This window comes from Magnetospirillum sulfuroxidans (assembly GCF_018224925.1).
GTDB classification, from domain to species: domain Bacteria; phylum Pseudomonadota; class Alphaproteobacteria; order Rhodospirillales; family Magnetospirillaceae; genus Magnetospirillum; species Magnetospirillum sulfuroxidans.
This window is the reverse complement of the sequence record NZ_JAGTUF010000015.1, coordinates 1-92738: the sequence shown is the minus strand read 5'-3', so window position 1 is coordinate 92738 and position 92738 is coordinate 1. Positions and strand designations below refer to the sequence as shown.

The 92738-nt window shown below is 60.0% G+C and carries 88 protein-coding genes; 43 read left to right on the top strand and 45 right to left on the bottom strand.

Features of this window, described 5'->3' with window-relative positions:
• The 8 genes from KEC16_RS14745 to KEC16_RS14710 all read left to right on the top strand — a co-directional run.
• Nucleotides 1–438, top strand: a 438-nt coding sequence (locus KEC16_RS14745) for an ABC transporter substrate-binding protein (protein ID WP_211550266.1), incomplete at its 5' end; no start/stop codon positions are given.
• Nucleotides 439–563: 125 nt separating this feature from the next.
• Complete coding sequence (locus KEC16_RS14740; RefSeq protein WP_211550264.1) at nucleotides 564–1439, top strand: branched-chain amino acid ABC transporter permease; 876 nt, start codon at nucleotides 564–566, stop codon at nucleotides 1437–1439.
• Nucleotides 1436–2380 (top strand): branched-chain amino acid ABC transporter permease, encoded by a 945-nt coding sequence (locus KEC16_RS14735; protein ID WP_211550262.1) that lies wholly within the window; start codon nucleotides 1436–1438, stop codon nucleotides 2378–2380. Before KEC16_RS14740 ends, KEC16_RS14735 begins: the two co-directional genes overlap by 4 nt.
• Nucleotides 2377–3138: an ABC transporter ATP-binding protein gene (locus KEC16_RS14730; protein WP_211550260.1), complete on the top strand. Its 762-nt coding sequence runs from the start codon at nucleotides 2377–2379 to the stop codon at nucleotides 3136–3138. The genes KEC16_RS14735 and KEC16_RS14730 overlap by 4 nt, the downstream gene beginning before the upstream one ends.
• 10 nt (nucleotides 3139–3148) lie before the next feature.
• Nucleotides 3149–3853 carry an ABC transporter ATP-binding protein gene (locus KEC16_RS14725; RefSeq protein WP_211550258.1) on the top strand — a complete coding sequence of 235 codons (705 nt, stop codon included), beginning with the start codon at nucleotides 3149–3151 and terminating at the stop codon, nucleotides 3851–3853.
• Nucleotides 3854–4105: 252 nt separating this feature from the next.
• Nucleotides 4106–5134, top strand: a complete 1029-nt coding sequence (locus KEC16_RS14720) for a hypothetical protein (protein WP_211550256.1) — start codon at nucleotides 4106–4108, stop codon at nucleotides 5132–5134.
• 110 nt (nucleotides 5135–5244) lie between these two features.
• The gene (locus KEC16_RS14715) at nucleotides 5245–6294 is read left to right on the top strand and encodes a 2Fe-2S iron-sulfur cluster-binding protein (protein ID WP_211550254.1); all 1050 of its coding nucleotides are present in this window, start codon (nucleotides 5245–5247) and stop codon (nucleotides 6292–6294) included.
• 137 nt (nucleotides 6295–6431) lie between these two features.
• The gene (locus KEC16_RS14710) at nucleotides 6432–7619 is read left to right on the top strand and encodes a sel1 repeat family protein (RefSeq protein WP_211550252.1); all 1188 of its coding nucleotides are present in this window, start codon (nucleotides 6432–6434) and stop codon (nucleotides 7617–7619) included.
• Here KEC16_RS14710 and KEC16_RS14705 read toward each other — a convergent pair whose 3' ends face one another.
• From KEC16_RS14705 to KEC16_RS14690, 4 genes are all read right to left on the bottom strand, one after another.
• Nucleotides 7620–8204: a hypothetical protein gene (locus KEC16_RS14705; protein WP_211550250.1), complete on the bottom strand. Its 585-nt coding sequence runs from the start codon at nucleotides 8202–8204 to the stop codon at nucleotides 7620–7622.
• A gap of 64 nt (nucleotides 8205–8268) precedes the next feature.
• Entirely contained in the window at nucleotides 8269–8856 is a 588-nt protein-coding gene (locus KEC16_RS14700; protein ID WP_211550248.1) for a hypothetical protein, read from the bottom strand.
• The gene (locus KEC16_RS14695) at nucleotides 8844–9827 is read right to left on the bottom strand and encodes an alpha/beta hydrolase (RefSeq protein WP_346344095.1); all 984 of its coding nucleotides are present in this window, start codon (nucleotides 9825–9827) and stop codon (nucleotides 8844–8846) included. The genes KEC16_RS14700 and KEC16_RS14695 overlap by 13 nt, the downstream gene beginning before the upstream one ends.
• Nucleotides 9824–10780 carry an ABC transporter ATP-binding protein gene (locus tag KEC16_RS14690; RefSeq protein ID WP_211550247.1) on the bottom strand — a complete coding sequence of 319 codons (957 nt, stop codon included), beginning with the start codon at nucleotides 10778–10780 and terminating at the stop codon, nucleotides 9824–9826. The genes KEC16_RS14695 and KEC16_RS14690 overlap by 4 nt, the downstream gene beginning before the upstream one ends.
• 53 nt (nucleotides 10781–10833) lie before the next feature.
• Between KEC16_RS14690 and KEC16_RS14685 the strand changes: the two genes are divergently transcribed.
• From KEC16_RS14685 to KEC16_RS14675, 3 genes are all read left to right on the top strand, one after another.
• Nucleotides 10834–11037: a zinc-finger domain-containing protein gene (locus KEC16_RS14685; RefSeq protein ID WP_211550245.1), complete on the top strand. Its 204-nt coding sequence runs from the start codon at nucleotides 10834–10836 to the stop codon at nucleotides 11035–11037.
• A gap of 5 nt (nucleotides 11038–11042) precedes the next feature.
• Complete coding sequence (gene polA, locus KEC16_RS14680) at nucleotides 11043–13817, top strand: DNA polymerase I (RefSeq protein ID WP_211550243.1); 2775 nt, start codon at nucleotides 11043–11045, stop codon at nucleotides 13815–13817.
• 248 nt (nucleotides 13818–14065) lie between these two features.
• Entirely contained in the window at nucleotides 14066–14332 is a 267-nt protein-coding gene (locus tag KEC16_RS14675; RefSeq protein ID WP_211550241.1) for a hypothetical protein, read from the top strand.
• Here the strand turns inward: KEC16_RS14675 and KEC16_RS14670 are convergent.
• Entirely contained in the window at nucleotides 14329–14787 is a 459-nt protein-coding gene (locus KEC16_RS14670; protein ID WP_249209211.1) for a GNAT family N-acetyltransferase, read from the bottom strand. The two genes, KEC16_RS14675 and KEC16_RS14670, sit on opposite strands and share 4 nt — an antisense overlap.
• A gap of 2 nt (nucleotides 14788–14789) precedes the next feature.
• Nucleotides 14790–15446 (bottom strand): tRNA (adenosine(37)-N6)-threonylcarbamoyltransferase complex dimerization subunit type 1 TsaB, encoded by a 657-nt coding sequence (tsaB, locus tag KEC16_RS14665; protein WP_211550239.1) that lies wholly within the window; start codon nucleotides 15444–15446, stop codon nucleotides 14790–14792.
• Nucleotides 15447–15525: 79 nt separating this feature from the next.
• Here tsaB and ddpX point away from each other — a divergent pair, with 79 nt between their 5' ends.
• Together ddpX and KEC16_RS14655 are read left to right on the top strand one after the other, a co-directional pair.
• The gene (gene ddpX / locus KEC16_RS14660) at nucleotides 15526–16095 is read left to right on the top strand and encodes a D-alanyl-D-alanine dipeptidase (RefSeq protein ID WP_211550237.1); all 570 of its coding nucleotides are present in this window, start codon (nucleotides 15526–15528) and stop codon (nucleotides 16093–16095) included.
• A gap of 210 nt (nucleotides 16096–16305) precedes the next feature.
• Nucleotides 16306–16533 carry a hypothetical protein gene (locus tag KEC16_RS14655; RefSeq protein WP_211550235.1) on the top strand — a complete coding sequence of 76 codons (228 nt, stop codon included), beginning with the start codon at nucleotides 16306–16308 and terminating at the stop codon, nucleotides 16531–16533.
• On the opposite strand, the gene KEC16_RS14650 is transcribed toward KEC16_RS14655, so the two are convergent.
• On the bottom strand, nucleotides 16530–17387 hold the full coding sequence (locus KEC16_RS14650; protein WP_211550233.1) for a LysR family transcriptional regulator: 858 nt from the start codon (nucleotides 17385–17387) through the stop codon (nucleotides 16530–16532). The two genes, KEC16_RS14655 and KEC16_RS14650, sit on opposite strands and share 4 nt — an antisense overlap.
• Nucleotides 17388–17571: 184 nt before the next feature.
• Nucleotides 17572–17925 (bottom strand): ribosome hibernation-promoting factor, HPF/YfiA family, encoded by a 354-nt coding sequence (gene hpf, locus KEC16_RS14645; RefSeq protein WP_211550231.1) that lies wholly within the window; start codon nucleotides 17923–17925, stop codon nucleotides 17572–17574.
• A 239-nt stretch (nucleotides 17926–18164) separates the two neighbouring features.
• On the opposite strand from hpf, the gene htpG reads away from it, so the two are divergent.
• On the top strand, nucleotides 18165–20027 hold the full coding sequence (gene htpG, locus KEC16_RS14640; RefSeq protein WP_211550229.1) for a molecular chaperone HtpG: 1863 nt from the start codon (nucleotides 18165–18167) through the stop codon (nucleotides 20025–20027).
• Between the two features lie 68 nt (nucleotides 20028–20095).
• Here the strand turns inward: htpG and KEC16_RS14635 are convergent, their stop codons facing one another.
• The 17 genes from KEC16_RS14635 to KEC16_RS14555 all read right to left on the bottom strand — a co-directional run bounded on the left by KEC16_RS14635 (nucleotide 20096) and on the right by KEC16_RS14555 (nucleotide 34493).
• On the bottom strand, nucleotides 20096–20908 hold the full coding sequence (locus KEC16_RS14635; RefSeq protein WP_211550227.1) for a hypothetical protein: 813 nt from the start codon (nucleotides 20906–20908) through the stop codon (nucleotides 20096–20098).
• 142 nt (nucleotides 20909–21050) lie between these two features.
• Nucleotides 21051–21545 (bottom strand): CarD family transcriptional regulator, encoded by a 495-nt coding sequence (locus KEC16_RS14630; RefSeq protein WP_211550225.1) that lies wholly within the window; start codon nucleotides 21543–21545, stop codon nucleotides 21051–21053.
• 296 nt (nucleotides 21546–21841) lie between these two features.
• Nucleotides 21842–22180, bottom strand: a complete 339-nt coding sequence (gene fdxA, locus KEC16_RS14625) for a ferredoxin FdxA (RefSeq protein WP_211550223.1) — start codon at nucleotides 22178–22180, stop codon at nucleotides 21842–21844.
• 30 nt (nucleotides 22181–22210) lie between these two features.
• On the bottom strand, nucleotides 22211–22660 hold the full coding sequence (locus KEC16_RS14620) for a tellurite resistance TerB family protein (protein WP_211550221.1): 450 nt from the start codon (nucleotides 22658–22660) through the stop codon (nucleotides 22211–22213).
• Nucleotides 22661–22753: 93 nt separating this feature from the next.
• Nucleotides 22754–23500 carry a TerC family protein gene (locus tag KEC16_RS14615; protein WP_211550219.1) on the bottom strand — a complete coding sequence of 249 codons (747 nt, stop codon included), beginning with the start codon at nucleotides 23498–23500 and terminating at the stop codon, nucleotides 22754–22756.
• A gap of 61 nt (nucleotides 23501–23561) precedes the next feature.
• The gene (gene trmB / locus KEC16_RS14610; protein WP_211550217.1) at nucleotides 23562–24278 is read right to left on the bottom strand and encodes a tRNA (guanine(46)-N(7))-methyltransferase TrmB; all 717 of its coding nucleotides are present in this window, start codon (nucleotides 24276–24278) and stop codon (nucleotides 23562–23564) included.
• Nucleotides 24278–25450 carry a methionine adenosyltransferase gene (metK, locus tag KEC16_RS14605; RefSeq protein ID WP_211550215.1) on the bottom strand — a complete coding sequence of 391 codons (1173 nt, stop codon included), beginning with the start codon at nucleotides 25448–25450 and terminating at the stop codon, nucleotides 24278–24280. Before metK ends, trmB begins: the two co-directional genes overlap by 1 nt.
• A gap of 255 nt (nucleotides 25451–25705) precedes the next feature.
• Entirely contained in the window at nucleotides 25706–26191 is a 486-nt protein-coding gene (locus tag KEC16_RS14600) for a helix-turn-helix domain-containing protein (RefSeq protein WP_211550213.1), read from the bottom strand.
• Nucleotides 26192–26313: 122 nt separating this feature from the next.
• Nucleotides 26314–27921 (bottom strand): apolipoprotein N-acyltransferase, encoded by a 1608-nt coding sequence (gene lnt / locus KEC16_RS14595; RefSeq protein WP_211550211.1) that lies wholly within the window; start codon nucleotides 27919–27921, stop codon nucleotides 26314–26316.
• Nucleotides 27921–28823 carry a hemolysin family protein gene (locus KEC16_RS14590; RefSeq protein WP_249209209.1) on the bottom strand — a complete coding sequence of 301 codons (903 nt, stop codon included), beginning with the start codon at nucleotides 28821–28823 and terminating at the stop codon, nucleotides 27921–27923. Before KEC16_RS14590 ends, lnt begins: the two co-directional genes overlap by 1 nt.
• A 77-nt stretch (nucleotides 28824–28900) precedes the next feature.
• Nucleotides 28901–29422 carry an rRNA maturation RNase YbeY gene (ybeY, locus tag KEC16_RS14585; RefSeq protein WP_249209208.1) on the bottom strand — a complete coding sequence of 174 codons (522 nt, stop codon included), beginning with the start codon at nucleotides 29420–29422 and terminating at the stop codon, nucleotides 28901–28903.
• A complete protein-coding gene (locus KEC16_RS14580; RefSeq protein ID WP_428846062.1) occupies nucleotides 29419–30399 on the bottom strand; it encodes a PhoH family protein in 981 nt (326 codons plus the stop codon). Before KEC16_RS14580 ends, ybeY begins: the two co-directional genes overlap by 4 nt.
• Nucleotides 30396–31721: a tRNA (N6-isopentenyl adenosine(37)-C2)-methylthiotransferase MiaB gene (miaB, locus tag KEC16_RS14575; RefSeq protein ID WP_211550207.1), complete on the bottom strand. Its 1326-nt coding sequence runs from the start codon at nucleotides 31719–31721 to the stop codon at nucleotides 30396–30398. Before miaB ends, KEC16_RS14580 begins: the two co-directional genes overlap by 4 nt.
• A gap of 136 nt (nucleotides 31722–31857) precedes the next feature.
• Complete coding sequence (locus tag KEC16_RS14570; RefSeq protein WP_211550205.1) at nucleotides 31858–32667, bottom strand: lysophospholipid acyltransferase family protein; 810 nt, start codon at nucleotides 32665–32667, stop codon at nucleotides 31858–31860.
• 9 nt (nucleotides 32668–32676) lie between these two features.
• Entirely contained in the window at nucleotides 32677–33489 is an 813-nt protein-coding gene (locus tag KEC16_RS14565) for a GNAT family N-acetyltransferase (protein ID WP_211550203.1), read from the bottom strand.
• Between the two features lie 54 nt (nucleotides 33490–33543).
• Nucleotides 33544–33975 (bottom strand): Fur family transcriptional regulator, encoded by a 432-nt coding sequence (locus KEC16_RS14560; RefSeq protein WP_211550201.1) that lies wholly within the window; start codon nucleotides 33973–33975, stop codon nucleotides 33544–33546.
• Between the two features lie 95 nt (nucleotides 33976–34070).
• A complete protein-coding gene (locus tag KEC16_RS14555) occupies nucleotides 34071–34493 on the bottom strand; it encodes a Ros/MucR family transcriptional regulator (protein WP_211550199.1) in 423 nt (140 codons plus the stop codon).
• A 99-nt stretch (nucleotides 34494–34592) separates the two neighbouring features.
• Here KEC16_RS14555 and KEC16_RS14550 point away from each other — a divergent pair, with 99 nt between their 5' ends.
• Nucleotides 34593–34841: a sulfurtransferase TusA family protein gene (locus tag KEC16_RS14550; RefSeq protein ID WP_211550197.1), complete on the top strand. Its 249-nt coding sequence runs from the start codon at nucleotides 34593–34595 to the stop codon at nucleotides 34839–34841.
• Nucleotides 34842–34935: 94 nt separating this feature from the next.
• On the opposite strand, the gene KEC16_RS14545 is transcribed toward KEC16_RS14550, so the two are convergent.
• Complete coding sequence (locus KEC16_RS14545; protein WP_211550195.1) at nucleotides 34936–35463, bottom strand: hypothetical protein; 528 nt, start codon at nucleotides 35461–35463, stop codon at nucleotides 34936–34938.
• Nucleotides 35464–35648: 185 nt separating this feature from the next.
• Here KEC16_RS14545 and KEC16_RS14540 point away from each other — a divergent pair, with 185 nt between their 5' ends.
• The 6 genes from KEC16_RS14540 (at nucleotide 35649) to KEC16_RS14515 (ending at nucleotide 41636) form a co-directional block, all read left to right on the top strand.
• On the top strand, nucleotides 35649–36080 hold the full coding sequence (locus KEC16_RS14540) for a response regulator (RefSeq protein ID WP_211550193.1): 432 nt from the start codon (nucleotides 35649–35651) through the stop codon (nucleotides 36078–36080).
• Between the two features lie 4 nt (nucleotides 36081–36084).
• Complete coding sequence (locus KEC16_RS14535; protein WP_211550191.1) at nucleotides 36085–36465, top strand: Hpt domain-containing protein; 381 nt, start codon at nucleotides 36085–36087, stop codon at nucleotides 36463–36465.
• Nucleotides 36466–36521: 56 nt separating this feature from the next.
• Nucleotides 36522–37934 (top strand): DegQ family serine endoprotease, encoded by a 1413-nt coding sequence (locus KEC16_RS14530; protein WP_211550189.1) that lies wholly within the window; start codon nucleotides 36522–36524, stop codon nucleotides 37932–37934.
• Nucleotides 37935–37978: 44 nt separating this feature from the next.
• Nucleotides 37979–39229 (top strand): replication-associated recombination protein A, encoded by a 1251-nt coding sequence (locus KEC16_RS14525; protein WP_211550272.1) that lies wholly within the window; start codon nucleotides 37979–37981, stop codon nucleotides 39227–39229.
• Between the two features lie 186 nt (nucleotides 39230–39415).
• Nucleotides 39416–40402, top strand: a complete 987-nt coding sequence (locus KEC16_RS14520; RefSeq protein ID WP_211550187.1) for a cytochrome-c peroxidase — start codon at nucleotides 39416–39418, stop codon at nucleotides 40400–40402.
• 124 nt (nucleotides 40403–40526) lie between these two features.
• Entirely contained in the window at nucleotides 40527–41636 is a 1110-nt protein-coding gene (locus KEC16_RS14515) for a NapC/NirT family cytochrome c (RefSeq protein ID WP_346344094.1), read from the top strand.
• Between the two features lie 140 nt (nucleotides 41637–41776).
• Here KEC16_RS14515 and KEC16_RS14510 read toward each other — a convergent pair whose 3' ends face one another.
• The gene (locus KEC16_RS14510; protein WP_283091925.1) at nucleotides 41777–42163 is read right to left on the bottom strand and encodes a Fur family transcriptional regulator; all 387 of its coding nucleotides are present in this window, start codon (nucleotides 42161–42163) and stop codon (nucleotides 41777–41779) included.
• 255 nt (nucleotides 42164–42418) lie between these two features.
• Here KEC16_RS14510 and KEC16_RS14505 point away from each other — a divergent pair, with 255 nt between their 5' ends.
• Entirely contained in the window at nucleotides 42419–42613 is a 195-nt protein-coding gene (locus KEC16_RS14505; RefSeq protein ID WP_211550181.1) for a DUF2061 domain-containing protein, read from the top strand.
• 78 nt (nucleotides 42614–42691) lie between these two features.
• On the opposite strand, the gene KEC16_RS14500 is transcribed toward KEC16_RS14505, so the two are convergent.
• From KEC16_RS14500 to KEC16_RS14490, 3 genes are all read right to left on the bottom strand, one after another.
• The gene (locus tag KEC16_RS14500; protein ID WP_211550179.1) at nucleotides 42692–43033 is read right to left on the bottom strand and encodes a YegP family protein; all 342 of its coding nucleotides are present in this window, start codon (nucleotides 43031–43033) and stop codon (nucleotides 42692–42694) included.
• 177 nt (nucleotides 43034–43210) lie between these two features.
• Entirely contained in the window at nucleotides 43211–45199 is a 1989-nt protein-coding gene (locus KEC16_RS14495) for an acetyl-CoA carboxylase biotin carboxylase subunit (protein ID WP_211550177.1), read from the bottom strand.
• A 14-nt stretch (nucleotides 45200–45213) separates the two neighbouring features.
• Nucleotides 45214–46746 (bottom strand): acyl-CoA carboxylase subunit beta, encoded by a 1533-nt coding sequence (locus tag KEC16_RS14490; protein WP_211550175.1) that lies wholly within the window; start codon nucleotides 46744–46746, stop codon nucleotides 45214–45216.
• Between the two features lie 468 nt (nucleotides 46747–47214).
• Between KEC16_RS14490 and KEC16_RS14485 the strand changes: the two genes are divergently transcribed.
• Nucleotides 47215–48243 (top strand): hypothetical protein, encoded by a 1029-nt coding sequence (locus KEC16_RS14485; RefSeq protein ID WP_211550173.1) that lies wholly within the window; start codon nucleotides 47215–47217, stop codon nucleotides 48241–48243.
• A 1-nt stretch (nucleotide 48244) separates the two neighbouring features.
• On the opposite strand, the gene KEC16_RS14480 is transcribed toward KEC16_RS14485, so the two are convergent.
• The 4 genes from KEC16_RS14480 to KEC16_RS14465 form a co-directional block, all read right to left on the bottom strand.
• Nucleotides 48245–48949, bottom strand: a complete 705-nt coding sequence (locus KEC16_RS14480; RefSeq protein WP_211550171.1) for an ATP12 family chaperone protein — start codon at nucleotides 48947–48949, stop codon at nucleotides 48245–48247.
• 46 nt (nucleotides 48950–48995) lie between these two features.
• Complete coding sequence (locus KEC16_RS14475; protein WP_211550169.1) at nucleotides 48996–51167, bottom strand: AsmA family protein; 2172 nt, start codon at nucleotides 51165–51167, stop codon at nucleotides 48996–48998.
• Nucleotides 51158–51841, bottom strand: a complete 684-nt coding sequence (locus tag KEC16_RS14470; protein WP_211550167.1) for an HAD family hydrolase — start codon at nucleotides 51839–51841, stop codon at nucleotides 51158–51160. The genes KEC16_RS14475 and KEC16_RS14470 overlap by 10 nt, the downstream gene beginning before the upstream one ends.
• A gap of 81 nt (nucleotides 51842–51922) precedes the next feature.
• Nucleotides 51923–52183, bottom strand: a complete 261-nt coding sequence (locus KEC16_RS14465; protein ID WP_211550164.1) for a hypothetical protein — start codon at nucleotides 52181–52183, stop codon at nucleotides 51923–51925.
• Between the two features lie 71 nt (nucleotides 52184–52254).
• On the opposite strand from KEC16_RS14465, the gene KEC16_RS14460 reads away from it, so the two are divergent.
• Together KEC16_RS14460 and KEC16_RS14455 are read left to right on the top strand one after the other, a co-directional pair.
• Nucleotides 52255–52857 carry an HPF/RaiA family ribosome-associated protein gene (locus KEC16_RS14460; protein ID WP_211550161.1) on the top strand — a complete coding sequence of 201 codons (603 nt, stop codon included), beginning with the start codon at nucleotides 52255–52257 and terminating at the stop codon, nucleotides 52855–52857.
• A gap of 87 nt (nucleotides 52858–52944) precedes the next feature.
• Nucleotides 52945–53619, top strand: a complete 675-nt coding sequence (locus tag KEC16_RS14455) for a hypothetical protein (protein ID WP_211550159.1) — start codon at nucleotides 52945–52947, stop codon at nucleotides 53617–53619.
• Between the two features lie 163 nt (nucleotides 53620–53782).
• On the opposite strand, the gene KEC16_RS14450 is transcribed toward KEC16_RS14455, so the two are convergent.
• From KEC16_RS14450 to KEC16_RS20020, 3 genes are read right to left on the bottom strand one after another with little or no spacing between them, the layout of a single operon-like run.
• Complete coding sequence (locus tag KEC16_RS14450) at nucleotides 53783–54787, bottom strand: RluA family pseudouridine synthase (protein WP_211550157.1); 1005 nt, start codon at nucleotides 54785–54787, stop codon at nucleotides 53783–53785.
• 10 nt (nucleotides 54788–54797) lie between these two features.
• On the bottom strand, nucleotides 54798–55193 hold the full coding sequence (crcB, locus tag KEC16_RS14445; RefSeq protein ID WP_249209207.1) for a fluoride efflux transporter CrcB: 396 nt from the start codon (nucleotides 55191–55193) through the stop codon (nucleotides 54798–54800).
• A gap of 39 nt (nucleotides 55194–55232) precedes the next feature.
• Nucleotides 55233–55604, bottom strand: coding sequence for a septal ring lytic transglycosylase RlpA family protein (locus KEC16_RS20020; protein WP_211550268.1), 372 nt, complete (start codon nucleotides 55602–55604; stop codon nucleotides 55233–55235).
• A gap of 123 nt (nucleotides 55605–55727) precedes the next feature.
• On the opposite strand from KEC16_RS20020, the gene KEC16_RS14435 reads away from it, so the two are divergent.
• The 6 genes from KEC16_RS14435 (at nucleotide 55728) to KEC16_RS14410 (ending at nucleotide 65169) form a co-directional block, all read left to right on the top strand.
• Complete coding sequence (locus KEC16_RS14435; RefSeq protein WP_211550156.1) at nucleotides 55728–56006, top strand: acylphosphatase; 279 nt, start codon at nucleotides 55728–55730, stop codon at nucleotides 56004–56006.
• Between the two features lie 23 nt (nucleotides 56007–56029).
• Entirely contained in the window at nucleotides 56030–57430 is a 1401-nt protein-coding gene (locus tag KEC16_RS14430; RefSeq protein WP_211550154.1) for a GH1 family beta-glucosidase, read from the top strand.
• A 297-nt stretch (nucleotides 57431–57727) separates the two neighbouring features.
• Nucleotides 57728–60046 carry an adenosylcobalamin-dependent ribonucleoside-diphosphate reductase gene (locus KEC16_RS14425; RefSeq protein ID WP_211550152.1) on the top strand — a complete coding sequence of 773 codons (2319 nt, stop codon included), beginning with the start codon at nucleotides 57728–57730 and terminating at the stop codon, nucleotides 60044–60046.
• A gap of 358 nt (nucleotides 60047–60404) precedes the next feature.
• The gene (locus KEC16_RS14420; protein WP_211550150.1) at nucleotides 60405–61508 is read left to right on the top strand and encodes a site-specific integrase; all 1104 of its coding nucleotides are present in this window, start codon (nucleotides 60405–60407) and stop codon (nucleotides 61506–61508) included.
• Entirely contained in the window at nucleotides 61490–63019 is a 1530-nt protein-coding gene (locus KEC16_RS14415; RefSeq protein WP_211550148.1) for a site-specific integrase, read from the top strand. The genes KEC16_RS14420 and KEC16_RS14415 overlap by 19 nt, the downstream gene beginning before the upstream one ends.
• Nucleotides 63016–65169, top strand: a complete 2154-nt coding sequence (locus tag KEC16_RS14410) for a hypothetical protein (protein ID WP_211550146.1) — start codon at nucleotides 63016–63018, stop codon at nucleotides 65167–65169. The genes KEC16_RS14415 and KEC16_RS14410 overlap by 4 nt, the downstream gene beginning before the upstream one ends.
• A gap of 564 nt (nucleotides 65170–65733) precedes the next feature.
• Here KEC16_RS14410 and KEC16_RS14405 read toward each other — a convergent pair.
• Nucleotides 65734–69720: a S24/S26 family peptidase gene (locus KEC16_RS14405; RefSeq protein ID WP_211550144.1), complete on the bottom strand. Its 3987-nt coding sequence runs from the start codon at nucleotides 69718–69720 to the stop codon at nucleotides 65734–65736.
• A 2-nt stretch (nucleotides 69721–69722) separates the two neighbouring features.
• Nucleotides 69723–70952, bottom strand: coding sequence for a magnesium transporter CorA family protein (locus tag KEC16_RS14400; protein WP_211550142.1), 1230 nt, complete (start codon nucleotides 70950–70952; stop codon nucleotides 69723–69725).
• Nucleotides 70953–71471: 519 nt separating this feature from the next.
• Between KEC16_RS14400 and KEC16_RS14395 the strand changes: the two genes are divergently transcribed.
• The 9 genes from KEC16_RS14395 to KEC16_RS14355 all read left to right on the top strand — a co-directional run bounded on the left by KEC16_RS14395 (nucleotide 71472) and on the right by KEC16_RS14355 (nucleotide 77412).
• Entirely contained in the window at nucleotides 71472–72026 is a 555-nt protein-coding gene (locus tag KEC16_RS14395) for a hypothetical protein (RefSeq protein WP_211550140.1), read from the top strand.
• A gap of 24 nt (nucleotides 72027–72050) precedes the next feature.
• Nucleotides 72051–73019: a hypothetical protein gene (locus KEC16_RS14390; RefSeq protein ID WP_211550138.1), complete on the top strand. Its 969-nt coding sequence runs from the start codon at nucleotides 72051–72053 to the stop codon at nucleotides 73017–73019.
• 174 nt (nucleotides 73020–73193) lie between these two features.
• On the top strand, nucleotides 73194–73604 hold the full coding sequence (locus tag KEC16_RS14385) for a hypothetical protein (RefSeq protein WP_211550136.1): 411 nt from the start codon (nucleotides 73194–73196) through the stop codon (nucleotides 73602–73604).
• 2 nt (nucleotides 73605–73606) lie between these two features.
• Nucleotides 73607–74173, top strand: coding sequence for a hypothetical protein (locus KEC16_RS14380; RefSeq protein ID WP_211550134.1), 567 nt, complete (start codon nucleotides 73607–73609; stop codon nucleotides 74171–74173).
• A 1-nt stretch (nucleotide 74174) separates the two neighbouring features.
• A complete protein-coding gene (locus KEC16_RS14375; RefSeq protein WP_211550132.1) occupies nucleotides 74175–74591 on the top strand; it encodes a hypothetical protein in 417 nt (138 codons plus the stop codon).
• Nucleotides 74588–75100 carry a hypothetical protein gene (locus KEC16_RS14370; protein WP_211550129.1) on the top strand — a complete coding sequence of 171 codons (513 nt, stop codon included), beginning with the start codon at nucleotides 74588–74590 and terminating at the stop codon, nucleotides 75098–75100. The genes KEC16_RS14375 and KEC16_RS14370 overlap by 4 nt, the downstream gene beginning before the upstream one ends.
• A complete protein-coding gene (locus tag KEC16_RS14365) occupies nucleotides 75097–75855 on the top strand; it encodes a hypothetical protein (RefSeq protein WP_211550127.1) in 759 nt (252 codons plus the stop codon). Before KEC16_RS14370 ends, KEC16_RS14365 begins: the two co-directional genes overlap by 4 nt.
• Nucleotides 75856–75862: 7 nt before the next feature.
• A complete protein-coding gene (locus KEC16_RS14360; protein ID WP_211550125.1) occupies nucleotides 75863–76861 on the top strand; it encodes a hypothetical protein in 999 nt (332 codons plus the stop codon).
• Nucleotides 76858–77412: a hypothetical protein gene (locus KEC16_RS14355; protein ID WP_211550123.1), complete on the top strand. Its 555-nt coding sequence runs from the start codon at nucleotides 76858–76860 to the stop codon at nucleotides 77410–77412. Before KEC16_RS14360 ends, KEC16_RS14355 begins: the two co-directional genes overlap by 4 nt.
• A gap of 28 nt (nucleotides 77413–77440) precedes the next feature.
• Here KEC16_RS14355 and KEC16_RS14350 read toward each other — a convergent pair whose 3' ends face one another.
• The 6 genes from KEC16_RS14350 to KEC16_RS14325 form a co-directional block, all read right to left on the bottom strand.
• Nucleotides 77441–81607 carry a CHAT domain-containing protein gene (locus KEC16_RS14350; protein WP_211550121.1) on the bottom strand — a complete coding sequence of 1389 codons (4167 nt, stop codon included), beginning with the start codon at nucleotides 81605–81607 and terminating at the stop codon, nucleotides 77441–77443.
• A complete protein-coding gene (locus tag KEC16_RS14345) occupies nucleotides 81597–85424 on the bottom strand; it encodes a CHAT domain-containing protein (protein WP_211550119.1) in 3828 nt (1275 codons plus the stop codon). The genes KEC16_RS14350 and KEC16_RS14345 overlap by 11 nt, the downstream gene beginning before the upstream one ends.
• Nucleotides 85421–86218 carry an RIO2 family protein gene (locus tag KEC16_RS14340; protein ID WP_211550117.1) on the bottom strand — a complete coding sequence of 266 codons (798 nt, stop codon included), beginning with the start codon at nucleotides 86216–86218 and terminating at the stop codon, nucleotides 85421–85423. The genes KEC16_RS14345 and KEC16_RS14340 overlap by 4 nt, the downstream gene beginning before the upstream one ends.
• A complete protein-coding gene (locus KEC16_RS14335) occupies nucleotides 86215–87123 on the bottom strand; it encodes a hypothetical protein (RefSeq protein ID WP_211550115.1) in 909 nt (302 codons plus the stop codon). The genes KEC16_RS14340 and KEC16_RS14335 overlap by 4 nt, the downstream gene beginning before the upstream one ends.
• Nucleotides 87124–87192: 69 nt before the next feature.
• Nucleotides 87193–88113, bottom strand: coding sequence for a VWA domain-containing protein (locus tag KEC16_RS14330; protein WP_211550113.1), 921 nt, complete (start codon nucleotides 88111–88113; stop codon nucleotides 87193–87195).
• A gap of 451 nt (nucleotides 88114–88564) precedes the next feature.
• The gene (locus KEC16_RS14325; RefSeq protein ID WP_211550110.1) at nucleotides 88565–88759 is read right to left on the bottom strand and encodes a hypothetical protein; all 195 of its coding nucleotides are present in this window, start codon (nucleotides 88757–88759) and stop codon (nucleotides 88565–88567) included.
• Between the two features lie 167 nt (nucleotides 88760–88926).
• Here KEC16_RS14325 and KEC16_RS14320 point away from each other — a divergent pair, with 167 nt between their 5' ends.
• The 3 genes from KEC16_RS14320 to KEC16_RS14310 all read left to right on the top strand — a co-directional run bounded on the left by KEC16_RS14320 (nucleotide 88927) and on the right by KEC16_RS14310 (nucleotide 92636).
• The gene (locus KEC16_RS14320; RefSeq protein WP_211550108.1) at nucleotides 88927–89898 is read left to right on the top strand and encodes a hypothetical protein; all 972 of its coding nucleotides are present in this window, start codon (nucleotides 88927–88929) and stop codon (nucleotides 89896–89898) included.
• A gap of 1106 nt (nucleotides 89899–91004) precedes the next feature.
• A complete protein-coding gene (locus tag KEC16_RS14315; RefSeq protein WP_211550106.1) occupies nucleotides 91005–91943 on the top strand; it encodes a transglutaminase domain-containing protein in 939 nt (312 codons plus the stop codon).
• A gap of 18 nt (nucleotides 91944–91961) precedes the next feature.
• Nucleotides 91962–92636: a hypothetical protein gene (locus KEC16_RS14310; protein WP_211550104.1), complete on the top strand. Its 675-nt coding sequence runs from the start codon at nucleotides 91962–91964 to the stop codon at nucleotides 92634–92636.
• The last annotated feature ends 102 nt before the right edge of the window (nucleotides 92637–92738 follow it).

Here is a 92738-nt window from a genome sequence, read left to right as displayed (position 1 = left end):
TACAAGCAATTGGGCATCACCCAGCCGCTGTACCAATCCCATGGCGTGGCGTCGAAGGATTACATCCGTCTGGCCGGCGACGCCGCCGACGGCGTGCGTCTGCCCGCCGCCGGTCTGGTGATCGCCGATCAACTGGCCGCCACCGACCCGCAAAAGCCGGTGGTCACCACCTTCAAGAGCGAATACGAAGCGGCGTTCAAGGCCGAAGTCTCGACCTTTGCCGGCCATGCCTATGACGGCTTGCAAATCGCCCTGGCGGCGATCTTGCGCGCCGGATCGTCGGACAAGGCCAAGATCCGCGACGAGATCGAAAAGACCTCAGGCTATGTCGGCACCGGCGGCATCGTCTCCATGTCGCCGACCGATCACATGGGGCTGAACCTGTCGGCGTTCCACATGGTGGAAATCGTCAAGGGCGACTGGAAGATGCTCGATTAGCGCACGATGGCGTGAGATCGCGCCGTATCCGCCGCGATCTCACGTCCAGCTCTGCCACCCGTTCCGCTTTTACCGTCTCGGGGTCCGCCTTCACAGCCAGGGCGGACCACCACACGGGGGTTCTCATGATCGAGTCGATGATCCAGTACATGCTGGCCGGATTGACCTCGGGCGCCATTTACGCGCTCGTGGGCTTGGGCTTTTCCATCATCTACAACGCCAGTCACGTCATCAATTTCGCCCAGGGCGAGTTCATCGTCATCGGCGGCATCAGCACGGTGGCGTTGTTGGCGGCCGGCGTGCCGCTGCCGTTGGCCATCGTGTTGGCAACGCTGGTGACCATGTTGGTCGGGCTGGCCCTGGCCAAATTCGCCATCCAGCCGGCGCGTGACGCCGACGTGGTGGCGCTGATCATCATCACCATCGGCGCCTCGATCTTCCTGCGCGGCGTGGTGCAACTGGTCTTTGGCAAGGACATCCATTCGCTGCCGGCTTTTTCCGGGGAAACTCCGCTTAACCTGATGGGGGCCACCCTGATGCCGCAAAGTCTGTGGGTGATGGGGGTCAGTTCGGCCTTGATCGTGGTCATCGCCTGGTTCTTCAACGCCACCTTGGCCGGCAAGGCCATGCTGGCCACCGCTTACAACGCCTTGGCGGCGCGGTTGATGGGGGTCAACACCAAATGGGTCTTGCTGTCTTCCTTTGCCCTGTCGGCGCTGTTGGGCGCGGTCGGCGGCATCGTGGTGACCCCGATCACCTTTGTCTCCTATGAATCGGGCATCATGCTGGGGCTCAAGGGCTTTTCCGCCGCCGTCCTCGGCGGCCTGGGCAACGGCATCGGCGCTGTCGCCGGCGGCCTTATTCTCGGCATCGTCGAGGCGCTGAGCGCCGGCTATCTGTCGTCCGCCTATAAAGACGCCATCGCCTTCATCATCATCTTGGTGGTGCTGGTCCTGCGTCCCAACGGCCTGTTCGGCAAGAAAGGGATCGACCGGGTATGAACGCCATCTTGCAACGCCATCGCGGTCTGATCATCCTGGCCGCGCTCATCGCCCTGCTGCCCTTGGCACTGCGCAACGACTATCATTACGACGTCGCCATCAATGCCGGGCTGAACGCCATCGTCGTCGTCGGCCTGAACCTGTTGATCGGCTATGCCGGCCAGATCAGCCTGGGCCACGCCGCCTTTTTCGGCCTGGGCGCCTATGCCTCGGCCATCCTGACCAGCACCTATGGCTGGCCGGTGCTGGGGGCCATGGCCATGGGCACGGTGATCGTCGGCATCCTCGCTTATGTCATCGCCCGGCCGATCCTGCGCTTGAAAGGCCATTATCTGGCCATGGCCACCTTGGGCATCGGCGTCATCATCTCCATCGTCTTGAATACCGAGGCGCAGGTGACCGGCGGCCCCGACGGCATGTCGGCGGCCCCCTTCACCATTCTGGGCTACACCTTTGCCTCCGAGCAATCGTGGTACTGGCTGGTCGGCGGGTCGCTGTTGCTGGCGGTCTGGCTGGCCAGCAATCTGATCGATTCGCCCATCGGCCGCGCCTTGCGGGCCTTGCACGGGGCCGAGGTCGGCGCCCGCGTCGTCGGCATCGACACCACCAGCTACAAGGTGCTCATCTTCGTCGTCTCCGCCATGTTCGCCAGCTTCGCCGGGTCACTGTTCGCCCATCACACCCCGACCGTCACCCCGTCGATTCTAGGCTTCACCAAATCGGTGGAATTCGTGGTGATGGCGGTGTTTGGCGGCATGGCGTCGACCATGGGCTCGGTCCTCGGCGCCGTCATCATGACGCTGTTGCCCAACGCCCTGGCCGCCTTCGAGGATTTCGAACCGATCATCCTGGGCGGCATCATGATGGGCACCATGATCTTCATGCCCAAGGGCCTGGTTCCCACCATCGCCAAGAAGCTGCGCCGCAAGGAGGCCCCATGAGCCTGCTGAAAGTCACCAACCTGACCAAGAGCTTCGGCGGCGTCTCGGCCATCCGCGACCTGTCGTTTTCCATCGAGGCCGGAACCATCCATTCCATCATCGGCCCCAACGGCGCCGGTAAAACCACCTTGTTCAACCTGATCACCGGGGTTTACACGCCATCTTCGGGGGCCGTCCGCTTCAACGACCGCGAAATTGGTGGCGTCGAGCCGCACAAGCTGGCCGAACTGGGGATGAACCGCACGTTCCAGAACCTTCAGATTTTTCACAATATGAGCGCGGTGGAAAACGTCATGGTCGGGGCGCATCTGCATCTGCAAAAGGGATTGCTGCAATCGCTGTTGCGGCTGCCGTCGCTGGCCCGGTCAGAGCGCCAAACCCGCGATCATTGCTGGGAGCTGATGGATTTCGTCGGCCTAGCGCAATACCGCCACGCCGAGGCCAACGCCATGTCCTATGGCGCCTTGAAGCGGCTGGAAATCGCCCGCGCCCTGGCCGCCAAACCCAAATTGCTGCTGCTGGACGAGCCCGCCGCCGGCCTGAACGACACCGAGACCCGCGAAGTGGACGAGGTGATCAAACGCATCGCCGCCCAAGGCATCACCGTGGTGCTGGTCGAGCACGACATGAAGATGGTGATGGGCATTTCCGACCACATCTTGGTGCTGGATTACGGCGCCAAACTGGCCGAGGGAACCCCCGCCGAAATCCGTTCCAACCCCGACGTCATCGCCGCCTATCTGGGCACGGTCGGTTAAGGAGGCCGCAATGCTTTTGGAAATCCAAGGGCTGGAAAGCCATTACGGCCGGGTCAAGGCGCTTAAGGGCGTCGATGTCGCGGTCACATCCGGGGAACTGGTCGCCCTGGTCGGCGCCAATGGCGCCGGCAAGACCACCATGTTGCGGGCGCTGTCCGGCGTCCAGGCCATCAGCGCCGGAACCATTCGCTTCGACGGCATCGACATTACCCGGATGCCCGCCCATAAGCGGGTGGAACTGGGCATCGCCCAGGTCCCCGAAGGCCGTCAGGTGTTCGGCCCCATGAGCGTCGAAGACAATCTGCTGATGGGCACCTATCGCCGCCGCGGAGCCAAGCCGGCCGACGACATGGAGCGCATGTACGCCACCTTCCCCATCCTCAAGACCAAACGCAAACAGGCCGCCGGCCTGTTGTCGGGCGGTCAGCAACAGATGCTGGCCATGGCCCGCGCCCTGATGAGCAATCCGCGCCTGTTGCTGTTGGATGAACCCAGCATGGGATTGGCGCCGCTGCTGGTCGGTGAAATCTTCAACGCCGTCGAGCGCCTGAAAGCCCAAGGCATGACCATCTTGCTGGTGGAACAAAACGCCTTTCAGGCCTTGGGGATCGCCGATCGCGGCTATGTGATGGAGACCGGGACCATCACCATGGCCGACGATGCCCAGATTCTGCTGGGCGATGAGCGGGTCAAGGCCGCCTATCTCGGGCTGTAAGCCCGCTTATTTCGTACGGCATTTTTGATACAAAAAAGCGTCTTGTCGCATCATTATATGCAACAAGGCGCTTTTTTAATGCCTCAAAAGCAAGGTGAACAGCCGTTATTTTCCAATTCACAAAGCGACACATTTTTCTTTGACTAATGATAAATGATGTATCATATTTCTCCTCACAAAGGCGGTGGACCAACCACCGGCCATCGGAGGCAACCCCCGGCCAATCTTGCCGGACCACATTAGGAGCGACAGATGAGCGCCTCGAACGAGAAGCTTGCTCTCACCATGGAATTCCCGCCGGAAACGGAACAGCCCAACGTCTATCCGTTGTCCTGGCACGCCCAGAGCACCAAGATGGAAGAAGTGTGGGCCGCTTCGCTGCGCGAAGCTTGGGACCCGTCCAAGCTGCCGTGGGACACCTTTGACGTGTCCACCTATACCTGGGAAGAACGCGAATCCATCGCCTATTGGTGGACCCTGCTGTCGGTGTTCGACGCCTCGGCCCCGCCGGTCTTCGCCTCGGCCTTCATCAAGACCTATGAAAATCACGAAGAAGACCCGGTTCGCCGCTGCTTCTTCTCCGTCACCCGTGACGAGCAGAACCACGAGCAGATGTGCGGCCTGGCCATCACCAAGCTGCTGGAACATCCCGATCCGATCACCTATCAGCCCAAGACCGAGATCGGCAAGGCCCTGCAAAAGAACGCCAAGTGGCTGTATTACAACGGTGGCCGCTATTGGGCCGGATACAAGCAGGCGGTGCCGAAATATTCGCTGGCCGTGCTGTTCTCGTCCTTCCTGATGGGCGAAATCGCCGCCGCCACCATCTTCCACCAGATGGCCGCCGGCTGCACCGAGCCGGTGTTCAAGGAAGGCTTCCGCAACATCGGTCGCGATGAGGGCCGTCACATGGCCATCTGCATGGCGCTGATGGAACGCGATTACCCCAATCTGCCCAAGGAAGACGCCGCCACCATCACCAAGCAGGTGCGCGCCGGCTATCTGTTCTTGTCCGCCGTCTTGTTCGAGCCGCCGGCCGATTTCTGGGACCTGCCGGAAGATTTCATCGCCAACCAGCGTAAGGGTGAAGAAATCGCCCGTGGCGCCGGCTTCCACATCCCGGCTTATGAAGCCAAGCTGGAAAACTGGAAGAACGCCATGCTGAACCTCAAGGGCGTGCTCGACCGTTACGACATCCCCTTCCCGGCGATCCCCGAAGTGGGAATTTCCGGCCAGGAAGTCACCGATATCGAGATGAAGGACATCATCCCGGTCTTCTAACGCGGCCCTTATATTCCAAGATATGACCAGAGCCGGTGAGGGAAAACCCTCACCGGCCCTTTGTCCAAGAAACAAGACGTCTCAAAACAACAAGACTTCGAGGTGGGGAAATGAGCCGTATCCGTCTGCTGCCCTCGGGGCGCGAGGTTGAATGTCCCGATGGCGAAACCGTGCTGTCGGCTTTGGAAAAGGCCGGCTATGCGCTGCCCAACAATTGCCGCGCCGGCGCCTGTGGCGAATGCAAGGTCAAGGTGACATCGGGCCAGTTCGACCAAGGCATGGTGCTGGACATGGCCTTGTCGCAGGCCGAGCGCAAGGATGGCTTTGGCCTGATGTGCATGGCCAAGCCCTTGTCCGAACTCCTGGAAATCGAATGGGGCACCGACGACGCCAAGCCCAAGCTGTTCCCGCCGCGCGAAAACATGCTGTTCGTGGTCGTCGACAAGTTCCCGCGCACCCCGCGCATCACCGAATTCGTGCTTAAGCCGGTGGGCAAACCCATGCGCTTTTGGCCGGGCCAGTATCTGGTGCTGGGCGATGAAAGCCGGGGGGCGCCGCCCCGTTGCTATTCCATCGCCAACGCCCCCAAGCCCGATGGCGAGATCAACCTGCACATCACCCGCGTCGATGACGGCGCCACCAGCCGCTGGCTGCACGACAGCGTCGCCGTCGGCGACATGATCAAGGTATCGGGCGCCTATGGCACCTTCATCGGCGATCCTTCCGTCGATACCCCGGTCTTGTGTCTGGCCGCCGGTTCCGGCTTGGCTCCGATCATGAGCTTGGCCGACGGGGCGCTGCGGCGCGGCTATAACCAGCCGGTGACCATGGTGTTTTCCGGCAAAACCAAGGCCGATATCTATTGTCAGGGCAGCATGGCGTTGTGGCAGGCGCGCAACCGTCGTTTCCGCTTCATCCCCACCCTGACCCAGGAAAGTCACGACGGACAGATGGGCCGTATCCCGACCATCTTGCCCAAACTGTTCCAAGACCTGTCCAACCATTCGGTGTTCATCGCCGGCAGCCCCGCTTTCGTCGATGCCTGCGTGGTCGCGGTCAAGGCCCTGGGGGCCAAGCCGGAATTGATTCATTCCGAAGGCTACTTCCTTCAACACAAACCCGAGCAGCCGCCCGCCGACAGGCTGGCACCCGCGGTCTAAACCCCACCTCGGGCCATTGCTGCCGGCTTGACCCCTTTCCGCTTGGCGGAAAGGGGTCTTTTTATGATGTCCACGCCCTTGCATCCCCACATCTTATGGGGGATTATTTTTCCGATTTAGTCTTGCTGGTGGCGGCGATGTTGCGAATCACCTTGATATGCCTTGCTTTGATCGTCTCGGCCGAGGCGGCCCAGGCGGCCCCGTCATCCTGTTACGGCCTGGATCTGGCGGCGGCCTGGAAACACGGCTATGACAGCTTCGCCAGCGGCGATTACGACACCGCCCAAGATGTTCTGCTGCCGCTGGCCGATAACGGCTTCGCCCCGGCGCAGTGGCTGGTCGGCCGCATGGCCGCCGACGGCCTGGGCACGCAAAAGGATCCCATTACCGCCCTGGTCTGGTTGAAGCTGGCGGGCGCGGGACAGATCAAACAAGCGCGCCCCTATGCATCGAAGATCGAAGCAAGCCTGGGCATGGACGGGTTCGAAACCGTCCGCTTGCGCCAGGAAAGCTGGCGGGCCAAACGCACCGCCTCGTGCCAGAATTCCGGCCCCATCCCGACCGCGCTGGGTGATAACGGTTCGACCAAGAAATCACCGCAACAATTGATGCAATGGTGGAACGACTTCATCGCCGACGCCATCGATCGGCGGCCGGAAGCCATTCCCTATTTGCTGACCCTGCCACAGGTCGGCTTTGTCTCCGGCCTCGCCAATGCCTCCATCGTTCGCTACAAAGGCCAGCCGATCTTGCTGGTCAACGAATCCTTGGCCGAACGGACCATGCCGGAAGCACTGGAAGCGGTGTTGCCGGCAGCACGGGAAGTCATCAACGAAATCGCCTTGGCCGCCGTCATCACCGCCCCGGTGGAAACCTATAAAGGCCGCACCTTGCGCGGCTTCGCCGCCGGCGACAATCAGGCTTTCCTGACCCTGATGCGCCGCGCCATCGACATGAGCGTGAAATTACCGCCGCCCTTGCGGCAAAAGGCCGAGCGCATCAGCGAAATCCGCTATGAACCAGCCTTTGTCCATGGCGCTTCGGTCGCCGACAGCATGGCCGGAATCTTCATCGAAGATACCAGCATTCGCGGCGGCGGCTATGTGGCGTTCAAGACCAATCCGGCGATGACATCGCCAGCCAATGCGCTGATCAGCCTGTTGGCCGGCGCCACCTTCGCCGCCCATCCGGGCCAGGGCGACAGCCAATCGCTCCAATGCATCATCAGCAAGGATGCCTTGCAGGCGGCCAAGGCGCTGGACATGGGAGCACAGATCGAAGACCGTTTTTCCCGGACCATCGGCAAACAAAACTGCGTCAATTGATCAGTGCCGTGCCGGCATCTGCCCCAAGCGGCGGTTGGCGCTGGTGTGCAGGGCATTGTCGAGCAGATAAGCGTGAACATACGCCCCCCCGCCGCTGTCGCCAATGATCGCGGCATCGTTGCGGGCATTGGTCCAATGCACCACCTGATCCCGGCGAAAGCTGGGCAGGCCGAACAATTGCCCCCAGGATTGGGCCAGATCATCAAAGGCCGCTTCGGGCAGGACCAGCTTCAACTGCACCAAACGCAAGGCCCCGGCTTCATCGGGTATGAACATCGCCCACACCTCGCCCGGCCAGCCGGCCATGATCGCGGGCATGATGTGCCAATGCGCCGCCTGATCCTGGCTGTAAAGACCGCAGCGGACGGCGCCGACGCGGGCCACGCCCTTGGGCAAGGTGAATTCGACTTCCGGCGGATAATCCGCATCGTTGGAACAGATCACCCGTCCATCGGCCCATTGGCCGGCGCGAAATTGGCTTTGCTCCATGCCCGGATGGGCGAAGCCAAGGTCGAAGGACCGTTCCTCGGCCCGAAGGGGCAGAGCCGTGACCAGCAACACCAGGGCACAAAGCAGTGATCTCATACGGCGATCATGTCACAATTGTTGCAACGCGTCATCGGCTTCGCGCATGCACCATAAGCATGCCTTACTTCCGTTTAGTCACCTGATTGAGCTTCTCGTTCATGGCGTCTTGCAGCTTGGTGTCGATCAACATGGCCAGGGCGGTATCGCCCTCTTCGTGCATGACCAGGGCTTCGTTGCGCGGAGAAACCCAATGGACCAGCCGTTCGCTATCCTCGGTCGGCGCGCCGAAGCGGGCGACGAAATGACGGACCAGACCGGCATAGCCTTCGCGCGGCGCGGTTATGAACAATTGCACCAGCCGCCGCGTGCCCTGCATGTCGGGGGCAAAGGTGGCCGACATCTCTACCGGGTGGTCGGCGATCTTGCGCTTGGCCATATGCCAGGCCCCCTTGTCGTCCACCGCCATCAGGGCGCAGCGTGTGGCGCCCAAATCCAACATCTGTTTCGGCATGAACAGCAATCGTCCCAGATCCTTGGGCAGATCGGGGTCATCACTGCAATAAATCGCCATGCCCGGCGGCCAAGCGCCGAAACGGAACTGCCCCTGCATCATCCCCGGACGGGCGAAGCCAAGATCGAATTCCCGCTCCGCGGCCATGACGGGGGCGGCTGCCAGCAGCGCCACCAGCATTGCGATTATCTTGAGCATGAGCAAACCTCCGGCAATTGGGGGGCGGCGCTATCGGCCCCGGACGGCAGGGCGGCATCGGCATCGGCCATCCACGCCGCCATGTCATCCAAGACCACATCGGCTTGCAGGTCGCGCACCAGCATATGCCAGCCATTGGCGTAAAAGCCGGCGCGACGATCCGGCATGACGGCGGCGGCGGCCCAGGTCGGATCTGACGGAATGATCTGATCATGGGCGCCATACAGGAACAAAACCGGCGTCCGCATGGCGGCCGGCGCCGCTTGCGCCGCGTCCATCAGATCGACCACGCCCTTGATGGCGTCGATCCGGGTTTGCTTGATCACCAACGGATCCGCCCCCAGCTTGCGCAGCATCTCGATATTATCCGAGGGGCGGATATTCAGGCCCTGCCCCGATGGCGTCCAGCCCGGCGCCAGCTGATAGGCCAGCCACAGCGACAGACGTTGCCACCACGGCATCGCCGCACGCCCCCAAACGGCGGGCGCGGCCAGGATTATTCCGTCCAATCCGGCCGGAGGATCGGTGGCGACAAGGATGGCCACCGCCCCGCCCATGCTTTCGCCGAACAGATAGACCGGCAGGCCGGGATGACGCAGCGCCAGCAGATCAAGGGCGGCGCGGGCGTCATCGACCATGGATTGCGTGCTCGACCACTGACCCGGATGCGGCCCGGCGCCGAAGCCGCGCTGATCATAGGCATAAGAAAGAATGCCCTTGGCCGCCAGATGGGCGCCCGGCGCGGCGAAGAAATTGGAATAATCGTTCATGCCATGCAAGGCCAGCAGCACGGCCTGGGGTTGCCCACCAGGCCGCCAGGCCCGCAACGGCAACACGGCGCCATCGGCCATGACCAGCCGGTCATCTTCCAGACGCGGCGCCTGGGTGGCGGGACCGGCCGGATGGGTCACGGCGGCGCAGGCCGACACGGCCAAGGCCAGGACAAGGATGAGGACATGACGCAAGATCACCCCTTGGACGAGGTCAAGCGCAGGAAGATATCTTCCAGATCGGCTTCTTCGGTGGACAGGTCGCGGATGCCAAGACCAGCGGCCCGGACGTTTTCCAAAATCTCGCCAGCCGGCACCGCCGACGGGGCATAGCGCAGCATCAATCGGCCATCGGCCCGGATTTCCGGCGAATAGGCGGCAAGGGAATCCGGCACCGCCGTCAAACCGCCATCGACGCTGATCAGCATGGCCTTTGAATCAAGCCGGGCCAGCAATGCTTGCTTGGAATCGCACGCCACCAGCTTTCCCTGATTGATGATGGCGATGCGGTCGCACAGCTCTTCCGCTTCTTCCAGGTAATGGGTGGTCAGCACCACGGTTACGCCGCCGGCGTTCAACTGTTTGACATAGGCCCACAGCGATTGCCGTAATTCGATGTCGACGCCGGCGGTGGGCTCGTCCAGCACCAGGACCGGCGGCGTATGAACCATGGCCTTGGCCACCAGCAGGCGCCGCCGCATGCCCCCCGACAGGGTGCGGGCATAGGAATCGGCCTTGTCGGCCAGACCGACCGCCTGCAAAATTTCCTCGGTCCGCCGCTCGGCCTTGGGCACCCCGTACAGACCGGCCTGCACATCCAGCAATTCCCTGGGCGTGAAGAACGGATCCAGGTTCAGTTCCTGCGGCACGATGCCGATGGCCGCCTTGGCGGCGCGATGATCGACATCGATGTCGCGGCCCCAGATCCGGGCCTGCCCCGAACTCTTGGTCACCAGACCGGCCAAGATGTTGATGAAGGTGCTTTTGCCCGCCCCGTTGGGGCCGAGCAAGGCAAAGAAGGAACCGCGCGGAACGGCCAACGAAATTCCGTCCAGCGCCACCTTGCGGCCGTGCTTGCCGGCATAGACCTTGGTCAGGTCGCGGGTCTCGATGGCGTTATCGGGTGGGGTGGTGTTGATGAGTGTTTGATCCATGGCCCGCAATGGGTATCATCCGCCCGTTTCAACGGTCAATGGATCATGCTGTCATGTCGTCTGTCGCTGCCGCCAAAACCGCCGAATTCGAGACTGTCGTCGTCGAAACCACCCATATCGCCTGCGATGGCGGCAATGCCGGCCTGGGCCATCCCCGCGTTTGGCTGAACATGGGCCACGACCGCCAGGTGGTCTGCCCCTATTGCTCGCGCACCTATGTCCTGGCCGAAGGGGCCAAGGCCGGCGGCGGACATTGACCCCGGTGGCCGGCGAACCACGTCACGTCTTCCTGGTTGATGGCTCTGGCTTTATCTTCCGGGCTTTCCACGGCTTGCCGGCCATGTCGCGGCCCGATGGTACCCCGGTGAACGCCGTTTACGGCTTCACCACCATGCTGCTGAAATTGTTGAACGACACCGACGCCGATTACGTCGCGGTGATCTTCGACGCCGGGCGGCTGTCGTTCCGCAACGATATCTACCCCGAATACAAGGCCCATCGGCCGCCGGCGCCGGAAGATCTGGTGCCGCAATTTTCCCTGATCCGCGACGTTGTCGCCGCCTTCAACGTTCCCTCGGTCGAGATGGAGGGATTCGAGGCCGATGACCTGATCGCCACCTATGCGACCCAGGCCCGGCACCGCGGCGCCAAGGTCACCATCGTGTCGTCGGATAAGGACCTGATGCAGTTGGTGGGCGATGGCGTCGAGATGCTCGACACCTTGAAGAACCGCACCATCCGCGCACCCGAAGTGTTCGAAAAATTCGGCGTCGCCCCCGACAAGGTGGTCGATGTCCAGGCCCTGTGCGGCGACCCCACCGACAACGTGCCGGGCGTGCCGGGCATCGGCGTGAAAACCGCCGCCCAATTGATCGGCGAATACGGCGACCTTGACACCTTGCTGACCCGCGCCGCCGAGATCAAGCAGCCCAAGCGCCGCCAGACCTTGCTGGACAACGCCGACGCCGCCCGCACCAGCCGCGAATTGGTCCGCCTTAAGCAAGACGTGCCGGTAACCCAACCGCTGGACAGCTTCGCCAAGCGTCCGTTCGACCGTCAGGTTTTGGCCGATTTCCTTGCCGTCCAGGGCTTTAAAAGCATCGTCGCCCGTCTGGGTGGCTCGACCGCCACCCCAGCCGCCGCCACCGTCCCGGCGGCCGCGTCCACATTCATTGCCGCGCCGGCCGTGGTGACCGCCGCCTATGAATTGGTGACCAGCGCCGAAGCCCTGCAATCTTGGATCGCCGAGGCCAGCCGTGCCGGATTGGTGGCCATCGACACCGAAACCACCGGCCTTGACCCGCTCAAGGCCGAATTGGTCGGGGTATCGCTGTCCACCGCCCCCGGCCGCGCCTGCTATATCCCGGTCAAGCATGATAGCGGCCCGGCCCAAGGTTCGCTGCTGCTGGACGCCCCCGCCGCCGCCGGCCCGACCATCCTGCCGCGCGACCTTGCCTTGGCCATGCTGGCGCCGCTATTGGCGGATGCGTCGGTGCTCAAGGTCGGCCACAACATTAAATACGACATGCAGATCCTGGCCCAGGCCGGACTGAGCATGGCCCCGGTCGATGACACCATGTTGCTGTCCTACGTGCTGGACGGCGGCAGCCACGGCCACGGCATGGACGAACTGGCGGCGCTGCATCTGAACCACGACACCATCAAATTCGCCGCCGTTTGCGGCAGCGGCAAGAACCAGATCACCTTCGACCGCGTGCCGCTGGACAAGGCCTTGGCCTATGCGGCCGAGGACGCCGACATCACCTTGCGTCTGCACCGCTTCCTCAAGGCCCGCCTGCTGGCCGAGCGCATGGTCACGGTCTATGAAACGCTGGAACGCCCCTTGATCCCGGTGATCGTCGCCATGGAAGGCCACGGCATCAAGGTCGATCAGCCGGCGCTGATGGCGTTGTCGGCGGAATTCGGTCAGCGCATGGCCCAGCTTGAGGTCGATATCCAGGCCCTGGCCGGGCGCGACTTCAATGTCGGCTCGCCCCAGCAATTGGGCAAGGTGCTGTTCGAAGACCTTGGCTTGGCCGGCGGCAAGAAGACCAAGACCGGGCAATGGGGCACCGGCGCCGAGGTGCTGGAGGAACTGGCTGCGCAAGGCCACGACCTGCCCGCCCGCGTGCTGGACTGGCGGCAATTGTCCAAGCTCAAGGGCACTTATACAGACGCCCTGGTCGCCCAGATCAATCCGCGCAGCGGGCGGGTGCACACCAGCTATTCGCTGGCGGTGACCACGACCGGGCGGCTGTCCTCATCCGATCCCAATCTGCAAAACATCCCCATCCGCACCGAAGAAGGCCGCAAGATCCGCCACGCCTTCATCGCCGATCCCGGCAACACCCTGCTGTCGGCCGATTATTCGCAGATCGAGCTGCGGCTGGTCGCCCATGTCGCCGGCATCGAGGGGTTGAAGCGGGCCTTCCACGATGGCGCCGACATCCATGCCATCACCGCCTCGCAAGTCTTCGGCGTCCCCGTCGAAGGCATGGATCCGGCCCTGCGCCGCCGGGCCAAGGCCATCAATTTCGGCATCATCTACGGCATTTCCGCATTCGGCTTGGCCCAGCAACTGGGTATTTCCAACGGCGAGGCCAAATCCTATATCGATGCCTATTTCGGCCGTTTTCCCGAAATCCGCGCCTTCATGGAACGCACCAAGGAAGAAGCCCGCGCCAACGGCTTCGTCCTGACCCCCTTTGGCCGCAAGGTCTATACCCCCGGCATCAAGGACAAGAACGGCGCCATGCGCGCCTTCGCCGAACGCGCCGCCATCAACGGCCCGATCCAGGGCGGCGCCGCCGATATCATCAAGCGGGCCATGATTCGCCTGCCTGCCGCCCTGGCGGCGGAAAATCTGTCGGCGCGGCTGCTGCTGCAAGTCCATGACGAATTGGTGCTGGAAGTCGCCGAAGCGGAAAAGGAGCAGACCCGCGCCGTGGTCCGTCGGGTCATGGAAAGCGCCGCCACCCTGGACGTCCCCTTGGTTGTCGATGCCGGGTTCGGCGCCAATTGGGGTGATGCGCATTAATAAAGAACCGATAACTCATTTACGCTGTATTCATGAGTATTTCAATTTAGCGACAACAGATAAGCACAAATCAATACACGCGACAGAATTGCGAGTATTAATCCCATTGAACCCCTTCCCTAACACCTGCTTTCGATATAGGGTCCGCCTGGTCTGGGCTTTGGGGAAGTCCTGTCGATAACACAGGTTCGGGAGGCGGGAGAATGCAGCATGGATGTCGCCACCCTTGAAACGCTTGGTCGTCTAAGATGACCGCGCCTCACGCGCAAGATCTCGCGGCCTTGCAGGATGAAAAAAAGTGCCTGGACGCCCAGTTGGATGACGCCCTGGATCAGTATGCCCTGTACGAAGAAGGCATGAATGCCCGCTTCAAGCATGCCGACGCAGCCGAACGCGCCGCCTTGATGACCGAACGCAATCAGGTCGAGGAAACCCTGGGCATCATCGCCCTGGTCCAGCGTCTGGATGAAATCCGCGAATTAATGGAAAAACTGGAGCACGGAACCGGCGGTTAGTAAAAATCCCGCCGCATGACCCAGGCATCCTTGTCGGCGTAATAGCGCTTGCGCACCCCCACCTTGACGAAGCCGCTGCGCAAATACAGATTTTGTGCCCCGGCATTGTCGGCAGCGACTTCCAAGAACATCACCGCCGCCCCCTTGGCGATGCTCGATCGCACCGCGGCGTCCAGCAATTGCCACCCCAAGCCACTGCGCCGCCATGGCGGCAGAACGGCGATGCTCAGGATTTCCGCCTCGTCGCCGATATTGCGCCACAACACCATACCGGCCGGTCCGGGCGGCTGGGTCGACGGCGTCAACGAACCGCCATCGACGGCCAACAACCCTTCGGCCCCGGGCATTTCCAGCAATTCGACCATCGCCTCGGGCGACCACATGTCGGTGAAGCAGATGCAATGGATGCTCGACAGCAATTGTGCGTGCGCCAGGGCGGCGGGGATCAGGTCCATGATCAAGCACACGCCAAGGTGACATCGGCGGGCCGCAAATACAGCGGCTCCGGCGCCAGCACGCCAGCGGGCCAGCGGGCCGCCGCCAATTGCGCCACCTGCACCGCATCGACAAAGCCGTCAGTGCTGGCCAGGCGCGCGCCGGGCAGCAAATGCGCCACCTGGGCGGCGCCATCGCCGGCCAGGATCACCGGCCCGGAAGCGGAAACCGCCAAGGCCGCCTGTTCCGGCAGCAGCGCCTGGATGGGACCCAACGCCACAAGGTCGGCCGAAAATACTTGCACCCATAATTCGGCGCGACGTGAATCCACCACCACCATCACCGTGTGATCCTGGCGTTCGCCGGCTGGAATGGCGGCGGCGATGGCCTCGGTGGTGGCAATGCCGGCCAGCGGCTTGGCCGCCGCCAGGGCCAAGGCCCGCGCCGCCGACAGGCCGATGCGTATCCCGGTGAACGCGCCAGGGCCAACACTGACCGCCAGCAAATCCACTTGGCCGAAGGCGCATCCCGCTTCGTCCATGACCGCCTGCACCATGGGAATCAGCGCTTCCGATTGACCCCGGGCCATGGCGGCAAAGCGTCGCGCCACCACCACGCCGTCACGCCACAAGGCGGACGAACAGGCGGAACCAGCGGAATCCAGAGCAAGAATCAGCATCGCATTGACCGGGTGGTAAGCGGGGCCGCTATACTGCACAGCACCATGGCCAAAAGGCCAGAAACAAAACGAGGTTTGCATGACGCCGCTTGTCCGCATCACCCCCGCCAGCCACGACGTGGACATCGACCTGGCATACGCCACCGCCGGCAATTTCACCGGACAGCCGGTCTATGCCGCGCAAGCCGGCTGTTTTCTCAACACCGAGGCCGAGGCTTTGCTGTGTCGGGCCATCGCCCTGGCCCAACCGCTGGGCCTGCGCCTGAAAATCTTCGACGCCTTTCGTCCGGCCGAGGCGCAATGGCTGTTGTGGAACCACACCCCCGACCCCGGTTTCCTGGCCGATCCGCGCCGGGGATCACCCCATTCCATGGGCGCGGCCGTGGATCTGACCCTGATTGACGGCCATAGCGGGGCTGAATTGGACATGGGAACGGCTTTTGACGCCTTCACCCCCCGCTCTCATCACGGCAACCAGGACATCGACGCGGCGGCGCAGCGCAACCGCCATTTGCTGATGGGGATCATGACCACCGCCGGCTGGGATTTCTATCGCAATGAATGGTGGCATTATCAATTGTTTGATGCTCGCGCCCATCATCCGGTCCTCAGCGATTCGATTCTCGGCCCCGATCGCATGATGCCGTGATTTTGCCATTTTCCCCTTGTCTATTGTCCGTGTCGGCCCATATGAGGGCTGACAGGTGCAGCGCCATATGGTGCGGCGCAATAATTGATAATGCTTTTACATAAATTTGCGACTTTTGTCTTGGAACAGATACTTCTGAACGGATAGACAAACGCAGGTCGCAACTGCTTATACTGGTTCATGACCACGTCAACACAACAGGGGGGACACATGATCAACAATGCCTGTACGCCCGCCACCCCTTGCGTCAACAGCCGGTCCACCGCGACCGCCGCCTTTCCCATGGCGACAAAAGCCCGTCGCGCCCGCCAATATCTGGGCAATGACGAGCCGCGCCTGGAAGACTTGCTGTCCGACGACGTGCTGATTCGCCTGATGGCCCGCGACGGCGTCGCCGCCGATCAACTGCGGGCGCTGGTCGGCTTCATTCCCAATTAATCTTCGCTTTCCAGCGAGGCCACATGGCGCAATCCATCCAGCGCCGTGTGGAACCATTCTTCCCGCGCCTCGTCCTGGGGATGGACCAGCCAGGCCGGGCGACGGAATTCCGGGGCGTTTTCCACCGCGAACAGACGGCCGGCGGCCAGATAGGACCGCACCACCCGCATGGGGAAATAGCCAGATCCCCCTGACGACAAGATATATTGCAGCCCCAAGGCGCCCAGACCGACGGTCACCCCAGGCGATGGCTGATCGGGGAAGGTCTGGCCATGGGCTTGGCGGAATTCCGGCCCCCAATCGACGAAAACATAATCCTTGATCCAGTCATCGCCATCGCCCCTGCGGGTCGAGACCAAAACCAGACGTTCTTCCAGCAATTTTTCGATATGCAGGCCCGGCCGCGCCTGCGGCGAATACATGACGCCGATATCCAGCGTCCCTTCGCCCAGGCGGCGCATCAAGCCATCGGAAAGGCCGACCTCGGCCCGCAGCGCCACATCGGGCAGCGCCGTGCGCATCCACGGAATCCATTGCACCAGCAACCGATCCCACAGCGAGAACTGCCCCCCCACGTTCAGCACGGTCTTGAAGCCGGGCGGCAGGGCGATTTCCTGACGTGCCTGTTCCCACACCCGCACCATGGTGGCGGCATAGCGGCGGAACTGAGTGCCGGCGGCGGTCAGCTCGGTTCCGGTCTTCGAGCGGGTGAACAGCGACCGCCCCAATTCGTCTTCCAGCGCCTTGATGCGCATGGATACGGTCGATTGCGTCACTCCCAGGCGTTCCGCCGCCTTATTGAAGTTCCCGGTTTCGACGATTTCCAGAAAAGTCCGCGCCAGATCGATGTTCATGGAATGCCTAAAGTCACGTTCGCACTTGCGAAGATTGGCGCCTTCTACTCCAGAAGGGGCCAAACATCAACACATCTGGGGGACTTAATCGAAAATTCCAATGACTGCGCCATGGGGCAAACGCAACAAAGCACCCGACGCCCATCCAGGGCATCGAGTGCTTTGGTCGGCGAAAGCGCCGGAATCAGGCGTTAGCGCGCGCCTTGACGTCACCACGCGAACGGGCGACGTATTCCTTGAGCTGACGTTCCATGGCTTGGAAGGCACCCTTCAAAGCGGCATAGACGTCTTCGTGCTCGTCGGATTCGCGCTTGACCACCAATTCCGATCCCGGAACATTCAAGTCGATGCGCACAAGGAACGAATCGCCCTTGTGATGCAGGTTGGACGAATTCTTGTGGTTGGATTCGATGGCCACCCGACACGAGGTGATGCGATCGAAAAATTGCTCCAGCTTAGCCACCTTCTCGCGCACGCGGTTCTCAACGGCTTCCGAATGATCGATCCCGTGAAAGGTGATCTGGAGGGGATTCTGCATGAACGTCTCCTGCTTTCTCTAGTGTTGCGCCGATTCCTTGGGCGGCGCAACCTCGGCCCGCGCCCGCGGGGCCGCTATACATACCCATTCGTCCTGCCCAGAGCAACAACGAAGGGGGCATCCATTGTTGCCAATTGCGGCCGGGCTTGCAACCTTTCCCGAACCGCCTCATATCAGAGCGCTTGCCCACGCATGGCAAGCTTTGTCTGACCCCGGATATAGGGATGGGAAAACACGTCATGGCCGAAGAAAAGCGGGAATTTCAGGCGGAAGTCGCCAAGCTTTTGGATCTCGTCGTCCACTCGCTGTACTCCAACAAGGAAATCTTCCTGCGCGAGCTGGTCTCCAATGCCTCGGATGCCTGCGACAAGCTGCGCTATTGCGCGCAAACGCAGGCCGATCTGACCGGTGGCGACGGCGAATATCGCATTCGCATCACCATCAACAAGGATGCCGGTACGCTGACCATCGCCGATAACGGCATCGGTATGAACAAGGAAGACCTGATCAACAACCTGGGCACCATCGCCAAGTCAGGAACCGCCGAATTCATGAGCCGGCTGACCGGCGACGCCAAGAAGGACACCAGCCTGATCGGCCAGTTCGGCGTCGGCTTCTATTCCGCCTTCATGGTCGCCGATCAGGTCGCCGTCACCACCCGCAAGGCTGGCGAAAGCCAGGGCTGGCGCTGGGTTTCCGACGGCAAGGGCGAATTCACCATCACCGAGGACGAAAGCGCCCAGCGCGGCGCCTGCCTGACCTTGTCCTTGCGCGAAGAAGCCCATGAATATCTTGACGCCTTCCGGCTGAAATCCATCATCAAGCGCTATTCCGACCATATCGCCATTCCGGTGATCCTGGTCGATGGCGAAACCGAAGAAACCGTCAATTCCGCCTCGGCCCTGTGGACGCGGTCAAAATCCGACATCACCGCCGAGCAATACACCGAATTCTATCACCACGTCGCCCACGCCTTCGACCAGCCGTGGCTGACCATTCATTACAAGGCCGAAGGCGCCATCGAATATACCGGCCTGCTGTACGTGCCCGGCTCGAAGCCCTTCGACCTGTTCCAGCCCGAGCGCAAGAACCACCTCAAGCTTTACGTCAAGCGCGTCTTCATCACCGATCAGGCCGATGATCTGCTGCCGCCCTATCTGCGCTTCCTGCGCGGTGTGGTCGACAGCCAGGATTTGCCGCTCAACATCAGCCGCGAGATGCTGCAACACAACCCCATCCTGGCCAAGATCAAGACCGGCCTGGTCAAGCGGGTGCTGTCCGAACTGAAGAAAAAGGCCGAGGCCGATGCCGAAGGCTATGCCGGTTTTTGGGAAAATTTCGGCGCCGTGCTGAAGGAAGGCATCTACGAGGATTTCGAGCGCAAGACCGATATCGTCGCCCTGTCCCGCTTCAAGACCACCCATGGCGACGGCTGGGCCACCCTCGATGACGTTGTCGGCCGCATGAAGGACGGCCAAGAAGCGATCTATTACGCCACCGGCGACAGCGTCGCCGCCTTGCGGAAAAGCCCCCAATTGGAAGGCTTCCTCGCCAAGGGGATCGAGGTGGTGCTGCTGACCGACGCCATTGATGAATTCTGGGTGCCGGCCGTGGGCGAATGGAACGGCAAGAAGCTGATCGCGGTTACCGATGGCGCCGCCGATCTGTCGGCGGTCAAGGCCGACCCGGAAGCCGAGGCCGCCAAGCCGGAAGCGACCGAGGCCGCCAGCCTGGATACCCTGATCGCCGCCTTGAAGCTGAATTTGGGCGACAAGATCAAGGATGTCCGCGCCTCGGACCGGCTGACCAGTTCCGCCGTCTGCCTGGTCACCGATTCCGGTCAAATGAGCCTGCATCTGGAAAAGCTGCTGAAAGCCCATAATCAGGTCGACCACGACACCCCGCGTATCTTGGAGATCAACCCGCGCCACGGCCTGATCAAGGCCCTGGCCGAACGGGTCAAGGCCAGCGGCCGCGAGGCCGTCGAGGATGCGTCCTGGCTGTTGCTGGATCAGGCCCGCATCGTCGAAGGCGAAAAGCCCGCCGATCCGGTGGAATTCGCCCGCCGGTTGGCCGCGATCATGGAAAAGGGTATCGGCTGAATACGTGCCCCCCGGTCCCGCCCAGGGGCCGGGGGCACCATTTTCATGCGGCCGACAACGCCAGCCGTCTACGCTTCCAGCATGTGCAGGATCTGGCCGTCGGCGCCGAAACAGGCGGCGGTCAGGGGGCCGCCCTGGCCACAGCCGGAATCCAAGGTAGCGGTGAAGGCGCCGACGCGCACCCCGCCACGGCGGCGGTCGGACCCGCGCACCACCAGACGGAAATTGCCGTAAGCCCCCTCCAGCAATTCAAAGCCGGCCGAGCCCCACCAAAAAGCATCCAATTGCGCCGATAGCGGCCTAGTCGGATCAATGCCGGCATGAACGAACAGCAGGCCTTCATCATCGGTAAAGGCCGCGTGCTTCAACACCCCCATCAAGGTGGTGTGGCCGTCATAAAGCCGCATGTTCTGGCGCAGGGCCGACGTCCACTTGGTCAGGGCCGAAATGCCGTCCCGCGCCGCCAGGATGCCTTCTTCGACATTCCCGCCATAGGCGGCCAAGGTCGGACCGATGCCATGGTCGATCATCCATTTCAATACGTCGCCAGGATTGGGGGCGAATTGCAATTGCAGCAGCTTTTGCCACATCTCTTCCTGGGCGCCGCGCAAAAAGACGATGTCATCGACCTCGACACCGGGCTGGGCGAGAAAAGCGCGGCGGAACACCAGCACTTCATCGATCGCCGCCCGCACATCGGGGCCATAGCCCAAGATGTCGCCCAAATAGACGATCTGGTCGCCCGGCTTCATGGTTTCGGCCAAGGCCGCGTGCAGGGCGCGGGCGCGGCTCACCTCGCCGTGGATAGCGCCCACGGCCCAGATCCGGCCAGTTCCCCGCAGGGTGGCAAAGACGTTGTTTTCTGAAATATTGGCGGACATGCCCACGTTATTCCTGCTTGCAGCAGCGGCATGGTCGCAGGCGCGAGGGAATCCGTCAACGCCCACGATTAAGAGCAAGCTCCGCCACAATGAAAACGCGGCCCCTGACAGCGCCAGGGACCGCGTTCATCATCTTCTTGCCTCAAGCCGCGGTGAGCAATTCACACAGCTTGGCGGCAGCGGCATCGGCATCAATGCGCTCGACCGCGGCCAATTCGGCGGCCAGACGTTCCAGCGCCGCTTCATAAATCTGGCGTTCGCTGTAGGACTGGTCAGGCTGGTTGGCGTTGCGGTGCAGGTCGCGCACCACTTCGGCGATGGAGACCGGGTCGCCGGAATTGATCTTGGCTTCGTATTCCTGGGCGCGGCGGCTCCACATGGTGCGCTTGACCTTGGCCCGGCCCTTCAATGTGGACAAGGCGGTGTCCATGACCGTGCGCGACGACAGCTTGCGCAGGCCAGACTTGGTGGCCTTGGCCACCGGAACACGGAGCGTCATACGATCGCGATCGAAGGTAATGACGAACAATTGCAGCTTCATGCCGCCGATTTCTTGGTTTTCGATGGCCATCACCTGGCCAACGCCATGGGTCGGATAAACCACATAATCACCTTCGGCGAAAGAAACGCTCGACATTTGCTCTCTTCCCTGCTGGGTCCGCACGGCGACGAACGACGGCCAACCTTCAACGAAACGCCGAAGGCGCTTCCGGCCACGTCCTTATGTCGGGCGGAGGATCAGTCAATCAAATTGTACACTTGGGGATAGGCGCACGGCCCACGGGCTCCCCAGAGCCGCTTATGCTGTCCGCGAGACATGGCTCGGCGGACTGGCTCTTATACCATGACGATCCGATGAAAGCACGGTAAAAAGCCCGGCGCCACCGTTCAGGTGGGCCGGGCTGGCCAGTTAAATCACAATCCCGTGCGGGATCAGGCGGTGCCTTTACCGGGCGCGGGCGACAGCAGGTCGGCCTTGCCGGGCTTGCCCTTCCAGGCATCGGCATCGGCCGGAGCCTCGCCCTTGCGGGTGATGTTCGGCCAAATTCCGGCATAATCGCGATTGGCCTGCGCCCAGGCGGCAGCGGCATCGTCGGAATCGGGGAAAATGGCTTCGGCCGGACATTCCGGCTCGCAGACGCCGCAATCAATGCATTCGTCCGGATTGATGACCAGGAAATTCTCACCCTCGTAGAAGCAATCCACCGGGCAAACTTCAACACAATCCTGATACTTGCACTTGATGCAGTTCTCGGTCACCACATAGGCCATGATCGACTCCAGATCGGCAGACTCGTTATCTCACTGTATTCCCAGTCGCGCCATCACCCGCTTGCGGGCGGCGCCGGCATCCTGATCGGGAACATGGATCAGGCCGGCGATCCGGCGAACCAGATTGGCTTCGTATTCATGCAGATGGCCATCGGCATAGGCCACATCCCACAACATTTCGATCAACTCGATGCGTTCGCTCGCCTCGAAGCCATCCTTGATGGTGCGGGCGAAACCAACCAATTGCACCGATTGCTGCGCCAGCACGCTGGCTTCTGCCAACAAATCCTGGGCCTCGGCTTGGGAAAGCTGGAAATGCCGGGCCAAAAGCTCGGTGATTCGCCGCTGTTCGACCTCATCCACCTGCCCGTCCAACGAGGCCGCCTCGGCCAAAACGGCGGCAGCGGCCAATTGCAGGCGTCGCTGGGCACTGACGCCGTCATCATTGGACACAAACAAGGCACGCAGACGGCCGAACATCACTCATCCCTAAAAATCGGCGCAAGCCTTAGCACAAGCACACCAGAGCAACAACCCTGATGCACTTGTGGTTAATCCGCCGAGAACAGGCGGCTAAAGCGAATTCCGCAGCTTGACCGGCTTGCGCTTGCGCCGCGCCAGCAGATTAAGCGCCTCGACCAGAACCGAGAAGCCCATGGCGAAGTACAGGTAGCCCTTGGGAATATGGAAGCCCAAGCCGTCGGCGATCAGCGCCATGCCCACCAGCAGCAGGAACGACAGCGCCAGCATCTTGACGGTGGGATGCGCCGAAACAAAGCTCGACAGCGGCCCCGCCGCGATCAGCATGACGATGACGGCGATAATCACCGCCGCCGCCATCACTTCCAACTGATCGACCATGCCAACGGCGGTAATCACCGAATCGAGCGAGAAAATGATATCGAGAATACCGATCTGGACGATGGTGGCGACAAAGCCCGCGGCAACCACCTTGCCGGCGGAACCGCCCTCTCCCTCTTCCTCGCCTTCCAGCGAACCGTGAATTTCATGGGTGGCCTTGGTCAGCAAGAACAACCCGCCGCCGATCAGGATAATGTCGCGCCACGACACCGCGTGCTCCCAGATGGTGAACACCGGATCGACCAGACCGACAATCCATGACAATGACGCCAGCAGGGCCAAACGGGTGATCAGGGCAAAACCCAGCCCCAGCTTGCGCGCCGCCGGCCGCTGCGGCTCGGGCAAGCGGTCGGCCAAAATGGTCAAGAACACCAGATTGTCGATGCCCAGAACGATTTCCAGCGCCGCCAAAGTCAGCAGACTGATCCAAAGCTGCGGATCGCTAAGCCATTCCATCATTCACATCCCTTGGCAATTTCGGCCCGGAGTGTAAGAACCAACCCAAGACTTTTCCAGAGCGTCAGTCGCGATTCCGCCGTGCGAAGCGAAAAAATACCGGATCGCGGCCCGCCAGGCATTTTTGTTCGTAGCGGGTTGCCGGCCAATCCGCCGGCAAGGCGGCGCGATCGCTGGTCACTTGGATTTCGGTGAAATCGGGGTGAGCGCGCAATTGTTCTGCCGCCCATTGCTGATAGACCGGATCGTCGGACGCCACCCGTAATTCGGCGCCATCGGCCATGACCCGAGCCAAGGCATCCAGATTGTCGCGGCCGATAAACCGACGTTCGGCATGGCGTTTCTTTGGCCACGGATCGGGAAACAGCACGAAGACGCGACCGATCGAGGCCTGTGGAAAAGCCGGCAGCAATTGACGAACGTCGTCGGGGAAAATGCGGACGCTGTCGATTTCGCTATTGGCCAGATGGCCGAGCAGACTGGCGATGCCGTTATTGAACGGCTCGCAGCCGATCAAGCCGATTTCAGGATGCAACCCCGCCTGGGCCACCACATGCTCGCCGCCGCCAAAGCCGACCTCCAGCCACACCGCCTGGATCGGGCGGGGAAACAAAGCGACGGGATCAAGCGCCGGGCAACCCTGCCCCGGCGGCGTGATCGCCAACCGGGGCAGCATCGTTTCCATCAAGCCCACGGCGGTCCGGCGCAGCGTCTTGCCGCGCCGCCGGCCAAAAAAGCGCGGCTTGTCGTCAGCCGGCCTCTGGCCGTCGCCCTTGCCCATCACGCACCAAAGGCGCGCTTGAGTTGATCGACCAGATCCAGCTTTTCCCACGAAAAGCCGCCATCGGCATCGGGATTGCGGCCGAAATGGCCGTAAGCCGCGGTGCGCGCATAGATCGGCTTGTTCAGGCCCAGATGGGTCCGGATGCCACGCGGGCTAAGATCCATCAGTTCCTGCAACACGGCCGACAGCTTGTCTTCATCGACCTTGCTGGTGCCATAGGTGTCGACATAGACCGACAACGGCTTGGAAACGCCGATGGCATAAGACAGCTGGATGACGCAGCGATCGGCCAGACCGGCGCCAACCACGTTCTTGGCCAGATAGCGCGAGGCATAGGCGGCCGAACGGTCGACCTTGGTCGGATCCTTGCCCGAGAACGCGCCGCCGCCATGCGGAGCCGCGCCACCATAGGTATCGACAATGATCTTACGGCCGGTCAGGCCACAATCACCGTCGGGACCACCGATGACAAAACGGCCGGTCGGGTTGACGTAAAAAGTATCTTCCGGGCACATCCAGCCTTTCGGCAGAACGTCAAGCACGTGCGGACGAACGATATCGCGCACATCGGCCTGGGACAGGCTGCCGTCATGCTGGGTCGAAACCACCACCGAGGTGGCGCGCACCGGCTTGCCATCGCGATATTCCAAGGTCACCTGGCTCTTGGAATCCGGCCCCAGCAGCGGCTGGGCGCCCGAATGACGGGCTTCGGCCAGCGACTTGAGGATTTCGTGGGCGAAATAGATCGGCGCCGGCATCAGCACCGGGGTCTCGTTGCAGGCATAACCGAACATGATGCCCTGGTCGCCAGCGCCTTCGTCCTTTTCGGCGGCGGCATCGACACCGACGGCGATGTCGGCGGATTGCTGGTGCACATGAACCTGAACGTTGGCGTTCTTCCAGTGGAAGCCATCCTGTTCGTAACCGATATCCTTGACCGCGTGACGAGCGATGTCTTCCATCAGCGCCGCGTTGACCGAAGCCGGGCCACGCACTTCACCGGCCAGCACGATCAGATTGGTGGTGGTCAGGGTTTCAACCGCGACGCGGGAATGCGGGTCGGCAGCCAAAAAGGCGTCGACGACAGCATCGGAAATCCGATCCGACACCTTGTCGGGATGGCCTTCGGAAACCGATTCGGACGTGAACAGGAAATTTTTCTTCGACACGGGCAAGCCCTCCTAGTTCCAGGCATGGTGGACCAGGGGCATTCGGAATGGAACGGATGAGCCATCGCGATGCACCCACTTAGCCGGTGCTTAACGTGGCGGCAAGCGGTCACAAATCTCCACGCTGGGTCCACGGCATATTATGCCGACACCCAGGGCCGCCCTTGTGGCAGGCGACAGCGCCTGTCGTCAAGGGCAATCGCACGAAAATAGCGAGGGAATGCGTCGATTCCCCCGCCATCAACGTGGTTATCGTCAGTCGGACGAATCGGCCAAAGCCTTGGCCAATTCATAAACCCGCTTTCTGACCTGCGGATCGGCGATGCGATAATAGGCACGAACCAATTCCAGGGTTTCCCGCTTGGCCAGGGGATCATGCTCGAAATGGGCGGGCGGCTCTTCCAGCGCGGTCATGCCGGCGATCAGGGCCGGGCTTTGCGCCTTGAGTTCGTCGTTCATGTCGTCAAAGAAGAAACTGACCGGAACGTCAAGCACGCGCGACAGATCGAACAAACGCGAGGCGCCGACGCGATTGGCGCCGCGTTCGTATTTTTGCACCTGCTGAAAGGTCAGGCCCAAGGCGTCGCCCAACTTTTCCTGGCTCATGCCCAACAGCGTCCGACGCAGGCGCACGCGCCCTCCCACATGCACGTCGATGGGATTGGGTTTACCCGATGGCGTCCGCCCGCGGGAGCTCCCCTTACGAGGAGTGGCTTTTTCCTTACGCGTTGTCTCAACCATGTGATCGTTCCGGCTGCTGCCTTGAGTGATGGACGGCGAAATCTGTCCTGGCTCACCTTATGACCGAGGTTGTATGCAAGTCAATCGGGTGATGATCAGCAAATAATCCCGCCAGCCGGAAATCAAGCCCTGGAGATTCGCGAAATTTTTCCAAGCATCCCCAGCAGTAGAAGAAGTCCCGCCAGGATCAACGGCACCGCATTGCCCCAACGACCATAAAGGGTGGGCGATACCGACCGTGGCAACTCTCCGTCCACCACGCCGCGTTGCCCCAAAGCCAGCCTGTGCATTTCACGGCCAAGTGGATCTATTATCGCCGAGATGCCCGTATTGGCAGACCGCACCAGCGGCAACCCTTCCTCGACCGCGCGCATGCGCCCCGCGGCGAGATGTTGGTGCGGTCCCGCCGATTTTCCGAACCAACCATCATTGGTGACCGTCAGCAGCCATTCAGGCCGCTTTTGGTCGCGCCCCACAACTTGACCGGGAAAAACCGCTTCGTAGCAGATGAACGGCCCCACCGGCGGCAAACCGGGAATATCCAAGGTGCGCAAACCAGCCCCGGCGGAAAAATCCATCCCGCCGGCGGTCAGCTTGTCGATGGGCAATAGACCGCGCAACGGCACGTATTCGCCAAAGGGGACCAGGTGGACCTTGTCATAAACCCCCCGCACCTGCCCGCTGGCATCAAGGGCCATCAGGCTGTTCCACAAATGCATGGGCAAGACCCCTTGCGGGGTGATGCGCGGCGCCCCGGTCAACAGCATGCCGCCGACCGGCGCCGCCGTCGCCGCCACGGCGCGGTTGGCGACATCCAGATCAAGGAAGAACGGCGCCGCCGTTTCCGGCCAAACCACATGGGTGATGGCGTCAAAGCCCGGACCGCGCGACAGCTCGACGTGATCCAGCAACTGGCTTTTCCGCAGATCGTCCCGCCACATGTGCCGCTGGGCGATAGCCGCCTGCACCAGCCGCAAGCGGATACCAGGGACCGTTTCGGTCGGGTGAGCGGCTAACCGCGCCTGACCAAAGGCGACAGCGCCGCCCAGCAGCGCCACCACCGCCGCCAGCACCAGCCGATGCTGGCGGCGGCTGAGGAAATCAGCCAAGGCCGCCGGCAAGGCAAACACCAAAATGGTGAAACCGCACAGCCCGAACACGCCGACGACCGAGGCCAGTTGCAGCACCGCCGGCACCGCGTCCCAGACCGATCCCAGCGGATTCCAGGGAAAGCCGGTCAGAAACCAGGCGCGAACCCATTCCATCACCGTCCACATCCCCGCCAGCACCAGCACACGGGAAATGCCGCCGACCCGAGTGAGGTGGGTAAGCAAGGTGGCGATGCCGATAAACACCGCCTGCACCGCCCCCAACCCCAAGGTGGCGAAGGGAATCATCCAACCGAAACGCTCGGGATCGACCAGCATGGCATTGCCGATCCAATAAAACCCGATGGCGTACCACGCCCAAGCCCACCACCAGCCGACGCCAAAGGCGTGCCGGCGCGTGCGCGCGCCTTCCAGCACCCACACCAACCCGCACAAGGACGGCAACAGAACCGGCAACGCCCCCAAGGGCGGCAACGCCAAGGTGGCCAGGCCACCCAACAGGATCAGCAAAACCCGGCGCCGCCAACCATCCATGGCGGCGGCACGGCTGGCGATGGCCCCCCATCGCCCCAGGCCGGACGGCGACCCCCGCCAAAGCAGGCTCGGCACGGCGGCGGCCATCAGGATTCGCCTTCCACGGCCGCAACCAACCGGCGCACCCGCAGCCACTTGATCCGGCGAGGATCGGCGTCAACCACCTCGAATTCCAGCCCCGAGGGGTGATTAATCAACTCGCCCCGCGACGGAATGCGCCCGGCGATGAAGAACACCAACCCCCCCAAAGTATCGACTTCGTCGCGTTCCTCTTCGGTCAGAACCGGTCCCAGCAATTCCTCGAATTCCTCGATCGGGGTGCGGGCATCGGCTTCGATCACCCCGTCGGAACGGATCGACATATCGGCATTGGTGTCCTGATCGTGCTCGTCCTCGATCTCGCCGACGATCTGCTCGACCAGATCCTCGATGGTCACCAGACCGTCGATGCCGCCGTATTCGTCCACCACCAAGGCCATGTGCGTGCGTTTCAGCCGCATCTCCAGCAACATGTCGGTCACCCGCATGGCCGGCGACACGAACAGCACCCGCCGCACGATGCGCTGAAGCTGAAAGGCTTTGTCGACCCGTGTCGCGGTCAGCACATCCTTGATGTGCACCATGCCGATGATATCGTCCAAGGTGCCACGATGCACCGGCAGGCGCGAATGACCGCAGCGGCAGAACAATTCTGTCAAATCGTCCAGACTGGCGTCATCCTCGACCCCGACGATGTCGGCCCGCGGCACCATGACGTCATAAGCGGTGACGTCGCGCAGGTGCAAGATATTGCCCAGCAAGATGCGTTCGTGGTCATCGATGGGAACGCCTGAATCGTCACGATCCTCGATCAGGTCTTCCAGCGCCTCGCGCACCGATTCGCCGCCCTTGGTCCGCCGCAGCATCCGCACCCAGCCGCGCACCACATCCATCAGCGAATCGTCGGCCAACGCCCCCGACCCACCGGATTCCCCGTTTTCACGGGACATCTTCACGTTTGCCCCGTTTTCACGGGACATCTTCACGTTTGCCCCGTTTTCACGGGGCGGGCGACTATGGGGTTCGCTCATGATCCCAGGCCCTCTCCCTCGGCATAAGGATTGGCGATACCGAAGCCGGCCAAAATAGCCGTCTCCATCTGTTCCATTTCCTCGGCTTCGACCTCGTCTTCCTCGTGGTCCCAGCCCAGCAAGTGCAAGGTGCCGTGCACCACCAGATGGGCGGCGTGATGGGACAGGCTTTTGCCTTGCTCGGCCGCTTCGCGCGCGCACACGCCGAAAGCCAGAACGACATCCCCCAACAAGACCGGCGCCCCGATCACCACCGGCGCTTCGTCATCATCAAGCCCGGCGAAGGACAGCACGTTGGTCGGCTTGTCCTGGCCGCGCCAATCCCGATTGAGGTTTTGAACCGCCTGATCCGAGCTCAGCACCACGCTGATTTCCAGCATCGGCCCGTCCAGGACGCCGCCGGCCATCTGGACCGTCGCCACCGCCATGGTTCGGCACAATTCCTCGACCCCTGGCAATGCCTGGGTCCAGGCCTCGTCCTCGATGGAAATGGCGACGTCGATTTCGGCGCTGCTCAAACGGGTTCTCCCTTGCCTTGCTTGCGGTCGCGTTCGGCCCGGTCATAGGCGCGGACGATGCGGGTGACCAGATCGTGGCGCACCACGTCGCGGTCAGTGAAATTGATGAAGGATACGCCGGGAATGTCGATCAGGGTATCCAGCGCGTCGCGCAACCCCGAGCGTGTGCCCGGCGGCAAATCGGTCTGCGACAGATCGCCGGTGATAACCATGCGGGAATGCTCGCCCATCCGGGTCAGGAACATCTTCATCTGCATTGGGCTGGTGTTTTGCGCTTCGTCCAAAATAATGAACGAATTGGCCAGCGTGCGCCCGCGCATGAAGGCCAACGGCGCCACTTCGATCTCGCCCGCCGTCAATTTCTTCATCACCTGATCGCCGGGCAGCATGTCGTGCAGGGCGTCATAAAGCGGCCGCAAATAGGGATCGACCTTTTCCTTGAGATCGCCGGGCAAAAAGCCCAGACGCTCGCCCGCCTCCACCGCCGGCCGCGACAAGATGATCCGGTCGACCTCGCCGGCCAGCATCAGCGCCACGGCCTTAGCCACCGCCAGATAGGTCTTGCCGGTCCCGGCCGGCCCCAGCCCGAACACCAGCGGGCATTGGTTGAGCGCCGTGAGATAATCGGCCTGCGTCGGCGTGCGCGGGGCGATGTGGCGTTTGCGCGTGCGCAGCACCAGCTCGTCGGTATGGGGACGCGGCTCGTTCATCCGCGTGGCGGCATCGACATCAGCGGTTTCCAGATGCCCTTGGCGGCCGGCCAGGGCATAAAGATCATCCAAAACGCGAGCCGCTTCCGCCGCCGATTCCGGCGTCCCGGAAATGGACACGGAATTCCCACGCGCGTTCAAAGCCACGCCGAGCAAGCGTTCGATCCGGTCCAGATTGACGTTGTGGGGACCGAACAGCACTTGCGACAAAGCGTTGTTGGTGAACTCGCGCAGCAGGGTGGTTTGCCGGGGCGAGATGTCGCTCACGCGCGGATCCTTTCGCTGTGGATGACTTCACCCCTCAAACTGCGCGGGTGAATTTCGCTGATGCGCACATTGACCAGCTTGCCCGCCAGATGCGCGACATTGTCAACGTGCACCGGCTGCATATAGGGCGAGCGTCCGATCATCTGCCCCGGATGCTTGCCGACGCGATCCAGAACCACCGCCATTTCCAACCCCAGGCAATGGGCGTTGAACCGGTTGGTCTGGTCTTGCAACAGGTCCATCAATTCAGCCAAGCGGGCTTCCTTGACCGCTTCGTCCACCTGATGGGGCATGCCGGCGGCCGGGGTGCCGGGACGGGATGAATACTTGAAGGAATAGGTCTGAACAAAGCCAACCTGGCGGACAAGGTCCAAGGTATCGGCGAAATCAGCATCGGTTTCACCGGGGAAGCCGACGATAAAATCCGACGACAACGCCAAATCCGGCCGTGCCGCCCGCAACTTTTCCACCAGCCCGAAGTAAAAATCGCGGTCGTGGCGACGGTTCATCGCCTCCAGCATGCGGTTCGAGCCCGCCTGCACCGGCAGATGCAGGAATGGCATCAATTTCGACACCTCGCCATGGGCGGCGATCAAATCGTCATCCATGTCGCGAGGATGCGAGGTGGTGAAGCGGATCCGCTCGATTCCATCGATCTTGGCGACCTGACGGATCAGCCAGCCGAAGCTTTTGCCGTCACCGTGCCAGCCATTGACGTTTTGCCCCAGCAAGGTGATTTCGACCACCCCCTGATCGGCCAGCTTGCGCGCCTCGGCCAAGATGGCCGGCGCCGGGCGCGAATATTCGCCGCCACGGGTATAGGGGACGACGCAAAAGGTGCAGAACTTGTCACAGCCTTCCTGCACCGACAAAAACGCCGCCGGACCATCGGCACGGGCATCGGGCAGGAAATCGAATTTGGGTTCGATGGGGAATTCGGTATCAAGCACGGCGCCGCCGGCCCGCGCCGCTTGCGCCACCATTTCCGGCAAACGGTGATAGGTCTGCGGCCCCAGCACGATATCGACAAAGGGGGCGCGGCGCAGAATTTCCTCGCCCTCGGCCTGGGCGACGCAACCGGCGACGGCGATGATCAGCCCGCCATCCTTGTCCGCCTTGATCTGACGCAACCGCCCCAGTTCCGAGAACACCTTCTCGGACGCCTTTTCGCGGATATGACAGGTATTGAGGATAACCATGTCGGCATCTTCCGGCGTCTCGCCGGGGCCATAGCCCAAGGGCGCCAAAACATCCGCCATACGCGCCGAGTCGTAGACGTTCATCTGACAGCCATAAGTCTTGACGAAAAGTTTCTTGGTCAATGCCATCTGCCTGCGGCCTTTTCGCCGCCGACGCCGCCAATGCCACATTGGTCCGCGCCGAGGGAAAATCGTCCGCCATAAGGGTTAAAAGCTAACATCGCCGCCCCAGGAGTCAAGATATCCACAGGTGACACTTTCAATGCGCCAGCGGGACCGGGGCGTCCAGCCGACCGGCCAAGGCCATCACCACCCCTTGCGTCACCACATCGTGGCAATGGTTGGACAGCGCCTTGCGGTCACCGAATTCGGCCAGATTGACCACCGGATGAAAGATCACCTCGACCACCACCTCGCCCAAGCTCAAGGCGTCCAACAAATGTCCGCCCAAGGTCATGTCGCCGTACCACGCGTAAAACGGCCGCAAGGCCCGGCACAACGGCATGCCATCCAGCCGGGTATAGGCGATGGAAACCGGCTGCACCGGCAGCGGGGCATCATCGGCGCCGCGCATTTCCGCCACCGCGAACAACGAACTTTTGAACGGCAGCACCCGGTTGCCGTCGTTGGACGTTCCCTCGGGGAACAGCATCAACGAATCGCCGGCTTTCAGCCGATTGGCCAGGGCATCGCGCTCTCCCGCCGTGCCGCCGCGCTTGCGGGCGACAAAGACGGTGCGGGCGATGCGGGCAAGAAAGCCGAAGCCGGGCCAGCCCGCCACTTCCGCCTTGGCGATGAAATTGGCCTTGATGACGCTGCCCAAGACAATGATGTCAAGGTAGCTGGCGTGATTGCACACATACAGCACCGGCCCCGACACCGAAACCGGGATGCCTCGGGTCTTGACCTTAAAGCCACAGATCCGGGCGACGATGTGAAAATAGCGCTGTGTGTAGCCGATGCAGCTGTGCGGCCGCAGCGCCAGCAGCACCAGATACGGCCCCATGGCGATCAGCGTCCAGAAGACGAAGCCGAGAAAGCGGACAATGCCGACGAAACGATTGGTCATGACCGGCCCTTATTGCTGGCCCGAGACATCGCGGCCGGTACGATCATAGTGCTTGGCGTATTTGGCCGTCACCAGCTCGGTCTTGACCATGACGCAGACATCGGTGGTGTTGAACTGATGGTCGATCACCGCCCCATCGCCGACAAAGCCGCCCAAGCGCAGATAACCCTTGATCAGCGGCGGCAGCGAGGCCAAGGCGCGGCGCGGATTAAGGCTGTCCTTGTCGGCCAAATTCATGTCCACATACAGATCGGGTAAGGCACGGGGGCGGATTTCCTCGGGCGCCAGGTGGTGATGGTGCAGATAGGATAATTGCGTCGCCAGCGCCGCCGGATCGGTGCCCGGCAACGACGCGCACCCGAACATCAGTTCGATGCCGCGATCCCAGACGTAATTGGCAATGCCCGACCACATGACCTGCATGGTCGTGCCGGTGCGATAATCGACATCGACGCATGAACGGCCCAGTTCCATGAACTTGCCGCCTTTATCAAGAATCTTGGCGATATCGTATTCGCTGGCCGTATAGAACTTGCCGTGAGCTTCGCCCACTTCGCGGCGGATCAGGCGATAGGTGCCGACCACGGCGCGGCCACCACTGCCGCGGGCCGGATCAAGCACCAGCAGGTGATCGCAAATATCGTCGAAGGGATCGAAATCAGACTGCTTTGCCGCCATTTCGGCGGACGGCTTGGCCCCCATTTCTTCGTAGAAGACGCGGTAGCGCAACGCCTGGGCCGCAATGATTTCCTCATCATTGGCAGCCAACCGAACCTCAAGGCGCGAACCCCCGGCCTCGGCCCCGTTCTCCTGCGAACTCATGCATCCTCGCCTGATTGAATGGACGCCAAGGAAAAGCCCCCAGCTCCGCCTTGGCTATTTGTCGTCGGAATCGACGCTGGAAGTCAACGGAACTCCGTACAATTCCAAACGGTGGCCAACCAGACGGAAGCCATGTTGGCGGGCGATCTCGCGTTGCAACACCTCGATTTCCGGACTGGTGAACTCGATCACCCGAGCCGAATTGACGTCGATCAGATGGTCGTGATGTTCGCTCGGCGCCTCTTCGTAACGGGCGCGGCCATCGCCGAAATCATGGCGTTCAAGGATATTTTCCTCCTCGAACAGCCGCACCGTCCGGTAAACGGTGGCGATGGAGATCCGCGGATCTTGGGTGGTCGCGCGGCGATAGACCTCCTCCACGTCGGGATGATCCTCGGAATCGGAAAGGACCTTGGCGATGACCCGACGCTGGTCGGTCATCTTCATGCCCTTGTCGATGCAACGCTGCTCAATACGCGAAACCATGGCGGCCCTTGGTCAGGTTCATTCGGGGCAGATCATAAACTAAAGGCGCCGCAAGCGAAATCCCTGCGGCGCCCACAAAAAAATTATGGCGATGATCAGGCGCGGCGAACCGGCCGCTTGCGCGGCTTGGTGCCCAGACCGATCTTCTTGGCCAAGGACGAACGATGCGCGGCATAATTGGGGGCGACCATCGGATAATCGGCCGGCAGACCCCAGCGCTCGCGGTATTCTTCCGGGCTCATGTTATAGGCGGTCTTGAGATGACGCTTCAGCATCTTCAGCTTCTTGCCGTCTTCCAGGCAGATGATGTAATCGGGGTTGACCGACTTCTTCACCGGCACCGCCGGCTGCGGGCGCTCGGGCGCCACCGGCGCACTGCCGACGGAAGCCAGGGTGCGAAAAACCTCGTTGATCAGCTGCGGCAAATCACTGACTGCCACGGTATTATTGGCGACATGCGCCGCCACGATTTCCGTGGTCAGGGACAAAAGGTCGCTGGTGTTCGAACGCTCCGACATTTAAGAGCATGCCTCCGGTTAAGACGAGTGGGCCTTATATAGTTCCTTATTATTCCGCTCGCAATATCCAATAGCAACAATCTAAGTGGCGTAAAACGCATGACTGAACAATTCAACTACTGCCTTGACATAACTAACGACGTCTGCCCGATGACCTTCGTCCGCGCTAAATTGCTGATCGAAAAAATGACCGCTGGTCAGGTGGCCGAAATCAGGCTGCAAGGCACGGAACCTTTGACCAACGTCCCCAAATCACTGGCGGAACTAGGCCATGAAATTGTCAGCATTCAAGCCGAAGACGGCGACGCCGCCCACGGCCCGCATCGGCTGGTGGTTCGCAAGAAATAAGCGCCGGCAGCGGCTCTTGACTTCCGTCAAGAACTCAAAGGCCTATGCGGCTTTTTAAGCCTTATTCAAAGCGGTCAAGATTCCGTGGCCACAATTACGGCGTGCCGAACAGATCGCGGGTCACTTGGCCGAGCAGGCGGCGAAAGCGCGGATCATGGGGACCGCCGACCTTGGCAACCCAGCCCTGCACCGACGACAACAGGCCGGATTGATCGCAAAACGCCGCCAGGACGGTGATCTTGTCGCCAGGATCGGCGGCGGCGGCGGTGGCGATGACCCCGGCGCAAAGATCGCGCGGATCGGCATTGGCCGGCGGATTAAAGACCAAGACGACGCGGAAATCGGGTTTGCCCGCCTGGTCGCGGCGCGCCGTGAACGCCAGTTGCCGGCCGACCAATTGATTGGTCATGGCCGCCGCCGCCGCATCCGCCACCCCTTCGGCGGCGGCGAAGGGGTGGCCGTGAACATCCAGCCACAGCGCCCCCGAGGCGCTGGCATGCACCATGGAACTCCACGCCGCCGCGCTGCGCCACCCGCCGGGAACAGTGGCCGGACCGTCCTCGCACGCCGAGGTCAAAGCCGCAATCACCGCCGCCCCTGCTGAAATCAAACGCTTGAACATGAAATCATCCTCTCGGGGACGCAAAGTTGATACGCACCGCCCAAAACTATACTCTGGGTATCACTGATGGTTGATCTCCCCAAGTTCAGTTGCGCACATCGGGTCAAGCCTGTATGTTTGCTGAACGCGTTATAAACAGTGATGCGTCACGACCCGGAACCCCAATGTAAAGGGCTGGCCCGAGGATGTTAAGGCTAGACGACACCAAGGCCCGCGTTCTGGTCATCGACGCCAGCGCCCATATGCGTCGCCTCGTCATCACCCTGATGACCGCCGTGGGCGTCCGCTTCTGCGAGGAAGCCCGCACCACCATCCAGGCGGCGACGATGATTCTCAAGAATCTGCCCGATCTGATCGTCATCGATCTGAGCGGCGACGCCACCGAGGCCTTGTTGTTCGTCCATCGGCTACGGCGAGGCGAATTCGGCGACCGCCACACCCCGGTTCTCGGCATTTCCTCCAGCGGGCACCACGCCATGCTGGAATTAGCGTGGGAATCCGGCGTCGATGAGATGATCGGCAAACCCATCTCAGCCATTGAAGTCATCCAGCGGGCCGGGGCCTTGCTGGCGGAAAGCGCCCGTCGCGGCGGCGCCGCGCGCTCCGCGGCGGAATAAGATCATGACCGACAGCGTCGACAAGGATGATTCCGTCGATCTGTCTCCCGATGCCTTGGCCCGAGCCGAAGCCGCCCTGGCCCGACTGAGCGATGATTATCTGCGCTGGGTCGAAGCCGATTTGGCCGCCGCCCAAGCCTGTCTCGACAGCGGTGATCTTTCCCGCTTGTACACCATCGTCCACGACATCAAGGGTCAGGCGGCCACCTTCGGCTATCCGTTGGTCACCGCCATCGGCACCCGTCTTTGCCAGATGCTGCACGCCCCTTCGCCCCCGCAAAGCGGCATTTTCCGCCTCTTGCACTCCATGCAAACCGTCATCAGCCACCGCCTGACCGACGATGGGGGGGCACAAGGGCGCGAATTACTGAAACGGCTGGATTGATCGTACCGGCAAACCCCCCATACTATTAAGGCGATTCGTCTTGATGGGATTATCCAATGACCGCCTTGCGTTTGTGTACTCCGCTGGCCGCCGCCATGCTTTTGGCCGCCACCGTGGCTTTGCCGGCCTGGGGGCAAAGCGTGCCGACCTCGCGGCCGCAACTCCAGCAATCCTTTTCCCCGGTGGTCAAGCAAACCGCGCCGGCGGTGGTCAACATCTACACCAAGCGCGTGGTGCGAACCGCCACCTCGCCGCTGCTCAACGATCCGTTCTTCCGGCGCTTCTTCGGTGATTCCCTGCCCCAGGGGATGACGCAAGAGCGGGTGCAAAACAGCCTGGGCTCGGGCGTCATCGTCACCCATGACGGCACGGTGGTGACCAACCACCACGTGGTCAAGGGCGCCGACGAGGTCACCGTGGTGCTGTCCGACCGCCGCGAATTCGAGGCCCGCATCGTCGGCTCGGATGAACGCAGCGACATCGCCGTCCTGAAAATCGAGCCGGGCAAGGAATCCCTGCCGGTCCTGCCCATGGGCGATTCCGACGCCTTGGAAGTGGGCGATCTGGTCATCGCCATCGGCAATCCCTTTGGCGTCGGCCAGACGGTGACCAGCGGCATCGTTTCCGCCCTGGCCCGCACCAATATCGGCATCACCGATTACCGTTCCTTCATCCAAACCGACGCCGCCATCAATCCCGGCAATTCCGGCGGCGCCCTGGTCGACATGAATGGCCAGTTGATCGGCATCAACAGCGCCATCTTCTCGAAAGGCGGCGGTTCCAACGGGATCGGCTTCGCCATTCCCACCTCGTTGGTCCGCACGGTCCTGGCCAGCATCAAGGAAAGCGGCAAGGTGATCCGGCCATGGCTGGGGGCGTCGGGGCAGGCGGTGACCAACGAACTGGCCCAGGCCATCGGTCTGGCCCGACCGGTGGGCATCTTGATCAACAACATCCACAAGGACGGCCCGGCCGCCCGCGCCGGCTTGAAATCCGGCGACGTCATCACCGCCATCAACGAGCGCGAGGTCGATGACCCCGAGGGCATGCGCTTTCGTTTGGCCACCTTGGGGCCGGGGGCGGATGCCCGGCTGACGCTGTTGCGTGACGGGGCCGAACGGGTGCTGGCCGTCCACCTGATCGCGCCGCCGGAAACCCCGGCACGCGACGTGACCGAAGTTGGCGGCGCCAATCCCTTTACCGGTTCGGTGATCGCCAACCTCAACCCGGCCCTGGCCGAGGAAATCGGCCTTAACAGCACGGCCGCCGGCGTGGTGGTGCTGAAGATCAAGCGCGGCTCCATCGCCCATCGTCTGCGCATCGAACCCGGCGACATCGTCTTGCGGATCAACGACATCCCCGTCGCCTCCGTCGCCGATGCCCGCAAGGCCTTATCTGTCAACGCCCAATCCTGGGTGCTGACGATTGAACGCGATGGCGAGAAAATGAGTTTGCAGGTGGGCGGTTGAGCTCTTTATTCGAGCGTCCGCAAGATCGTCCCCTGGCCGACCGGATGCGGCCGGCCGGGTTGGAGCAGGTGGTCGGACAAGACCACCTGATCGGCCCCGAGGGTCCATTGGGGCGCATGCTCGCCGCCGGACGACTGACCAGCAGCATCTTGTGGGGACCACCCGGCTGTGGCAAGACCACCATCGCCCGCCTGCTGGCGGCGCGCACCGATTTGCATTTCGAGCCCCTGAGTGCGGTTTTTTCCGGCGTCGCCGATCTGCGCAAGGTGTTCGACGCCGCCGCCAAGCGCAAGGAAACCGGACGCGGCACGCTTTTGTTCGTCGATGAAATTCATCGCTTCAACCGCGCCCAGCAAGACGGATTCCTGCCCTTTGTCGAAAACGGCACCGTGGTGCTGGTGGGCGCCACCACCGAAAACCCAAGCTTCGAACTGAACGGGGCGTTGCTGTCGCGCTGTCAGGTGTTGGTGCTGCGACGTCTTGACGACGACGCCTTGGACGCCCTGATTGATCGAGCCGAAACCGAGCTGGGCCGCACGCTGCCGCTGACCACCGATTCACGCGCGGCCTTGAAGGCCATGGCCGATGGCGATGGCCGCTATTTCCTTAATCTGATCGAGGCATTGTCGATCCTGCCGGCCGAACCGGCGCTCGACGCCGCCGCCCTGGCCAAGGTGGTGCAGCAACGCGCCCCCGCCTATGACAAGGACCGCGAAGGCCATTACAACCTGATCAGCGCCTTGCATAAATCCCTGCGCGGGTCCGACACCGACGCCGCGCTGTATTGGATGGCCCGCATGCTGGAAGGCGGCGAAGATCCCTTGTACATCTGCCGCCGGCTGACCCGCTTCGCCGTCGAGGATATCGGTCTGGCCGACCCCAACGCCGCCGTCCAGGCGCTGACCGCCTGGGATATCTATGAACGTCTGGGCAGTCCCGAAGGCGAATTGGCCCTGGCCCAATTGGTGGTTTATCTCGGCACCGCGCCCAAATCCAACGCCGCCCATACCGCCTATAAGGCGGCGCGCAAATCGGCCAAGGAGACCGGCAGCTTGATGCCGCCCATGCACATCTTGAACGCGCCGACGCGGATGATGAAGGATCTGGGCTACAACGCCGGCTATCAATACGACCACGACACCGCCGAGGGCTTTTCCGGGCAAAACTATTTCCCCGACGGCATGAACCGGCGGCGCTTCTACGACCCGCCAGAGCGCGGCTTTGAACGCGAGGTGAAAAAGCGTCTGGACTATTGGGATCGGCTGCGCGCCAAAAAGCAGGATGGTCAGGGGTAGCCTGACGCCTTGGCCGCAAGCAACCGCCATCATTTTAGCATTATTCCAAATTACCTAAACCACTGTAATAACCTGATTCTTAACGAGTTTACATGCCTTTTTAGAATTACTCGATTTGTGAAGAATAATTCAGGCTGCGCATGATCGGAGGGTTGAAATCGTACGTCCTTTAGGGGGATTTTTCCCATGCGCTCTTTATTCCCGATTGCCCTTGCAATCACCATGACGGCTTCCGCCGCCTTCGCCGCCGACGAGCCGATCCAGCCGATCGCGGCCGCCAAGATCGCCAACCCGGCCATGGCCGAACTGGGCAAGAAGCTGTTTTTCGATCCGCGCCTGTCCAAGTCGGGCTTCATTTCGTGTAATTCGTGCCACAACCTGTCCATGGGGGGGACCGACAACCTCAAGACCTCCATTGGTCACAACTGGAACAAGGGGCCGATCAACGCCCCCACCGTGCTCAATTCCAGCTTGAACCTGGCCCAATTCTGGGACGGCCGCGCCCTGACCCTGCAAGACCAGGCTGGCGGCCCCATCGCCAATCCGGGCGAGATGGCTTCGACCCACACCCTGGCGCTGTCGGTGCTGCAATCGATCCCCGCCTATGTGGCCGAGTACAAGAAGGTGTTCAATTCGGACAAGATCACCGTCGATGGCGTCACCAAGGCCATTGCCACCTTCGAAGAAACCCTGGTCACCCCCAATGCCCGCTTTGACAAATGGCTGAAGGGCGACAAGAAGGCCCTGACCGCCACTGAACTGGCCGGCTATGAATTGTTCAAGGATTCTGGCTGCACCGCCTGCCATAACGGCGCCGCCGCCGGTGGCAACACCTATCAGAAGATGGGCGTGGTCGAGCCCTACACCGCCTCCAGCCCGGCCGAAGGCCGCGTTGCCGTCACCAAGGATGAAGCCGACCGCTTCTTCTTCAAGGTGCCGACGCTGCGAAATGTCGAACTGACCTATCCCTACTTCCACGACGGCGCCGCAACCACCTTGTCCAGCGCCGTGGACACCATGGGCCGCATTCAGTTGGGCAAGAAATTCTCGGCCGAGGAAAACGGCAAGATCGTCGCCTTCCTCAAGACCCTGACCGGCGATCAGCCCGCTTTCATGCTGCCGATCCTGCCGCCGTCCAACGATTCAACCCCGCAGCCCAAGCCCTTCGACTGATCCGTCGGGTGGGGCGGGTGATGCCGGCCAACATTCTTGGCCGGTATCTGCCTGCCATTATGGCTGGGGCCGGACGACAATAATGTCGTCCGGCCCCAGTGTTTCAGCAAAGGGGATGCGGGCTGTGCGGAAATGGGTGCTGATCGGTCTGGCCGGCATATTCGCCGGAATAATCGGCTGGGGCGGTTTCAACACCGCGCTTGAAGCCACCAACCAGATGGCGTTTTGCATCTCGTGTCACGAAATGCGCGATACCGTTTATGGCGAGTATCAGCAATCGTCCCATTTCCTCAACCCCTCCGGAATCCGCGCCACCTGCGCCGATTGCCATGTGCCGCGCGATTGGTCGCACAAACTGATCCGCAAGATGCAAGCCAGCGGCGAAGTGTTTCATTGGGCCATCGGCTCCATCGACAGCCCGGAAAAGTTCGAAGCCAAGCGCCACACCTTGGCTGTACGGGAATGGGACCGCATGCGGGCCGGCGATTCGCAAGAATGCCGCAACTGCCATTCCTTCGAGGCCATGGCCTTTCATAAACAATCCATCAAAGCCGCCCGCGCCATGCGCGACGCGGCCAAGGACGGCAAGACCTGTATCGATTGCCATAAGGCGATCGCCCACAAGATGCCGGACGTCACCGCCCATCACCGCCGCATGTTCACCGCCCTGTCAGCCATTGCGGCAAAGACACTCCCCGCGGTTGGCGACGTGGTCACCGGGGTGGAAAGCCGGCCGCTTTCTCCAACCCCGCATGCCCCATCAGAGGGACAGTTGATGGCCGGGCACGCTGTCCGGGTGGTGGATGTGGCGGAAGGCTTCGTCAAGATCGACATCGGCGGCTGGCGCCGCGATGGCACCCAAAGCGTTCTCTATGCCCGTCAAGGCAAACGCATCACCTTGGCCATTCTGGAAGAACCGGCCCTGGCGCGATTGCGTCCCGGCCGCGAGGTCGAAGACGCCGATACCGGCCAAACCTGGACCGAAACGCATTTGCAAGCCTGGGTTCCAGCCGGCGGATTTCTGCGTGATCCCCAGCCGCTTTGGGATTACGCCGACCGCATGGCCGAGGATAATTGCACCTTGTGCCATGTCCGTCGCCCGGCCGCGGCTTATCTGGCCAATGATTGGGTCGGCCATATGAATTCCATGAAGCGGCTGACGCCGCTCAGCGACGCCGAGGCCGGCTTGTTGCTGACCGATCTTCAACGTCAAGCCAAGGATGGAGAGAAGTAACGCCAAATCCCCGTGGGTGAAAACTCATGGTGAAATTCATCGGGATTTGGTTAGGCCCACGGGGCCGGGCGGCTTATGCCGCACACCCCATCATCATTCCCCCAATGCGGGAATGATGATGGGCGCAAGACGCGCCAAATTCAGCTATGCGGAAGCCGACGCAAGCGGATAACCACCTCCACCGCTTCGATCATCATGCCCGGCGGCGGCTCGGGCAAGCCGGCGATCAGCGGCTGCGGATCGGGGATATCCTCGATGCGGCCGGTCCGAGCATCATAGAAATGATGATGTTCCTTGGTGTTGGTGCAGAAAAAATGACGATCCCCACAGCCGACTCGACGCAGTAAATCCGCCTCGGAAAAATGGTTGAGGGTGTTGTAGACCGTGGCCAGGGAAAATTCATGGCCCGCATCGACCAGTTCCTGATGAAAGGATTCCGGCGTCAGATGGCGGTGACCCCCGTCAAGGATAGCGCGCAAAATGGTCATTCTCGGTGTGGTCGGACGGATACCGGCCTCACGCAGCATATTTTGTTCTGGTGCTTGATGGCGGACAAGCATGGATCGAAACCTCCCACCAAAGGGGATGCCCGTGTGGCTGGGCATAGGGCGATGGTACGTCCGTAACATGGAATCATTCAAGGTAAGATGGGCCTTATTGGAATGGTTCCAAGATAAACTATAATCGTTTTTATCGATTAGTTTTAAATTTTAATCCATTTCACCGATCACCCGCCTCTCCGTATCATCAGCCCCAGGAAATACCGGGACAGGAGAGAGGCCATGATCAAGATGATGAAGATGACCAGCCAGCTGAGCTTGCATCTGGTCGTCGCCGTGGCCGTCACCTATGCCTTGACCGGATCCCTGGCCCTGGGAGGGCTGATCGCACTGATCGAACCGGTGTGCAACGTCGTCGCCAGCCACCTGCACGACAAGGCTTGGGCCAAGCTGGGGCCCCGGATCAGCGTCGGCTGAAGAAAGTCCCGAGGCCGTCTCCGCCCTCGGGACAATCTTCTTCCCGCTCACCCTTTGCAAGGACCCGCGCGGGCAGGATCAAGTATTGTCCACCACTTCGGAATCGGGGCCATTGGCCTTCACCGAATTAATCCCGGTTTCCATGCCTTGCTCGCTTTCATAGGCCTGGCTGGTTCCGATAATCTCGTGATTGCCGGCCTTGAGAACAAAGCGATGTTTGCCGCCGGCGGCAGCAAGGCGGTCATAGCGAGCGTCAAGGGCGCTATTTACACGAACGGATTCGATGCCCTTCTTCGCCCCCGCCTTTTCTTTGTAGGTCTCGCTGGTCAGGATTTTTTCTCCGTTCCCAGCCTTCAAATTGAAAAAGAACTCGCCGTTCTTTGCCGTCTCGATCACGTATTTTCCCATCACCCGCTCCATTTCTATCCCATGTGGCCATTCCACATAGGACATATGATACAGATGATGGCGGCACCAGAAAGTTGTATTTCATCGCGCCCACAGCAAAAACCCCGGAGCATGATCGCTCCGGGGTTTTTGCTTTCGCGCTTTCGTCCGCAATCATCCCGGCCAAAACCGGGATGATTCAGGCCGATTTCAGGCGAATTCGATGATCTTTTGATCCACCGCCAACGATTCACCCGGCTGGGCGTGAATCTTGCCGATGGTGCCATCGCGTTCAGCCTTGAGGATGTTTTCCATCTTCATGGCTTCGACCACGGCCAAAGCCTCGCCGGCCTTGACTTCCTGACCTTCCACCACCTCGACCGCGCGCAGCAGGCCGGGCATGGGCGACAGCAGGTACTTGGACATATCCGGCGGCGCCTTGAACGGCATCAGCTTGTTCAAAATTGCCGCCTGACGGGTGAGGACGATGGCCTTCACCCGGCTGCCCGCATGGGCCAAGGTATAGGACACGCCGTCGCGATCGACCTGAACGCAAACGTTGCGGCCTTCGATGGTGCCCCGGAACAGGGGCTGGCCGATCTGCCAGTCGGTCTTGACGCTGACCGCCTCGCCGCCGATGACCACGGCAAAGCCGCCTTCGGCCGGCCGGGTTTCGACGTCATGGTATTGACCGTTGAGCACCACCGTCCACTGAACCGGCACCTTCATCTCGTGACCGGGGAACTGCCCGCTCACCTTGATGTTACGGGCGCTGATGGCCGCCTTGACCGCCGCCGCCACGGCGATCAGCACGGTCGGATCATCGGCCGGCAGATCGTTGGCGTGGAAGCCGTTGGCATATTCCTCGGCGATGAAATTGGTGGTGATGTTGCCCTTAACGAATCGATCCTTGCTCATCAGCGAGGCCAGGAACGGAATGTTGTGCGACAGGCCACGGATGTAATAGGCGTCGAGCGCGTCGCGCATGTGATTGATGGCGGCGTCGCGGGTCGGACCATAGGTGATCAGCTTGGCGATCATCGGATCGTAGAACATGCTGATCTCGCCGCCTTCATAGACGCCGGTATCGACGCGCACCTGCGGGCTTTCGGCCGGCGGCTGGTAGCGGGTCAGACGACCGGTCGAAGGCAGGAAGTTGCGGAACGGGTCCTCGGCGTAAACGCGGGCTTCCATGGCCCACCCGTTCAGCTTCACCTGTTCTTGGGTGATCGGCAGCTTTTCGCCGGCGGCGACCTTGATCATCAGCTCGACCAGATCAAGGCCGGTGATCATTTCGGTCACCGGATGCTCGACCTGCAAGCGGGTGTTCATTTCCAGGAAATAGAACTCGCCGGTGGCGCCGCCGACGATGAATTCGACGGTCCCGGCCGATTTGTACTGCACCGACTTGGCCAAGGCACAGGCTTGTTCGCCCATGGCCTTGCGCATTTCCGGGCTGAGGAAGGGCGACGGCGCTTCTTCGATCACCTTTTGGTGACGCCGCTGGATCGAGCATTCGCGCTCGCCCAGATAGATGGTGTTGCCGAAGCTGTCGGCCAGGACCTGGATTTCGATGTGGCGCGGCTGTTCGATGAACTTTTCGATGAAGACGCGATCATCGGCAAAGGACGACTTGGCTTCGTTGGTGGCCGAGACAAAACCCTCGCGGGCTTCGGCTTCGTTCCACGCCAGACGCATGCCCTTGCCGCCGCCGCCGGCGGAGGCCTTGATCATCACCGGATAGCCGATCTCGCCGGCGATCTTGACCGCATGCTCGGCATCGGTGATGACATCCATGTGGCCGGGAACGGTGTTGACGCCGGCTTGGCGGGCCAGCTTCTTCGACTCGATCTTGTCGCCCATGCAGAAAATGGCATGGCCATCGGGACCGATGAAGGCGATGCCGGCAGCCGCCAGCTTCTCTTGGAACTCGCGCTTTTCCGACAGGAAGCCATAGCCGGGATGCACCGCCTGGGCGCCGGTCTTCTGGCAGGCTTCGACGATCTTGTCGGCCAGCAGATAGGACTGGGCCGAAGGCGGCGGGCCCAGATGCACGGCTTCGTCAGCCATCTGCACATGCAGCGCATCCTTGTCGGCGTCGGAATACACCGCCACCGTCTTGATGCCCATTTTCTTGGCGGTCTTGATGACACGACAAGCGATTTCGCCGCGATTGGCGATCAGAATCTTGGTGAACATGCGGGGTCCCCCCATCACAGCGGAATGTTGCCGTGCTTGCGCACCGGCCGTTCCAGCTTCTTGTCCTTCAGCATGGCCAGCGAGCGGCAAATGCGCTTCCTGGTCGAGTGCGGCATGATGACGTCATCGATGAAGCCACGATGGCCGGCAATGAAGGGATTGGCGAATTTCTGCCGATATTCCTCGGTGCGCGCGGCGATCTTGTCGGCATCGCCGATGTCTTGGCGGAAGATGATCTCCACCGCGCCCTTGGGTCCCATCACCGCGATTTCGGCCGTCGGCCAAGCGAAGTTGACGTCGCCCTTCAGGTGCTTCGAGCTCATCACGTCGTACGCGCCGCCATAGGCCTTGCGGGTGATGACGGTGATCTTGGGCACCGTGCACTCGGCATAGGCGTACAGCAGCTTGGCGCCGTGCTTGATGATGCCGCCGTATTCCTGGGCGGTGCCGGGCAGGAAGCCGGGCACATCGACGAAGGTCACCACCGGAATGTTGAAGGCATCGCAAAAGCGGACGAAGCGGGCCGCCTTGATCGACGAATCGATATCCAGACAACCGGCCAACACCATGGGCTGGTTGGCGACGATACCGACGGTCGAGCCTTCCATGCGGGCGAAACCGACGATGATATTGCCGGCATAGCCGGGCTGAACCTCGAAGAAATCGCCTTCATCGACGACTTTGAGGATCAGTTCCTTCATGTCGTAGGGCTTGTTGGTGTTGTCGGGGATCAGGGTATCGAGGCTCATTTCCTTGCGTTCGGGGCCATCAGCGGTGGGACGCACCGGCGGCTTTTCACGGTTGGAACTGGGCAGGAAATCCATGAAGCGGCGCAGTTGCAGCAACGCCTCGACGTCATTTTCAAAGGCCAGATCGGCGACGCCCGATTTGGTCGAATGGGTGATGGCGCCGCCCAGTTCCTCGGCGGTGACCGTCTCGTGCGTCACCGTCTTGACCACGTCGGGACCGGTCACGAACATATACGAGCTGTCCTTGACCATGAAGATGTAGTCGGTCATGGCCGGGCTGTACACGGCGCCGCCGGCGCACGGGCCCATGATCATGGAAATCTGCGGCACCACGCCCGAAGCATCGACGTTCCTTTGGAACACTTCGGCATAGCCGGCCAAGCTGGCGACGCCTTCCTGGATACGGGCGCCGCCCGAATCGTTCAGGCCAATCACCGGAGCGCCGACCTGGACCGCCTTGTCCATGATCTTGCAGATCTTTTCGGCATGGGCTTCCGACAGCGAGCCGCCGAACACGGTGAAATCCTGGGAGAACACGAACACCAAGCGGCCGTTGATGGTGCCGTAACCGGTCACCACGCCATCGCCGGGGATGGATTGCTGGTCCATGCCGAAATCGGTGCAGCGATGTTCCTTGAACATATCCCATTCTTCGAACGAGTCGGGATCAAGCAACAATTCGATGCGTTCGCGGGCGCTCAGCTTGCCCTTGGCATGTTGCGAAGCGATACGCTTTTCCCCCCCACCCAAACGGGCGCGGTTTCGCTTTTCTTCCAATTGACGAATGATTTCCTGCATCCGATTCCCCCTGGTGTCCCGCCCCGAAAGCGCGTTTCGCTTTCGGGATTGACGGGCCACCCAACTTGATTGAACTGCGCGGCCACGCCGCACCGGTATCAGGGCTTCGCCGTTCGGCGTCGATGGGGTCAGTAAAGCCCCCACCCTTATGGTCAGGGAAGTGCAGATACCATTCCCACGACTGTCATGCCACCGAAAAAACACGGCCCACGAATACCAAATTATTTACCGCAAAGCGGCAGAAAACTGCCGAATTAGCCGCCACGGCCGAAATCAGGCGCTGCCGCAAGATTATTACCGGTAAGTGGAAGGTTTTCAGCCCTCGGATCGCGAGAATTTAGGCCGTCCGGGAATCCGTCGCATTCCAAGGGTTGAATGATGCCCCTCTCAAAACAGATTCATCCCCATTGAATGATCTACCTTTAATTGATAAATCTGAATACCAGACTCACGGAGCTGTATTCGGTCATGCGCATCACCCTTATAACTTTTATTTTTCTAGCGCTGACCCATACCGCGACAGCCGACACCTCCCATACGGCCACACCCAAAGCCGGGGGATGCTCTTTGCCTGAATACGATGACTATGTCAGAAAAATAGTGAATGCAGCAGTCAAGGAAGAAAAAGATCACAACAACACTACTCGAATGAATGAAATAAGAATGCTCGCAAAGCGCTCTATATCTTTTAATGTGATACCAACACCGACACGAGCTTCTTTTGGTAATTTTTTCATTTTAGACTTAAGAATTGAAAATAATCTTCCAGTTTCTATCGGAATTGACCCCAAAAAAATATCAATTAAACTTCCAGTCAATTCTACAACAAATAATAATGAAGAATTCATCAGCACAAAAGGCGTTCAACACAGCGCCAATAGTGACAACACTTGCGCCAGTGATGACACGGAACAAATTATATTATCAACCGGCCACGATGCTGTCTTGCGATGGAAGTGCTCTCCGAAAATATCCATCCCAGAATATCTAATTGACCGGCCGGAAATGGAGCAAAGCGTTAAAATTGATGGCACCGTCAATATGTTGACAAATGAAAGTAACGCAACTGATAGTCAAAATAATAAAGAAAACACAAAAAATCCGTTAACCTACCCATTCTCCTTTACCCACAAAATAAAATTTGAAACACCTCTCGTTTGGACATTTGTCGGCGCGATCTTCGGCGGCATTTTGTCGATAGTATGGCAGTTTTTTCATGAAGATATAGAACACAAAATCGAAAATTTGCCGCTGAATAAACGTATTGCCATGTCAATAGCCAGAAGAAAAATAGGGTACTATGTCTTGAAAAAATTCGTTGTCCTATCCTTTGCCGTGCTCTTAGTTTTGCTAATTGATATGTCGAGCAGCGGATTTCTATTTGTGAACATAAAGTTGTTTGGCATTTTCGGCGCGGCTCTTGCTGGATTTTTGATATGCCAGATGTTGCGCGATTCAAACCTTGAAAAAGTCAAACACTTATTCGGCGGCAACTAATCTAAACAAGCGACAACAAATCCGCCGCCGCCTGAATATCGCGCAGCAATTCGGCCCGGCGGTCGGCGGCTTCGTAATCGTCGCCCCACAATGCCATCTGATAGGCTTCGTCCAGATTAGAGGCGGTGAAACATTCCTCGCCGCTCAGCCGCCCCTCGGTCAGGGCCAGGGCCAGCACCAACGAGCCCGAGGCGGAACACGCCGCCTGCGCCACCGTCAGCCGCCAGAGGTCATAGCCATCAAGCCGGGCGCGCAAGGCGGTCAGCGCCGCCGCCGGCTGGTCGATGGCGATCACCCCGGTGGTGACACGCAGGCCGGCGGCCAGATGCGCCTGGCTCCAATCCAGCAACGGCTGCCACTCTCGCGTCTGTAACGCCACCAGATCGGACGGAGATTCGGCCCGATAGCACAACAGATCGGTGGCGGCATAGGCAACCATCTGGTCGACGATCACCGCCCGTTCCGGCCCCACCCGATCCAGTGCGGTGCTGGCCAATTGGGTCAGCGGCATGGAATACGGCTTGATTTCACCGTCTTGCGCATCCCATTCGGCGGCGATGGCCCAGGCCAGTTTTTCGCTGGGGACTTGCAGCGCGCGGCCCGCCGGGGTTTTGACGCCGCGCCCATCCAATTGCACGGCGAAGCCGGCATCGCTGGCGGCGATGCCGGCCTGTTTATGGAAGCGCTTTATGGTCTTACCCAGCATGGCCCCGATCCTCGTGGCGAAAGAAAGCTGCCGAAATACGGCAAAATCAGCGTCCGAACAAGCTTTCCAACACGCCGCCGCCGCCCTTGGCCGTCGGCGCCGCCTTGCCCATGGCTAAGGCCGTCCGGCAGGGATTGTCGTCCGCCATGACTTTATCCATCAACAATTCGCCCAAGAGCGACAGACCGGCGGTGGCCGCCGCCGCCCCCACCGACAAGGCGGCGCGTGCCGTTCCCATTTCATCCACCGACAGACTGGGGGACATCAGGGTTCCGCGCAGACGGGTCAGTCCGGCGAATTGCCCCCCCACCGACAGCCCCAACCCTTCCTTGGCGCGCGGGGTGAAGCCCAAGTCCAGGCTTTCATCGTGTAAGCTGATGGTGCCGGCTCCGACCACGTCGATGCCTTCGGTCTGAACCGCGATGCCTTTATCGGTGGCGGCCAAACCGTTCTTGACCCTGAAATTGACGATGGCGCAGCTCATCTGGGTGGTCTCGCGCGATTTTGCCAACGGGTTCAAAATAGCCAGAACATGGCTGATCACATCGCCGCCGGCCCAACTGAAAGCCTGGTTATTCACCTGCCCGGGGCCAAGGTTCAGCACCGCCGAGCCATTGGCGCTGGCCATCAGCGCCCGCAGATCGCCGCCATTGCCTTTCAACGCCAGCTTCAGATCGCCGATGCCGCCACTCAACAGATCGCTGCCGGCATCGTGCGCCGCCTTACCGAAATTCACCCCGGTGGCGGTCATCTGCAACGAAACCACCGGCCGCGCTGGCCGGGCCTCGACGGTCAGCCCGCCCTCGACCGCGCCGCCGGCAAAAGCGGCGTGAAAGGCCGGAACGGTCAGGGTGGAATTTTGTAAAATCGCCTCGGCCGTGACCGCGTTCAACGTCACCGTCGACAGCACCAGCTTTTCCAGCTTCAGTCCGATCTCGGCGTCGTAAGCGCGCAACAGATCCACCGGCACCGCCGCCGCCGGAATGACCCGGCCGCCATCGACCGCGGCGGTGGGTTTGCCCAAAAAATCACTCACATTCAGCTGCGGTGCGGCTAAATCAGCCTTAAGCCTTGGCCGTTTGCCGGAATAAAGCGTGATGTCGCCGGTCACATCGCTGGACCCGGCGTGAAGCTTAAGGTCGGATGCCGCCCACATGTCCTTGCCATCGCGCAAGGTGACGCCCAACCGCAAGGGTCCCATGGACGGCAAGTCATGGCCAAGGACCCGGCCCAGACGGGCCAGATCATCGGTTTCAGCCTGAACCGAAACCTCGATGCCAGCCAAGCCGACCACATCCCTGACCGCCCCCTTGACGCTGGCGAACATGACGTCGCGACGCCCGGCGCTGGCATCAAGATCACTGATCCCGATCACCCCGCCGCCATCGCCAAGACGGGCGGACAGCCGCATCGGCCCCATGGAACCATTGCCCGCCCCCTGCAAACCGGTCAAGCGCAGCAGATCGCCCATTTCATCGGTCTGAAAGCTGACTTTCAGGTCTAACCCGGCAAAGTCGGCCAAATTGCCGATGGCGCCATCCACGGCGATAATGATCCCCGGTGCGGAACCTTTCAGCGTCACCGGCCAAGGCTTTCCAGCCAAGGCCGCGGCCAGATTGCCGATCTTACCGGTGAATTCAAAATTCTTGCCGATGGCATCGCCGACCACCGAAACACCAACCGCCCCCGCGTTGCCTTGTTCCGGCATCAGCGCCAATTTATGCACCCCGATGGTGGTCTGTCGGCCGCCATCGTCGCGCCACGTCACCTTGGCGTTCTTGATCTTCAATTCGCGCAGATTGAAGCGGGTCGGCGTGCCGGTAACCTGAGGCTTGCCGGTGTCGGCCAAGCGCCAATTGCCCTTTTCCAGCAAGATATGGGGGGATGAAAGGATCAGCCGCTGAATCAGGATTTCCTTGCGCAGCAAAGCCGGCAGGGCCACCTCGGCCTCGATGCGCTCGATCGTGATCATCTCGGGACGAGAGCCGCCCGCCACGTTGGACAAGGTGATATTTTCCGCGATCAGCGACGGCACCAGCCCCAGGCGCAACTTGACCGGCCCGCCAAACGTCAGTTTGCGGCCCGTCTCGGCTTCGACCAGATCGGCGACATAGCCCTTGTAGGTGTCGAAATCGATGGCTTTGGTGGCGGCGATCAGCGCCACGGTGACCGCGACCGCCCCGGCGGCGACCAGCTTGACGGCGAAACTCAAGCGCATGGGGGTTTTCCGATCAACGACGCGGCGATATCCGCCAGATTTTCGAAGCTATCAACCACCAGGGCAGCCCCGGCCTCATGCAATTCCTCCAGGCCATGATAGCCCCACGACACCCCCAGCCCGGCAACCTTGGCCGATCGGGCCATCTGCATGTCATAAGCGGTGTCGCCGATCATCACCATGCGAGACACATCCACCCCGGTTTCGGCGGCGGCGCGCAGCAGCATGCCGGGATTGGGTTTGCCCGGATTGTCGTCGGCGGTCTGGATGGTGACAAAGCGCCCATGCAGGGCGTGACTGTCGAGCATGGAATGCACCCCGCGCAGGGACTTTCCGGTGGCCAACCCCAACAGCCAGCCGGCGGCCTCCATCTCCTCCAGCGCCGCGCGGACGCCGGGGAACAAGGGTTCCTCGCGTTCGGGCAGCAAGCGCAGGGCACGAAAGGCTTCCTTATAGGATTCAGCCACCGCCCGATGCAGATTGCCCGGCGCCCACGGCAGCAAAACCTGACAGGCTTCCACCAATGACAAGCCGATGATGCGGCGCACGTCGGCGGGATCGGGGACGCCAAGCTCCATATGAGCCCAGGCCTCGGTCATGGCGGTGACGATATTGTGTTCGGAATCGATGAGGGTTCCGTCCACGTCGAAAACGACTATGCGTAATTCGTCCAAGGCAAGAAGACTCTACGATTATTACCCCAGCGTGACCGGTTGATCACGATTGGCAAGTATTTCGTCCGCTGTCGGCCGGGGTCAAGAAAAACGTGACGTCATCAGCCTTTGGCCTTTGATTTCCAAGTGGCTTGCTGAAATGGACGGCACGGAAAGATGAGAGCTTTTTTCCGTCTCGGCGACTTTGGCCTCTCCCTGGGGGAAATCCGCGGGTGTTGTTGACGGCGCACGGCCCGTGCGACGATCCCTTGAGAAGATTGCCAACCTTGCGGACCCGCTCGGCTGACGCGTAGTATCAACCACGCCGCAACCTTTGTCGCCGTGGGAAAGGATGGTCTGCATGACGGCCGCCACCGATGGGGACACGAACGACGCAAGCGCCCCTCCCAATCTTGGAACGGTCGTCTCGGTGCGTGGCAGCGTCGTCGATGCACGGTTCGAGACTCGGCTCCCCCCGATTAATTCGCTCCTGCGCGCCGGGACCGACCAGGCCATCATCATCGAGGTTGTCGCTGATGGTCCGATCCGGACAGGCAGTCCAGGACGCGGCGCAAAGCTTGGCCGACGATGATCGTACGACGCTCATCCACATCGCCCGCACGGCGCTGATGGCGTTCTTGCCGGAATCGGATCATCCCACGAAATCCTGGGCAATCTCCGTCCATAAAAGGAAAAGCATCATGCAAATCCAGATCAATACCGGCCACCACATCGACAGCGACCAAGCTCTGATCACTTGGATCAGCGAGGTGGTGAAAAAAGCCGTTGACCGGCAAAGCGATCAGATCACCCGGATTGAAGTCCACCTGCGCGATGAAAGCGCCGGCAAGGGCGGGCAAAGCGACATCCATTGCACCATGGAAGCGCGCCTCAGAGGGCATCAGCCCTTGGCCATCACGCATGAGGCGGCGACACTTGGTCTTGCGGTCAAAGGCGGCGCCGATAAATTGGCCCGGCTGCTCGAGAACACGCTGGGACAATTGCGCGATCAAGATCCCCGCCGGGTCGGTGATTGAGGATGGCTGCCGTGCTACAGGATATTTTGCACCGCCGCGGCGGTTAGAGTAAGGTCCGCCATTATCTTTCACGGAGTTCCCGCAACCATGCGTTTCGGTTTCCTTGCTTTTGCCGCAACCCTGGCAGTCACGGTCCCCGCTTTTGCTCAAACCGCCGCCGAGCAACCGGCCCCTGCCGCCCAGCCGCAAAATGCCGCCCAGCGCTTCGAGGCTTATGCCACCTCGGAGGGCTACAAAAAAGCCATCGGTCAGATGGCGGTGATGGGCGCAAGCGTTTCCAATCCGGCCTGCAAAGACCAAAAGGCCATGAATCGGGCCGAGTTGATCTTTTACGCCTATCCGCAATTCGACCAGGGACTGCATCCGGTCAGCGGGATTTGGCAGGACCGGATCCGCATGGATAGCTGCGGCAAGACCGCCTATCAGAATATCCTGATGGAGGCTCAGCCCAGCGCTCAGCCCAAGATTGCCCTGATGATGCCAGGCCTGAGCGCGGCCACGCCGCCGACGCAGAATCTGGTGCTCAAGGACGTGATTGGCGGATTAGCGGCGAAGAAATGCACCGATGTCAGCCAGATCATCCCGTTCGACACCGTCGTCAGCAAGGAAACCAAGCCGCGCAAGGTCAACCCCAAGGGGGTGTTGATCGAGGGCGCCTGGCAGGAAGTCTGGACCTTCCAAGCCTGTGGCAAGACCGTCAAGGCCACCGTCGATTTCACCGCCAACGGCAAGGGCGGCATGACCCACAAGGTCAAGCTGTAAGACCGGCCGCCCTTTGAAATGATCCGTTCCGGCGACCGGCAAGCGGCGTCAGAGCCCCACCGTCTCGGCATGAATTGATCCAACGGATCAGTTCATTGACCGGGCGGTATAAGGCCAAATCGCACGGAAAAACGTTATAAAAGGGGGCCAGCGGCCCCCTTTTTTAATCTTGCTCGAAAGCGGCGAAAGGCTTGCCCGCATCGGCTTGGTCAAAGCCAAAGAATTCGAACGACTTGTCCATATGTTCGGGCAGCGGCGCCATCACCACCAGCTCCTTGCCGGTACGCGGATGGGGCAGCCTGACGGCGCGGGCGTGCAAGTGCATCTTGCGCGATACGCCGGTGCCGGAAATAAAGGCCTCGGTGCCGCCATACTTGCCATCCCCCAAGATCGGCGTGCCGATCAGGGCGCAATGGGCTCGCAATTGATGGGTCCGCCCGGTGCGCGGTTCCATTTCCAACCACGCCGTCTTGCGCAACGCGCTATCAACCACCCGGTACCAGGTCACCGCGCGCTTGCCCTCGTCTTCGTCAACCGCCATCTTTTCGCCAGCTCGGCCGGGCAGTTTGGCCAAGGCGGCATCAATGCGCCCTTGGCGCATTTTCGGCACGCCGACCACCAACGCCCAATAGCACTTGCGCGCCGCCCGGCTTTTGAAAGCGGCGGCCAGCTTGGCGGTGGCATTGGCCGAACGCCCCAACAGCAAAACCCCGGACGTATCCTTGTCCAGACGATGAACCAGACGCGGACGGTCGTCGCGTTCGAATTTCAGCGCATCCAGCCAAGCATCGATATGCTTGTCGCCGGTGCCGGTGCCGCCTTGGACGCTGATTCCCGCCGGCTTGTTCAAGGCGATGACATCATCATCCATGTACAAGACCGCATCTTGCAGCATACGGGCAATCTTGTCGTCCACTGGCGGTCGGGCACGATCACCCACCAGATATTTTGGCGCCTCATCCTCGGGAAGCGGCGGCACGCGCACATGCTGCCCCGGATCCAGCCGCTGACTGGCCTTGGCCCGTTTGCCGTCAACGCGGACCTGTCCGGTTCGCAGCCATTTTTCCAGCTGGCCATGGCCCACAATCGGGAAATGCCGCTTGAACCAGCGGTCCAAACGGATATTGATATCTTCTTCGGCGACGGCCAGGATTTGTACGGTGCTCATGGTCGGCAACCTACACCAGGTTACGCACCAACGCCATGGCCGCGAACAGCGCCATGATCGACAGCGTCACCGAGGTGGCGATATAAAGCCCGGCGACCATCCAGTCGTGCCGTTCCACCAACAAGGCGACATCAAGGGAAAAGGTGGAAAAGGTGGTGAATCCCCCCAGCACCCCGGTCAGCAGGAACAGCTTGGCGTCCTGGCTCGGCTGCCAAGCCAGCGCCCCCAGTTCCGCCAACACCCCCATGATGAAACTGCCGACGATGTTGACAAACAAGGTGCCCCACGGAAAACCGGTGCCGATCCATTGCGCCAACACGGCCATGGACAGGTAACGGGCGCAGGCCCCCAAGCCTCCGCCCGCTCCTACCCACAGCAACGCCGTCAAGGTCTGACCAGTCATCATGCATTCTTGGTGGCACGGCCAAGACCGTTTGGCAAGAGATCAGTCAGCCCACGCCACCCGAGTCACCGGGCTGACGCTGACGGTTGCCCGGCCATCGCCGCGCATCCGCAAATGATCGGCGGCGGCCCGCGACAGATCGATGCCGCAGCGGCCACAGCGGTCATTGATCCGCACCTGCACCGCACGCCCATTATCAAGCCGCCGCACCTCGACCACGCTGCCCAACGGCAAAGTGGGGTGAGCCGCGGTCAAGGCGCGCGCGTTGAAAATCTCGCCGCTGGCGGTCCGTCGCCCGTGGTATTTATCCCCATACCACGAAGCGACGGTGACATCAGAAGCAAATGCACTACCAGTAAATATGAAAACACCGACCAGTAATGCTAGTGTTTTTGCAGCGATTATACGCAGCATAAAATTTGTCCCCGAACATGTACCCGTGATGAAATTAATTTCATCAGGCAGATTGTTCAATATTTTTTATTGACTACTTATTTTCATAAAATTATGCACACTTTTTAATGATCAGGAGGGAGCATGATCATCAGCAAACGGGTCTTGATCCATGGCCGTGTCCAAGGCGTCTGGTATCGCGGATGGACGGTTCAGCAGGCCCAGGCCTTGAACCTGAGCGGATGGGTCCGAAATCTGTCCGATGGCGGCGTTGAAGCCTTGTTTCACGGTGCCGCCGACCGGGTCCAGACCATGATTGACGCCTGCTGGCAAGGCCCCGCCGCCGCCCAGGTCAGCACCGTCGGCGTCGAAAACTGCGCCGACATTCCCGCCGCCGGCTTTCATCAGCGGCCCACCTTCTGAGGATGACAAAGGACAGGTTTGGGATGAAACTGAAGAGACGTGAATTCCTAGCCGGAGCCGCCGCCATGGCCGTTACCCCCGCTTTCGCCGCTCAATTGACGCCCAAGACCTTCCCCCAGGACTTCTTGTGGGGGGCGTCAACCTCTGCCTATCAGATCGAAGGCGCGCTCGACGTCGATGGTCGCGGCCCCGATATCTGGGACACCTACACCAAGCAGGGCCGCATCACCGACGGCACCAGCGCCGCACGGGCGTGCGAGCATTACACCCGCTACCCCGAAGATGTGGCGTTGATGAAGGCCGCCCATTTCAACGCCTACCGCTTTTCCATCGCCTGGCCCCGCATCGTCCCCACCGGCACCGGCGCCATCAACGCCAAGGGATTGGATTTCTATGACCGTTTGGTCGATGAAATTCTCAAGGCCGGCATCAAACCCATGGCCTGCCTCTACCACTGGGATTTGCCGCAGCCGTTGCAAGACAAGGGCGGCTGGCAAGGCCGCGAGGTCATCGGCCCGTTCGCCGAATACGCCCGCATCGTCACCGCGCGCCTGGGCGACCGGGTCAAGGACTGGATGATGCTGAACGAACCCAACGTGGTTTCCATCTTCGGCTACGGCCTGACCGATCAGGCGCCGGGTCTGAATTTGGGCGAAATGGGCGTGCTGAAAGCGCTGCACCACCAAAACCTGGCCCAAGGCGCGGCGTTGCGGGCCATCCGCGCCGAACATGCCGATCTGCGCCTGGGCACGGTGACCAATATCCAGCCGGTCCGCCCCGACACCGATTCCGCCGCCGACCGCGCCGCCGCCATCCGCTGGGACGCGGTGTGGAACCGGGTCACCGTCGATGGCCTGTTGCGCGGCCAGCTTCCCGATGTTCTGGCCGAACAGATGGCCCCCATCGTCCAGGCCGGCGACCTTGAGAACATCAAGTTTCCCATCGACCTTCTGGGCATCAATTATTACAGCCGCTGCACCATGAAATACGACCCCGATCACATGTTCCAGGTGTGGTGGGGCGATCCCAAGGCCGAGCGCTATACCTTCATGGGCTGGCCGGTGCAGCCCGACGGCTTGTATGACCTGTTGATGGAATTCAAGAACCTTTATGGCAATCCGGCCACCTTCATCGCTGAGAACGGCTCGGCCTATGACGATGTGGTCGCCGCCGATGGCCAGGTGCACGACCTTGAACGCACCCAATTCCTGCAAGAACACATCGCTCAAGTCGGCCGCGCGCTGGGCGACGGCGCCAACGTCAAGGGCTATCTGGCCTGGTCGTTGTTGGACAATTTCGAATGGTCGTTCGGCCTGTCCAAGCGCTTTGGCCTGATCCGCGTCGATTACGACACGCAAAAACGCACGCCGAAGGACAGCTACAAATGGTACGCCGATTTCGTCAAACAGGCCCGCGGGCTGTAAAAAATCCAAGCCATTCAGCGGCTTCGGCTTAGTTATCAAGTCTGTGGAAAACTTTGTGGACGGAGCTCGCCTCCGTCCACATTTTTGTGTGTGGATAAGTCGGATAAGTCGGGCGTCGCCATAAAAATCAAACACTTGCCTTGTGGAAACAAAAATAGAACAATGCTGCTTGACGCCAGCGCGACCAAACGCCTAGACTGCCGCGCCAAAACCGGAAAAACAGCAGTTTTTCCTTAAAATTCAAACTGTTTGCAAGATAGTGAAATTCTTGGCGGCAGTGCTTACGGAGAAAATGGAATGACGCAGGTGGCCTCCATTTCCCAGCAAATCTGGGACATGAAGTACCGGCTTAAAGACGCCGACAATACACCTGTGGACAAAACCATCGAAGACACCTGGAAGCGCATCGCCCAATCCCTGGCCAGCGTTGAAAAAGACCCCGCCGCCTGGGAAACCCGTTTCGCCGAGGCCCTGGCCGATTTCAAGTTTCTGCCGGCCGGCCGAATCATCTCGGGCGCCGGCACCGGCCGCCGCGTCACCATGTTCAATTGCTTCGTCATGGGCGACATTCCCGATGACATGGCCGGCATCTTCGAGCATCTGAAGGAAGCCGCGCTGACCATGCAGCAGGGCGGCGGCATCGGCTATGATTTCTCCCCCCTTCGCCCCAAGGGCGCCCCGGTCAAGGGCGTTTGCGCCGACGCCTCGGGACCGCTTTCGTTCATGGATGTGTGGGACGCCATGTGCCGCACCATCATGAGCGCCGGTTCGCGCCGCGGCGCCATGATGGCGACCATGCGTTGCGACCATCCCGACATCGAAGCATTCATCGACGCCAAGCATGAATCCGGCCGGTTGCGCATGTTCAACCTGTCGGTGCTGGTCACCGATCCGTTCATGGACGCGGTCAAGCATGACTTGCCGTGGGAACTGGTGTTCGACGGCGTGGTCTATAAATCCCTGCCGGCACGCGCGCTGTGGGACAAGATCATGCACGCCACCTATGCTTTCGCCGAGCCGGGCGTGATCTTCATCGACCGCATCAACCGCTTGAACAATCTGCATTATTGCGAAACCATCCACGCCACCAACCCATGCGGCGAACAGCCGCTGCCGCCTTACGGCGTCTGCCTGCTGGGCTCCATCAACCTGGCCAAGCTGGTGGTCGATCCGTTCGAAAGCGCGGCCGGACTGGACATGGCGAAATTGCGTGATCTGGTCCATGTCGCCGTCCGGATGATGGACAACGTCATCGACGTGTCGCGCTTCCCGCTGCCCCGGCACGAGGACGAGGCCAAGTCCAAGCGCCGGATCGGTCTGGGCGTCACCGGACTGGCCGACGCCCTGATCTTGTGCAATGCCCGCTATGGCGGCGAGGATGCCTTGCGCCTGACCGAGCAATGGATGGCGGCGATCCGGCGCGAGGCTTATCTGGCCTCGGTCGCCTTGGCCAAGGAAAAGGGCGCTTTCCCGCTCTATGAACAAGAGCCTTATCTAGCCGGCGAAACCATCCGGGCGCTGGATGCCGACGTCCAAGCCGCCATCGCCGAACACGGCATTCGCAATGCGCTGCTGACCTCGATCGCCCCCACCGGCACCATTTCCCTGTTCGCCGACAACGTGTCGTCGGGGCTGGAACCGGTGTTCAGCTTCACCTATACCCGCGCCGTGCTGCAAAAAGACGGCAGCCGGCGCGAGGAAGAGGTCAGCGACTACGCCTATCGTCTGTTCCGTCTGCTCAAAGGCGAAAACACCCCGCTGCCCGCCGCCTTCGTCGATGCGCAACAGCTGTCGCCGACCGAGCATGTGGTCATGCAGGCGGCCGTGCAGAAATACATCGACTCGTCCATTTCCAAGACCATCAACGTGCCGGAAAGCATCTCGTTCGAGGATTTCCGCCATGTCTATGAACAGGCCTATGAGGGCGGGTGCAAGGGCTGCACCACCTATCGCCCCAACGACATCACCGGCTCGGTGCTGACGGTGAAGAAGGAAGAGCCCAAGGTCGAGAACCAGCCGCACCTGCCCCTGGGCAAGCCCGCCCCACGGCCCGAGGACGACCTGGAAGCCGGCGGCATCATCCACATGACCCAGCCGCTGGATCGGCCCGAGGCCTTGCCCGGCGCCACCTATAAGGTGCGGTGGCCGGATAGCGACCACGCCATGTACATCACCATCAACGACATCATCGAAAACAACCGCCGCCGGCCGTTCGAAGTGTTCATCAACTCCAAGAACATGGAGCATTACGCCTGGACGGTGGCGCTGACCCGGATGATTTCCGCCGTGTTCCGCCGTGGCGGCGACATCGCTTTCGTCGTCGAGGAATTAAAGGCGGTGTTTGATCCCCGGGGCGGTCAATGGATGGGGGGCAAATACGTGCCGTCCTTGCTGGCCGCCATCGGCGAGGTGATTGAGCGCCACATGATCGCCATCGGCTTCGTCAAAACCGACGATGACGCCGACACCGAACCCGACGACGTGGACCAACGCAAAGTGGTCAACCTGTCCGGCGCCCGACTGCGCCATTGCCCCAAATGCGGCCAGCCGGCCCTGCTGCGCCAGGAGGGCTGCGACACCTGCACCTCGTGCGGCTATTCCAAGTGTGGTGGTTAACAAAAAAATGTTGCGTTAGCCTGGCTCTGAAACGTTAGGTCCTGTCGATGTGGCGCCGCCAAGTCTTTGACTTGGCGGCGCTATTTTATTTCGGCCCCCATCTTTTCTGAAAAAGCCGGTCGTAGGTTATGTTGACTGAAATATGTAGCGTCTGAAGATCATCTAAGGCACCCTTTTAAATCAGGCGGCTAGATGGCTTGCTTCGTTGTCTGGATGGAGCAGGGTGTTGCGAAAGCACGATGCGAAATTTGCCTATGCTGGCGTTCCAATAAATGACGGTACATCTCGGCCTCGCTACGTTGTTAAAAGCCGCGTAACTGGAACGCCGTCGCCAGCGGGCTGCCTTTATGCAGCGCACTTGGCCGGGGTCTATGACAGCCCAAACACCATTGAAGGTGCTCTCAAAGGATTGCGGGCACTTCTGTCGTTTGCTGATGAATGCGGCCATGACCTGGAAGGGCGCCTCCTTCAGGGAGAGCGCATTGAACCAAAGCTCATTCGCGCGTTCGCGCTCTGGCTTGAGCAGCGCTATGGCAAGGCCGACGGTATTATGTCGCAGGCATCCCGTCGGACGTTCAATGCCACCCTGCTTCAAGCCCGAATCGCGGAAGCATGGTTCATCACGATGTATTGGACGGCCGATGATCCGGTGCTGCGTGGCTACGAGATCCAGAACGTCCTAGCGACTCAAAAAGCGGCGTGGGCGCACGTGGCAAAGCGTGTGAAGGAAAAGCCTGTAGCCCCAGATATGGACGAAGAGGACATTCGCAGGATTGATGGGTTCTTGGCTAACGCTGCGATGTCAGCAAACGCCGATCCCATGTGGGTCAGAACCTTCTTGATCTGGCGCTTGGCAATCGAATTCGGGATGCGAATCGGCGAAATTCTGGCCCTTCGTGTAGAAGACTGCCCAAACCGACACCGCCCGACCTTTGAGATTGTCAGGATGGAAGATCGGGACCATGTGGACCCCCGGAGGACCTATGCACCTCGGCCAAAAACCCTTGGGCGATCTCTCGGCATTCTTCTGGCCAACTCGGCTTTTCCCGAATTTGTGTTACGCTACATCAGCGAATATCGGGTCACCTGGAAAACTAGGTCGGACGGTTCCAAGAGAAAGAGCCCCCAAGTCCTGCACCCTTATCTGCTGGTCAACGATGACGGGGCACCATTGCCGCACGTTACGGCACGCAGTCTCGCGACCCGCATCTCCAAGGAAACGGGGGTGCCGTTCCATTGGCATCTGGCGCGCCATGCCTTTTTTAACCGAGCCTACGCGGCAATCGGACGCATTCCGGAAGTTGCCGAGCAAAATGTTCGAATCAATGACCTCGTCTATTGGGGAGGTTGGTCCAGCCCAAAGAGCCTTGATATTTATACAAACAGGGCTCGCAAACATCGGGCGGCCCATGCACTCGCGATCTGGCAAGGGCAGCAGGAAGCATGGACATCTCTTCGCTGAAATATGATCCGGAAAGCGACTATTGGGTGGCCGATACCGGTGAGCGCTTCATCAAGAACGTTTTCCGGGAAGAATCGCCGATATGGATATTGGCCGGGTCGACGGAATGGCGAACCCGATACCAAAATGTCACACACATCCTTTCCTGGCCGCCCCAGCTTCCGGAGGAATTTTCCTCGGCTGCCCGCCTGATCGTTCATCAGCGAATGAAAAAACGATGCCCTAGCTCATTGCAGAAGTATGATCTTCTCCTGAATTCTCTGGCGCGCATCAAGGGGAAGTATGGACCGTCTATTGATTTGGTGGAGCTTAGCGCTATAACGTCAATAGAGTTAATTTGGGCTGAACTGAATGCGAGTGATAGAATTACGTTTCGGGAATTTTATAGAAATTTAACAGACCGCAACTTGTGCGGAGCCACCCGCTATGTAGCTGACCGAATAACTGGGTGGAAAGCGCGCAATGATATTCAAACTCTCCGGGCCGTTCTTCAGTGGGACCCCGACGCCGGCGCTCTTTCAACATCGGAACTTGAGGTTCTGCGCCGTGTCCTCGAGGATCCGACGAGTGACCAGACAGCTGCGGACCATTTCGTCCGTGTATCCTTGCGCATATTCCTTGCGACTTTGCGGCGCCCTTCTCAGATCCTGCAAATTCCGGCTGATGGCTTTCGCGAAATAAACAGTGCGATAGGAAGCCAATTCTTCCTCAATATCCCCAAGGTCAAAGCCCAAGCGGGCGAGAGCAACGAATGGGAATGCATCCCTGCTTCGCTTGCCAAGGACATCCAAAACTATAGAGCGCGGCCAAACGTCCAGCCTGTGTGCCAAAAAAGCGGCATCTTATTGCCACACATCGTCTGGGGCTGCGAAGAGGCCGAGCTCAGCACTGCCTATTTCAACAGCGTTTGCAAAGCATGGTTCTCCCGGCAGGCCATGACCAGCCCCCGGACAAAAAGGTTGATGGCATTTGCGACAACGCGGCTTCGCCACACCGGAGCCACCCAATTGGCGATGCAAGGATACTCTCGGCAACTCATCCAGGATGTCCTGCAACACGACAGCCCCCAGTCGGCCCAGGCCTATATCGACTCTGTCGGCGCGGATACCCTCCCACTATTTGAGCAGATGAGCGACCGGCTTGGATCGCGCTTTTCCGACCTCAAGAACGCTTGGTTTCAAGGGCGAATTATTGACACCAATCGTTCCGCCGGCCCGCCGATAATTGTTCCAGGGGCAGCGGCCCCTGCCGTTGTCGGCGCGTGCGGCAGTGCGTCCTCCTGCCAACACCATCCACTCTTCAGTTGCTATCTCTGCCAGTACTTTCTGGCCTTCCGGCAGGCCAATCACATGAAAGCGCTCGATTTCATTGAACACGAATACCAAAGGTGGCGAGATACCGAGATTGGCGCATCACGCTCCAAGGCTATGAAGGATTTCGAGCGCACAGCCGCCGGCATCCAAGACGTCATGGACCGCATCGATCGTGAGATGGAAAGGGATAAGGCATGACGGCCTCCCAACCACTCCTCGAACGCATCCCGCACGGAGCAGATCTCCTCGCGTCTATGCCTCGCTTCGTCGCCGGCCTGCCGTCTGGCGTATCTTTCGACGACGACGTCTGGAACCTCGCGCCGCTTCATCGCTCATCCAAGGTTCGAACCTTCAACATTGATTTTGGGAGAATTGGCAACCTGGACCTCCGGGAGCTTGCGAAAATCCGTGTGGCGGAGCTCATTACTCGACGTCGAATTGCCCCGACGGCCGCCGCGTTGACCTGTTCCGCATTTGCGCTCCTCTCACAGGTCCTCCAAGCTCGGTCGGTCATGACCTTGACCTCCGACGACTTCCAACGGGCCCGCGACATTGCATATCAAGTGTCCAAGAAAACTGCAGGTCGGCATCTTTCGGATTTGGCGCGCCATGGCGTATGGCTCAACTTGCATCTGGGCCTGCATGTGGTCTTTAAGGCGCCACGATCCAGCGCCCTTGATTACGGTCGAACCGGATCTGAGCAGGGACGATGTGAAAAACTCATCCCCAACGAAATTCTTTCCGAAATCCTTTCCTATCGGATCGGTACGGAAACCTCGGAGCGCGATCGCTTCTATATCTCAGCCTTGGCGATCGCGATTGCTACCGGCCTTCGGGTTTCGGAGCTCATGACACTTCCGGTGGATTGCCTGATCAACGACGAGCGGGCACTCCTCATTCGGCATTTCCCCGCGAAGAATGGTCGAGAGTTTGCTCGACCGGTCGTCCCCGAGCTTAGGGATGTGGTCGAGGAGGCCGTGTCGTTCATACGGAAGCATACGGCGGAAGGACGAGCACTCGCCCGTAGGCTGCAGCAAACGAGGTCGATCGATTGGGGTCGCGTATTCGCGTCAGAAAGCTCCGAAACCATTTCTTACTTTGTCAGGCGCTGGGCCAAAAACTTCATTGAAGCCCCTGAAAACCGTCTCATTGATCCACGCATGGCTTGGTACTCAAAGACATCCAGATGGTTGCCGATCGAAGACGCATACGAACGGCATCAGGGAAATGCGTCGGCTATTGCTCGTGACTTGGGAGTTAACCGAAACACGATTCCAAAACTCCTTGCGCAAACTGCCGCGTCGCGAAGGGGTAAGTTTGATTTTGGCTCGAGGACAGTCGAATCCCTAAAAAGCTTCGACACCGACAAGCGCATCGTTTCTGTGCTGACGTTTGAAGATCAGATTGCCCTGTCGGCAAGGAGGATCGATGCGGTTCCCAAAATCATTGAAGAGGCCGCTTGGTGCCAGATTAAGCAGCGCCATTTCGACGCACCGGCATGGGACGAAGAAATTGAAGATTTGTTCCGCTTGGACACCTCTGTTCTCCGTGATCCGGACACGGGGCGCATCATCCTTGATGCTCCAGATGCGCTTTTTGTGACCCTCAAGAACCAGTTCTCGCCGGCACATTGGGTCAACACGGACAGATTCACAATTCGTGGCGCAAACCATCTAAACCATTGGCTTGGCGGTTATACGCGGGACCAAAACACCGGGAAGGATACCGATTCCGTTTTCAACCGCTTTCAAATCCGTGACCCACGGACAGGTCAGATCGCGAAGATCACCGTTCACGACATCCGGCACTGGCTGAACACGGCCTATGAGGATGGCGGGCTCACCCAGGATCAGATTGCCATTCTGTTCAACCGGAAATCTGTCGCGGCCAATGCGGGATATCTCCACACAAGCGCCGAGGTGCGTGCGGAGCGGATCAGGCAGTCGGTCCGAGATGGCTTGGTTTTAGGCCATGCCGCTTCGGCGCATGCACGTCTCGCGCAGGAAAGCCCGGAAGACGCTGAGACCTATCTGGCCACCGCCACCAAGTTCTACAATCCCATGCCCCACGGCATTTGCCTGCTCAACTGGGCGTCAGAGGTCTGCCCGCATTCCCTGAGTTGCTTGAGCTGCACGAAGAACGAACGCGCCGAGCCACAACCTTGTGAATTCCTCATTATCGACAGGGAAGATCCGCTGCAGGTTGCAGAGATCGAGCGAGTTAACCGGAACGCAGCCGCCATAACAGCGATCATGGCCGAGGACAGCATGACCGCCTCGCCCCAGTTCGCGCATTATGAAAACGTGCGGAAGACGACGGAGCGAATTCTTGAGGAGATCAAGGGATGAGCGCTCAGTCTGGCCGGTCGCACATGCGTGGGCAGAAGCTCCGCGATAAAATCGTGGAGACAATTCGCGCACGCGCTGACGAAGCGGCAAGCCGCGGGGAACGCTACGTTTATAATGCGAGTGAGATAGCGCGGGATTTGGGGATTGCCCGCAGCACACTGCTTCGCAATGAAGCGGTCGTTACCATGGCCCTCGCTGAAATTCAGGCTCGGCGGCGCTACCGTGACGGATCCGCTTCGATCGAGGCCCTAAAGGAGCGCAACGCCCTGCTTCAGGAAACCGTGCAGTCCAAAGACGCAGAGATTGCCCAGTTGCACCGTCACCTAGCCGACCTTTACGAGAGGCTCATTCGGCATTCAGTTGACGTCGGGACTGTCTTCCGGGGCTATGCCGTGGATGCGTCTCATGTGACGGGGTGCTGCATCTTGTGTCGATCAAAAAATATCCCTACGGATGAAGTGTCGAGTGTTATTCCTTTGGCGGGAAGTCCCCGTGGAGACGCCGGATAACGGGATCATTCCCCCTGGCTAAATATGTATGCCGTCGTTGACGTCCCTGGGACACCTATCTTAAGAATCCCACCACTAGGAAAGCCCTGGCGATGGTCAGACCGACTTCACCAGGCGCCGTCGTCACGATTTCACCAGTGCCCTGCACGCCCAGTGGCAGAAGCTGCCGGTACGGCTTGTTGGCGGGGCCCGATACGCGCTTGATCACCCAGCGCCCGTCGCCGAGTAGGACGGCGAAGATCGATCCTTCCGCCGCGCTGAACACGGTTTCGCCGGGGACCTCTGAATCGAGAAGGACGAGATCACCCTTGAACATGAGTGGCTCGGCGCTGTCGCCTTCGGAAATTTCAGCGGCGTTTCCAAAGCGCCCCATCAGGTCCGGCCTGTCCAGAGGGTGGCATGGGGTCTGCTCGGTCGCACCTCCCTCGAAAATGGCGCCGACAACAGGGAAGACGTCGCAATTCGCCGCAGCAATCGCTGAGATGGATTTCCCTCCAAAGCCAGCGACGAGAATGCTATCTCCGTCCATCCGGCACCACCCGATATGCGCCTTGCCGAGGTTCCTGTCGGCGACGACAGCGAACTCGCCCTTCTTCGGTGCGCGGGAATCCCTTTCACAAATCACCATGCTGGATTCCTGGAGGGGAAAGGGTAGCCACTGTGCCGCCTTCCCCACGCCGAAGGCATGATGCGTTTCCGGGCTAATGGTGCGGATCTGGTCCCCGACCGGCGGCAGGTCGGCCTCCAGCCGATACTCGTCCCCCGTAGCGGCCTTCTGTGTTCCAACCTCTGGGACGGCCACATCCGCGCCAGGGCCTGTGTCTCCTTCGCTGGCGGCCGCGAGACCGATGACCGTCACCATCGCCGCAGGTGCCGGGGCGCCGACGATCGGGTTATTCGCATTCGCCGCCATCGGCACAGGCTTGGGCGCAACCCTGTTGACCAGGATATCCAGGCACTGTTCCCGCAGATCCATGAAGCGGTCCAGCATGTCATCCACGGCCTTGGCGTGGGTCAGTGTCAGGTCTTCATATCCCTGAAAATGGTGAGACCACTGCAAGGCTTGAGCCAAGGTTTCCTTGGCAGGATTGCCGTCGGGTAACAGGTCCAACAACTGGCGGAAAGGCTCGGCGTTCTGAACCGCGCCGGGACGCTTCACCAAGTTTTGAACGCGAACGCGTAATGGGTCCAGGGTCGGGTGGTCGTGAACGGGCTCTGCAGCCTCGGCTAACAGGTTGACCAAGGTGTGCTCCATGAAGGAACGGGCTTCATTGCAGAAAACCTTGATCTTGGCTCCATTCGTCTCGTCGCGCCGCCACTCGTCCCTGTAAGAGTTCAGCGTCAGCTCATCCAACTCCAGGCGGACACATTCCTGGATTTTGCCCCGTGGAACGATCCGATACGCCTCCATCTGGTCGCTAAGCGCGGCGCCCATGCGGCAGTCGCCCGCACGTGCAACCCGGGCCGTGAATACCCGGTCGAAGGTCATGATCAACGGACGGAAGCCTTCGCTGGTGCAGCTGACAATCCCCTTCGCCAACCGGACCTGATTGCGCTCGTCGAACAGAAGCTGCGGATCGTCCAGCAGGACCAGCGACAAACCGCCGCTCCGTTTCCAGACGCTTTGCAGCAGGGCGAGGACGAAGCTGAACAGCAACGCCCTGACCTGTGACGAGTTGGCGATGTTGTTGGCGCTCCCTCTGGCACCTTCGACCTCTGCCGGGATATGGAGAGCGACACCGTCATAGCGGACCAATCCCGCCTCAGGCCCCGCGTAACCAGGTGCCTGGTAGAAATCCCGCCAATAACGGTCCATCTCGGTATTCAGGTCGCGGAACAGCCCGTCCACCTGAACATCGACCACGCGCTTGAGTGCCGCCAGCCTGCCCACGGCTTCCGCCGCTGCGACGGCGTCCTCGGCCGCCTTTCTTGCCGCAATCCAGGCGTCGTAGTGGTTGGTAAGGGCCTTGAGGATTTCCCGGGCTTGGCCGACGGGACGATAGTCCTTGAGCAGCGAGCGTAGTTCGCGGACCTTGCCGGCCAGGCTCTCAGCGGGGATGGCTTCTGCGACACCGTAGGCCTCATTCACCAGCGTCGCCCGGGCTTCCCTGGTCGAGAGTGCCCAGCTTCGCAGGTCCAGCAGGCCGTTAAGCACTTGGCTGGCCTTGTCGATCCTTGTTCCTTCAAAAACTGGATCCAGTGCAGGCAAGGCGGAAACGGGGCACGGGGGCAGAGCCACCGCTGCAGCCTCAAATGCAGTGGTGGCCTGGGCCGTCAGATGCTTAAGGGCCGAGAATGTGGCCAAGGCCTTATCGACATTCCCTGCGACCGATACCGCCCATCCGGCGGGCGATGGAGCTCTATCCTGCTTCCCCCAAAGCTTTGTGCACGCCTTGACAGCTTCGGGAATGCCTTCCAGCAGTTCCGTCCGCGCAGAGACGATAAAATCCTCCGGCGTAAACTTTATATCCTCAGTCTCCGCCGCACCTGCCGCGATGGCGGCGGCCACGGGCATTCCCAGAACATCATCCACGACCGTATCATCCAGTGCGCGGAGACAGGTGGGACAATCCGCAGGTGGGATCGCTAACCCATCCTCCTTCAGGCCGGCGGCGATGCGGGCGTGATGCCGCCGACGCTTAATCTTGAGTTCCTCGGCCTGAAGGGCGGCGAAGTCGTTCGCCCGCTTCACCGTCTCCGCGATCGCACCGCGCACGTTGTCGACATCCTCGTCGGACAGGTTCTCGGCTGCAGCCACCAGGGCCGCTAAGCCGGCGGAGTCCAGCGTCGGTGCCGACAGCAAGTCGATCACCCTGACAAGATCATCGTCCAGGCCGTCCAGTTCGACCTTGTCCTCCTCGACCCCGGCCGCAGCCGCGACGGCCGCGCGCACCTTAGAAGCTCGCTCATCCAGGTCTTTCTCGAGTTCGGCCAGCTTGGCCTGACACTCGCTTCCATTCCCATCGGGCACGGGCGGCATAGGTGGGGATGCGGCATCCTTGAAGACTTCAGCAAGAACGGCGATCTGCTGCTTGAACCCCGCCGCTTCTTTGTCTGCGGCAGTTTTCAGGGTCTTCTGATAGGTCTTCCCCAGATATTCCTTCATTTTTAGGGCGGTTTTCTCAGCCAGTCCGGCCACTTCCCGAAAGCCGGTTAACGCTCGGACGCCATCGGCCAGCGATTCCTTCTGACCCAGCTTCAGGTGGGCAAGCCGGGCCATGTGCAGCGCACTCAGGTCGACGGCCAGAGGTGATATTCCCAAGGCGGTTGCGAAATGTCCGTCAAAGACCGCACCATCTTTCTCCAAAATGGTGGAGAAAACGTTCTTATTTCCCTGTACGACCTTCCGGCAAATCGTGGTTTTCGTGCCGTCATCGGCTTCAAACAAGGCAGTCACTGCGGTAGTCACGAACTCAGCCTTGCCGAAGCGAGCTTCATATTGGGCAAGGGTTGGCATCGGAACGACGCTCGGCAAAGGCAGAGTGATACCGTTGTCCAGAGTATAATCGTTGATCTGCCCGGCATCAGCGAAGTGCTCGAAGTCCGGCGTGCTCGACACCTTTCCGGTCAGCAGGAAGGTCAGCACCCGCGCCAGCGAACTTTTGCCGGCTCCATTGGGACCTTGGGCAAGGAACAGCGGGCGGGAGATGAGAATGGGGATATCTGGGGCATCGGACCCATCGGGCATGCAGAATGGCTGAAGACCCCCGAATTGCCGGATCGTCAAAGAAACCAGCGACCACACCCGCTGATCATCCGCCAAGACAGCGACCGCTGGTTTAGCAGGAAGCCTGCCCTTTGCCATCCAGGTCACAAGGCCCGCCATATCCACACTCCCCTTTTCAGGGGGCGACGCCAGGTACCGCTTTCCTACCGGGTCACCAAGGAACCAGGCCAAGGCCATCCGCGCCTTCTCATCCTCGATGACAAAGGATGTCCCGTTGGACAGGTCCAGGGTTTCGCCGCAGGCCAGCAAGGCCAGCAGATCGTCAGTGGTCAGGCCCGAGGCTTGGATGTTGGGGGTTTTGTCGCCGTTGGTCATGGTTAGCCACGTGCCTTCTTCAATTTGCGGATTGCGTAGAACAGCGCTCCGCCCACCAGCAGGGTTACGGTGCCGGAAATCTTCCAGAACCAAGTGTCGAGCTCGTAAATTTGGGCTTCGTGTGCGCCGTAGATACTGCTGATGGCAGATACCGGCACGAACAGGGCCGCGAGGATGGTCAGGTTGCGGATCAGTCCGGTTTCCTGGCGCTCGAGGTCCAGCCGGGTAAGCTGGTCGGCGGCGTGGAGTTCGTCTTCCACGTCCTTGAAGGTCTCAGGGATTTGGTTCACCTCTCGCAGGAACTCGTACACCCGATTGCCCATGGGGTAACTTGAGATGCGATGCGCCAGAAATTCCCGGCGGAAGCGGGTGAACGTGCGCCGCAATGCGCCATCGTCTTCGGCGCCGCCCATGAACCGGTCCAGGTACGCGGTGATAGTGATGCGCTGATAAAGTACCGAGGCGATCATAGGCACATAGTAGCGATGGGTGTTTTCCGGCTGACCGCCCCGCGCCTCGCCGCCATGGACCAGAACCATCCGGTTCCGCCATTCATGCAGACGCCAGTTTTCCCACTCCTGGACGAACTGATCGGCGATGGCGGACCTGATGTTTTTACTGGGACCGTACTGCTCGACTTCATCCTCGATGCCGAGGCTGATATGGGTGATGAGATTGGTCAGGTCCGGCGAAGTCCAGTCAGGGACCTCCGGACGGGGGAGCAGGATCAAAGCGGGGGCGGCGTTGCCAAACCAATGCAGCGCGCCGTTGACCCGGCGGGTGTCCTCTTCGTCGTTGAGCTTGAGCAGCTTCGCCATTACCCAGTCCCTAAGGGTGCCGACGTCGCACCCGCCGGCATGCCAAGCAGCGAGCTTGTCACCCTCGAACTTCGGCAGCCACTCGGATGCCGTTTTGGACAGCCAGCGAATTTTGGCATCATCAAGCGGGCCGCAGGCAGACAGGCGAACGACAAGGATGGCGGTCTCGGGGAAGCGGAACAGATCCACCCATGTGACCTCGGCCAATGCGGCACCATCACTCCCGATCATATGCGGGGTCTCTTGCCAAACTTCCAGCGGGAAGGTCCAGCGCTTGGAAGTACGGCTATCGAATGTCGCCGGCATGTACCAGGAGCGGGCGCTGGGGATAAAAAATTCGCTGTCCGCAGCAACTGAATCAGCCTGTTGGTTGGGGATTCTGGTTACCCAGGGGCGCCAGCCGACTTCCTTCAAGCGCTCGTAATCAGCCTCATTCAGACAGAGAGGGGCGAATAGATACGCTGTCCACATTGGCGCTGCATACCCTGGGGCAGAGGATCGTCATGATGGCAAAACAACAGATTGCAATCAACTTTTTATCGATGCGGCCTGCACGTAGCGACATGGATTGAGGCTCAAGCCAGCTCCCCAGACCGATACTCAATTCTTTCAGGGCAGTTCATAAACTGGCTGCCCAGGTCGGTGTTCATGATCTCGGGCGGGTCGAAGCGCAGAATGGCCTTGTCGAGGACCTAGACGCAGAAGTCGTGCCCTGTTCCCGGTCTGATGTATTCGAACCTCTGGGACGGCGACATCTGCACCTGGATCGTTACCTTTTGCACCGCTCGCCGTAATGATTTTCCAGCAAAGGTGTGTGGGGCAACGGCGCTCGGAATGGCGGCCAGTCTTTGCAGTTAGATGCAGCTTGCCACGACATGGATGAGCGGTTGTGGGCCGCTATAGATTCCTTGCGATCATAGCCAGGAGGGACACATGCTCACGACGCTCTTCAAGAAAGCGCTTATCATTCCCGGACTACTGTTCCTGTCCGCCTGTGAGACGATGGATGTCGGGTCCGTTGGTAGTTGGTTCGGTTCCGACAAGCCTGCTTCGACCCAGGTGATGGTTTCGCGGCCAGCCATGCCGCCGGCCTTACAGAGCAAGCGTATTCCAGCTCGCCCCGAAGACCTGAACCATTTTGACCCGATTCAGGCGGCCGTCGCTGACGCCTGGGCGCAAGCTCAATTCGGCAGGTTTGACCTCGCCATGAACGAAATCAAGACGAAGCTTAGCACCGGCGGAGAGGCCAATCCCGAGCTGGTGGCTCGTGCCTACGCTGGAATCGCGACCTTGGCTCTTAAAGCAGGAGACCTTAACGCGGCACGTGCTGCGGCCGCCGAAGCCTTGTCGCGCATCAAGCATCCCGGAGCGGCGATGCCGCCTGGGATGATCCTCCCCGTCTGCGTCTATCAGCGGCTGGGTCAGCATCGACCCTCGGCGAATTGCCCGCGAGGAGACGACAATCTTGCCACGGCTATGGCGCGCTAACACAAACCCGAAAGGAAATCCGAAATGCTGAAGAAGCTTCTTGCAACGACTGCGCTATGCAGTCTCATCCTCGGGGCATCGCCAAGCCTTGCCCAGCAAAACTCCATCAACGGGATGGGTGATCTGGGGCAGGATCTGGACCAGCAGCAGCAGGTCTTCGAGACGAAAACATCGACACTCGCTGCCCGGCTTGAGGCCGAAATGGCCGATGCCGAGGAAAAGACCCGTGCGATTTCCGCAATCGAGCAACAGCTGAAATCTGCGTCTAAACGCGACCGCCTGACCCAGCAAGCGCTCAAGAGCGAGCTTACCGAGGCCGTCGCGGTCCAACTGGCCGCCACGTACAAGGTCGTTTCCACGTACCACGAAATCCTCGGCGTGGCCTACGACAACCTGGATGCCGTCGGGACGCGGATGCGTTCCCGTCGCAACACTGAGGATACGGCAAAGCTGTCCCAAGATCTTCAGGCTTATACGAACAAGGCGAAGCTGCAGGCGGAGGCGCTGGAGAAGGTGACTTTGGAATTCGAGCGCTCGCCCGACAGCGGCACGACGAAGGCTCTGCTGGCTGCGATGAAGACCACCTTCACGCGTGTTTACAATGAACGGGAGAGTCTCGCTCGGCGCCTGAAGAACGGAAAGAACATGGATGCCCTCGTCGGCAAGATTATGCACGACAAGAGTATCGTTGCCCAGGCCGCGATTCAGACGGGCGAGCTAAAGCGATCGATCGAAATTGCGGCAGAACGCCTGAAAGACACGATTGAATACAACAAAGCGTCGACAACCATAGGCGTCATGACAAATGCGGCAGGTGGTGCAGGCAAGGGGATTAGTACGGTGACGAGTTGGTTCGACGGGGTTAGTCGCCTCATCTATGGCGATTTCCTGGACAACGATTCTCCGTCGAGTGACCTTGAACACGACATCCTCCAGGCGTCCGGCTCTTATGGCCTTCAGGAACAGCTGAATGCGGTGAAGTCGTGGCGATGACTATCTGGGCGGCCTTCCTTTAGCAAGCGAGGTCGCCTGCATCGCCGCCCTGACCTATTCATAGCAGTTACCATCTTAATCCCCCCATGCAGCGCTTTGCAGTTTCAGCCCCTGTCGTCCCGGAGTCCCCCCCCCCGTTAGTCTTGAACTTCCACCATGATACCGGAGGCCGAAATGAGAAAGACTTTCATGGCTATGGCAGCAGGTTTGATCATGACGCCCTTGTCCGGGCTTGCTGCCGATGACGTCTCCAGAAATTTGGCTCGTGGTCTCGAACGGGATTTGCTGATCCATTCGGAAGAAGTTCTGACGACTTTCGTTCGCCAGGGGACAGCCAGCGACCGTGCAGTTCGCAAGTCCGCCCAGTTGTATATGACCACCAAGCTACAGATCGAGAGCTTGCAGGGGCAGGGTGCTGGTGATGATAGCCCTGCCTATTACTCGGAAGTTCCCGTCTATCTGCTGCTTAAGGCCTGTGGCTTCGCCTATTCAGACCTCCAAAATCCATTCGGTGCGCTTGCCGGCGTCGAGTATTGGCTGCCCTCCGAGACGGGACCGACCAACTTCTTTCAGAGCAGGAGGTAACCATGGCTGAAAGCAATCGCCCCAAGCATCCGCACAAACTGAACCGCCTGGAAGTCTCGGCATTGCGCGTTTTCGCTGTCACCCAGGCCGGTGGTTTGCTGCTTTCGGCCCTCGGGGTCGGCCTGCTTCTGCTACTTGCCGCTTGGCTTGTCATAGCCATGACCGGCACGCGACCGGGGCCCGCCTGGTTTTCGGCACTCGACACCTATGTCGGGAAGTTCTGGCCGGTTTTCCTTGCGATGTGGATCGCCTGCCTGTGGGTCGGCTGCGTGGCTGGGCTTCAACGGGTCGGCGCCATCAAGCTCACGCGCAAGGCTTGGCGTATCCTCGATGATTTCACCTACCGCAATCGTGAGGCCGGAACATCTCTTGGCTTCCTCTTTACCGGCGTGGCCATTGTCATGGCGCTGGTTGGCTACATGGGGACGCAGGGTGAAGCTGGAGCTCTGTCCACGCTTTTGCTCAATTTCGGCCTTGCTGTCGGGACGAGCATTGCTGGCCAAGTAGTGCAACTCACCGGGTTCTTTGTCGAGGGGCTGATTCCCGACGATGAGACACAAGGAGGGTGACATGAACAACGCCAACATGCGACGGGAAGGATTGCGGCCCCCGACCTCCGCACTGGACATGGCTTTGATCACGATTTTTATCGTGCTGACCATGGTGACACCGGATGCCCGTAAGGTCCTGTTTACCCAAGCGGATGTGGCTAGCCGCCCGACAGATCACGCGAGCCAATTATCTCCCCTTATCCTGATGCCCGTCCCGACTGGTGAGTTGATCACCTATACGACCCAGAATGGCGAGAACTTTACCTACCAGCAGGTCCTTGACCTACCGCACGAGCGGTTGAAGGACGGAGTGGCATTAGCCATCCCCAAGGACCACCCCATCACGGAATACGTCGATGCGGCGACCCCCTTCCTAAACGCCAAGATCTCAGTGGGACTCGCCACGCTGGCCAAGCAGAAGGAGGCACAGAGATGAAAATCCTTCTCGCACTGCTCCTCGGTATCGGGGTCGCCTTGGCCTATCGGGTCTCTCAGGAATGGGAGAAGCTAGACCGCGCAATTCCCAAGATCGATGCGCTTCTTGTTGGTCCGCCGACCGGAAGTACGACGACGGCGCCTGCGGCAATAGCAGCGCGCGACGAGCAGGTATCACCTGCCCCCGCCCCCCTACCTTCGCCCAACCCTTCCCCGGCGGCGGGTTCCCCAGTTGGAGGTATACGTCGCACTGAGGCCGCTTTACCGACCGTCATCGCCGAAAAGCCGATCGCTTTGCCGCCGCTAGAGGAGCATGTGGTGCGCCCCCGACCCACGCCCCGCATGCTTCCGCCGCCCGCTCCCGACGAGCGGCCCGTCGCGGAAGTGCAGCGCAAGCCTGCACCTGCCATAGTGGAAAGGGAAAGCGCCTACACCCCCATGGATATTCAACGCAAATTGACCAGTGCCAGCTCGGTTCTGGATGGCATGTTGCGGGGAGCAGAGCGATGAACACCAAAAGCGACAACGACGATCTGAAAAGCAATATCCGCGCCTTGCGACGCATGGCCCATCGACAGGCGCTCGTTCTTGCCGCCCTGGCCACCATCGGGACGGCCGGCTATCTCGCGGCAAGGACAGACACCGACAATGCCGTGGCGGCCGTGGGCGAGCAAGCGGATGCGCGACAACAGTCCGCCACAGCTCCCCAGCCTGCTCCAGCCGACCGGCAAGAGACCGTCGCGGCTGTCGCCCCCCATCCAGACGCTGTAGCTTCTCCCCAGCATCCTTCTGTTCCCGAGATGGGGACGCAATCGCAGCCGAAATCTGGTGAAGAGAAGCCCCGGGAAACCAAAGCCACACGCGAGCGGTCGGTTGCGAAAGCGGCGATCACGGCGCCGGCTCGCCCGACAGCCTTGCCTTCCGAGCGGTCGAAACACACTGCTTCAGCTAGCGAACCGCCCACACAACCGGCACAGAACAGCCGCACCGAGCCCGCCGCCGAGCATCATTCCGGCACACCATCCAATGTTACGGCGATGCCGGCTGTCCTGCCCGCCAAGGCCGAAACTGGTCAGGTCCATCCTGTTACTGCGGTGGTGCGAAGCGAGCCACCGATGATAGATCCTGGACGCCAAGCCAGCGACATTTCGCACAACTCAAAACCAAGCGTGACGCTGCGCCCGGAGCTGACCCCTTTGCAGAAAATCGTGTCGTCGCAGGATCGGGCGCTTCAATCGCTGAATACGATTCCCAATCGCCAGTGAGGGAAAGATGCACGCCGTTGAACAGGCAATTGTACGCCGTCCAAAGACCATGACCGTCGTCGGCCTGGCGCTGATCGTCGGCCTGCTGATGCTCTGGAAGGCACGCCCCCCCTCCGAGGACCGGGAAATGCTGTTCGAGCAGTCGCAATCGACCGGCGCTGCCGCGTCAGGGGACCATCCGCCCTCTCCTGATGCGGCTGTATCGGTTGTCCTCCCCCAGCCGCAGAGGGTTACGCCGGTAGCGTTCAACGTCCAGGTGTTCGAGGTCGGGTCGATGCCGATTGCTTTTTCCGAGCGTGAAGGCAGCTCGCCGGCACCGAAGAAGTCGGAACAGCCCTCCCTTCGGCCGAAGCCGAAACGCACAATGGCATCCGTACCAACCGCGAAACCCGTGGAACAGGCGCAGCCGTTGCCGCAACTTTCAGCGCCTGCGGCCCAGCCGGTGGACATGGCCCCTGCACCACCGGCGGCGCCGGGGGATCAGCAGGTCGCGGCTATGTCGGCTGCGCCCTCCGTGAGCCGCAAGGGAACGGTTCCTGTCCTGCACTTCAACTGGGAGGAGACGCTCGGTCTCGAAAACTATGTTGCTCTCATGGTTCGCCAGGGCGGCTGGTTCTTCACCCGCACCAATGACAGATTGGGGCCACCGGTCGACCTGGTGGCCCGAAAGGTGACGGTTTTCACCGGCACGCGCAACCTCATGGCCATCGAGCGCCCCCATGCCGTCGATGGCAAATTAATTGCGGCGGCTCTTTCCAACACCCAGCTCGACCCTGGACTGCGCCGTGATCAGGTGGTTCTTGTTCCATCCGTTTGGTTCGACAAGGTTCTTTGGAGCTTTGTACAAAATGCGATAGAGAGCAAGGGGGCTACTCTCGATGACTTTGCCGAGGTCCGTGGTCGTTATCTCAGCCAGGGTCACGGATATGCAATCGAGCTGATCGATGCTGTCGACCGGAAAGGTGGGCACCCAATTCAGCTTGATGGGGTAATGGAACTTGAATGAAGCATCCGGCAAAGCGAGTGAGTGAAAATTCCAAATCCATTACAGCGTCCGGTGCGGGAAGTGCAATTTTCTATAAAAATTCAGAAGCGGGGGACAACATGAAGTATGAAGAAATACTAGCAATGGAAGGTGAAGACATTATCTTTGAGATAATCAACAATGGGAATTTCATGAAAGACGCAACTATCAGTGAGACAAAGGAGTTTCTTCAGCTTCTTGCCGAACACCCTACATTCCCTGCAGCACTCGATAGGTGGCGCCGTGACTATGCCCTGAGGCAAGGCATTGACCTTGTTCGGGTAAAATCACTGATCAACACCCATAGAAGCGATTGGATTACTGGCAAGACCCTCTGGATTTGGTCCGATGGCGAACCGACTGCGGAAGAAACTCCTCACCGAACGAATTTTTTTGATTATTTGCTTTCGGCCAGCAAGCACGGCCACGACCAAGCCCTCGTCAATCAGTTTCCGCAACAGCTTCTCGGTCTTGGGTATGCCTGCGTGACCAACGAAGGAGCCGATTTCATTACCGCCGAACTCATCGGTTGAAACTGGAGCTGTGCCATTTCCCAACGTCCTATCCGCCCCAGCACTGGACCGATGCCCAGCAATAGGGGTGACTTGAGGACAGTCGTTGTGTCGGATCCCTGTGCTTACAGGAGCCCTTCTTACTGATTTCGGCCATAGCCTCCTCCTCGGTTACGACGCCAATCTCAAGGGCATGGGTGCCGGTATTTTCCGGGATGGCGGGAATGTTGGCGTTGCGGTAGTCGATCTGGACCTGCCGCTGCAGTTCGGCGCGGTCAGCGTCGGGGTTGGCGGCCCAACGTTGATGGAACCGCCGCGTCAACTCGATGGCATGGGTGCTCAACACCGTCCATGAATGAGCAGTAACGGTTTCAACGCCGGCATGCAGGAATACGGATGGAAGCATCACCACTTCCGCCGGCAAGTCGTGATTGGCCCGGGCGCCATCGCAGCAAGTGAGACCGGCATATTCCAGGTCGGGAAGGCGCTGGGTCAGCAGAGACCGGATCGAGAGGCGGCGCCAACCAACGTGGGAGGCCTCCCAGCCCAAGCCCGAGCGGTCGAGCCCATCCGGGCCACCAACTGCGGTGCCGTGGCCAATATACTCGAATCGGCGACACGATCTTAGGCGGCGCAGCACCTCTTCCGGTACCTGATGGTTGTTTGCTTCGGCAACAAAGGGAGAGTGGCGGCCTGAAATCTCCAGAACTGCCGCCTCCGCCCCCGCGATGGAATTATCCCACAGGCCATAGGCTTCGGTCGGGGCGCTCTTGGTGCGGTTCCTGCGCAGCAGCACCGAGGCGTTGGGGCTGAAAGCGATGCTGAGTTTGTCAAGCAGGGCATCGGTGGGCTTGGTCAAGCCGCAACGGGCCGCCAGCCATGGCCAACGGTTGACAGCCTTGCCCAACCGTAGGGCCGTCATCAGCCGACGCAGGCGGCGCTGCAGTGGGGAACGGTAGCCGGCCACCTGTAGCGGCAGCAGGACCAAGGGGCCACACGGCACCATCAGCATGGACGCGAATCCCGCCTTCGACACAGCATCGGCCAACGGCGCAGTCATGCCGGCCAGCCAGTCGGAAAGTTGCTCCAGGTCGTCGAGATAAGGGGTGATCTTGGTCTCGAGGATAGCACGGGCGACATCGGCGCTCTCGGCCTCGCCGATCCAGGCCAGGGCAACATGGTTGGCCCTCCGCAGTTCATTGAAGCCGTCGGCGGCCTCTAACGTCTCCCATGCCTGCAAGGCAGTGGAGAAATCCCCGTAGAGATTGAGATGGGCCTGGAGGCGGTTCTCGATCTCCCAGCCGGGGGCGGCGAGTCGTTCGGCAGTGATAGTCCCGTCAGGTGGGACGATGAAGGCCCAGCCGCTGAAAGATGTCACCGACAGGTAGACCAGCGGCTTGCCGGTTGCCTGCGCCGCAGCCCGGGCCGCTGAGGCGTCAGGGGGCGAGAAGTGCCGCTCGAGGCCAGGAATCTTTTCGAGTTCCGCGACCGACCGCTCCAGATCGGCCCAGGCCGCTTTGACCGTAGCGGCATCGCCGTTCTTGGCCTGAACGGTAGAGGTCCAGCGGGTGCGGGCATCATCGTAGCGTTTGCGGAGATCTTGGAGCTCCGCCCCTGACAGATGAGCGTCGAGGTCGATCTCGAACAGGCGCAGGATGTCCCCCTGTAGACTCGCCTGCTCCCCCTCCAGCCACGACACCGCCTTGTCGGCATGGCCCTGCATCTGTTCGGCATGGGCGGCGAGACGGGCCAGCTTCTCGGTGGCACCGATCCACTGCTCCTTGTCCTCGCGCCGGGGCAAGGCCCGGCGCAGGATGCGGGCGACCTCGCCCAGCTTGGCGAACAGGGCGGTAGCCTCGGCGAAGCGCTTGCGCTCCACTAGCTTGCCGGCGTCTTCAACCATCACCGCCATCTGATTGGCGACTACGTCGAGATGGCCGCCTTCGATGAGACGGTCGAGGATGGCGAAGGCGCGGTCGCGCAGGACAGGGTCGTCACTAGCGCCAAACGCCTTCATCAGCGTACTGGCCAATTCAGCCACATAGAAGGGTAGTTCCGGATCGGTGGCCAGCTCAGCAGACTTCGCAGCGAGCTCCGCCATCTCCAAAGCCTTGTCAAGGTCGCGAATGCCATCAGGAGCAGTGCGATAGTAGGCCGAAATTTCGTTGTATGTCTCCTCGGCCAGACCCGGTATTGCAAGCCAATGAGCTTGATCTTCAAAACTAGGCCAGATTTCAGCGCGATTGGAAAACAGGTCGTAGAGATGAATATGTGCACGAGCAAACTCCCTCAATACAGGATATGCTTGCTCTGCAATCTTATCGAGGCCACACACTAACCTAATATTTCCAATTGCCTCATAAATACAAAAGCAATCATCACAACAAATTTTCTGAAAATAAATAGCAAGCCCGATGGCTTTTGATGTTGCTATAGATATTTTTGATTCAAGTTTTTGTACTATTTTCGGATAATCCACCGCCTGCAAAAATAACTTTTCGTCCCCATAACTTACAGATATCACGTCATCCTTCTTCCCATTCCCTGTGTACTTCCGGGTATGGACATATTCCTCAGAAAATTGCAGCGCAATTGCAACAAAATAAAAGCTGTCGCGAGGACTTAGCGTAAAGAATGTATCCGCGTCAGAGGGCTGCAATCCACTCAAGTCCCCGCTGGCACAAATAAAAATACCTTCAGATGGAGCTCCGTAGAATGAAACGTTTCCCCGCCCCACTCTAATGTGTGCCCTTGCGCCAGACGCCCCAATCCCGGAACTAATTTGACGCCCCCCATGGGCATCATATGACCCAACTCCAGAAACCAGGCTTAATCCACGGACAACACGTGTTTTTTTGAAATCTCCTGAACTCACCGCCGCACTAAACAGTTTGTTTGCGTCCACATCATTCTTACGGGCACGCTCTGCATTCGCGCCCTGCAGCAACCCATAGCAACTTTTGGAAAACTCATCACCGCACGTGCGGTAAGCGGCGATCGCAGCATCAAATCGACGCTGACCGTATAGGCTTGACAATAGATATTCCGATACATCGCTATGAAATGGGTTAAGAAATCCAGCTGCAATCAGATTCAACTCCGCTTCAAGGTGGCGCCCAAGAGAAGAAAGACAATACGCAATCGCTTGATGAAATGTGCTGCAACTAGCATCAGACGCACGCCACGACGACAAAACAGGCATTCTTTGGCTGTCATTAAAGGCTCCGCTGCGGCGCATCAGCAATCTACCTTCAATTTCCTTTTTTATTGACATTTCAATGAATGAAATTGCTAACTCATACTTATGCTGCCGCAAGAGGCAGGCGCCATACTCAAACAGAGTAAATATGCCATTCGAGCGCCTCAATGCCTTGATAAAGAATCTCTCAGCGTCTTGATATTTATGATGATCACGAAGTAAGCACGCCTTACTCACGTAACTAAGACCATCAACTGTATCGCCTATAATTATCGACGCATCCATGTAATTGATTGTCGCATCAAATGACTCCCGCTGAAGGCAACCAAGCAAGTGAAATATACGCGGATCAGTGTACTTGTCATCCGACGAGTGCGCCAGCCTAGCAGCCTCATCGTATTCCCCAGTATAAGATAAAAATAAAATATTTTTAACAGCCTCGCTGCCAGCGCAATATCTATTTAGAAGAGACTCGCAACTCACTTCTCGATCAAAATCTACACCGTCAATTATGCTGTTATCAGGATAAGAAAAATTCGCAACTCTACTTTTATGCTTCAGCAGAAGCCCAGCTAGAGCATCCTTTCCTTCATGCAGCCGCCCATGTCGCATGGCAGACAAATAAGATAGAAACATATAGATGTCATCCTCGGAGAGGTTCCTTGAAACAACCTCCAATGACAGCATGTCAACTTCAGGCCGCACCCGGGGATAGTTAATTTTAGCCAAGCGCTTATCTTCAAATACAAATCTTAAAGAGAAAAATCGGTGTATCCAGTCTCCGTTCTCAAAATCAGGATCTATTTCTTTTTTATTGGACTCAGAAAATTGTGAAGCCGGCTTTGTGCTGATTATCACGCTACCATCATCTTTGCGAAGGGCCGCGGCGGCGCCCCGGTGCGTGGGATTGCGCTCCAAGCACTGCCGAAATTTCTTCGCCGCGATCTTCTGCGCTCCGGATTTTAAATAGCGCATCCCTTCCTGATAGAGCTTTTCCGCTTCGTTTTCAGCCGACATCTCCGCCTCCCTGCATTCCATGCCCCAGCCCCCCCATAGCCATTCCCCAGCATTGCACCGAGGCCCAGGCATAGGGATGCCCAGACGGCAGTCGCTTGGTGGGATCGGGCCAGGGATCTTCCATCGCCTCGGCTATTGCTTCGGCTTCTTCCTCGGTAATGACGACTGACACGTCGAATGCATGTCGCCCCGTCAGATTGGGCGCAACGTTGGAATCGCGGTATTCGACCTGTATCTGGCGCTGCAATTCAGCACGGTCGGCTTCGGGGTTGGCGGCCCAACGTTGGTGGAAACGCCTGGACAGCTCAATGGCATGACTGTTGAGTACGGTCCAGGAATGGGCGGAGACAGTGCGCGCCCCAGCGTACAAAAGCGCCGTTGGCAACAAGACCACCTCGGACGGGACGTCCGGATTCGCTCGCGCTCCGTCACATGCCGTGAGGTCGGCGTGATCGAGATGGGGGAATTCATCAGCCAGCAAGGAGCGGATCGATAGCCGTGTCCAGTGCCGCCCGACTTTCCAGGCCAAACCGGACAGGTCGAGGGCCCGGGGGCCGGCAACGGCGGAACCGTGGCCCAGGTAGGCGAAGTGTCGGGCGGAGCGCAGGCGGGCAAGCACCTCTTCGGGATCCAAGTCGCGATTCTCTTCGGCGGCATGCGGGGTGTGGCGAGCGACAATTTCGCAGGTCGCCTGGCCTTTGCTATCGAGTTCATCGTCCCACAGACCATAGGCGCCAATGCTTGGGCGTTCCCCAACCTCCTTCCGGCGCAACAGCACCGAGGCGTTGGGGCTGAAAACCAGGCTAATCTTGTCCAACACCGCCTCTTGCGGCGGTTCCAGCCCGCAGTGGCCTTTTCCGGGGTGGCATTTAACGGTATCGGCCAAGCCCAAGGCGGTAACCAGCCGACGAAGACGGCGCTGTTGCGTTGGTCGATAGGCGGCCAGCTGCAGCGGCAGCAGTACCAACTCCCCACAAGGAACCACCACCACGGACGTAAAGCCGTAGCGTTTCACCATATCAACCAGTGGCGCCATCACTTCGACCAAGTCCCGCGACAAAAGTTCGAGATCGTCGAGGAAATGAGTGATACGAGGCTCCAGCCGAGAACGGGCGATATCGGCGTCCTCTGCGTCCGTGATCCATGTCATGGCGGGATGGCGTTGGTTTGCCAGATCATCAAGCCCTTTGGCCTCGCGCAACGCCTTCCAGGCCTGCAACGCAGTGCGAAAATCGTCGTAACGGCGCAGGTGTCGATGCAATCGTTGACTTAGCCATTTACCATCCACGGACAGTTTCGTGCCGATGACGCGGCCCTTGGGCGTCGCCATGAAGGCCAGCACGCCGTGATCGGTTGCCGAAAGGTAAACTAGGGGCTTGCCCATGGCCCTCGCCGCCGCCCGTGCTGCGCCGGCAGCGGCGGGTGCAAGCTGTGGGCCGAAGCCCAGCTCCTCGAGCTCGCCTGTGATCTTCTCGAGGGCACGCCACGCAGCCTGTGTTTCGGCGGCTCGGCCATTACGGCCGGCCTCCACCCAGCGGTCGCGCGCCGTCTCATAGTCCAGCTGCACCGCCTGCCACGCGTCGGGCAGGTGACCCAGATTAACTTCATATAGGCGCAGCAGGTCCGATTGAAGACTTGCCTGTCCCGCTTCAAGCCAGGCCACGGCACGCTCCGGTTTGCCGCGCAGGTACCAGGCATGGGCGGCCATCCGCCCGAGCGTTTCACTCGCGCCGATCCAATGTTCCTTGTCTTCACGCATCGGAAGATTGCGCCGCAGGATGCGGGCGATTTCACCAAGCCGATCGAAGAGGTCGGTGGCGTCGCGAAGCCGCCGGCCGATTCGCAAAGCGGCCTGGGGCAAATATTTGGGGGCCTCCAGAAGACGCCCCGCATCGGCGACCAACCGGCCCATGTGCCCGGCAAGAACGTCCAGATGACCACCGGCCAACATATCGTCCAGGATGCCGTAGGCCCGAATTCGCGCCTCGCGGTGACTGGAACGGGCGAAGGCTTTCAGCAGCAGCCCAGCCAGTTCGGTCCGATAGGCCGGCAATTGCGGATCACCCGCCTTCTCTGCCAAGGTGACAGCCCTCTCGGTCAGCGCCACGGCCCGGTTGAAGTCGCGGAGATCGCGGGGGTGGGCGCGGTAATAGCGGGAGTAGCTGTCATAGGTGTCCTCGGCCACGCCAATGCTGGACAGCCAGTGACTCTGCTCCTTCCACGGCACCTTGGCGCCGTCAGCGTCAGAAAACATTTCCGACGCGGCTAGATGCAGTCGGGCCGCGAAGACCAGCAGAGGAAGGAGAGGCGTGAAGCGCTCGTCTTCAAAATTCAATTTGGCAAAATGCCCCAGCGCCTCACACAGAAGGGCCGGGCCATCACTCGGTTCCAGTGAATAGCAAAAGCCGAAGAATATGCCCCGCCCCAACACGGCTCGTTCATCCTCCGAGAAAATCGAGACATCAAGCTGTGATAGGCATGGCGGCGTCGCGCCCAACAATAGGACCGCGTCGACGCGGTAGCCCTCATCGAAATAGGCCGCCGCCAGATGATGGGCGCTGTCAAGGCGGGTCGCACGGCCGTATCGGTCGCGTAGGCGGAACAGCGTCTCGTGCGCTGTGGCGTCAAGGGGATTGCCCCCCAGATGGGACTTCAGGTCAGCATTGGATTGGGCGTAGTCTGAAAGAATGGCCGGAGGGGGCAACATCGCAGCTGCTGCGGCGGCCGTGGCGTTCGCGAGTTGGGACACCCTATCGCCAGCCACCTCCAAAACACTCTCAATATGACCAACTAGTTCACGAATTTGTTCCTGATTTATCGAGTTTGCGCTTCGAGCACTTCCTTTTGAAGCTTCAAGGTCATTACGCATTTCTTGTCTAATCCGCCTAAAATAAGGCGACTTCTCGAGTGCTTCGCTAAGGGATAGCCTCGCTATAAGATTGATCGGCCCTGTGTTGCCATGTTCGTGCTGAAGCGCAAGCTCCCGCATGTGAACGGTAGCATCTATATGGTGATCGTTCAGAGCGCTGGGCTCAACTTGAAGGTAGTTAAGTAATTCGCGACATAAATGCCTTACTGTCGACCACCTATCAGCTAAGGCATATGATGCTATGGCGTTATACAGAGCCAAACCATTCGCATGCTGCCCCACTATTTTTAACTTGGAAGATATATCACGATATGATTCCAGGTATAAGTCTGCAGATAGATCATATTCATCTACATTAAAATAGCAGACAGCCAGGCCGATCTTGTAACCGATGTGGCCACTTGCTGAGCGGTACGCCCTCTGCATTAACGCTTTTGTTTCCAAATCAAAGCTATATAGCGACTGAGATATCACTCCCACCCGGGATTCATCACGCGACCTCACGTACGCATAATTAAAACAATACTCATGATTTTCTGGATCGAGTGAAACTGCTTTTGAGAACGCCTCCATTGCCGCGCGCCAATGATCACAAACGGAGTAATAAATGCCCATGAAATTGTGGTGCGCCGCATCCTTATCGTCAAAGCTGAATGGTGGCGGTATGTCATAATAGCCGGATTTACATCGACTTTCGTGTGGCACACCATCCCATTCCATAGCACCATGCCGATGGCGCAGGCTGCCAAACATGTCCCAAACCAATGTTCTGGTGCGCTCGTTTTCCGTGGCGGATGGGCTACCCCTACACTTTTGCGGCGCGGATCCTTCCTCAAAATAAATATCAAAATAATGAGGGAAAACAGATGGGAGCACTGCCTCGCCATGCAAAAAGGCGAAGTCGTTTGTGCGCCACTTGGATATATCTATTTGGCGCCAGCCCTTCATGCTGCCTCATAATTCCCAGACTCAAAGGATGTGGCCACATCGAGCAGCTTTCTCGTTTCCACCCAGTCTTGCCGCCTTTGCACATGCCTTCCCAAAACCCCCCGATATACCGGCTCACACGCCGTTTTCATCCATTCATGGGCGGTTGCAGCTGCTATCGGACCCGACATGCGCTTGCCCGCCATCAGCCTAACCGCCATGGTCAACGCCTCTGACTGATTGATCACCTCGCCCGGGATGTTACTGATTCGAAAGCCCTGGATTCCTTGCTGCTTGGCGTAATGACCGAGCAAGCCGGCATACTGGTAGGACACTGGCAGCTTGGTCGAATAGGGCGCGCTGTGGGGCAGGCAGGAATCCATATCGATGAGATACCCTCGGCCACTAGTGGTGATCATGACGTTCCGGTCGCATAGATCAGAGTACCAATGCTTGCGACGGTTGGCATCAAAGAGTGCAACGAAGACGTCAGAGGCGATCTGGGCCGGATCGTAAGAGCCAGGCGCGGCCTCGGACAACAGAACGCCATCAAGGGCTTCCGTAAACAGGTAATACTCGTCGCCATCCCGGCTGATGCCGGCGACGCGCGGCGAACGTTGGAACGGCTGGCGTTGGGCCAAGCTTTGGACCAGCAGGTTCCACCCGGTAAAGCCGTGCTTGTGGCGCTTGACGAAATAGCGCCTGCCGTCCAATTCGATGAAGGCAAACTGGGCCGGCGGGTTCTGGGTCTTCCAGTCCAGCTTACGGCTATCGAAGGAATGGCGCTTACCGTCGATGATCACCGCATTCATCATGCGTCGTCCTCCAGTTCAATCACCACGAGGGTCTTATCGTCGTGCGTTGACGGCCTGTATCGAGACAGGTTGTCTCTGATCGTGTTGCTGGGCAGATGGCCCAACTGTGCCGCCATCATGGCATCCAGGCGACCGATACCGTCGCTGCCAGCCGCCACCAGGGTCACATCCGCGACGCCCCCGACCTTCAGGTCACGGGGGTCGCTGGTGATGAAGCGATAGCTGTCGCTGTCCATACGCCGGAGGCGAAGGAACAGACGGCTTTCCGGATAGCTGATCCGCGCGGCCTTGCGGCCATGCGCGAGCAACTTGCAGTCGCCCGAAATCGCGTAATCCAGTGCACCTTCAGTTGAGAGCCGCCCACAAAGAAAGGTCGCCGAGAAGTCGAGGTGGCTGTGATGAGTGCAGCCGGTCATGGCCAGATCGTCGGGATCCAGGGCGAAGGCCTGGTCAAGAAGATCCCTGCCGTCGGCAGTGCCCATCAGGTCGTCGAGGGTATTGCTCCAGCGGTCGATCACGGCGGAGATGACCCCGCTCACCACCAGCTCTGGGAAGTTCGGATTTTGTCGGCGTGTGCGGCGAAAAGCGTCGGCAAATTCCCGTCCTAAATCCTGGGCCAGACGGCGCGAGGAAAACTGGGAACCGATCACCGCGCTTTCGCTTGTGCCATCCGCTACCCAAAAGCCCATTTGGTTCCCCGCAAGAAGGAAGCCGCCAGCATCCTCGCCCAATCCCTGGTCATCTGCCTTGCGCGGCCCAGCGGTCATATGGACTTCCGCCGAAAACGTGCGACGACCGGCAAATTCCGGAACAATGTCACCGGAAGCCCAGGCAATCCCGACACCACGAAAGGCCGTCGCATCAGCGGGCTTTGCCGGTGTGAGAAACTTCAGCAATTTGTTCATGGTTCCGCCCCCTTTCCTGTCAGGTAGGTGATCGGCGGGTTATGCCCGTCGATCACCTCCCGGGCGCTGTTATTCGGCCGCATCGCGCATGCGGGTGGTGGTGGAGCGGCTGGGAACGCACATCGGACAGAATCCGCTGGAAGCCGAGGCCATCTTAAACAGCCCCCGCAGGCTGGCGATCTGCTGCGGGCGAGTCACCGCGAAGAATTGGCGGGCATTATGCTCCGGGCAGAAGCTAGCAGCTTTTTGCAGCTCAATGGCTCCGGCATCCTCGACATCACCGAAATAGGAGGTGATCAGAGGATCCACGCCCTCGCCGGCGAACGGATTGGCGAGGGCGCCGCCGCCATTGTGCTCGCCATCCGACAGCAACACGCAACGGTAGTTCGGGACGACGATCGTGCCGCCCGCATCTGTCAAGGTGGTGTGCATAATCGGCTTGACGTCTTTCGGACCACCCCAGGGAGACAGGTCGCCGGAGCTAACCAATCTATCGCGCATCCGTTTGGCCTCGTTCAGCGCCAAGTTGATGTTGGTGCCGTTGTTGTTGCGCCGCATCGCTTGGCTCAGGAAGGCCGCCAGATCGGCGGGGGTGGTGAAGCGCGAAAAGATTTCCTCCAGCGAGGCGAACAACACCACCTCCAAGTCCGAGGAAAACGTGACAACGGCGACATACGCATCCATGGGGTTGGAAATATCGCGAAGATCAAAGATGCCGCCAGCCGCCGATGCGACGAACAGGTCGGCGCGGGTTGCGGTCGCCGGAGGGGCGACAGGGACGAAAACCGATGGGGAACGATCGATGAACAGCGAAGCCAGCCCGATGGCGCGGCGGTTTTCGTCGGCCTCGGCCTGGGCATAGACCGCCAGCGCTTTGCTGTTTTCGACCAGCGCGGGGTTTTCGTCCTCGGAAATCACCTCGACCAGATAGCCGACGCCGGCGCATTCCGGGCGGTCACAAAAGCCGGTCGGCGTCATCTGGTCGAACATGTGGGATGGATCGTTGGTGCATTGGTACTTGATTGGCATGGTCATAAACTCCCCAGGATCTGTCGGAGAGCCGTACAGCTGACACTTGCCAGCAATAGATCCCGACTGGGTTTGGCTTCACCTTGTTCCGTGTGATGACGGAAGCGGGTGGGCATGGGGAAATGGTGCCATCTCGCCTCTGCTGTGTCCGAGCGGGAGAAGCTGTAATCAACTGCGAGAGCGGCGGCACGAAATACCTCGGTGATTCGAGGGATCGGATCGGCGTCCGGCGGGCCCAGGGGGACCACGAGGAGATCGTTCAAGGACCAGAGACGCGGCTCCAACACCTCCACCAAGAACCCGCGGCACTTGGGATGGGGACAGAAGCCCGACGGGCTACACTTTTCGATGATGTGGCGGTGGTCTTCGCTGCATTGGAACGGCATGGCTCTACTCCCTCTGTCGTTACCACTCAGCGGCGCTCTATTTCCGCTTCGGACTCCGCCTGAGGAGAATTCCGAGGCGAATTGGTGCCCCCATCATCCTGACCCATAGTTGGCCGTCGGCCGTTGGTCATCAGGAAGTCGAGAAACGGGTGGAGGCCAAGGCCGGCACAGCTTGTGTGGGGGATCGGCGTCAGCTTCAGTTCGGTGGTCTTGTCTTTCATGGTGGCGTTCTCCTTGGTCGGTTTATTCGATGCGTGCGCATGATGACGGGGGTTTGATAACTGTAAAAAGCTGCATTTATTGCCATTAGCTGCAGCAATGTATATTGATAGCTAGAGTTGGTATGGGTAGCATTCCAGACGTTTGGCTAATGACGATGGAGGTTGCCATGCCCGAGTTTCCCTATGGACGGATGAAGCTGGAGGCCCTGTGCCTCAGCCCCCTCAACGTCAACAAGGTTCCCTATGAGCCCGCCAACGAAGACGGGTTGCCCCGGGCCATCGGAGCCGCTCTTGGCAAGGACGAGCCGGTCTCCATCAACGATTCCCTTTCCCGTCCGGCCAAGAATCAGCCGGAGAAACGGGCCGTTCCGGGTGATATCGAGAGCAGGGGAGAGCTTTCGAGGAATGCTCTCCAAGGGCTGCTGCTGCTGTTTCCAGGGCTGACTCCCGAGATGGTCGCCGAGAAAAATTTCGACATGTTCAAGGCGGTATTGGGCGAACGCGTTGAAATGATGCGGGCCGGAAAGATCGCTTATGATGAGGTGGAGTGGCGCAAGGCCAATACCTTCATTTTCAGTGTTGATCTCCTGCCCCTTAATCAGGACATGATCCACATAGAGCAGCGGATTCAGCCCGCGGGGCCGAGCCTCATGCTGGTCCCTGACGACCCGGAAGCCACCAAGACGCAGATCGACACCTATCCCTGCGATAGGCCGGTCCGTGTGCGACTGTATCCCCGGTCCTATCCCGGTACCGATGAAGCAAGCTATTTCTACCTGCTTTCCATCGATCCGGGCGGACGTATGTATTGGCTGGCGCCCTCGACCATCCTTCCCAATAACGATGTCTATGATGGGCACGGCGGGCAGCCGATCTTCTTTCCCCAGGATGCCGATGGGGAGCGCAGGTACGTCCGGACCTCCAAGCTGACGGGTTCGACGACGGTTGTCATGATCGTCAGCGCGAAGCCCTTGGGCTTCCAGCTTGACAAGCTTGGCCCAAAACATCCGCCGCGTGAAATTACCATTCAGGAACTGGAAGCGATCCAGAGCCGCCTGAAGACCGCTGGCGACTGGCTTGCCGAGAAGTTCATCTATTTTACGGAGAAGGACCCCTCCGACGTTTCCGCCAGTCTCTGATCCTCCCACCTGTCGGAGGTCCGGTGCGGTTGGAACACCGCCCGGACCTCCGTTCGTTCTAGCGCGCAGGCGTGTCGGACGGATTCTTTGAAGAGGTTTGCTGAATGGGCAAAGGACTTCCTGCAGTAAATTCTTCGCCTGTCCCAAATTGGTAAGCGTGCTCACCACAAGCTCTCCATCGTAGGGCGGTGTTTGTCTCCGCGAGCTGTCTCTTTTCCCTCCGGTTTACGTCGGAACCGTGCTGGTGTCGGCATACGCACAAACAGGAACACCGGTTCCTCTTGAGGGCATGCCCACTCGTCGAATTCAGTCGTAATGGGGAGGCCTGAGGAAACATGCCGACCGGCGGCCAGCACCTCGGCCCCGACGGCTACTCCCAAGCGGCCCAGGAAATCGTTGCCGCCATTGATCTGATCCGCTGAGGCACAGTAGAGGTTGGGCCAGAGCGTCCGCAGACCTGGCAACCACGTCGGCGGGAGCCAACACAAGCGGCTGAACGGTTGGGCGCCGTGGAAGGAGCGGGCGAGGAGGTCCCGGAATTCCACCGGGGTGTACTCAAGAACGACAAGTCCATCCAACTTCGTCCCCTCCACACTTTTGTGTTCACCCCTGTCCATGCGGCCGTCGTGATCGCGGAGGGTCACGACATCCGTAAGCCACACGGCGGCATGCGACCGAACTGCGAACAGGAACTGCCCCACTTACAGTGCTTTCCGGTGCACCGAACGCTGTTCGTGCCGCCGCCCCCAGAGTGACAGTCAGAGGAACCGTCAGCGCGGCCCTGGCGCGCCATGTGATGCCAGGAATAGGTACTAGAGTTCGCAGTCGTCGTCGGCTTGATCTGTAAGGTCATGGTCCGTCTCCTCGACAAATTCGATTGAACGGGGTCTTCACCGCTCGGTCATCCCTCCGGCGGACACGCCACGGCAGAATCGACGAAGGTCATTTCACACCACCGCCTTTCCCGACACATCCCCGGCCCCGACTGCAAATCGCTGCACGCCTGCAGGGCGAGATGCAGCCGATTGCAGCGCAGGCCGGGCTCCCGTTCGTTTGCGGCCTGGAGTTCACTGTTCTCGTCACAGGGATGAAAATTGGAGATTCGGATGAACCAGCCTCAGCGAGCGACCAAGCCGACGCCGACGAGGGAACTCCGGCTTCCTGCGGAAGCCCTTCACGCGATCGATTGCTACGCGGACACGGTCCGAGAGGCAGCTTCAATTTCCCAATTGGCGCAACAGCTCGGCCGCCCTGCTCACCCGGTGCTGAAGGCGCGCGGCATCTATCGTTGGATCGCTCAATTTGTTGCCTATGACGTGGAGGCCTTCTTTACCGGCCGGATCGCCGACGACGATCCCCAGGTAGTCTTGTCCCGACGCAAGGGCATGTGTGGCGGCTACGCCCGGCTCTTTGAGGCGCTATGCCACGCCTGCGGATTGACGGCCGTTACGCTGGTGGGCAAGGTCAAAGGCTATAGTTTCGCGACGAACGGATCCCTGGGCGGCCACGCCTGGAATGCGGTCTTTCTGGAGGGGGGCTGGCGTCTGGTCGACGTCACCTGGGGCAGCGGCGCCATCGATGCCGACAGAAATTTTAGTCGCTCTTTCAAGGACCACTATTTCGCGGTTCCGCCCCATCAGCTTGCCAACAGCCATTTTCCGGATGATCCCGCGTGGCAATTGATGACGCTGCCTCTCGATCTGGACACCTTCATCAACCAGCCCCGCATTAGCGTCGCTGCATTCAACCTTGGCATCGCCCCCGCTAGCCACAGGAACCGGCGGATTAACGCTCCGCGTCACCTCGCGATTTCGTTCCATGCTGGCACCGATGCCAAACTCCTTGCCAAAATTGGCGGAATTCAGGCGTTGCCCAGCCAGCGCTGCGAGTTCGTCGCCTTTCACGCCCCTCGAGCGGGTATCAGAACCATCGAACTGACATTGCCCAAAGACGGGCTTTATCGGTTGCAGCTGTTCGCCAATGCCGGAAACAGCAACCAGTACGACCTAGCTCTAGAGTATCTGATCCAGGCTTGCGGAAGGTAAACCTGAGGGAGAGTGAACATGCACATCGGGCAAATCGACATCCTCCGCCATTTGAAGAAATCGGCCAGTGCATCAGTGCGTTACCTACGCGATGCCATCCGTAAGATCACGCCCATTACCACGGATAAAGAAATATGGGTGTGCAGCCGAGATCCCAGCCACCGCTACACGACGCTTCCCTCTGAGGATGGCTTTTGCGGCCATGCAGAGTGCTATGGCGTCGGGTACCTGGAACGTCAAGCTCAGCCAAATCGGGGGGGCAGGCGCACCTCTGTGGCGGCTCTCGTTGGAGCCTTTGCTATTGGAGTGACTTTGGTTTCCGGTGTTTCTACCCTGATGCCTTTGTCGATGCGTAACTACGCCACTGATGAAAGCACACGGATACATCTTCTGATCCGCTTCTTTGGATTTTGCGCAGAGGAACGGTATGCGGAAGCCTACCGCATGCTGGCGGCAGCTACTCAGGAACAGACATCCCCGGAATATTTCACTCAGCAGATGAGAAGATTCGGAGCGCTCGTGATCACGGACGCAAGCCCAATGCGCGATGATGGGTTGCGCACGCATTTGATTAGCCGGGACATATACGGAAACATTCATAACTTTATCTCAGATGCCAGAGTTGCATGTGGCGCAACCGGGTGCGCCATTACGGATTTTTCAATCAATATCTTCTATATTTCTAGGCGGTGACCCGTGCTCTGCTGCTGGTTTGGCGTAATACCAATTCCCGATAATTGCGACTCATGGCGGGGATTCCCAAGGAGGCGCTGATCTGATTCAACATGGCAAACG

What these genes read in the sequence shown, in the direction of transcription:
- KEC16_RS14410 (WP_211550146.1), top strand. Translation starts at nt 63,016, where the DNA reads ATGACGGCCTCCCAACCACTCCTCGAACGCATCCCGCACGGAGCAGAT.
- KEC16_RS14450 (WP_211550157.1), bottom strand. Translation starts at nt 54,787, where the DNA reads ATGAGCACCGTACAAATCCTGGCCGTCGCCGAAGAAGATATCAATATC.
- ddpX (WP_211550237.1), top strand. Translation starts at nt 15,526, where the DNA reads ATGACGCCGCTTGTCCGCATCACCCCCGCCAGCCACGACGTGGACATC.
- KEC16_RS14670 (WP_249209211.1), bottom strand. Translation starts at nt 14,787, where the DNA reads ATGGACCTGATCCCCGCCGCCCTGGCGCACGCACAATTGCTGTCGAGC.
- KEC16_RS14540 (WP_211550193.1), top strand. Translation starts at nt 35,649, where the DNA reads ATGTTAAGGCTAGACGACACCAAGGCCCGCGTTCTGGTCATCGACGCC.
- KEC16_RS14325 (WP_211550110.1), bottom strand. Translation starts at nt 88,759, where the DNA reads ATGAAAGACAAGACCACCGAACTGAAGCTGACGCCGATCCCCCACACA.
- fdxA (WP_211550223.1), bottom strand. Translation starts at nt 22,180, where the DNA reads ATGGCCTATGTGGTGACCGAGAACTGCATCAAGTGCAAGTATCAGGAT.
- KEC16_RS14535 (WP_211550191.1), top strand. Translation starts at nt 36,085, where the DNA reads ATGACCGACAGCGTCGACAAGGATGATTCCGTCGATCTGTCTCCCGAT.
- KEC16_RS14380 (WP_211550134.1), top strand. Translation starts at nt 73,607, where the DNA reads ATGGCTGAAAGCAATCGCCCCAAGCATCCGCACAAACTGAACCGCCTG.
- tsaB (WP_211550239.1), bottom strand. Translation starts at nt 15,446, where the DNA reads ATGCTGATTCTTGCTCTGGATTCCGCTGGTTCCGCCTGTTCGTCCGCC.
- KEC16_RS14415 (WP_211550148.1), top strand. Translation starts at nt 61,490, where the DNA reads ATGGACATCTCTTCGCTGAAATATGATCCGGAAAGCGACTATTGGGTG.
- KEC16_RS14700 (WP_211550248.1), bottom strand. Translation starts at nt 8,856, where the DNA reads ATGCTCAAGATAATCGCAATGCTGGTGGCGCTGCTGGCAGCCGCCCCC.
- KEC16_RS14505 (WP_211550181.1), top strand. Translation starts at nt 42,419, where the DNA reads ATGATCAAGATGATGAAGATGACCAGCCAGCTGAGCTTGCATCTGGTC.
- KEC16_RS14635 (WP_211550227.1), bottom strand. Translation starts at nt 20,908, where the DNA reads ATGTCCGCCAATATTTCAGAAAACAACGTCTTTGCCACCCTGCGGGGA.
- KEC16_RS14740 (WP_211550264.1), top strand. Translation starts at nt 564, where the DNA reads ATGATCGAGTCGATGATCCAGTACATGCTGGCCGGATTGACCTCGGGC.
- KEC16_RS14655 (WP_211550235.1), top strand. Translation starts at nt 16,306, where the DNA reads ATGATCAACAATGCCTGTACGCCCGCCACCCCTTGCGTCAACAGCCGG.
- KEC16_RS14370 (WP_211550129.1), top strand. Translation starts at nt 74,588, where the DNA reads ATGAAAATCCTTCTCGCACTGCTCCTCGGTATCGGGGTCGCCTTGGCC.
- KEC16_RS14570 (WP_211550205.1), bottom strand. Translation starts at nt 32,667, where the DNA reads ATGACCAATCGTTTCGTCGGCATTGTCCGCTTTCTCGGCTTCGTCTTC.
- hpf (WP_211550231.1), bottom strand. Translation starts at nt 17,925, where the DNA reads ATGCAGAATCCCCTCCAGATCACCTTTCACGGGATCGATCATTCGGAA.
- KEC16_RS14520 (WP_211550187.1), top strand. Translation starts at nt 39,416, where the DNA reads ATGCGCTCTTTATTCCCGATTGCCCTTGCAATCACCATGACGGCTTCC.
- KEC16_RS14340 (WP_211550117.1), bottom strand. Translation starts at nt 86,218, where the DNA reads ATGATGAATGCGGTGATCATCGACGGTAAGCGCCATTCCTTCGATAGC.
- KEC16_RS14525 (WP_211550272.1), top strand. Translation starts at nt 37,979, where the DNA reads ATGCGGCCGGCCGGGTTGGAGCAGGTGGTCGGACAAGACCACCTGATC.
- KEC16_RS14620 (WP_211550221.1), bottom strand. Translation starts at nt 22,660, where the DNA reads ATGTTCGGCCGTCTGCGTGCCTTGTTTGTGTCCAATGATGACGGCGTC.
- KEC16_RS14545 (WP_211550195.1), bottom strand. Translation starts at nt 35,463, where the DNA reads ATGTTCAAGCGTTTGATTTCAGCAGGGGCGGCGGTGATTGCGGCTTTG.
- KEC16_RS14675 (WP_211550241.1), top strand. Translation starts at nt 14,066, where the DNA reads ATGACCGCGCCTCACGCGCAAGATCTCGCGGCCTTGCAGGATGAAAAA.
- crcB (WP_249209207.1), bottom strand. Translation starts at nt 55,193, where the DNA reads ATGATGACTGGTCAGACCTTGACGGCGTTGCTGTGGGTAGGAGCGGGC.
- KEC16_RS14480 (WP_211550171.1), bottom strand. Translation starts at nt 48,949, where the DNA reads ATGCTGGGTAAGACCATAAAGCGCTTCCATAAACAGGCCGGCATCGCC.
- KEC16_RS14335 (WP_211550115.1), bottom strand. Translation starts at nt 87,123, where the DNA reads ATGAACAAATTGCTGAAGTTTCTCACACCGGCAAAGCCCGCTGATGCG.
- KEC16_RS14490 (WP_211550175.1), bottom strand. Translation starts at nt 46,746, where the DNA reads ATGCAGGAAATCATTCGTCAATTGGAAGAAAAGCGAAACCGCGCCCGT.
- KEC16_RS14465 (WP_211550164.1), bottom strand. Translation starts at nt 52,183, where the DNA reads ATGCAGACCATCCTTTCCCACGGCGACAAAGGTTGCGGCGTGGTTGAT.
- KEC16_RS14705 (WP_211550250.1), bottom strand. Translation starts at nt 8,204, where the DNA reads ATGAGATCACTGCTTTGTGCCCTGGTGTTGCTGGTCACGGCTCTGCCC.
- KEC16_RS14315 (WP_211550106.1), top strand. Translation starts at nt 91,005, where the DNA reads ATGAACCAGCCTCAGCGAGCGACCAAGCCGACGCCGACGAGGGAACTC.
- htpG (WP_211550229.1), top strand. Translation starts at nt 18,165, where the DNA reads ATGGCCGAAGAAAAGCGGGAATTTCAGGCGGAAGTCGCCAAGCTTTTG.
- lnt (WP_211550211.1), bottom strand. Translation starts at nt 27,921, where the DNA reads ATGGCCGCCGCCGTGCCGAGCCTGCTTTGGCGGGGGTCGCCGTCCGGC.
- KEC16_RS14550 (WP_211550197.1), top strand. Translation starts at nt 34,593, where the DNA reads ATGACTGAACAATTCAACTACTGCCTTGACATAACTAACGACGTCTGC.
- KEC16_RS14560 (WP_211550201.1), bottom strand. Translation starts at nt 33,975, where the DNA reads ATGGTTTCGCGTATTGAGCAGCGTTGCATCGACAAGGGCATGAAGATG.
- KEC16_RS14345 (WP_211550119.1), bottom strand. Translation starts at nt 85,424, where the DNA reads ATGAAGGGCTGGCGCCAAATAGATATATCCAAGTGGCGCACAAACGAC.
- KEC16_RS14715 (WP_211550254.1), top strand. Translation starts at nt 5,245, where the DNA reads ATGAGCCGTATCCGTCTGCTGCCCTCGGGGCGCGAGGTTGAATGTCCC.
- KEC16_RS14530 (WP_211550189.1), top strand. Translation starts at nt 36,522, where the DNA reads ATGACCGCCTTGCGTTTGTGTACTCCGCTGGCCGCCGCCATGCTTTTG.
- KEC16_RS14405 (WP_211550144.1), bottom strand. Translation starts at nt 69,720, where the DNA reads ATGACCAACGGCGACAAAACCCCCAACATCCAAGCCTCGGGCCTGACC.
- KEC16_RS14590 (WP_249209209.1), bottom strand. Translation starts at nt 28,823, where the DNA reads ATGTCCCGTGAAAACGGGGAATCCGGTGGGTCGGGGGCGTTGGCCGAC.
- KEC16_RS20020 (WP_211550268.1), bottom strand. Translation starts at nt 55,604, where the DNA reads ATGCTGCGTATAATCGCTGCAAAAACACTAGCATTACTGGTCGGTGTT.
- KEC16_RS14615 (WP_211550219.1), bottom strand. Translation starts at nt 23,500, where the DNA reads ATGATGGAATGGCTTAGCGATCCGCAGCTTTGGATCAGTCTGCTGACT.
- KEC16_RS14310 (WP_211550104.1), top strand. Translation starts at nt 91,962, where the DNA reads ATGCACATCGGGCAAATCGACATCCTCCGCCATTTGAAGAAATCGGCC.
- KEC16_RS14565 (WP_211550203.1), bottom strand. Translation starts at nt 33,489, where the DNA reads ATGAGTTCGCAGGAGAACGGGGCCGAGGCCGGGGGTTCGCGCCTTGAG.
- KEC16_RS14735 (WP_211550262.1), top strand. Translation starts at nt 1,436, where the DNA reads ATGAACGCCATCTTGCAACGCCATCGCGGTCTGATCATCCTGGCCGCG.
- KEC16_RS14350 (WP_211550121.1), bottom strand. Translation starts at nt 81,607, where the DNA reads ATGTCGGCTGAAAACGAAGCGGAAAAGCTCTATCAGGAAGGGATGCGC.
- KEC16_RS14455 (WP_211550159.1), top strand. Translation starts at nt 52,945, where the DNA reads ATGCGTTTCGGTTTCCTTGCTTTTGCCGCAACCCTGGCAGTCACGGTC.
- KEC16_RS14385 (WP_211550136.1), top strand. Translation starts at nt 73,194, where the DNA reads ATGAGAAAGACTTTCATGGCTATGGCAGCAGGTTTGATCATGACGCCC.
- KEC16_RS14630 (WP_211550225.1), bottom strand. Translation starts at nt 21,545, where the DNA reads ATGTCGAGCGTTTCTTTCGCCGAAGGTGATTATGTGGTTTATCCGACC.
- KEC16_RS14395 (WP_211550140.1), top strand. Translation starts at nt 71,472, where the DNA reads ATGCTCACGACGCTCTTCAAGAAAGCGCTTATCATTCCCGGACTACTG.
- KEC16_RS14690 (WP_211550247.1), bottom strand. Translation starts at nt 10,780, where the DNA reads ATGGATCAAACACTCATCAACACCACCCCACCCGATAACGCCATCGAG.
- KEC16_RS14390 (WP_211550138.1), top strand. Translation starts at nt 72,051, where the DNA reads ATGCTGAAGAAGCTTCTTGCAACGACTGCGCTATGCAGTCTCATCCTC.
- KEC16_RS14330 (WP_211550113.1), bottom strand. Translation starts at nt 88,113, where the DNA reads ATGTTCGACCAGATGACGCCGACCGGCTTTTGTGACCGCCCGGAATGC.
- KEC16_RS14320 (WP_211550108.1), top strand. Translation starts at nt 88,927, where the DNA reads ATGCCCGAGTTTCCCTATGGACGGATGAAGCTGGAGGCCCTGTGCCTC.
- trmB (WP_211550217.1), bottom strand. Translation starts at nt 24,278, where the DNA reads ATGGGCAAGGGCGACGGCCAGAGGCCGGCTGACGACAAGCCGCGCTTT.
- KEC16_RS14355 (WP_211550123.1), top strand. Translation starts at nt 76,858, where the DNA reads ATGAAGCATCCGGCAAAGCGAGTGAGTGAAAATTCCAAATCCATTACA.
- KEC16_RS14495 (WP_211550177.1), bottom strand. Translation starts at nt 45,199, where the DNA reads ATGTTCACCAAGATTCTGATCGCCAATCGCGGCGAAATCGCTTGTCGT.
- KEC16_RS14600 (WP_211550213.1), bottom strand. Translation starts at nt 26,191, where the DNA reads ATGGTTGAGACAACGCGTAAGGAAAAAGCCACTCCTCGTAAGGGGAGC.
- KEC16_RS14475 (WP_211550169.1), bottom strand. Translation starts at nt 51,167, where the DNA reads ATGCGCTTGAGTTTCGCCGTCAAGCTGGTCGCCGCCGGGGCGGTCGCG.
- KEC16_RS14365 (WP_211550127.1), top strand. Translation starts at nt 75,097, where the DNA reads ATGAACACCAAAAGCGACAACGACGATCTGAAAAGCAATATCCGCGCC.
- KEC16_RS14710 (WP_211550252.1), top strand. Translation starts at nt 6,432, where the DNA reads ATGTTGCGAATCACCTTGATATGCCTTGCTTTGATCGTCTCGGCCGAG.
- KEC16_RS14720 (WP_211550256.1), top strand. Translation starts at nt 4,106, where the DNA reads ATGAGCGCCTCGAACGAGAAGCTTGCTCTCACCATGGAATTCCCGCCG.
- KEC16_RS14725 (WP_211550258.1), top strand. Translation starts at nt 3,149, where the DNA reads ATGCTTTTGGAAATCCAAGGGCTGGAAAGCCATTACGGCCGGGTCAAG.
- KEC16_RS14650 (WP_211550233.1), bottom strand. Translation starts at nt 17,387, where the DNA reads ATGAACATCGATCTGGCGCGGACTTTTCTGGAAATCGTCGAAACCGGG.
- KEC16_RS14425 (WP_211550152.1), top strand. Translation starts at nt 57,728, where the DNA reads ATGACGCAGGTGGCCTCCATTTCCCAGCAAATCTGGGACATGAAGTAC.
- KEC16_RS14435 (WP_211550156.1), top strand. Translation starts at nt 55,728, where the DNA reads ATGATCATCAGCAAACGGGTCTTGATCCATGGCCGTGTCCAAGGCGTC.
- KEC16_RS14555 (WP_211550199.1), bottom strand. Translation starts at nt 34,493, where the DNA reads ATGTCGGAGCGTTCGAACACCAGCGACCTTTTGTCCCTGACCACGGAA.
- KEC16_RS14730 (WP_211550260.1), top strand. Translation starts at nt 2,377, where the DNA reads ATGAGCCTGCTGAAAGTCACCAACCTGACCAAGAGCTTCGGCGGCGTC.
- KEC16_RS14375 (WP_211550132.1), top strand. Translation starts at nt 74,175, where the DNA reads ATGAACAACGCCAACATGCGACGGGAAGGATTGCGGCCCCCGACCTCC.
- KEC16_RS14685 (WP_211550245.1), top strand. Translation starts at nt 10,834, where the DNA reads ATGTCGTCTGTCGCTGCCGCCAAAACCGCCGAATTCGAGACTGTCGTC.
- KEC16_RS14430 (WP_211550154.1), top strand. Translation starts at nt 56,030, where the DNA reads ATGAAACTGAAGAGACGTGAATTCCTAGCCGGAGCCGCCGCCATGGCC.
- KEC16_RS14500 (WP_211550179.1), bottom strand. Translation starts at nt 43,033, where the DNA reads ATGGAGCGGGTGATGGGAAAATACGTGATCGAGACGGCAAAGAACGGC.
- KEC16_RS14485 (WP_211550173.1), top strand. Translation starts at nt 47,215, where the DNA reads ATGCGCATCACCCTTATAACTTTTATTTTTCTAGCGCTGACCCATACC.
- KEC16_RS14510 (WP_283091925.1), bottom strand. Translation starts at nt 42,163, where the DNA reads ATGCTGCGTGAGGCCGGTATCCGTCCGACCACACCGAGAATGACCATT.
- KEC16_RS14360 (WP_211550125.1), top strand. Translation starts at nt 75,863, where the DNA reads ATGCACGCCGTTGAACAGGCAATTGTACGCCGTCCAAAGACCATGACC.